At 68.3% G+C, this 115,343-nt stretch carries 111 protein-coding genes (2 of these 111 running past the window's edge); 91 read left to right on the forward strand and 20 right to left on the reverse strand.

Features of this window, described 5'->3' with window-relative positions:
- Positions 1–383 carry the 5' end (the start) of a glycosyltransferase gene (locus LX16_RS15045; RefSeq protein ID WP_147139303.1) on the reverse strand. Its footprint begins 1,558 nt before the window's first position, so the window shows 383 of its 1,941 coding nt (coding positions 1–383); its start codon is at positions 381–383; its stop codon lies beyond the left edge, outside the window.
- Between the two features lie 158 nt (positions 384–541).
- Between LX16_RS15045 and LX16_RS15050 the strand changes: the two genes are divergently transcribed.
- The 11 genes from LX16_RS15050 (at position 542) to LX16_RS15100 (ending at position 13,812) form a co-directional block, all read left to right on the forward strand.
- Positions 542–1,651 (forward strand): O-methyltransferase, encoded by a 1,110-nt coding sequence (locus LX16_RS15050; protein WP_158645613.1) that lies wholly within the window; start codon positions 542–544, stop codon positions 1,649–1,651.
- Positions 1,652–1,687: 36 nt separating this feature from the next.
- A complete protein-coding gene (locus tag LX16_RS15055) occupies positions 1,688–1,987 on the forward strand; it encodes a hypothetical protein (protein WP_147139307.1) in 300 nt (99 codons plus the stop codon).
- A gap of 30 nt (positions 1,988–2,017) precedes the next feature.
- Positions 2,018–4,021 carry a hypothetical protein gene (locus tag LX16_RS15060; RefSeq protein WP_147139308.1) on the forward strand — a complete coding sequence of 668 codons (2,004 nt, stop codon included), beginning with the start codon at positions 2,018–2,020 and terminating at the stop codon, positions 4,019–4,021.
- A gap of 151 nt (positions 4,022–4,172) precedes the next feature.
- The gene (locus LX16_RS15065) at positions 4,173–6,158 is read left to right on the forward strand and encodes a M48 family metalloprotease (protein ID WP_147139310.1); all 1,986 of its coding nucleotides are present in this window, start codon (positions 4,173–4,175) and stop codon (positions 6,156–6,158) included.
- Positions 6,159–6,241: 83 nt separating this feature from the next.
- Positions 6,242–8,230 carry a LamG-like jellyroll fold domain-containing protein gene (locus LX16_RS15070; protein ID WP_158645614.1) on the forward strand — a complete coding sequence of 663 codons (1,989 nt, stop codon included), beginning with the start codon at positions 6,242–6,244 and terminating at the stop codon, positions 8,228–8,230.
- A 331-nt stretch (positions 8,231–8,561) separates the two neighbouring features.
- Positions 8,562–8,885 carry a hypothetical protein gene (locus tag LX16_RS15075; protein WP_147139315.1) on the forward strand — a complete coding sequence of 108 codons (324 nt, stop codon included), beginning with the start codon at positions 8,562–8,564 and terminating at the stop codon, positions 8,883–8,885.
- Positions 8,886–9,152: 267 nt separating this feature from the next.
- Positions 9,153–9,701, forward strand: a complete 549-nt coding sequence (locus LX16_RS15080; RefSeq protein ID WP_147139317.1) for a hypothetical protein — start codon at positions 9,153–9,155, stop codon at positions 9,699–9,701.
- Positions 9,702–9,748: 47 nt separating this feature from the next.
- Complete coding sequence (locus LX16_RS15085) at positions 9,749–10,291, forward strand: SUKH-4 family immunity protein (RefSeq protein ID WP_158645615.1); 543 nt, start codon at positions 9,749–9,751, stop codon at positions 10,289–10,291.
- 13 nt (positions 10,292–10,304) lie between these two features.
- Entirely contained in the window at positions 10,305–10,853 is a 549-nt protein-coding gene (locus LX16_RS15090; protein WP_147139321.1) for a hypothetical protein, read from the forward strand.
- A gap of 48 nt (positions 10,854–10,901) precedes the next feature.
- Positions 10,902–11,825 (forward strand): hypothetical protein, encoded by a 924-nt coding sequence (locus tag LX16_RS15095; protein WP_147139323.1) that lies wholly within the window; start codon positions 10,902–10,904, stop codon positions 11,823–11,825.
- Positions 11,826–11,886: 61 nt separating this feature from the next.
- Positions 11,887–13,812 (forward strand): M48 family metalloprotease, encoded by a 1,926-nt coding sequence (locus tag LX16_RS15100; protein WP_147139325.1) that lies wholly within the window; start codon positions 11,887–11,889, stop codon positions 13,810–13,812.
- Positions 13,813–13,866: 54 nt separating this feature from the next.
- Here LX16_RS15100 and LX16_RS15105 read toward each other — a convergent pair whose 3' ends face one another.
- Positions 13,867–14,448 (reverse strand): hypothetical protein, encoded by a 582-nt coding sequence (locus tag LX16_RS15105; protein WP_147139327.1) that lies wholly within the window; start codon positions 14,446–14,448, stop codon positions 13,867–13,869.
- Positions 14,449–14,730: 282 nt separating this feature from the next.
- Here LX16_RS15105 and LX16_RS15110 point away from each other — a divergent pair, with 282 nt between their 5' ends.
- Positions 14,731–16,671, forward strand: a complete 1,941-nt coding sequence (locus LX16_RS15110; protein WP_147139329.1) for a M48 family metallopeptidase — start codon at positions 14,731–14,733, stop codon at positions 16,669–16,671.
- A 133-nt stretch (positions 16,672–16,804) separates the two neighbouring features.
- On the forward strand, positions 16,805–18,664 hold the full coding sequence (locus LX16_RS15115) for a S9 family peptidase (RefSeq protein ID WP_147139331.1): 1,860 nt from the start codon (positions 16,805–16,807) through the stop codon (positions 18,662–18,664).
- On the opposite strand, the gene LX16_RS15120 is transcribed toward LX16_RS15115, so the two are convergent.
- Positions 18,661–19,188, reverse strand: a complete 528-nt coding sequence (locus tag LX16_RS15120; protein ID WP_147139333.1) for an ArsR/SmtB family transcription factor — start codon at positions 19,186–19,188, stop codon at positions 18,661–18,663. The genes LX16_RS15115 and LX16_RS15120 overlap by 4 nt on opposite strands.
- A 141-nt stretch (positions 19,189–19,329) precedes the next feature.
- Between LX16_RS15120 and LX16_RS15125 the strand changes: the two genes are divergently transcribed.
- The 4 genes from LX16_RS15125 (at position 19,330) to LX16_RS15140 (ending at position 23,908) form a co-directional block, all read left to right on the forward strand.
- Entirely contained in the window at positions 19,330–19,551 is a 222-nt protein-coding gene (locus tag LX16_RS15125; protein ID WP_147139335.1) for a type II toxin-antitoxin system VapB family antitoxin, read from the forward strand.
- Entirely contained in the window at positions 19,548–19,964 is a 417-nt protein-coding gene (locus tag LX16_RS15130; protein WP_147139336.1) for a PIN domain-containing protein, read from the forward strand. The genes LX16_RS15125 and LX16_RS15130 overlap by 4 nt, the downstream gene beginning before the upstream one ends.
- Positions 19,965–20,236: 272 nt before the next feature.
- Positions 20,237–23,062: a lamin tail domain-containing protein gene (locus LX16_RS15135; protein ID WP_147139338.1), complete on the forward strand. Its 2,826-nt coding sequence runs from the start codon at positions 20,237–20,239 to the stop codon at positions 23,060–23,062.
- A gap of 183 nt (positions 23,063–23,245) precedes the next feature.
- On the forward strand, positions 23,246–23,908 hold the full coding sequence (locus LX16_RS15140; RefSeq protein ID WP_147139340.1) for a UdgX family uracil-DNA binding protein: 663 nt from the start codon (positions 23,246–23,248) through the stop codon (positions 23,906–23,908).
- A 181-nt stretch (positions 23,909–24,089) separates the two neighbouring features.
- On the opposite strand, the gene LX16_RS15145 is transcribed toward LX16_RS15140, so the two are convergent.
- Both LX16_RS15145 and LX16_RS15150 read right to left on the reverse strand, forming a co-directional pair.
- Positions 24,090–26,201: a DUF5941 domain-containing protein gene (locus LX16_RS15145; protein WP_147139342.1), complete on the reverse strand. Its 2,112-nt coding sequence runs from the start codon at positions 26,199–26,201 to the stop codon at positions 24,090–24,092.
- On the reverse strand, positions 26,201–26,959 hold the full coding sequence (locus LX16_RS15150) for an ABC transporter ATP-binding protein (RefSeq protein WP_147139344.1): 759 nt from the start codon (positions 26,957–26,959) through the stop codon (positions 26,201–26,203). The genes LX16_RS15145 and LX16_RS15150 overlap by 1 nt, the downstream gene beginning before the upstream one ends.
- Positions 26,960–27,253: 294 nt before the next feature.
- Here LX16_RS15150 and LX16_RS15155 point away from each other — a divergent pair, with 294 nt between their 5' ends.
- The 7 genes from LX16_RS15155 to LX16_RS15185 all read left to right on the forward strand — a co-directional run bounded on the left by LX16_RS15155 (position 27,254) and on the right by LX16_RS15185 (position 38,115).
- A complete protein-coding gene (locus tag LX16_RS15155; RefSeq protein ID WP_147139346.1) occupies positions 27,254–28,120 on the forward strand; it encodes a CDP-alcohol phosphatidyltransferase family protein in 867 nt (288 codons plus the stop codon).
- Positions 28,117–28,836: a 2-C-methyl-D-erythritol 4-phosphate cytidylyltransferase gene (gene ispD / locus LX16_RS15160; protein ID WP_147139348.1), complete on the forward strand. Its 720-nt coding sequence runs from the start codon at positions 28,117–28,119 to the stop codon at positions 28,834–28,836. The genes LX16_RS15155 and ispD overlap by 4 nt, the downstream gene beginning before the upstream one ends.
- 3 nt (positions 28,837–28,839) lie before the next feature.
- On the forward strand, positions 28,840–30,492 hold the full coding sequence (locus LX16_RS15165) for a CDP-glycerol glycerophosphotransferase family protein (protein ID WP_147139350.1): 1,653 nt from the start codon (positions 28,840–28,842) through the stop codon (positions 30,490–30,492).
- 377 nt (positions 30,493–30,869) lie between these two features.
- Positions 30,870–32,150, forward strand: a complete 1,281-nt coding sequence (gene aepX / locus LX16_RS15170) for a phosphoenolpyruvate mutase (protein ID WP_425304435.1) — start codon at positions 30,870–30,872, stop codon at positions 32,148–32,150.
- Positions 32,147–33,283, forward strand: a complete 1,137-nt coding sequence (gene aepY, locus LX16_RS15175; protein WP_147139354.1) for a phosphonopyruvate decarboxylase — start codon at positions 32,147–32,149, stop codon at positions 33,281–33,283. The genes aepX and aepY overlap by 4 nt, the downstream gene beginning before the upstream one ends.
- A gap of 102 nt (positions 33,284–33,385) precedes the next feature.
- Positions 33,386–34,537: a phosphonoacetaldehyde reductase gene (locus LX16_RS15180; protein WP_147139356.1), complete on the forward strand. Its 1,152-nt coding sequence runs from the start codon at positions 33,386–33,388 to the stop codon at positions 34,535–34,537.
- Positions 34,538–34,596: 59 nt separating this feature from the next.
- The gene (locus LX16_RS15185; RefSeq protein WP_147139358.1) at positions 34,597–38,115 is read left to right on the forward strand and encodes a bifunctional glycosyltransferase/CDP-glycerol:glycerophosphate glycerophosphotransferase; all 3,519 of its coding nucleotides are present in this window, start codon (positions 34,597–34,599) and stop codon (positions 38,113–38,115) included.
- A gap of 61 nt (positions 38,116–38,176) precedes the next feature.
- Here the strand turns inward: LX16_RS15185 and LX16_RS15190 are convergent, their stop codons facing one another.
- Positions 38,177–40,102, reverse strand: a complete 1,926-nt coding sequence (locus LX16_RS15190) for a tetratricopeptide repeat protein (RefSeq protein WP_147139360.1) — start codon at positions 40,100–40,102, stop codon at positions 38,177–38,179.
- A gap of 383 nt (positions 40,103–40,485) precedes the next feature.
- Between LX16_RS15190 and LX16_RS27970 the strand changes: the two genes are divergently transcribed.
- The 16 genes from LX16_RS27970 (at position 40,486) to LX16_RS15270 (ending at position 61,611) form a co-directional block, all read left to right on the forward strand.
- A complete protein-coding gene (locus tag LX16_RS27970; protein ID WP_147139362.1) occupies positions 40,486–41,082 on the forward strand; it encodes an acyltransferase in 597 nt (198 codons plus the stop codon).
- Between the two features lie 294 nt (positions 41,083–41,376).
- On the forward strand, positions 41,377–44,070 hold the full coding sequence (locus tag LX16_RS15200; protein ID WP_147139364.1) for a stealth conserved region 3 domain-containing protein: 2,694 nt from the start codon (positions 41,377–41,379) through the stop codon (positions 44,068–44,070).
- A 74-nt stretch (positions 44,071–44,144) separates the two neighbouring features.
- Positions 44,145–45,119 carry a glycosyltransferase gene (locus LX16_RS15205; RefSeq protein ID WP_147139366.1) on the forward strand — a complete coding sequence of 325 codons (975 nt, stop codon included), beginning with the start codon at positions 44,145–44,147 and terminating at the stop codon, positions 45,117–45,119.
- Between the two features lie 102 nt (positions 45,120–45,221).
- Positions 45,222–46,304, forward strand: a complete 1,083-nt coding sequence (locus tag LX16_RS15210) for an MCE family protein (RefSeq protein WP_280176809.1) — start codon at positions 45,222–45,224, stop codon at positions 46,302–46,304.
- Between the two features lies 1 nt (position 46,305).
- Entirely contained in the window at positions 46,306–47,322 is a 1,017-nt protein-coding gene (locus tag LX16_RS15215) for an MCE family protein (RefSeq protein ID WP_147139369.1), read from the forward strand.
- Positions 47,319–48,431, forward strand: a complete 1,113-nt coding sequence (locus tag LX16_RS15220) for an MCE family protein (protein ID WP_147139372.1) — start codon at positions 47,319–47,321, stop codon at positions 48,429–48,431. Before LX16_RS15215 ends, LX16_RS15220 begins: the two co-directional genes overlap by 4 nt.
- Positions 48,428–49,573 carry an MCE family protein gene (locus LX16_RS15225; RefSeq protein ID WP_244615835.1) on the forward strand — a complete coding sequence of 382 codons (1,146 nt, stop codon included), beginning with the start codon at positions 48,428–48,430 and terminating at the stop codon, positions 49,571–49,573. Before LX16_RS15220 ends, LX16_RS15225 begins: the two co-directional genes overlap by 4 nt.
- A complete protein-coding gene (locus LX16_RS15230) occupies positions 49,570–50,847 on the forward strand; it encodes an MlaD family protein (RefSeq protein WP_147139374.1) in 1,278 nt (425 codons plus the stop codon). The genes LX16_RS15225 and LX16_RS15230 overlap by 4 nt, the downstream gene beginning before the upstream one ends.
- Before the next feature lie 28 nt (positions 50,848–50,875).
- Complete coding sequence (locus LX16_RS15235) at positions 50,876–51,454, forward strand: hypothetical protein (protein WP_147139376.1); 579 nt, start codon at positions 50,876–50,878, stop codon at positions 51,452–51,454.
- Positions 51,454–52,167, forward strand: coding sequence for a hypothetical protein (locus LX16_RS15240; protein WP_147139377.1), 714 nt, complete (start codon positions 51,454–51,456; stop codon positions 52,165–52,167). Before LX16_RS15235 ends, LX16_RS15240 begins: the two co-directional genes overlap by 1 nt.
- Positions 52,168–52,218: 51 nt before the next feature.
- The gene (locus tag LX16_RS15245) at positions 52,219–52,416 is read left to right on the forward strand and encodes a hypothetical protein (RefSeq protein ID WP_147139379.1); all 198 of its coding nucleotides are present in this window, start codon (positions 52,219–52,221) and stop codon (positions 52,414–52,416) included.
- Positions 52,413–52,790 carry a type II toxin-antitoxin system death-on-curing family toxin gene (locus LX16_RS15250; protein ID WP_147139382.1) on the forward strand — a complete coding sequence of 126 codons (378 nt, stop codon included), beginning with the start codon at positions 52,413–52,415 and terminating at the stop codon, positions 52,788–52,790. The genes LX16_RS15245 and LX16_RS15250 overlap by 4 nt, the downstream gene beginning before the upstream one ends.
- Positions 52,791–53,190: 400 nt before the next feature.
- Positions 53,191–56,622, forward strand: a complete 3,432-nt coding sequence (rpoB, locus tag LX16_RS15255) for a DNA-directed RNA polymerase subunit beta (protein ID WP_147139384.1) — start codon at positions 53,191–53,193, stop codon at positions 56,620–56,622.
- Positions 56,623–56,729: 107 nt separating this feature from the next.
- Positions 56,730–60,611, forward strand: coding sequence for a DNA-directed RNA polymerase subunit beta' (locus LX16_RS15260; protein WP_147139386.1), 3,882 nt, complete (start codon positions 56,730–56,732; stop codon positions 60,609–60,611).
- A 359-nt stretch (positions 60,612–60,970) separates the two neighbouring features.
- On the forward strand, positions 60,971–61,309 hold the full coding sequence (locus LX16_RS15265; RefSeq protein WP_280176817.1) for a type II toxin-antitoxin system RelE/ParE family toxin: 339 nt from the start codon (positions 60,971–60,973) through the stop codon (positions 61,307–61,309).
- Complete coding sequence (locus LX16_RS15270; RefSeq protein ID WP_147139390.1) at positions 61,306–61,611, forward strand: helix-turn-helix domain-containing protein; 306 nt, start codon at positions 61,306–61,308, stop codon at positions 61,609–61,611. Before LX16_RS15265 ends, LX16_RS15270 begins: the two co-directional genes overlap by 4 nt.
- A gap of 115 nt (positions 61,612–61,726) precedes the next feature.
- On the opposite strand, the gene LX16_RS15275 is transcribed toward LX16_RS15270, so the two are convergent.
- Positions 61,727–62,389, reverse strand: a complete 663-nt coding sequence (locus LX16_RS15275; RefSeq protein WP_147139392.1) for a peptidoglycan-binding protein — start codon at positions 62,387–62,389, stop codon at positions 61,727–61,729.
- Between the two features lie 314 nt (positions 62,390–62,703).
- Here LX16_RS15275 and LX16_RS15280 point away from each other — a divergent pair, with 314 nt between their 5' ends.
- The gene (locus LX16_RS15280; protein WP_147139394.1) at positions 62,704–64,377 is read left to right on the forward strand and encodes a DUF262 domain-containing protein; all 1,674 of its coding nucleotides are present in this window, start codon (positions 62,704–62,706) and stop codon (positions 64,375–64,377) included.
- 41 nt (positions 64,378–64,418) lie between these two features.
- Positions 64,419–65,681, forward strand: a complete 1,263-nt coding sequence (locus LX16_RS15285; RefSeq protein WP_147139396.1) for a type II toxin-antitoxin system HipA family toxin — start codon at positions 64,419–64,421, stop codon at positions 65,679–65,681.
- Positions 65,682–65,768: 87 nt separating this feature from the next.
- Here LX16_RS15285 and LX16_RS15290 read toward each other — a convergent pair whose 3' ends face one another.
- Both LX16_RS15290 and LX16_RS15295 read right to left on the reverse strand, forming a co-directional pair.
- Positions 65,769–66,242 (reverse strand): SRPBCC family protein, encoded by a 474-nt coding sequence (locus tag LX16_RS15290; RefSeq protein WP_147139398.1) that lies wholly within the window; start codon positions 66,240–66,242, stop codon positions 65,769–65,771.
- A gap of 2 nt (positions 66,243–66,244) precedes the next feature.
- Positions 66,245–67,204: an SDR family NAD(P)-dependent oxidoreductase gene (locus LX16_RS15295; protein WP_147139400.1), complete on the reverse strand. Its 960-nt coding sequence runs from the start codon at positions 67,202–67,204 to the stop codon at positions 66,245–66,247.
- A gap of 112 nt (positions 67,205–67,316) precedes the next feature.
- Between LX16_RS15295 and LX16_RS15300 the strand changes: the two genes are divergently transcribed.
- From LX16_RS15300 to LX16_RS15470, 35 genes are all read left to right on the forward strand, one after another.
- Complete coding sequence (locus LX16_RS15300) at positions 67,317–67,655, forward strand: hypothetical protein (RefSeq protein ID WP_147139402.1); 339 nt, start codon at positions 67,317–67,319, stop codon at positions 67,653–67,655.
- Between the two features lie 3 nt (positions 67,656–67,658).
- A complete protein-coding gene (locus LX16_RS15305; RefSeq protein ID WP_147139405.1) occupies positions 67,659–68,492 on the forward strand; it encodes a hypothetical protein in 834 nt (277 codons plus the stop codon).
- Positions 68,493–68,989: 497 nt separating this feature from the next.
- Complete coding sequence (rpsL, locus tag LX16_RS15310) at positions 68,990–69,364, forward strand: 30S ribosomal protein S12 (protein WP_147139407.1); 375 nt, start codon at positions 68,990–68,992, stop codon at positions 69,362–69,364.
- Positions 69,364–69,834: a 30S ribosomal protein S7 gene (rpsG, locus tag LX16_RS15315; RefSeq protein ID WP_147139409.1), complete on the forward strand. Its 471-nt coding sequence runs from the start codon at positions 69,364–69,366 to the stop codon at positions 69,832–69,834. The genes rpsL and rpsG overlap by 1 nt, the downstream gene beginning before the upstream one ends.
- 250 nt (positions 69,835–70,084) lie before the next feature.
- Positions 70,085–72,184, forward strand: coding sequence for an elongation factor G (gene fusA, locus LX16_RS15320; protein WP_147139410.1), 2,100 nt, complete (start codon positions 70,085–70,087; stop codon positions 72,182–72,184).
- 282 nt (positions 72,185–72,466) lie between these two features.
- Positions 72,467–73,660: an elongation factor Tu gene (tuf, locus tag LX16_RS15325; protein ID WP_147139412.1), complete on the forward strand. Its 1,194-nt coding sequence runs from the start codon at positions 72,467–72,469 to the stop codon at positions 73,658–73,660.
- A gap of 426 nt (positions 73,661–74,086) precedes the next feature.
- The gene (gene rpsJ, locus LX16_RS15330; protein ID WP_142041947.1) at positions 74,087–74,395 is read left to right on the forward strand and encodes a 30S ribosomal protein S10; all 309 of its coding nucleotides are present in this window, start codon (positions 74,087–74,089) and stop codon (positions 74,393–74,395) included.
- 12 nt (positions 74,396–74,407) lie between these two features.
- Entirely contained in the window at positions 74,408–75,073 is a 666-nt protein-coding gene (gene rplC / locus LX16_RS15335; RefSeq protein WP_147139414.1) for a 50S ribosomal protein L3, read from the forward strand.
- The gene (gene rplD / locus LX16_RS15340) at positions 75,070–75,723 is read left to right on the forward strand and encodes a 50S ribosomal protein L4 (RefSeq protein WP_147139415.1); all 654 of its coding nucleotides are present in this window, start codon (positions 75,070–75,072) and stop codon (positions 75,721–75,723) included. The genes rplC and rplD overlap by 4 nt, the downstream gene beginning before the upstream one ends.
- Positions 75,720–76,028 (forward strand): 50S ribosomal protein L23, encoded by a 309-nt coding sequence (gene rplW, locus LX16_RS15345; RefSeq protein ID WP_147139417.1) that lies wholly within the window; start codon positions 75,720–75,722, stop codon positions 76,026–76,028. The genes rplD and rplW overlap by 4 nt, the downstream gene beginning before the upstream one ends.
- Before the next feature lie 25 nt (positions 76,029–76,053).
- Positions 76,054–76,893 (forward strand): 50S ribosomal protein L2, encoded by an 840-nt coding sequence (rplB, locus tag LX16_RS15350; RefSeq protein ID WP_147139418.1) that lies wholly within the window; start codon positions 76,054–76,056, stop codon positions 76,891–76,893.
- Positions 76,894–76,898: 5 nt separating this feature from the next.
- Positions 76,899–77,180, forward strand: coding sequence for a 30S ribosomal protein S19 (gene rpsS / locus LX16_RS15355; protein WP_147139420.1), 282 nt, complete (start codon positions 76,899–76,901; stop codon positions 77,178–77,180).
- A 46-nt stretch (positions 77,181–77,226) separates the two neighbouring features.
- Entirely contained in the window at positions 77,227–77,697 is a 471-nt protein-coding gene (gene rplV, locus LX16_RS15360; RefSeq protein WP_147139422.1) for a 50S ribosomal protein L22, read from the forward strand.
- Positions 77,697–78,488, forward strand: a complete 792-nt coding sequence (rpsC, locus tag LX16_RS15365; protein ID WP_147139424.1) for a 30S ribosomal protein S3 — start codon at positions 77,697–77,699, stop codon at positions 78,486–78,488. The genes rplV and rpsC overlap by 1 nt, the downstream gene beginning before the upstream one ends.
- Before the next feature lie 5 nt (positions 78,489–78,493).
- On the forward strand, positions 78,494–78,919 hold the full coding sequence (gene rplP / locus LX16_RS15370) for a 50S ribosomal protein L16 (protein ID WP_147139426.1): 426 nt from the start codon (positions 78,494–78,496) through the stop codon (positions 78,917–78,919).
- A complete protein-coding gene (rpmC, locus tag LX16_RS15375) occupies positions 78,919–79,152 on the forward strand; it encodes a 50S ribosomal protein L29 (protein ID WP_147139429.1) in 234 nt (77 codons plus the stop codon). The genes rplP and rpmC overlap by 1 nt, the downstream gene beginning before the upstream one ends.
- Positions 79,149–79,412, forward strand: a complete 264-nt coding sequence (gene rpsQ / locus LX16_RS15380) for a 30S ribosomal protein S17 (RefSeq protein WP_147139431.1) — start codon at positions 79,149–79,151, stop codon at positions 79,410–79,412. Before rpmC ends, rpsQ begins: the two co-directional genes overlap by 4 nt.
- A 12-nt stretch (positions 79,413–79,424) precedes the next feature.
- On the forward strand, positions 79,425–79,793 hold the full coding sequence (rplN, locus tag LX16_RS15385; protein WP_147139433.1) for a 50S ribosomal protein L14: 369 nt from the start codon (positions 79,425–79,427) through the stop codon (positions 79,791–79,793).
- 3 nt (positions 79,794–79,796) lie between these two features.
- Positions 79,797–80,111 (forward strand): 50S ribosomal protein L24, encoded by a 315-nt coding sequence (rplX, locus tag LX16_RS15390; RefSeq protein ID WP_147139435.1) that lies wholly within the window; start codon positions 79,797–79,799, stop codon positions 80,109–80,111.
- Positions 80,111–80,689: a 50S ribosomal protein L5 gene (gene rplE / locus LX16_RS15395; protein ID WP_147139437.1), complete on the forward strand. Its 579-nt coding sequence runs from the start codon at positions 80,111–80,113 to the stop codon at positions 80,687–80,689. Before rplX ends, rplE begins: the two co-directional genes overlap by 1 nt.
- Before the next feature lies 1 nt (position 80,690).
- Complete coding sequence (locus LX16_RS15400; RefSeq protein WP_147139440.1) at positions 80,691–80,876, forward strand: type Z 30S ribosomal protein S14; 186 nt, start codon at positions 80,691–80,693, stop codon at positions 80,874–80,876.
- Positions 80,877–81,050: 174 nt separating this feature from the next.
- Positions 81,051–81,458, forward strand: a complete 408-nt coding sequence (rpsH, locus tag LX16_RS15405) for a 30S ribosomal protein S8 (protein ID WP_147139441.1) — start codon at positions 81,051–81,053, stop codon at positions 81,456–81,458.
- Between the two features lie 15 nt (positions 81,459–81,473).
- Entirely contained in the window at positions 81,474–82,013 is a 540-nt protein-coding gene (rplF, locus tag LX16_RS15410) for a 50S ribosomal protein L6 (RefSeq protein WP_147139443.1), read from the forward strand.
- Positions 82,014–82,409 carry a 50S ribosomal protein L18 gene (gene rplR, locus LX16_RS15415; protein WP_147139445.1) on the forward strand — a complete coding sequence of 132 codons (396 nt, stop codon included), beginning with the start codon at positions 82,014–82,016 and terminating at the stop codon, positions 82,407–82,409.
- Positions 82,410–82,563: 154 nt separating this feature from the next.
- A complete protein-coding gene (gene rpsE, locus LX16_RS15420) occupies positions 82,564–83,172 on the forward strand; it encodes a 30S ribosomal protein S5 (protein ID WP_211354522.1) in 609 nt (202 codons plus the stop codon).
- Between the two features lie 10 nt (positions 83,173–83,182).
- Positions 83,183–83,365 carry a 50S ribosomal protein L30 gene (gene rpmD / locus LX16_RS15425; protein WP_147139449.1) on the forward strand — a complete coding sequence of 61 codons (183 nt, stop codon included), beginning with the start codon at positions 83,183–83,185 and terminating at the stop codon, positions 83,363–83,365.
- A gap of 3 nt (positions 83,366–83,368) precedes the next feature.
- Positions 83,369–83,818: a 50S ribosomal protein L15 gene (gene rplO / locus LX16_RS15430; RefSeq protein ID WP_147139451.1), complete on the forward strand. Its 450-nt coding sequence runs from the start codon at positions 83,369–83,371 to the stop codon at positions 83,816–83,818.
- A gap of 214 nt (positions 83,819–84,032) precedes the next feature.
- Positions 84,033–85,388, forward strand: a complete 1,356-nt coding sequence (gene secY / locus LX16_RS15435; protein WP_147139452.1) for a preprotein translocase subunit SecY — start codon at positions 84,033–84,035, stop codon at positions 85,386–85,388.
- 11 nt (positions 85,389–85,399) lie between these two features.
- The gene (locus LX16_RS15440; protein WP_147139454.1) at positions 85,400–86,053 is read left to right on the forward strand and encodes an adenylate kinase; all 654 of its coding nucleotides are present in this window, start codon (positions 85,400–85,402) and stop codon (positions 86,051–86,053) included.
- 173 nt (positions 86,054–86,226) lie between these two features.
- Positions 86,227–87,063, forward strand: coding sequence for a type I methionyl aminopeptidase (gene map, locus LX16_RS15445; RefSeq protein ID WP_147139456.1), 837 nt, complete (start codon positions 86,227–86,229; stop codon positions 87,061–87,063).
- Between the two features lie 26 nt (positions 87,064–87,089).
- Positions 87,090–87,542, forward strand: coding sequence for a DUF1707 SHOCT-like domain-containing protein (locus LX16_RS15450; RefSeq protein ID WP_147139458.1), 453 nt, complete (start codon positions 87,090–87,092; stop codon positions 87,540–87,542).
- Positions 87,543–87,627: 85 nt separating this feature from the next.
- Positions 87,628–88,065 (forward strand): DUF1707 SHOCT-like domain-containing protein, encoded by a 438-nt coding sequence (locus LX16_RS15455; RefSeq protein ID WP_147139460.1) that lies wholly within the window; start codon positions 87,628–87,630, stop codon positions 88,063–88,065.
- An 88-nt stretch (positions 88,066–88,153) separates the two neighbouring features.
- On the forward strand, positions 88,154–88,657 hold the full coding sequence (locus LX16_RS15460; protein ID WP_158645616.1) for a DUF1707 SHOCT-like domain-containing protein: 504 nt from the start codon (positions 88,154–88,156) through the stop codon (positions 88,655–88,657).
- Positions 88,658–88,669: 12 nt separating this feature from the next.
- Entirely contained in the window at positions 88,670–89,311 is a 642-nt protein-coding gene (locus tag LX16_RS15465) for a nicotinamide mononucleotide transporter family protein (protein ID WP_147139464.1), read from the forward strand.
- A gap of 128 nt (positions 89,312–89,439) precedes the next feature.
- The gene (locus LX16_RS15470; protein WP_147139466.1) at positions 89,440–90,072 is read left to right on the forward strand and encodes a class I SAM-dependent methyltransferase; all 633 of its coding nucleotides are present in this window, start codon (positions 89,440–89,442) and stop codon (positions 90,070–90,072) included.
- 165 nt (positions 90,073–90,237) lie between these two features.
- Here the strand turns inward: LX16_RS15470 and LX16_RS15475 are convergent, their stop codons facing one another.
- From LX16_RS15475 to LX16_RS15490, 4 genes are all read right to left on the reverse strand, one after another.
- Positions 90,238–91,326 (reverse strand): hypothetical protein, encoded by a 1,089-nt coding sequence (locus LX16_RS15475; protein WP_147139468.1) that lies wholly within the window; start codon positions 91,324–91,326, stop codon positions 90,238–90,240.
- A 98-nt stretch (positions 91,327–91,424) separates the two neighbouring features.
- Positions 91,425–92,510, reverse strand: a complete 1,086-nt coding sequence (locus LX16_RS15480; RefSeq protein WP_147139470.1) for a hypothetical protein — start codon at positions 92,508–92,510, stop codon at positions 91,425–91,427.
- A 33-nt stretch (positions 92,511–92,543) separates the two neighbouring features.
- A complete protein-coding gene (locus LX16_RS15485; protein WP_147139472.1) occupies positions 92,544–93,650 on the reverse strand; it encodes a hypothetical protein in 1,107 nt (368 codons plus the stop codon).
- 186 nt (positions 93,651–93,836) lie between these two features.
- Entirely contained in the window at positions 93,837–96,494 is a 2,658-nt protein-coding gene (locus LX16_RS15490) for a M4 family metallopeptidase (RefSeq protein WP_158645617.1), read from the reverse strand.
- A 153-nt stretch (positions 96,495–96,647) separates the two neighbouring features.
- Between LX16_RS15490 and LX16_RS15495 the strand changes: the two genes are divergently transcribed.
- Positions 96,648–97,634, forward strand: a complete 987-nt coding sequence (locus tag LX16_RS15495; protein ID WP_147139475.1) for a LuxR family transcriptional regulator — start codon at positions 96,648–96,650, stop codon at positions 97,632–97,634.
- A 59-nt stretch (positions 97,635–97,693) separates the two neighbouring features.
- Here LX16_RS15495 and LX16_RS15500 read toward each other — a convergent pair whose 3' ends face one another.
- A complete protein-coding gene (locus tag LX16_RS15500) occupies positions 97,694–98,866 on the reverse strand; it encodes an epoxide hydrolase family protein (protein ID WP_147139477.1) in 1,173 nt (390 codons plus the stop codon).
- A 102-nt stretch (positions 98,867–98,968) separates the two neighbouring features.
- On the opposite strand from LX16_RS15500, the gene LX16_RS15505 reads away from it, so the two are divergent.
- Positions 98,969–99,547: a CGNR zinc finger domain-containing protein gene (locus tag LX16_RS15505; RefSeq protein ID WP_147139479.1), complete on the forward strand. Its 579-nt coding sequence runs from the start codon at positions 98,969–98,971 to the stop codon at positions 99,545–99,547.
- A 340-nt stretch (positions 99,548–99,887) separates the two neighbouring features.
- Here LX16_RS15505 and LX16_RS15510 read toward each other — a convergent pair whose 3' ends face one another.
- Positions 99,888–101,393 (reverse strand): nitrilase-related carbon-nitrogen hydrolase, encoded by a 1,506-nt coding sequence (locus LX16_RS15510; protein ID WP_147139480.1) that lies wholly within the window; start codon positions 101,391–101,393, stop codon positions 99,888–99,890.
- On the reverse strand, positions 101,377–101,955 hold the full coding sequence (locus tag LX16_RS15515) for a TetR/AcrR family transcriptional regulator (RefSeq protein ID WP_147139482.1): 579 nt from the start codon (positions 101,953–101,955) through the stop codon (positions 101,377–101,379). Before LX16_RS15515 ends, LX16_RS15510 begins: the two co-directional genes overlap by 17 nt.
- Positions 101,956–102,213: 258 nt before the next feature.
- Between LX16_RS15515 and infA the strand changes: the two genes are divergently transcribed.
- The 8 genes from infA (at position 102,214) to truA (ending at position 106,926) form a co-directional block, all read left to right on the forward strand.
- Positions 102,214–102,435: a translation initiation factor IF-1 gene (gene infA, locus LX16_RS15520; RefSeq protein ID WP_013016493.1), complete on the forward strand. Its 222-nt coding sequence runs from the start codon at positions 102,214–102,216 to the stop codon at positions 102,433–102,435.
- 22 nt (positions 102,436–102,457) lie between these two features.
- Positions 102,458–102,571 carry a 50S ribosomal protein L36 gene (rpmJ, locus tag LX16_RS15525; protein ID WP_142042058.1) on the forward strand — a complete coding sequence of 38 codons (114 nt, stop codon included), beginning with the start codon at positions 102,458–102,460 and terminating at the stop codon, positions 102,569–102,571.
- Between the two features lie 188 nt (positions 102,572–102,759).
- On the forward strand, positions 102,760–103,140 hold the full coding sequence (gene rpsM / locus LX16_RS15530) for a 30S ribosomal protein S13 (RefSeq protein WP_147139485.1): 381 nt from the start codon (positions 102,760–102,762) through the stop codon (positions 103,138–103,140).
- 37 nt (positions 103,141–103,177) lie between these two features.
- Positions 103,178–103,582: a 30S ribosomal protein S11 gene (gene rpsK, locus LX16_RS15535; protein WP_147139487.1), complete on the forward strand. Its 405-nt coding sequence runs from the start codon at positions 103,178–103,180 to the stop codon at positions 103,580–103,582.
- 20 nt (positions 103,583–103,602) lie between these two features.
- The gene (gene rpsD / locus LX16_RS15540; protein WP_147139489.1) at positions 103,603–104,229 is read left to right on the forward strand and encodes a 30S ribosomal protein S4; all 627 of its coding nucleotides are present in this window, start codon (positions 103,603–103,605) and stop codon (positions 104,227–104,229) included.
- Positions 104,230–104,325: 96 nt separating this feature from the next.
- Positions 104,326–105,360 (forward strand): DNA-directed RNA polymerase subunit alpha, encoded by a 1,035-nt coding sequence (locus LX16_RS15545; RefSeq protein WP_147139491.1) that lies wholly within the window; start codon positions 104,326–104,328, stop codon positions 105,358–105,360.
- A 96-nt stretch (positions 105,361–105,456) separates the two neighbouring features.
- Positions 105,457–106,020, forward strand: a complete 564-nt coding sequence (gene rplQ / locus LX16_RS15550; protein WP_147139492.1) for a 50S ribosomal protein L17 — start codon at positions 105,457–105,459, stop codon at positions 106,018–106,020.
- Positions 106,021–106,026: 6 nt separating this feature from the next.
- Complete coding sequence (truA, locus tag LX16_RS15555) at positions 106,027–106,926, forward strand: tRNA pseudouridine(38-40) synthase TruA (protein WP_147139494.1); 900 nt, start codon at positions 106,027–106,029, stop codon at positions 106,924–106,926.
- A gap of 15 nt (positions 106,927–106,941) precedes the next feature.
- On the opposite strand, the gene LX16_RS15560 is transcribed toward truA, so the two are convergent.
- From LX16_RS15560 to LX16_RS15570, 3 genes are read right to left on the reverse strand one after another with little or no spacing between them, the layout of a single operon-like run.
- Positions 106,942–108,117, reverse strand: coding sequence for a hypothetical protein (locus LX16_RS15560; RefSeq protein ID WP_147139496.1), 1,176 nt, complete (start codon positions 108,115–108,117; stop codon positions 106,942–106,944).
- A gap of 2 nt (positions 108,118–108,119) precedes the next feature.
- Positions 108,120–108,527 (reverse strand): hypothetical protein, encoded by a 408-nt coding sequence (locus LX16_RS15565; protein ID WP_147139498.1) that lies wholly within the window; start codon positions 108,525–108,527, stop codon positions 108,120–108,122.
- A 9-nt stretch (positions 108,528–108,536) separates the two neighbouring features.
- On the reverse strand, positions 108,537–109,094 hold the full coding sequence (locus LX16_RS15570; RefSeq protein ID WP_147139500.1) for a hypothetical protein: 558 nt from the start codon (positions 109,092–109,094) through the stop codon (positions 108,537–108,539).
- Positions 109,095–109,591: 497 nt separating this feature from the next.
- On the opposite strand from LX16_RS15570, the gene LX16_RS15575 reads away from it, so the two are divergent.
- The 4 genes from LX16_RS15575 to LX16_RS15590 all read left to right on the forward strand — a co-directional run bounded on the left by LX16_RS15575 (position 109,592) and on the right by LX16_RS15590 (position 114,827).
- A complete protein-coding gene (locus LX16_RS15575) occupies positions 109,592–110,239 on the forward strand; it encodes a TetR/AcrR family transcriptional regulator (RefSeq protein ID WP_147139502.1) in 648 nt (215 codons plus the stop codon).
- A 6-nt stretch (positions 110,240–110,245) separates the two neighbouring features.
- On the forward strand, positions 110,246–111,031 hold the full coding sequence (locus LX16_RS15580; protein ID WP_147139504.1) for an ABC transporter ATP-binding protein: 786 nt from the start codon (positions 110,246–110,248) through the stop codon (positions 111,029–111,031).
- Positions 111,007–112,692: a hypothetical protein gene (locus tag LX16_RS15585; RefSeq protein ID WP_147139507.1), complete on the forward strand. Its 1,686-nt coding sequence runs from the start codon at positions 111,007–111,009 to the stop codon at positions 112,690–112,692. The genes LX16_RS15580 and LX16_RS15585 overlap by 25 nt, the downstream gene beginning before the upstream one ends.
- A gap of 293 nt (positions 112,693–112,985) precedes the next feature.
- Positions 112,986–114,827: an endonuclease/exonuclease/phosphatase family protein gene (locus tag LX16_RS15590; RefSeq protein WP_147139509.1), complete on the forward strand. Its 1,842-nt coding sequence runs from the start codon at positions 112,986–112,988 to the stop codon at positions 114,825–114,827.
- Positions 114,828–114,954: 127 nt separating this feature from the next.
- Here the strand turns inward: LX16_RS15590 and LX16_RS15595 are convergent, their stop codons facing one another.
- A protein-coding gene (locus LX16_RS15595) for a glycosyl hydrolase family 18 protein (RefSeq protein WP_147139511.1) crosses the window boundary here: on the reverse strand, positions 114,955–115,343 show its 3' portion. It continues 1,240 nt past the right edge of the window; 389 of the gene's 1,629 nt are visible here — the last part of the coding sequence; its start codon lies beyond the right edge, outside the window — the gene reads right to left on this strand; its stop codon occupies positions 114,955–114,957.

Consider the following 115,343-nt stretch of genomic DNA (forward strand, 5'->3'; position numbering starts at 1 on the left):
CCGATGCCGACCATCTTGCCGAGGACGATGTCGGAGTCGTTCTTCCGCGCCATGGCCAGCATCCGCGCCAGTGCCTCGGGTCCGAGGTAGTCGTCGGCGTCGAGGAAGAACACGTACTCGCCCCGTGCGACGTCGAGACCGTCATTGCGGGGAACGGCCGGTCCGCCGGAGTTGTGCTCCCGCCGGATCACCCGCCAACCCGGTCGGTCGGCCGTCCGCTCGGTGAGGTGGCCCGCGGTGTCGTCGGTGGAGCCGTCGTCGACGACGATGACCTCGAGCCGTGCCGGTTCCAGGGTCTGTTCCCCCACCGAGTCCAGGCAACGCGACAGGTACGGCATGGCGTTGTACGCCGCGACGATGACGCTGATCTCGGGCCCGGTCACGTGGCAGTCTCCGGCTTGAAGGGGGTGCGGCCGCCACCACGGCGACCTTGGATGAGGGGATCGGTTGCGCTAGGTTAAACGCGCTCCACCCCGGCACGGTTGAGTCCTGTCCGTCACAGTCTAGGAGGGGACAGTCGATGCTTCACCGGCTTCTCACAGTGAAGATCCTGCTGGTCGCGGCCGTGTGCTTCATCGCCGTCGCGGCCGCTTCGTTGGTGTGGCAGGGATCGACCGGGCTGCTCGTGGTGGTCGCCGTGGGACAGGTGGCTGTACTGCTCCTCCTGGGGCTGCTCGGACGGAGGCAGGCCGCCCACGACAGGCGACGGGTGCGTGACATGGAACGCACCTGGAAGCTCCTCGCCCAGATCCGCACCGAGCAGTCCGAGGCGTCGCGGGACATCCGCCGAGCGGTGGAGTCGGTCTCGAAGTCGGTCGTCACGCTCGACAAGCGGCAGCGAGAGAAGGCTCTGGAACGGCATCGCGTCGTCATCACCGCCGTTCGCGAACACAAGCCCCGGTTCGATCGGATCACTGAAGTGGTGAAATCCGTGGCGACGGTGACTGCCGAGAATCGCAGGCGGCTCTCCAAGCTGGTTCAAGAGCAGAGCGGAGTTGAAGCCGCGCTGCGCCGGGCAGGGCGCAATCAGTACAGTCAAGTGGAATCGCTGATCAATCTGTATCGCGATCTCGATCCACCTTTCGCCTTTCCACCACTCGCCGGATGGGCGGCTTCTCCGGATCTGTTGCGCTACCTGTACGAGCTGGTATGCACCGAGAAGAGGGAGTCAGTCGTCGAATGTGGCAGTGGTGTCACGACTCTGGTGATGGCGTATGCGATGCGGAAGCAGGGGGAGGGACGAGTGGTTGCTCTTGAACATCTAGCCGAGTATGCGGCTGAGACGACCACGCTTCTGGAGCGCCACGGACTCGGTGACTGGGCGACGGTACTCCATGCACCGTTGGTGGAAGTGAAAATCGAGGACGAAATATGGCCGTGGTACGACCCGGCCAAGATTCCCGAGGGTCCTTTCGACCTTGTCGTCGTGGACGGACCACCCGCTGCGGTGGGAGAACAGTCGCGGTATCCGGCGGTGCCGTTGTTGCGGGACCGGCTCGCCTCAGACGCGGTCATCGTATTGGATGATTACCGGCGAGAACAGGAACGCGAGGTGGGCCGGATGTGGCAGGAGTCAGATCCGGAATGGACGGCGAGTCGGCTGGTGCACGAAAAGGGCACATTGGAGCTGCGAACGAAGGCTCCGGAGTAGGCGAGTTCCGTGTTCGATCGGTTGACGGATTGGCGGGTGACGGTACCGCTCCTGGTGGCGTTCGTCCTCGCGATGATCGTGGGAACCGCCTGGTTCGGAGTCGTCGGTCTACTGTGGGTGATCGGCGCCGTGCAGCTCGCGGCGCTGACGTTCGCGGTACTGGCGGCTCGCGAACATGCGAACTCACGCATGAGGTTCCGTGAGGCACTGCGCTCCGCGAACACCGGAGTGGCGGAGTTGCGGGAGCAGGTTCGGGTTCTCAGCCGGCAACTCGAGGAATCGCGGTGCCGGAGTGGAGAGCCGGCCGAGGTGACGGTCCCTGACGACCGCCCCTGAAAGACGTGCAACCCACCGTGCCGCAGCGGCGTGAGGTTCGACACCGGTGTCGCTCCGCTGCCCGCGAGGACCGACGCCGCCCCCGCCCGGTTCGCCTTCGTCGGAGGAAGCCCCGTCATGCAACTGCCCCGTCCGGCTGGCCGCAGCCGTACTCTTTTCGACGCCCTACTCATCGTCGGTCTGACGTGGGGAGTCTTCGCCGTGTTGTTCATCGGTGGCTTGGGGGCGCTGGCATCGGCGGTCTGGTTGTTGTGGTGGGGCACCGGCGATCGGGACCTGCCGGACACCACACAGACGGGATTGCTGATCCTCGGCGTACCGATCGCGTTGACGGTCGGTGGGAACCTGCTGTTGGGCCTGTTGCGGGCGCTGAGGACCATGCGCGCCGACCGGCCTTCGGGTTACTCACTGTCGCCCGAGGCGGCGCCCGGTCTATGGGCCGTGATCCGGGAGGTGGCCGCCGAACTGACCGCACCGGTACCCGCCGAGATCCGGATGATCACCTGGCCGGACTGTCATCTGGAGTCTCCGCCACGAAGCTTCATGCCACGGAATCGGGAGTATCGGCTGTATTTGGGGATGCCGGTGTTGACGATGGCATCGCAGGTGGAACTCCGGGCGCTTCTGGCGGTGGCTCTGGCGCCCGCCGCCGGCTCACACGGCCGTCTGCGCCGCGAGGCGCTGCGGTTGATCGACACGCCGGTGTCGCTGGGTGTCCCCGGCCGTCGGGGTCCGGCCGCCATGATCGTCAGGCAATGCCGGCGCGTCCGTGACATCGTGACGAGACCGGCCCGCCGACGCCTCACGTCGATGGGCGATCACACCGCCGCCGCGGTCGCCGGTGCCTCACCGGTCCGGTACGGCATCTGGTCGCTGGCGCTGTGGATGGCCGCGTGGGAGGACTTCCTGGAGTACCGTCTGCTTTCCGGGCCCGCCGAAGTCGTGGCACCCCGTCACGCTTACGCCGCCTTCGCCGATTTCGTGGCGCGGCGGATCGACGACTACGGCCGCCGGGTCGTGACGGACGACGTTTCGACGCGTTGGCCGGATCGGGGGGAGCTCGGTCGCCGACTCGCGGCCCTACCAGGTGGGCGGCCGCCGACACACGACACCGTTCCCGCCGCATCCGGCTTGGTCACCGATGTCGACGCGTTGACGTCGCTGATGGAATCCCGTCTGTACTCGCTTGGCCGTACCGAGTACCTCGACTGGAGTGATTACGTCGAAGCGGTCACCGTAGGGTCGCACCGGCGTGGTGCGGAGGAGGCGCGCCGGCTGTCTGCACAGGCCATCGGTGACGAGTTCGCGCAGTTGTCGCACGTGCTCGATGAGGTGGCCGCCGGACGCGGTGGTGAGTTGTTCCGTGCGCTTGCGATCGGTGGCGTGCCCACCGTCGGCCTGGCACACATGATCTGGACGGCGGCTTACGACTCGGGTGTACTCCACATCGCCGAAGGCGACGACGGCATCGAGGTGAGGGACCGTGACGGTGAGCTGTTCGACGCTGAGCGGATCGCGGTGATGCTGACTCCCGATCCGGAGTCTGCGGGGCGGGTCGCCCGGCAGCTCACCGAGTCGGGAGTGGATCTCACACCGAGGCCGGGGGACCGGGTGCCGAACCATCGGGTTCCGGTGCCGTACACGGGCATCGGTGCGGTGGAGGTCAACGGGACCCTGGGAGACCTGGTCGTCACCACGGCCGGCCTGCTGTTCGTGCCGGGGCTGCCGGCCGAATCGGACGCCGCCCCCGAGAGGCTGGCGGCGATACTGTCACGGTGGCCGCTGCGGACTCTCATGGCGCGCCCGGGCTGCTGGTTGCCGTTCCACGACGTGTCGGACGCATCGGTGGCGCCACCGTCCCTGTGGTGGGAGTTGACGACCGACGCGGACCATGCGGCGATCGAGCCTCCGTGGAGAATCGACATCGTCACCGTCGAAGGCCGCCGCCACCTGATCCGCTGGACCGAGCGCACCGAGTCGCTGCCTTCCGCGGTCTTCCACCTCGCGGCCGAGTTGCGCACCGACCCCGCTTGAACCGCTCGGCGGCCGAACGGATGAACGCTGACGTGTGGTGCAACCGATACGCCGATAGCGGCGTCAAGCAGCGACCGGGCCGTCGCCCGACGCCGTGACGCGATCACGTCTCCGGGTCCGGCGCTTCCGCCAATCGTCTGGAAGGTCTGGAATGCACGCAACAGTCGTCGCCGACTCGTCTACGGCCGTCGGCAGGCGGGGAATCACGTTCCTGTCACTGCTGCTCGTCGTCGTAGACATCGGGTTGCCGATCGTCTTGGCGGGAACGGGGCTCGTTCTCACCGCTGCGGGCGTCTTCGTCTCGGTGACGTACCCGGGACCGGTGGCGTTCCTCGCCGCGTTCGCGGCCATTGCGGTGAGTGGTGTTCTACTGGTGGCGTTGCTACGGGAGATTCAGGCCAGAGTGGAGAGACCGACGGGTCACGCCCTCACCGAGGACGCGGCGCCCGGGCTCTGGGCCATGGTGAGGATGGTGGCGGACGAGCTCGGTGTCGTGGCACCAGGTGAGATCCGGGTGGTGTGGCGGGCCGTCCTGACGCTGACCGAGCAGCCCCGGTCGTACAGGTTCCGCGGACATGCCGAACGTCGCCTCTACATCGGTATGGCGGTTCTCGCGTCCGCGTCCCGAGAGGAACTGCGTCAACTGCTCGTGCGGGAACTCGGTATCCACGCCATCGGCACTAGGGCAGTGGTGCGGGAGATGCTGCGAAACCTCGTCGGATTTCCCTCGTGGCGGGAGGAGATTCCCATGGACGGGCCGTCGGGGATGCTACTTCGGATGTATCGGAAGGTCGTCAGGAACCCGATCTGCCGGCGCTTGGGTGAACGCGTGGACCTGATGGGGGACGCGATGGCGGCGCGACGTGTGGGGCCCGAAACGGTCAGGCAATCGATCCTTGCCATGGTGGTGCGCGAGATCGCCTGGAACCGGTTCTACGAACTGGTTCTGCGGGGAGGCGTGATCGGCCTGGGCCCCAGCGGTATCTGCGGCCCGTTTGCCGATTTCCTCGCCGATGGATCCCGTGAGATCCTTGCCGGAATCGGTCCGGGCATGGCGGACTTCGGGCTTCACCATGCGACGTGGCGCGACCTGGAACCCCGATTGAAGGCGCTGCCCGGAGGGGACGCCGCCCTACGCCTCGGCGCCGACACCTCCGCCCGGGACCTGTTGGCCGACTTCGACGGCATCGCCGCAATCGTCGACGCGGATCTGTCGGCTCTCCGCCCACTGCAACACCTGAACTGGCCGGATCTCATCGAGCGGATCGCATTGCACGAGCAGCGTCTGGAGGCGGTATCGGCGTACCGCGATCTACGGCGGTGCAGCGACTCCGGTACCGCGAACCTGTCATTCATCGTCGAGGAGGTCGAAGCCGGCCGTGGAACCCGGCTCTTCAACCGCCTCCACTGGGGAGAGCACCCTCATAACGGGTTGGCCGCGATGATTCACATGGCAATGGCGGACGCGGGCGGGTTGACGAGTCGTTATGACGCTCGAACCGGTGACTTCACATGGGAACCCACGGGCACCTCAGCCGACCCCGCGAGTCTCGCGGCGATACTGACCACCGTTCCGGGTTCCGGGGAGGCCCTGCGTACCGCGCTTGCGGCGGCCGGCATCGACATCGAGTCGGTGTCCGCCATCGAGGACGAGGGCGATCCGGCCGAACCCGTCGTGTGGTCGGGGATCGGCGCGGTCCGGCTCAACGGCGTCGACGGTGATCTGGTCATCACGGATCGCGGACTGCTGTTCATGCCCGGGATCACGGAGGGCGGCGCTCGGGCGAGGATCAGAGAGAGGTTGTCCGATCACAAGATCGATGACCTGCGGCGGCTCGCGGGATACCGCTGGCTGGGGCTCGGCGAAGTCAGGCGGTGGAGCATCGTGCCGGTGAGCCGGTGGTGGCGGGCCGTCGTCGACCGATACGCCGACCGGAGGGAACCGCCGTATCGGTTCTGGGTCCACACCGTGCGGCACACACACCGGATCGAATGGACCCACCGCACCGAATCGCTGTTCGACGCGGTTGACCATACGGCACGGTTGTTCCACAACGGATTAGACGGAGGGGCCCGACCGATGGCCCGGCTTAACCGAGTGCGACGGCGCAACCGCGATGATCATCGAGGCGTGTAGTTCGCGACCGGCCGGCACCTGGTCCCCGATGCCCGTTCGTTCCGGAGGAACCGATGCCCCCAGTTCCGATCTGTCCTCGTGCCGTGCCCGGATCGCGATGGTCGGCTCGCGCGATCGTGGCGGCCCTCGGCGGCCTGTCCATCATGGTCGCCTCTCCCGCCGTTGCCCGGGCGGCGGGTAACCCGCCCACCGATCCGGTCGCCGTCCGCACCGCTCCCGGAGGCGACTGCGCCACCGAGGCGCCCGGCCCCTGGATCAATGACTCCACGCCCATGTTGTACGGCCAGGCCGACGACGCCGACGGGACGGTGAAGGTCGAGTTCGCACTCGACGGCCCATCCGGCCCGCTGAGCGGGACCACCCCATGGACCATGAGCGGACAGGAACGGTCATGGACACCGACCGCCCTGTCCGAGGGGGCGTACGAGTGGCGGGTACGCGGCACCGACACCGCCGACGTCACACCGTGGACACCGATGTGTCACTTCAGCGTCGACACCTCGGCACCCTCGGCGCCGATCGTGGAGCTCATCTCGGGACCGCCACGCCCCGGTGAACCCGTCACCTTCAGGCTCACCGCGGCCGACGCGCTGTCCGGCATGAGCGAATTCCAATACGGCTTCAACTTCGACGCGCCTGCCGAACGGCTTCCCTCCACGGGCACGGCCGAACTCACCGTGGTGCCGGACGGTGGACCGGAGATCCTCGATGTCTGGGCAGTCGACGCGGCGGGAAACCGTTCCACGAGGGTGACCTACGACTTCTTCGTGCATCGGCCCGCCCTCACCGGCCATTGGGGTCTGCACGGTGACGGCGTCGATTCCAGCGGTTCCGGTAACGATCTGGCGGTGCCCGCCGGTGTCGGGTTCGGCCCCGACCAGCGACTGGTGGCCGACTCGGCGGCCGTCCTCGGCGGTGACCAGTGCCTGAGTACCGTCGGCCCTGCCGTCGACACGGCCGACTCGTTCTCCGTCTCGGCCTGGGCCGACCCGGCGGATTCCGGCACGGAGCGGATGAGTCTGGTGTCGCAGATCGGCGAGCACCGTGCCGCCTTCCGGATCCAGCGTTACGAGGACGGGTACTGGCACGCGACCGTCGCCACGGCCGATTCGGTGGAAGATCCGGAGTGGCGGGCGATCAGATCCGACGAACCGGCGACCGGGGAGTGGCAACACCTCGCGTTGACGTTCGCCGCGAGCACCGGCACGCTCAATCTCTATGTGGACGGTCGGTGGAACGGATCGCTCGTGGTCGACGGCATGCCCTGGCAGTCAGAGGGGCCGTTTCTCGTGGGATGTCAGCGCACCAGTCACGCGGGCGATCGTGATCACTTCACCGGTTCGGTCTCCGACGTGAGGGCCTGGGACGGCATGTTGTCCGCCGAGGAGGTGGCCCGGGTTCACGGAGCGACGGTGGTGCGCCAGGTCGCCTACTACCCCCTCGAAGGGCCGGGAAGTCCCGAACCGGTGCTGTTCGAGGACTACCAGGGCGACAACGATCTCGCCGCGGACGGCGACTTCACCTGGGGACCCAACCGGTTCGAGTCGGCTCGGGGACAGGGCGCCTGGCAGCCGAGCGGCAACGCCTGCGCCACCACGTCGGAGCCCGTGATCGACACCTCCGCCTCGTTCAGTTTCGCGTTGTGGGCCAAGCCGATGGAGGCGGCCGACCGCACGATGACCCTGGTGTCGCAGGGCGGTCAGCACGTCGACGGTTTCCAACTGCGCTACTCCGGAGTGACGGGCGGATGGGAACTCGCGATGCCCGCCGAGGACGCCACCGGTGCGGTTGAGAAGGTGGTGGCCGCCCACGGACCGGTCGCGGTGGGCAAGTGGGTTCACCTCGCCGGCGTCTTCGACGCCGTTCACGGTGAACTGCGGTTGTACGTCGACGGTGCCCTCGCCGGCACGGTGACCGGTGTCGAGGGGTTCTCGGCCATGGCCGGCCTACGACTCGGTGCCGGTTCGGAGAACGGCACGGCGGTCGGGCACTTCGCCGGATCGCTCGACGAGCTTCGCGTCTGGTACTCCACGCTGGGTGCCGAGCGGATCGCCGAATTGGCCGCCACCTGAGCCGACGTTCCGGGAGCGGCGTGCCACGCCGCTCCCGGAACTTTCCTGGGCGCAGCCCGAGGGGAAAGAATCCCTTCTTCTGAATGGGATTTCGCCGCGAACATGGGAAAGGTTGGGAAAGGCCGTGTCCTGGAGGCGGAAGCGGGTATATGACCCCGGAGGTATAGTGCTTTGGCTTCAGGCCGGTGTCATTTCTTGGCAGGATCGCCGCTGGAGTCCGCGGGCCACCGAGTCTCACCGATCGGCATCCGAAATCCGGAAGGCGGCTTTCTCGTATCCTCGCGACTGGGCTGACGCGTTCGAACAGTCCATGGCTCGAATGCTTGCGTGGATGAATATGCTGATGTTTGCCGTCGCGGTAGTCATCTTTCGCGGTGTTCTGATGGAGATCGACAACGATCTGACGGCCGATGCGCCACTTTCGATGGCCTTGGAAGGCGCAGGACTAGGAATCACCGGATTTGCCGCCATGATGGCGTTCATCTCGGTAATCAGATGGGTTTTGGCGTACTTCGGTGAATTCGTCGCCGACATCACGAACTGGCATGGAACGCCGATGCGGCTTCTGAGGTGGTGGTTCTGCGCGCCTTCAGTGCTGGATTACATATATGGCATATTCGGCGCAGGGGCGATAGTGGCGACTCCGCAATATTGATCACCCAGGCTGTTGCTGAGCAATGGGGAATCGGTGGGTGATTGAGCGGTGAACATGCCCATTCGAGAAAGGCAAGACAGTGCTTCGCCAATGTATTCGGGTTCATATATGTGGCAACCCGACCCCGCTCTCGGAGGTCGAGGTGATCATCTAAGAGAAGGGAGACGCGGAAATGTCGTCGAAAGAAGACTGCGAGTATCGAAACGGAACAGGTGTCTCACATGATATTGCCGAGCTGCGAGTTCTCACGTGAACCGGAGGTTTGCGGTGGTTGAGAAACGCCGACTGGACGACCTTGGTGGATACGTGTTCGCTGTTTACGTGCACCTGTCTCAGAAGTTCCGACGTGACGACGGCGAACGACATTCGCAAGAGAGCTTCGAGGCGGTACGTCGCGCCGGATCCGAATTCGAGATGGAGTCTAGCTCAATAATCATGGCCAACCTATCGAGAATGGTTGGCTGGGTGCTGTATACATTTACTGTATTGGTGTTCAACGGCCTGATGTTCCTGGGTATGTGGGAGTTGGAAGTTTCTTCCGCGTTCAGGGTACCTGCATCTGTGGGACTCCTGCAGGTCCTAATCCTTGGTGGATTCTCGGTTCTTATCTCCACGTCACGCTACTGTGCGACGATTGTGCTAGGGCATAAGGCGTTTCCCGAACCCGTCAGAATTAAGAGCAAGGGCCGACGACGGCTGGCCCGGCTTGTCGAGGTGCCCCACAGCCGATTTGCGCGAGCGCTTTGCGTCCTGGCATACTTTAACATGGCCATTGCCTTCACGCTTGCAATGCCATTCTCGATATCGGTGACATGAGGTGTCCGCCTTCTTTGATTCGTTTAGACGGGAGTGTTCTCAGGCGAATGGGTGAAATGAGTGAGGCTTGGCCGGGGTTCAACCTTGTGTTCATCGAATTGGACTCAGCGGTTCCGGTGCGTACTCGGCAAATGCTGGGCGAACTCGAGATTGTCGACGATATTCTGAATGGCATGTTCAAACCGCTGCCTCGGGCCAAGATGAGCGACTGGCCGAGCGGTGAGGGCTTGCTGCTGATAGGTACGGCATCTGAAGGAACCGAACAACTTTGTATCGATCCGGAAACCGGCGTAGTCGTGACTATATACAGCGACAAGCCCGGCGCGTTGTGGTGGCACACGAACCGATCTCTGAGGCAGTTCAATGAATGCGCTCGAATTGCGGAGGATCGATTTCCTTACTATAGCCAGGTTGAGGTTGCGGAAGCTGACGATGTTTGTGATAGTGTCGCCGATGACTTGGTCATAGCCATGGAGTCGGTTGACTCTACAGCCTTTATGACTAATGGTTTCTGGTCGGTTTTCATCGACGATATACGGATCGGAGACTTCGCGACAGAGGTGATTCTAGGTGTGGGAATCGGTGGGTGACTGAGCGGTAAACATGCCTGTTGAAAAGGGGCGAGATCGCATACTTCTCGACCCGGGAGCGATACTGATCTGGGTTCTGGCGGTGTGGCTGGCGTTGTATGATCGCCTGCGAAGCGATGAGAGTCTTCAGAGCGGTTACGGCATCCGTGACTATCGGCAGATTGCATTTCTCCGTCCTCGGCATATCGAGGAGGCATATGAGGCGATCGAGCATCGACTGATCATATGGCCGCATCTAATGATGCTCTCAACCCTTGCGACCGTGGGAGTCAGCGCATACCGCGAGCTCACTGGGCTCGGCTATCAGGATGTGCATATCGCCGATATGGCATCTTGCGGGATGCTCGGGTTCGCGTGCGCACTCCTGTTGTGGACCGTCTGGCGTTGGATTCTCATGCAGTTCATTGAGTGGTTTGTGTGTAAGGTCCATGTAAGGCCGATGTTCTGCCGGCTTCTCGCATGGGTATGCACTCCATCTCTATTGGATTGGCTGATTGGAGTATTCGGCGTGATAGCCGGGATCGAAATGTGGCACTATATGGTCGCGAGCTTGTCGCCGTGATCGCCATCAGAATGAAGCCATACGATCAAGTCGCATGAGGATGACCTAGTGACTGTGTTCGATGATGAACGAGCTCGAGTGAATGCCATGGTAGGCGCATTCGATTGGGGCGAGTTGCTCACCCCGATCGGTACGAGTGCGAAGGACACCGGGCCCGTCTTGGCGCACAACGCCATGATCCGTGGCATGGTCGATTTTGTTGAACTCGACGGTCTCATATCCGAGCAAGGAAGCCTCGGGGAGGTGTCACCATACGCCGCGAGGACACTGGTCGCTCTGTTGAGCAACGGTCTGTTTCAGAATTATGAAGCGATGTACTCACCGCTTAACCTTCTTCGAATGAGCTGTAACCATGGAATCATCTGGTGCAGTGTGACGAATGCGGAACAAGACCTTTGCCAATTGACGCACGAAATCATCGTCCGGCATTCGTGCATTTATTTGCGCCATATTGAGTATGCTCCCGACGACGAACTCGAATCGCTGCTGTATCTGGTTTCCGGTATCGCCGGCGTGGAATCTTCGGTGATTCCTACTCTGCTAGAGAAGCGGGAGAACGCTGTCGGACGCCGGGCTGAACTACTCGACGTGGCAATCGAGGACGCCTTTCACTTCAAGCGTGAACAGGAAGTCGATCCGACACCCTGCCTGAATTTCGATATGAAAGCCAACGAGTCGCCTCCCGGCTGGAAGATGACAGCCTACGGATATTTCCCGCAGGAATTACGGTTCGTGCCTTCGAAAGTCCGACCTCGGTGCGGCTTTGGCCATCTGCATCGGGTTCTGCAGATGACGGCGCAGGTTGAACCGTCCGTGGTGCCTCGATTGCAGGCGGAGTGGGAGAGGGCGACCGGGGAACGTGCGGAGCTGCTCGCGGATTCGCTCAAGGAGGCCCGCCTGGCGGTCCGGGAACAACACTTCGGCGACCCCTGGGACTGCTACGACTTCTCCCTGACGGAATCCGACACCTGACCTCGTGGCACCTTTGTAGCGCCACGCCACCTCCGGTGTCGCCTGTCGGAAGCGAGTCCCCATGACCTCCCGTGCTCCGTCCCGTGGGCGGACGTTGCTGGATGCGCTGCTGGTCGTCGGGGTGACGTGGGGGGCGTTGGTGGTGTTGTGCGTCGCGGGCCTGGCGGCGGCCGCCGTGGCGGGTGGGTTGGTGTGGTGGGCGGCGGCTTCGCCGTCCGCGCTGCCCGCCACGGGTGGCCTGGTGTTGCTCGGTGTGCCGGTGGCGCTGTGGGTTGCGGCCGACATGTGGCTCGGCGTGGTGCTGGTGTACCAGGGGCTGCGGGTGGACCGGCCGTTCGGGTACTCGCTTTCCTACGAGGCGGCTCCCGGACTGTGGGCGATGGTGTGGGAGGCGGCGGCCGCGCTCGACGTGCCGCCGCCCGCCGAGATCAGGGTGACGCCGATGCTGAACCTGGGACTCGATTCGCCGCCGCGGAGTGTCGGCCGTCCGGTGGGGATCGACCGGTTGTACATCGGGATGCCGGTGCTCGCCATGGCCACGCCCGCCGACCTGCGTGCCCTGCTCGCCCGTGAGTTCGCCTTCTTCGCCGGTACCGAGGGGCGGCTGAGACGGGAGGCCTTCCGGTTCCGGCTGCGGTCGCTCTCCCGGCGCGCGGCCGAGCGGCGTGGCCCGGCGGCCCTGCTCGTCCGCTGGTGGATCGAAGTGCGGCGGTGGGCGTTGTCCACGACCTCGCTTCGTACCAAGCGATCCGCCGACCGGGCCGCCGCCGGGATCGTGGGCGCCGTCGCGATCCGGCACGCCCTGTGGTCCATCGCGTTGTGGAGCGCGGCCTGGGAGGAGTTCGTGGCCGGCCGCCTCTCCGCCGACCAGTCGGAGGTGGTCGCGCCACGCCGCACGTACGCGGCCTTCACGGATTTCGCCGTGGCACGCCTGGAGTACTTCGGGCGGCGCGTCACCGAAGGTATGGTGCCCGGGCTGTGGACCGACGCCGAGGAGTTGGGAACCCGGTTCGCCGCCCTGGCCGCCGAGGCAGACATGCCGCCGGACGCACCGGTACCGCCGACCGGTGCCACGGGACTCCCGATGATCACCGACTTCGATGCGTTGGCGTCGGTGCTGGAACCGAAGCTGTTCACCCTGGGCCGCACCGAACTACTCGACTGGCCGGACTACCTGGAGGCCGTCACCGCCCGGCCCCGCCGCCGGGTCGCCGAGGCCGCGTACCGGGGGTTGACCGCCGTCGCGGGACCGGACGCCGCGCGGCTGTCGTTCGTGCTGGACGAGGTCGCCGCGGGGCGCGGCGCGATGCTGTTCCGGGCGCTCAACACCGCCGGCATGCCCACCGCGTGGTTCGCGGAGATGATCTGGGTCGCCGCCTTCGACTCCGGTGTCCTGGACATCCGCGAGGACGACGACACCGGGGAGGTCGCGGTATTCGACCGGGACGGGAAGTTCTTCCACGCCCGGCGTATCGCCGATCTGTTGTCCCCGGCGCCGGAGTCGGCGGTCGAGGTGCGCGCCGCACTGGAGAAGCTGGGCGTGGACCTGGCGCTGGCACACGGCAACCCGTACGACGCGGCGGATCCGGTTCCGTGCTCGGGGATCGTCGCGGTGGACGTCAACGGGGTCGTGGGCGATCTGGTGATCACCGACGTCGGACTGTTGTTCCTGGCGGGAACCGGCCCCGGGGCCGAGGGCGCGCACGACCGGCTCGCGACCGTCCTGTCCCGGTACCCGATCCGTTCCCTCATGGAACGCTCGGCGGCTTGGCTGCCGTGGAGTGAGGTCTTCCGGGCGAGCGTGTCGGGTCCGTCGGTGTGGTGGGAGCTGACGACTCGTTCCCGGTACCGGGTCAAGGAGTCGCCTCGACGCGTGCGCATCACCACCTCGGACATGCGCACCCACGTGATTCGCTGGACCGACCGCACCGAGTCGCTTCCCGCAGCCCTCGACTTCCTCACGCACGGTCTCGGCCTCGACCACTAGGACGGTTCCGGCCACGGCTGCGAACCCGACCGCCCCTGCCGGCGGGGCGTCGGGTCAGGAACCGGTCTTGGTCTCGGTGAAGTTCCAGTACCGGTCCTCGCCCGCCTGGTTCGGTTTGCGCAGCCAGTCGGCGGGGGCGGGGCGGCTGATCAGGACGGTTCCGGCCACGATCGCGACGTTGGCGAGGCCGATCAGCAGGAAGTAGACGACCACGGTGAAGCCGCCCGGTATCGGACCGTCGTAGTCGGCGGGCAGCCGGTCGATCGCGTGGCCGGTGCCCGATTCGGACGCGTAGACCAGGCCCAGCCCTACGAGGGCCAGGACGGTGCCGGCGATCAACAGCGGCACCCGGACGTTGACCCGCCGCCACGCCAACACCGCCAGCGGGACGAGGACGACGGGTACGGCGATGGCCCACCACGGGGCCAGCGAGTAGAACGCCACGGCGGCGTCGAACTCGTGGAGGGCGATGACGTGTGGATCGCCCTCCGCGGCTTCGACCGCGGCGCGGGCCGTGGCCATCTGGCCCGCGAAGACGAGGTTCAGGATCGCGTAGGTCGCGGTCAGTACGCCCACCAGCCAGAAGGCGTAGCAGGCGTAGACGAGCTGACGTGGGCGCGGTGGAGCGTCGGACAAGGGGAACTCCTGGATGGTCGGCCGTTTCGGGATCTCGGCCGTGGGCGGGGATTACACGCCGGACGATGTCCACCGGTTGCCACCGATGTGGAGCGCCCCGCCGACCTTGAGACGGCCCGCCCACGCCGTGGAGCTGACCACCGTCGGCCCTGCGAGTCGACCGGATCGTTACCGTGAGCGGATGCAACCGCCCGGGCGGCGGTCGCGTGGTCATGGGGCGGCCGTGCGACCGGTGTCACGGGCCGCGCATCGCCCGTAGCCCTCACCCGGAAGTGCCCTCGTATGTCCACTGTCTCATCACCACCCTCCCCGCCGCTGGCGGTGTCCGCAGAGTCGTCCGGTTCCCGGGCGCTCACCTCGTTCCGCGCCGGTGTCTCACTGGTGTTGCTGGTCGGCTTCTACGTCTTCGCCCTCGCCGTCGCTGCCGGCATGGTGTGGGGCGCCGTCGCGCTGGTGACCGTCGAGGTGCACCGGGTCACCGTCGCCCTTGCAGTCCTGGCGTGCGTGTTGGCGGGCGCCATCCTGCTCGGCCTGTTCAAGGCGGTACGTCCGCAACGCCATGAGCCCGAGGGCATGGAGGTGTCCCGGCAGGACGCTCCCGGCCTGTGGGAGATGGCCGAGGACACCGCCCGTCGCGCCGGAACCCGTGCCCCCGAAGAGATCCGGTTGGTCCCGGAGGTCAACGCCGCCGTCTCGGAGGACACCCGGTTCCTCGGGTTGTCCGCCGGCAGGCGCTACCTGTACGTCGGGATGCCGTTGCTGGTCACGTTCTCCAAGTCGGAACTGCGTTCGGTGATCGCGCACGAGATGGGGCACTACGCCCACGTCCACACCCGACTCGGCGCGATCTCCTACCGGGGCCGATTGGCGATCGGCCATGTGCAACACCAGTTGTCGCAGCAGCGGTACAACCTGGTGGGCTGGCTGTTCAAGGCCTACTCGTACCTGTACCTGGCGGTGCAGAACTCGATCAGCCGGAAGCAGGAGTTGGAGGCCGACCGGTTGTCGGGCCGGATCGCCGGGCGGGACGCCGCACGCTCGGCGTTGCAGCGGCTGAACCTACTGGCGGTCGCCTGGAACTTCTACGTCGGCAACTACGTGAACCTCGGACTGGATCGCGGCCTCGCCCCGCGCGGGATCTTCGCGTCCTTCCCGACGATCATCGCGGCCCGGGAGGCGGAGTTCGCGGCCGCCGCCGCGGAACTCGCCGCCCGGCCGGCCGCACGGTGGTCGACGCACCCGGCGACCCCGGTACGGGTGGCCGCGTTGGAGTCCGCGCCGGAACACGGCGAGGTCGCGGAGACGGGACCCGCGACCGATCTGGTCGCCGGCTTCGACCGGGTGGCCGCCACCATGGAGGCCGAGGCCATCGGGCTCGGCGGACATCGCCTGCTCGACTGGGAGGACTACAGCCCGCAGGCGATCATGCAGCATCAGCGTGAAGTGGCCGAGGCCGCGTACCGGGCGATCGCCCGGGTCTCCGGTGAGGAACGCGGCCGTTTCGGGTTCGTCCTGGACGAGATCGAAGCCGGGCACGGTCCCCGGCTGTTCCCGGCCCTGGGCGGCGCCAACTTCCCGGAGGGTGGCCTGGGCGCGATCGTGTGGATCGCCGCCTACGACTCCGACGCGTTGACGGTCGCGCACCGGTGGGACGCCCCGCTGCTGGTGGAGCGCCGGAACGGGGAACCGTTCAGCGTCAAGGCGATCCTGGAGCCGCTGTCGGAGTCCCCGGAGTCGGCGGCGCTGGTGCGGGAGGCCCTGGTCGCCTCGGGTATCGATCTGGAGAAGGCACGCGGCGGTCAGGCCGAGGTGTTCGCCCGGCAGGCGCAGGTGATGGGAGCGATCGGTTCGGTGAAGCTCGACGACGTCCGGGGCGACCTGTTCATCACCGACGAGGGGCTGTTGTTCCTGGCCGGGGCCAAGGGCGGCCTGGTGAAGCGGCGGTTGAAGGCGACGCTGGCGGACAACGGAGTGGCGGAGCTGCGCGCCATGGCGGGCGCACGCTGGCTCCCCTTCGAGGAACTGAGGTCCGGGGAGGCGAAGGAGCCAGGCATCCTGTGGACGCTGGCGATGAGCAACGCCTACGCCAACCGTGACAACCCGATCAAGGTGACGTTGACGACGACCGACGGTGCGACGCACCGGTTGGCGTCGACCAACACCACCGACGCCCTGCCCGGTTCCCGCGACCTGTTGTACCGGATGGTGAACGGCGGTTCCTGACGCGCACCGGCCGGTCTCACGTGGACACCGCGTGAGACCGGCCGCCGCATCGCTCGCCTCCCCACCCGGGCGTGAAACCTGTTACCGTGGCCCACAACCGATTTCATAAAATGCAATCACTGAGGTGGGCGCGATGCCGGATTCCGTCGTCAACGACCTGTTGAGTCACACCCGATTGCTGGACGTGTCGCCACTTCCCGGAGGCGGTGAGCTGGCACTGATCAGCGACACGGGGGACGGCGCCCGGCTCTGGCGCCGCCGCCTGGACGGATCGGCGGCCACGGTCCTGCCCACCGGCCACGGCAGCCCCGGCCGGTGCGTGTGGCGCCCCGACGGCCGGGCGATCCTGCTGAGCGTCGATCCGGTGGGCGCGGAGAACTACCGTCTCACCGAAGTGGACGCCGACACGGGCGAGACCAACTGGAGCCTCGCCGCCGACGGAGTCCGCTTCGAGTTCGGCACCCCCTACGGCAGCGGGACCCGGCCCTACAGCCCCGACTCCGGGTACTTGGCGTACAGCGGCAACGCACGCGATCCGGAGGTGTTCGACGTGCTGGTCCGCGACCTGTCCACCGGACGGTCCCGCACCGTGTTGACCGGCGACGACCGGTACTACCCGATGCACTGGTCTCCCGACGGCGGCCGGTTGCTCATCATGCGCCTGCACCAGAACACCGACCACGCCCTGTACGTCCACGACGTCGAGTCCGGACGCAACCGCCGCATCACACCGCCCGGCCGCGCGAAGTGGCTGCCCGGTGGTTGGAGCGCCGACGGTACCGCGGTGTTCGTGTCCACCGACCATGGCCGTGACCTGCTGGGTCTGGCCCGGCTGGACGTCACCTCCGGTGACGTGACCTGGCTGCACCGGCCCGAGCACGAGGTCGTCGCCGTCGCGGTGTCGCCGTCGGGCGGCCGGCTCGCGTGGGGTGTCACCGTGGCCGGCCGCACCGAGATCTACACCGCGACGGCGGACGGCCGTGACGTGCGTCGGCTCGACCACGCGCCGTCCGGCATGGCCTGTGAGGAGCTGGGACTCGGCGGCGGCGCGTTGGCGTTCGTCGACGAGGACCGCGTGTCGGCCCGGATCTCCGATCCGACGCGACCGCCGGAGGCGTACCTGCTGGGCACCTTGGACGACACGGTCGAACGGCTGACCGACTGCGCCCGGAACCCGTCGGCGCCGAACCTCGTGGAACCGGAGGTCGTCGAGTATCCCGGGCACGAGGGACTTCCCGTCGAGGCGTTCGTGTACCGCCCGCACGGCGCGCACGCCGGCCGGCCCGCACCCGTGGCGGTCCTCATCCACGGCGGGCCGGAACACCGGCACGCGGCCGAATTCGACCCGCTCGTCCAGGCCCTGCTCCACGCGGGCATCGGCGTCCTCGCCCCGAACGTGCGGGGGTCCACGGGGTACGGTTCGGCCTTCCAACGGCTGGTCTACCGCGACTGGGCCGGCGGCGACGTCGAGGACGTCGAGCGGGGTGTCGCATACCTGGGCACGCGCGACTGGGTCGACACCGACCGGTTGGGGGTCTGCGGCGGCTCGTACGGCGGCCTGTCGACCCTGGCGTGCCTGGTCCGGTCACCGGAGACGTGGCGCTGCGCGGTCGACCTCTTCGGCCCCAGCGACCTCGTCGTGGACGCCACGCTCGTGCCACCGTACTGGCGTGCCAGGGTCAAGGACTGGATCGGAGACGTCGACGACCCGGCCGACCGCGAACGGTTGCGCCTGGCGAGCCCGCTCACCCACGCCGACCGCATCGCCGCCCCGCTGCTGGTGGTGCAGGGAGCCCGGGACGCGCGGGTGGCGCGACGTCATTCCGACGTACTGGTCGACCGGTTGCGCGAGCGCGGCCACGAGGTCGAGTACATGCTCCTTCTGGACGAGGGGCACGGATTCCAGAGCCGGGAGAACGAGCGCGAGGTCATCACCGCGTGGGTGGACTGGATGGTGAGACACCTGAAGCCGGACACGGTCGAGGCGACCTAACGCTCCGGAATGGACACGTGGCTCCACAGGATTGACAGGCGCCCACCGGCGGGGTCCTGCCGCTCGTGGAACTCCAGCCACAGTTCGTGCATCCGGGTCAGGAACTCCTCACTGTCCCGCGCGGACAGCCGTAGTTGGCTGCGGTGGGTGCTCACCGTGGCGTCGGGCGGCGCCTCCAGCAGTTCGGTCCGGTGCGCGCTCAGTGTCGCGAGCTCGATGTCGCGGGTCAGTTCTGGGTGTTCCGGCGATTCGAGGGACAACCGCATGGTCAGTCTGGTGGCGCGGTAGGGACGTTCCAGGGCGCCGCGCCTTCCGGTCCGCGGGGTCTCGGCCGCCAGGAATCCGTGGGCCAACAGGGAACGCACGTGCCGCAGGACGGTGGCGGGCGCGAGGCCGAGGTGATCGGCGAGTTCCTTGTTGGTGCGGGCGTGTTCGAGGCACAGGCGCAGGATGCGCCACCGCACCGGGTGCGCGAGCGACTTGAGTTCCTCGACCGTCGCCGGGCGCTGGTTGTCGTCAGTCATGAGACGGCAATGCTAGCCACACCGGGGCTCCGGCCGCCGCCGCGAGCGCCGGTCGTGGTCGCGGGGACTCGACGACATCACCGACGGCGGTAGTTATGGTTATTATATGAAGACCGGGAACATTCTATATAAGGTGGCCCCATGAGCGTGACGACATTGGATATCGACGACTCGGTACTCGAAAGAGTGCTGAGACTTTCTGGCCTGCGAACCAAGAAGGACGCGGTGAACCTTGCCCTGCGCGAGTACGCCGAACGCCATGAGCGGATCGCCGCGTTGGAACACTTCGCCGAAGTGGGCGAGTCCTGGGACTACGCGGCCTGGCGTGCTGAACACGACGGCGAGAAGGCTGGCCCCACGTGATCCGGTACCTCTTGGATTCGTCCGCGCTCTGGCGAATCCTCCGGGAACCCACCGTCAGAAAGGCGTGGGAGCCGGTAGTGGTTTCGGCGGCGATCGGGTCCTGCCATCCACAGCGCACCGAGTTCAGGCGATCCGCCCGCAATCGGGATGAGTTCGATCAGATGACCGAGATGTTCGTGCGCTTGTATCCGGACGTGCCCGTGCACGAGTCGGCGTCACGCTGGATCGAAGCCACCCAGTACCGACTCACCGCCGGCGGCGCACACCGGGGCTTGTCCGTGGTGGATCTGTCGATCGCGGCGACCGCGGCGTATCACGGGATCACCGTGCTCCACGATGACCGTGACTTCGCGACCATCGCCGAAGCCGTCGGTGATCTGCGTGAACGCCGCATCGACAGGTTTCCACAGTAGACTTCGGCGATGCGGGCCGCGGTGAGAGCCGGCGACGCCTTGACATGGTGACACCTCAGTACGGCGGGTGTGGCGGAGATCCGTGCGGAGGGGGTGGGGCTCCGGCCGCCGCCGCGAGCGCCGGTCGTGGTCGCGGGGTCGTGGTGAGAAGTTCGCCTGCCGTATACACCCTGGTCGCCGGTCACTAGGCTACCGCCTGGTACAACCGTTTCGCAGCACGTCCACCCCGCTCACGCCGCCGATCGCGGCGCACACAGTTGAGAGATTCGTATATGCCGGTAGGTAGATCCCGTCTGGCGAAGGGGGTCGCCGCGTTCAGCGTCGCGTCCCTCACCGCCGTCGCACTATCCGCAACGCCCGCGGCAGCCGCCCCCTCGACCGACGTCCTCCTGAACGAGGTCTACGGCGGAGGCGGCAACTCCGGGGCCACCTGGACCAACGACTTCATCGAACTGGCCAACCGCGGCGACCAGCCCGTCGACCTCACCGGCTGGTCGGTCCAGTACCACTCCCGTTCGGCCACCGGGACCTGGCAGGTCACGCCGCTCACCGGCGAGATCGCACCCGGCCAGCTCTACCTGATCGCGCAGGCACAGGGCAACGGCGGAACCCAACCGCTGCCGGACGCCGACGTCACCGGCACCATCCCGATGGGCGGCGGCGACGGCACCGTGGCACTGGTGTCCTCCACGACCGCGCTCACCTGCACCGCGTCCGACTGCGCCGGACAGGCGGACATCGTGGACCTCGTCGGATACGGGTCCGCCGCCATCCGCGAGGGTTCCGCCGCCACCGGCGCCTCCAACACGCAGTCCGTGCAGCGCACCGAAACCGCCGACAGCGACGACAACGCCGCCGACTTCGCCGCCGCCGCACCGACCCCCAAGGCCGCCAACTCCGGCGGGGAACCCGCACCGGAGTGCCCCGCCCAGCCCGGCGACGTGCGGATCCGCGACATCCAGGGCGACGCCTGGCTCACCCCCCTCAAGGGCGACACCGTCACCGACGTACCCGGTGTCGTGACCGCCGTCCGCACCGACGGCACCCGCGGCTTCTGGATCCAGGACACCGAACCCGACACCGATCCCGCCACCAGCGAGGCCGTGTTCGTCTACACCGGTTCGGCTCCGGTGACCGTGCGGCCCGGCGACGCCGTCATGGTGACCGCCGAGGTCACCGACTACTACCAGCTCTCCGGCGGCGAACAGTTCCCGCACACCGCGAACCTGTCGCTCACCGAGCTCACCGATCCGGTCGTGGCGGTCTGCTCCACCGGAAACCCGCTCCCGGAGGCCGAGCAGATCACCGGCGACCTGATCCCGGACGTGTACGCCCCCGACGCCCCGACCGGGAACGTCGAGGACCTGGGACGGCTGGACCCGACCCGGTCCACCATGGAGTTCTGGGAGGCCCGCGAGGGTATGCGGGTCGTCGTGACCGACACCCGCGTCGTCGGCCCCGGCAACGAGTACGGCGAGATCTACCTGACGGTGAAGCCCGACGAGTACGCCTCCGAGCGCGGCGGCACCGTCAACACCGGATACGCGAACACGCCGACCGGCCGGATCACCGTCAACCCGGTCGACGGTGAGGTCCCGCTCGCGAACGTCGGCGACGTCCTGTCCGGCGCCACCAGCGGACCTGTCGACTACATCCTCTACGGCGGCTACTCCATCGCCGCCACCGAGATCGGCGGCCACGTCGACAACGGCCTGTCCCGCCAGACCGCGACACCGCACTCCGCCGACCAGCTCGCCGTCGCCACATACAACGTCGAGAACCTCAGCCCGAAGAACCCGGCCGACAAGTTCGCCGAACTCGCCGCCGGGATAGTCACGAACCTCGCCTCGCCGGACATCGTGGCCCTGGAGGAGATCCAGGACAACACCGGTTCCACCAACGACGGCGTCGTCGCGGCCGACCAGACCCTCGACCTGCTGGTCGAGGCGATCGTCGCGGCGGGCGGACCCGCGTACGAGTGGCGGCAGATCGACCCCGCCGACGGCATGGACGGTGGACAGCCGGGCGGCAACATCCGGGTCGCGTTCCTGTTCAACCCGGAACGCGTGGAATTCGTCGACCGCTCCGGCGGCGACGCCACCACCCCGGTCGCCGTGTCGGCCGACTCCGACGGCACCGCCGCGCTGAGCGTGTCCCCCGGCCGGATCGCCCCCGGCGACACCGCCTGGGACGACAGCCGCAAACCGCTCGCCGGCGAGTTCCGGTTCAACGGCGAGAAGGTCATCGTGGTCGCCAACCACTTCAACTCCAAGGGCGGCGACCAGAACGCCGACGGCCGCTACCAGCCGCCGAACCGGGTCACCGAGACCCAGCGCATCGCCCAGGCGGCGGCCGTGAACGCCTTCGTCGACGACGTGCTCGCCGTGGACCCGCACGCGGCCGTGGTGGTCGCCGGCGACATCAACGACTACCAGTTCAGCCCCGCGGTGGAGACGCTCACCGGCGGCGACGCACCGGTGCTCATCGACCTGATCACCACGCTGCCGGAGACCGAGCAGTACACGTACGTGTTCAACGGGATCTCGCAGGTCCTCGACCACATCCTGGTCAGCCCGGCGCTCGCCGGCGCCGAATACCAGGTGGTGCACGTCAACGCCGAGTTCTCCGACCAGGTGTCCGACCACGACCCGCAGGTCGTGCGGTTGACGTTCGGCCCGCAGTGCACCGAGACCGTCACCGGGCGGCACGTCGGTCCACTGCGGATCACCGAGGGCACCTTGTGTCTCGACGACGCGCAGCAGGTCGGACCGATCACGGTCGGCCCGGGTGCCGGCCTCGTCGTGACCGGCGGCAGCGTCACCGGCCCGATCCGCACCACCGGCGCGGCGCTGGTCGAGATCTCCGGGGCACGCGTCACCGGAGCGGCCATGATCACGGGCACCACCGGTGCCGTCCTGCTCGACGGCAACCGGGTCACGGGATCGGTCATGATCACCGGCAACTCCGGCGGCGTCACCGTCTCGGACAACACCTTCACCGGTGTCGCCTCCTGTTCCGGCAACGACCCGGAACCGGGCAACGCCGGCACCCCCAACGAGTGGAACGGTGTCGCCTTCGGCCAGTGCCGAGGGCTCTGATCCGTCACGAGGCGGCGGTGGGACTCCGGTCCCGCCGCCTTCTCCGTCCCGGGGCGGTGATCCCCTCTCACCCCACTTGGTCCGCGCCGTGTCGCGCTTGGTCCCCGCCCGGTCGCCATCACCGCATTCCGGCCGCGATCCCGGTGGTTGCGCGTAGGGTGCGAGTCGAGGAGGGGAGACGCGATGGCACGCGCTGTGGGCGCCGAGGAGTTCGTCCCGGACAGCCGCCGTATCGACCGGCTCAGGAAGGCCGCCGCCGATTGCCGAGGCTGCGACCTGTACCGCCACGCCGACCGGGTCGTGTTCGGGGAGGGACCGGTGTCGGCGCGACTGCTGTTGGTGGGGGAGCAGCCCGGAGACCGGGAGGACCGCGCCGGCCATCCCTTCGTCGGCCCGGCGGGACGGATCCTGGACGAGGCACTGGAACAGGCGGGCGTGGCACGTTCCCAGGTCTATCTGACCAATGTGGTCAAGCACTTCAAGTTCACCCGTCCGGAGGGGAGGCGGCGGCTGCACAAGACCCCCGGCCGGACCGAGATCGTGGCGTGCCTGCCGTGGCTGGCCGCCGAACTCGCCGCGGTGAAACCGCGCGTCGTGGTGTGCCTGGGAGCCACCGCCGCAAAAGCCTTGCTGGGCAATCGTTTCCGCGTCACGCGGCGGCGCGGTGAGCTGCTGGACCCGGCGGCGGACCCGGACGTCACGGTGGATGAGCGGGTCGCCGATCTGTTGCCCCGGGTGCTGGCGACCATGCATCCGTCTGCGGTGCTGCGGGGGCGTCCGGAGGAGCGGGCCGCCGCCGTGGCGGATCTGGCCGACGACCTGTCCGCCGCCCACCGCGCCGCCTGACCCTTCTCATTCCGCTTGGTCCCCGTTGGCTTGGTCCCCGCCGCGTTGCGGGACACGCCCGGAATACGCCGTTTCGGAGGCCGATAGGACGCAATGGCGGGGACCAAGCGCAACCGGGCGGGGACCAAGCGGTTCTACAAGCCGCGGACGGGGCCGGACGGGACCGGGACCGAGGACCGGGTCAGGCGGCGGTGGCGACCCGTTCCGGCGAGCCGGGGCGGCGGGCGGCACGGCGGCGGCCCAGTAGGGCACCACCGAGGAACACCAGCACCATGTGCGCCGTCAGCAGCGCGAACAGCCACGTCGCCACGCCGGGGATCAGCGCCACGAGCAGCAGCAGGGCGCGACCCTCCCAGCCGAGCCCGAACTCGCGTGAACCCATCGGCGAGGCGGCCTTGTCCACCCGCGCCGCCAGGTCGTAGTGGTACAGCGCGAAGGCCGTCAGCAGGCCGAACACCAGCGGCAGCGGTACCCCGCCCACCAGCCCGCACGCGACCGCCAGCCCGTACTCACCGGCGCGCAGCCCCGCGGGGACCAACCAGTCCAGCGGCCCGGCGTGCCGGTTGCCCGCCGTCGTGACGGCCGCCAGGAGCACGATCCCCGCCACCACCGTCACCCAGCGGGCGGCGCCCGCGCCGGTCGCGGCCAGCACGATCGCCACACCGATCCCGGCGACGGCGACGGCCAGCACCGGCAGCGGCGGCACCGTCAGCGCCGGAAGCAGCCGGGACAACGGCCCGTCGTCGCGGTGGACGGCCTTGTCGGGGCGGGCCAGCACGGCCACCTTCGCCGACCAGGCGCGCAGCGTCCGGCCGGCGAGCGTGTAGGCGAACGCGACGAGCTGCCACGCCAGTAGCGCGGCCAAGGCGACCTCGCCGTTGAACAGCGCCGCGCCCAGGCCCATCACCAGCCAGCGTTCCCCGACCGGGAAGACGATCGTGCGTTTGAACCAGTACGCCGGTGAACGGCGTTGCGCGGTGAACCGCGCGGAGAGCCTGCCGAGGGTGCGGCCGAGCCGGACGGCGGCCGAGCCCGGGGCGGTCTCGCCGCCACCGGTCGTGGCGAAACCGTCCTCGGCGTACAGGAGTGAACGGGTCGCCTGGCGCAGTGTCGCCGCGTCCTGCATGGTGCCGTACCAGGTGTCGGTCATGTGCCTGACCACCTGGACGCTCAGCGCGGCGATCGCCAGCGGCCACGCCCAGTCGTGTCCGGAGGCGGCGGCGCCCCACGCGAGGCCGCCGTAGATCAGGTACTCCTTGGCGCGGTCGGCGATCATGTCCAGCCAGCCACCGAACGCGGTGAACCGGTGGGTGTAGCGGGCGAGCTGCCCGTCGACGCAGTCGAGCGCGAAACTGACGTACATCAACAGCGCGCCGCCGATCAGCGCCGGCCGTGACGCCTGCACGAACAGGGCCGCCGCCCCGAACGCCAGAAAGATCGACAACCAGGTCACCGCGACGGGCGTCAGCCGCACCCGCCGGAAGAACCGCACCAGGTGCCGGGAGTACGAGCTGATGCTGTATGTGGCGAACAGGTCGTCGTCGGCCTTGACGCACAGCCGCATCCGGACGGCGTCCTCGTCGCAGCGGGTGATGTCCTCGTGCAGCGACTCGGCGGCCGACTGCGAGTCGACCCTCCCGTACGGGACCCCCGGAACCGAGTACGCGGTGAGTTTGGTGCCGCCGCGGACCACCGCCAGCAGGACGAGCGTCCACGCGTCGGTCTCTCCGGTCAGTTCGGTGATGTCGTCGGCGAGCAGTTGGGCGACGGCGGCGCGCAGTTCCGGCAGGAACGGCTCGGTGATCTTCAGGACGCCGCAACCGGCGGCGTCGGCACCGGCGGCCCGGTGGAACCCGGTGCCGACCGACAACACCAGGCCACGGTCGCGACGCAACGGGGGCTCTCCGGGGCGGGCGTCCTCCAGCGGACCGACGAGCACGCCGCTGCGTTCGGTCGGGTCGGACAGCACCGCCGAGATCGCGGTGTCGGCGAGCAGCGCGTCGGCCGTCAACAGCAGTACCGGTTCGTCACCGGTGACCGCCTCGGCCAGCAGCCGCAGGTCACCGGCCGGATTCGTGGCCGTCCGGACCGTGACACGGCCCGGCGTGGACTCCGGGTCCACCGGGAGGCCGGGCATGATTTCGGGCCGTCCGATGACGGTGACGTCGGTGACGCCGAAACCGGCCAACTGCCGCCGCAGCCGGCCCGTGACGGTCTCGCCGGGCCGGCCGTGAAGGGGGGGCGGTAGGTGTGCTTCGGCTCCGGGGGACGTAGCCAGCAGCACCGCACGCATCAGACGGGCACCTTCTGGTCTTCCACTTGTTGGTAGGCCGCCAGCGCCTCGTCCACCGTGCCGTCTACCTGCAACTCGCCCCGGTTCAGGTAGAGGCCCCGGGTGCAGAACCGGGTGAGGTCCCGCTCGCTGTGGGACACCAGGACCAGGGTGCGGCCCTCGTCCAGCAGTGCCCGCATCACCTTGTAGCACTTCTGCTTGAACCGCTTGTCACCGACGGCCAGCGCCTCGTCGACCAGCAGGATCGGGTGTTCGAGCTGCGAGATCACCGAGAAGCCGAGCCGGACCTTCATACCCGAGGAGTAGTGACGCACCGGCGTGTCGATGTGGTCCTCGACCTCGGCGAACGCCACGATCTCGTCGAACTTGGCCTTGAGCTGCTGACGGCTCATGCCGTGCAGGGACGCCACCAGGTGGACGTTCTCACGGCCGGTCAGGTCCCCGGAGAAACCCGCCGACAACGCGATCAGCGGCGCGACCCGGCCCCGGCGCAGGACGGTGCCCTCGTCGGGGAGCAGGACGCCCGCGATCAGCCGCAGCAGCGTGGACTTGCCGGTGCCGTTGGAGCCGATGACGCCGACGGCCTCGCCCGGCTGTACGGAGAAGCTGAGGTTGCGCAGCGGCCAGAACTCCTGTCCTCCGGAGCTGCGCTCCTTGCCGCGGTGGATGAACATCTCGCGCAGTTTGGCCTTGCGCTTGCGCCCCACGGCGAAGCGAACGCCGAGGTTGTGTGCCTCGATAATCGGTTCTTCGTACATAGCCTTCTCAGTCGCTTCGTTCGGCGGGACCGGTCCGACTCTACGCAGATGTCCGACGCGGTGATGCGGTGGTGAGGTCGCCTCGGATTCATGATGCCACTGTCGTCGCGAAGCGGGACATGCGATGCCGACGGGGATACCGCCGTGGGCATCCTCCGTATCGGCGGTCGTGTCCGGCCACTCGGGGGACCGGCCGCACCACCTGCCCCGGGAAGACCGCGCGGTATCGACGGGGGTGCGCACGGCCGGGATTGATAATGTCGGCCGTCATCTGTTGTTAAACCAAGGAGAGCGGTGGAACGCGTAACCAGGGCGCAGGTGCTGTCCACGTACAAGGAACGCGACTCGTGGTGGACGGTGTTCCTCGTCGATCCGGTGGCGGGCCGGCTGGTGTGGCTGGTGTCCGCGTGGCGGTGGGTGACCCCGAACGTCCTGACGACCACGGCGTTCCTGTGCGGCCTGGCGGCGGCGGCGGCCTTCGCCCTGGGCACCTGGCCGTGGCTGGTGGCGGGCGCGCTGCTGTTCCACCTGAGTTTCACGCTCGACTGCATGGACGGCAAGGTGGCCCGGTTGCGGGGCGGCGGTTCGCTGTTCGGGGGCTGGCTCGACTACATCTTCGACCGGTTGCGGGTGTTGATCTGCGCGTTGGCGCTGTTCGGCGGCCAGTACGCCGTCTCGGGGAACCCGGTGTTCCTGTACCTGGGCACGGGCGTGGTGTTCTGTGACATGTTCCGTTACCTGAACGCCCTGTATCTCAAGGAGACCCGGCAGGGCATGCGCGCGAAACTGGCCGCCGCCTCGGGGACGACGGTGGACCGGCTCCGGCTCCAGGACGAGGCGCAACTCGTGCTGGGCGATCACGCCGGCGAGCGGGAGACCGACGACGGCGCGACGGTGGTGGACGTGCAGCAGTCGTTCAAGCAGCGGTTCGGCTGGTTCAACCGGATGCGTGACTTCCTGGTCCGGCACCGGGTGCGGTCGCACCTGTTCTCGGGTGTCGAGTTCCAGATGGCGGTGTTCATCGTCGGGCCGTTGACCACCTGGGTCTTCGGGTTCACGGTCGCGGCGATGGTGTTGCTGCTGCTGGCCGAGGCCGCCGTCACCTACAAGCTGTACCTGTCCGCGCGTGACGTGGACCGGCAGTTGGCGGCACGGTCGTGACCTCGACCGCGGTGGCGGTGCTGTTGGCGGGCGGCACCGGCTCCCGGATGGGTGCCGACCGGCCCAAGCAGTTGTTGCGGGTCGCCGGGCGGGAGTTGCTGGCGCACACCCTCGACGTCTTCGAGGCCTGCGACGACATCGACCACATCAGGGTCTACATGGCCGCCGGCCATCTCGACCACGCCCGCGAGCTCGTGGACCGGTACGGCTACCGCAAGGTAGAGGCCGTCGCGGAGGGCGGCGCCGACCGCGCCGGGTCCGTCCGGTGCGCCCTGGCGGACCTCGCCGGGGAACCCGGTGACCGTAAGGTGCTGGTGCACGACGCGGTGCGGCCGCTGGTGTCCACGCGCACGATCTCGGAGTGCGTGCGGCTACTGGACTCGGTGCCCGCGTTGACGGTCGCGGTACCGAGCACCGACACGATCCTGGAGGTCGACCCGTCGGGGGAGGGGCCGACCGTCACGGCGATCCCGGACCGGTCGCGGATGTGGCGCTGCCAGACTCCGCAGGGTTTCCGCCTGGAGGTGCTGGCCGAGGCCCACCGGCGGGCCGCCGCCGACCCGGACTTCCGGCCCACCGACGACGGCGGCGTGGTCCGCCGGTATCTGCCCGAGACCCCGATCGCCGTGGTCACCGGAGACGAGTTCAACTTGAAGGTGACTCATCCCCTGGACCTGCGGCTGGCCGAGACCCTGCTGCGTGACAGGACGTTGTAGACGATGCGCCAGCTAGTCGTGAAACTCATCGCCACCGCCGCCCCCTACGGCCTGCCGGTGGCGGCCGTCGCCGCGTTCCTGCTGGTACCGAATCCGTGGCCGGGGCACGTGCTGGCGGCCGGTGCGTTGCTGTGGGGGTGGTACCGCTACCGCGCGGACGGGCTGGGCGAGTTCCTGCCGGGCCGGGTGCTGGTGGTGGCGGCCCTGTTGATCGGGATCGCCGACGGCGGCCCGGGTCGGATCGGGGTAGCGGACGCGATCGCGGGCACCCTGCTGGTGGCGTTGATCGGTTTCGAGCCCCGACTCGTGGTGGCGTTGTCGACGCGGCGGCTCGACAGCGCGAACCTGCCGGTCAGCCGGGGGCCGGGCGAGCGCTGGATGAACACGCGCAGCGCCTACGTGTTGATCTCGGTGTTGACCGCCGGGTTCTGGCTGACGTCGGCGACGGGGGCGAACCCGTGGATCATCGCGACGGCGTGCCTGGTGGTGACCGCCGGGTTCGGGTTCGGGACCGTCGCCGCCTGGTACCTGCGCAGGCGCCGCGCCCACGCGGGCGACGCCGGAGTGGCGGAGGCCGTCGAGGCCCACGGCCCGCGGTTCGCGGTGCACTTCGCGGGGCCGCCGGGCTCGGAGTACCAGTTGTTGATGTGGCTGCCTTACTTCGCGCGCCTGGGTGACCCGTTCCTGGTCGTCGTCCGGGACCGGGCGTTCCTGCCGGTGTTGGCGGCGGCGACCGAGGCGCCGATAGTCGTCGCGCCGGGCATCGCCGACGTGGAGTCGGTGTTGACGGATTCGATACGCGCGGTCTTCTACGTCAACAACAGCATGCAGAACACCCAGTGCGTCCGGTTCGCGGAACTCACCCACATCCAGTTGATGCACGGGGACAGCGACAAACCGGCCAGTTACAACCCGATCAGCGCCATGTACGACCGGATCTTCGTGGCGGGACGCGCCGGGGTGGACAGGTATCACCGGCACGGCATCGACATCCCGGAGTCGCGGTTCCGGATCGTGGGGCACCCGCAGGCGGCGAAGGTCGCGGTGGTGCCGGGTCCACGGCCCGCCGACCGTCCGCCGGTGGTGTTGTACGCGCCGACGTGGACAGGTCTGTCCTCGGACGTGAACTTCTGTTCGCTGCCGATCGCGGCCCGGATCTGCCGGGCGATGCTGGAGCGGGGGGCGACCGTGATCGTCCGCCCGCACCCGTACACGCGGCGCAACCCGGCGGCGGCGCGGCAGTTGGACGCGCTGGAGCAGATGTTGGCGGCCGACGCGCAGCAGACGGGCAGGCCGCACGTGTTCGGCCGGGCCGCCACCGAGCGGATGTCGCTGGCCGACTGCGTCAACGCGGCAGACGTCATGGTGTGCGACGTGTCGGGGGCGGCCTCGGAGTGGCTGTACTCGGAGAAGCCGTTCGCGATCACCGACATGACGGGCGCCGGCGGCAAACTCGCCGATGAGTTCCCGTTGGCGGAGGCGGGGTACGCGGTGGAGGCCGACGCGGCCAACATCGACGAGGTGTGCGGTCTGCTGCTCGACACCGACCCGTTGGCGGAGACCCGCAGCCGTATGAAGCGGTACTACATGGGTGACTTCCCGCCCGACCGCTACGAGGACGCGTTCTTCGACGCGGCGCGGGACTGTTACCGGTGAGGCCGGTGTGGCGCAGTGCTTTCCGTGTGCCAGTGGGCTTGATCACGGTCGCTTCGGAGCGGCAACCGGAGGGTGTCGTCAAGGCGTCTTTCAGGAAGCGTCCGGAACAACACGGGATGAATCGGTCGGGGTATTGTCGGAATCCGCGATGAAGGGCTGCCGTGCATCCGATCGCGAGCCGGGTACCGCAATGGCGCGGCGTATCGTGCTGTCCTGCCGGGTGACCCGGACGTGGGCAGCGGGCCATGAACATGCGGCGTCGCGGCCGGAGCTGGTAGTCATACATGGAAATACGCTCATGTCCCGCCAAGGGTGGTGGGCCAGTCAATCCGAGTCAAGGAGACATCTTGTCGAGCAAGCCCACCGTTTACGTGGGGATGAGCGCCGACCTCGTCCACCCCGGGCACATGAACATCCTGCAGAAGGCCGCCGAGCTCGGCGACGTCACCATCGGCCTGCTCACCGACGCGGCCATCGCCAGCTACAAGCGGCTGCCCCACATGACCTACGCGCAGCGCAAGGCCGTGGTCGAGAACATCAAGGGCGTCACGCGGGTCGTCCCCCAGGAGACCCTGGACTACGTGGCGAACCTCCGCGAGATCAAGCCGGACTACGTCGTCCACGGCGACGACTGGCGCACCGGCGTGCAGGCGCAGACCCGGCAGCGCGTCATCGACGCCCTGAAGGAGTGGAACGGCGAGCTCGTCGAGGTCGAGTACACCGAGGGCATCTCCTCCACCCAGCTCAACAAGTCGGTCAAGGAGGTCGGCACCACCCCCGACGTCCGGCTCTCCCGGCTGCGCAGGCTCCTCGAAAACAAGCCGCTGGTCCGCATCCTGGAATCCCACAGCGGCCTGACCGGCCTCATCATCGAGACCGCCACCGTCGAACGGGACGGTCGCAAGATCGAGTTCGACGGCATGTGGTCGTCGTCGCTGACCGACTCCACCGCGCGCGGCAAGCCCGACATCGAGCTCGTCGACCTGAACTCGCGGCTGCAGACCATCAACGACCTCTTCGAGGTCACCACCAAGCCGCTCATCTACGACGGTGACACCGGTGGAAAGCCCGAGCACTTCTCCTACACGGTCCGCTCGCTGGAACGCCTGGGCGTCTCGGCGGTCATCATCGAGGACAAGGAGGGGCTCAAGCGCAACTCGCTGTTCGGCACCGAGGTCGCCCAGACCCAGTCCTCGATCGAGGACTTCGTCCACCGCATCCAGGTGGGCAAGAAGGCCCAGATCACCAAGGACTTCATGATCATCGCCCGGATCGAGAGCCTGATCCTGGAGCAGGGCATGGAGGACGCCGTGACCCGCGCCAAGGCCTACATCGAGGGCGGCGCCGACGGCATCATGATCCACTCCCGGCAGAAGAGCCCCGACGAGGTCTTCGAGTTCTGCGACCGGTTCGCGAAGTTCGACAAGAAGGTGCCGCTGGTGGTCGTTCCCACCAGCTACAACACCGTCACCGAGGAGGAGTTCGCCGCCCGCGGCGTCAACGTGGTGATCTACGCGAACCAGCTCATGCGCGCCTCCTACAAGGCGATGTCCGCGGTCGCGAAGTCCATCCTGGAGAACAGCCGTTCGGCCGAAGTGGACTCCCAGATCGCCAACATCAAGGAAGCCCTCGCGATCATCCCGGAGAACGAGTCGTGAGCATCGATCCCGCACGGTTCTGCGACCACCTGACCGCTCAGGGCGTCACCCTGTTCACGGGGGTGCCCGACAGCCTGCTCAAGCAGCTCGGCAGCCACATCATGGCGAACCTCCCCCGGGAGCGGCACGTCATCGCCGCCAACGAGGGCGGCGCGGTCGGCCTGGCCATCGGCCACTACCTCCGCACCGAGACGCCGGCGCTGGTCTACCTCCAGAACTCCGGATACGGCAACACCGTCAACCCGCTGCTGTCGCTGGCCGACCCCGACGTCTACGGCGTGCCGATGCTCGTCGTCGTCGGATGGCGCGGCCAGCCCGGTGTCAAGGACGAGCCGCAGCACGTCAAACAGGGCCGGGTGCAGCGTGAGCTGGTCGAGGCCATGGACCTGCCGTGGTCGGTCCTGCCGCACGACCCCGACGAGGCCGAGAAGCTCGTCGAGGAGGCGCTGGCCGAGGCCGTCGAGAAGAAGACGCCCTACATCCTGCTGGTGGAGAAGGGCACCTTCTCCGACGCCGCGAAGCTCCCGAAGACGCCGTCCGACCTCCCCAGCCGGGAGGACGCCCTGGTCGCCCTGACCCGGGCCGTCGGTGACGACGCCGCGATCGTGTCCACCACGGGCATGCTGTCGCGGGAGCTCTTCGAGTACCGGGTGAACAACGGGCTCTCCGGAGACCGTGACTTCCTCACCGTGGGCGGCATGGGGCACGCCAGCTCCATCGCGTTGGGTGTCGCCATGTCCGAGCCCGACCGCGAGGTGTGGTGCTTCGACGGCGACGGCGCACTGTTGATGCACCTGGGATCACTGGCGGTGATCGCGGACTTCGCGCCGCGCACGTACTTCCACGTGGTGTTCAACAACGGCGTCCACGACAGCGTCGGCGGCCAGCCCACCTCGATCGGCAAGGTCGACATCCCCGCCGCCGCCAAGGCGCTCGGGTACCGCCACGCCGCCGCGACCGGTGACCTGGCGGCCCTCCCCGGCCTGGTGGCCGAGCTGCGGTCGCACGGCGGCCCGGCGCTGCTCGAGTTGAAGGTGAAGCCGGGCAACCGCGCCGACATCGGCCGGCCCACCCGCACCCCCGCCGAGAGCAAGGCCGCCTTCATGGCGGCCCTGCGGGAATCCACCGGCTGACCCACCTCTTCACGGAGTCGGGTGACTTCGACCTCGACCGGCCGGACAAGGTCGAGGTCACCCGGCTCCGGACCCGAAGCACGCGCATCCAAGGAGACAGCCGTGACACTGCCGACCGACCGCGACCTCCACTTCGGCCCCGGTGCCATCGTGACCACCTGGCGCGCGGTGCCCGAACTGGACGGCCGCCGGGTGCTCCTGGTGTGCGGTAAGAACTCCTTCGACGGCTCCGGTGCGGCCGAGTGCCTGCCGGAGTTGCGGGGCCGGGCCACCGTCCGCCGGTGGAGCGACTTCCGGCCCAACACCGACGCCCGCGACCTCGTCGAGGGACTGCGCATCATGGCCGAGTACGACCCGGACCTGGTGCTGGGCGTCGGCGGCGGCAGCGCCCTCGACATGGCGAAACTGCTGTGCGCCTACCGCGGCATCACGGAGGAGACCGCCCTGCACGAGGCGATCCGGGCCGGTGCGGCCGTCACCGAACGCCGGCCGCGGCTGATGTTGGCGCCGACCACTTCCGGCTCGGGATCGGAGGCGACCCACTTCGCGGTCGTCTACATAGGGGAGACGAAGTTCTCCATCGCCGGACCGGCGATGCTGCCCGACACCGTCGTCCTCGACCCCGAGATCACCCGGTCCGCCTCCCCCTACCAGCGCGCCACCTCCGGCATCGACGCGCTGGCCCAGGCCGTCGAGAGCCTGTGGGCGACCGGAGCCACCGACGCCAGCCGGGAGTTCGCCCGATCCGCGATCCCCCTGCTGATCGCGGCGCTACCCGACTTCGTCGCCACCGGCTCGTCCGAATCCGCCGCGGACATGGCGCGCGGCTCCCACCTGGCGGGGCGTGCCATCGACATCTCCAAGACGACCGCGGCACACGCGCTGTCGTACGGCATCACCAAGACCTACGGGCTTCCGCACGGGCACGCGGTCGCCCTGACGTTGGGCCGTTTCATCGCCGCCCACGCCGACGCGGACGACTCCCGCCTGCAACCGGGCGTCTCACCCGACACCCATCGCGCCGCGCTGGCCACCGTGTTGGCCGAGTTCGGCGCCGCCGACCCGAAGGCCGCAAGGGACGCGTTCTACGGTCTCGCGGAACGCATCGGCCTGTCCATGGACCCGGCGGCCGCCGGGATCACCTCACGCGACGCCGTCGCCGACCTGGTCGGCCGGGTCAACCTGGAGCGGCTGAACAACAATCCCGTGCGATTCACCCGTGAGGGGTTGCAGGACGTGGTCCTCCCGGGCTGATCGCGCCGGTCTCGAACAGGGCCGGATCTCACCGGTCGTGAACCTATACGAGGAATCAAATGGCAACACTTTCGGTCGTCGTACCGATCTACAACGTCGAAGAGTTCCTGCGGCCGGCGTTGGATTCGCTGGCGAACCAGACCTTCGACGATCTCGAAGTGGTGATGGTCGACGACGGTTCCACCGACGGCAGCGGCCGGATCGCCGCCGAGTACGCCGAGAGTGACAAGCGTTTCCAACTGGTCACACAGGCCAACGGCGGACTCAGCCGGGCGCGGAACACCGGCGCGGAGAACGCCACCGGCAAGTACATGACCTTTGTGGACTCGGACGATCTGATCCCGCACTACGCCTTCGCCACCGCCATGCGAGTCCTGGAGACCACGGGGTCGGACTTCCTCACCGGCCGCGTCAGCCGACTCGACAGCCGGGGCATCTTCAGCGTGCCCATGCAGCGGGAGTCCCACCGGGAGAGCGTCCTGTCGACGACCGTCGCCAAGACCCCGCAACTGATCCGCGACCTGTTGGCGGCCAACAAGATCTACCGCCGCTCGTTCTGGGACCACGCGGGACTGCGGTTCCCCGACGGTCTCAACTTCGAGGACGGGCCGGTCAGCATCCGGGCGCACGCCCTCGCGACGAACGTCGACGTCCTGAACCTGCCGGTGTACTACTGGCGGCTGCGCGAGGGGGCGACCCGGTCCATCAGCCGGCAGACGTCCGACGCCCACTTCTTCGTGGACCGCATCGCCACGTCGATCATCAGCATCGACCTGCTGACCGAACGGCGGCCGGAACTGCTCGAACCGTTCTTCGCCATGGACATCCGGCATAAGTTCGGCATCATGTTCCGCAACCTCCACCACGCTCCGCCGCCGGTCCGGGAACAGTTCATGTCGGCCGCCGGTCCGTACCTGGCGCGCGTCCCGTCCCGGGTCGTGCAGGAACTCCCCGACGCGCTGCGCCGCCGCGTCCGGCTGGTCGCCGATGGAGACCTGGCGGGCCTGATCGACGAGCTCGCCGACGGAGGCAGGAAACCGGTGAGCCTGCCCGGCGAGGGGGACGAGACGGTACGCGGGGCACTGAAGAAGTTCACACCGCTGCGGGTGTTGAAGAGGTACGTGGGTCAGTCCACCGGCGACGCGAAGTCCAAGGGCAGGCTCTATTCCCTCGGGGTTGACGATGGGGCGCTCGAACTGCGGGGACACGCCTACATCGAGGGACTTCCGAGCGAAGGGCGGATCACCGCCGCCAACCGGTTGTTCTGGGCGCGGCATCTGAAGTCGGGTACCCGGGTGAGCATCCGGTTCACCAGTCTGCCGAGTCCGCAGGCGACGGCCTCCGTGACCGACCTGTCCTGGGGTTCGGCGCATTCCGGCTACCACGCGAGACTGCCGTTGTCGAAACTGCGGGACTCCGACGGGAGCTGGCGCTACGGGGACTGGGTGTTCGCGGTCGGCGCGTTGACGGCGAGGGGCGCGCACACCGGTGGTCTGCGCACCGGCGCGGACTTCACCGATTTCGGCCTGCACCCGATCGACGTCGCCGATGACCTGCGGATCGTCCCCACGGTGGTGAGCGGGGTGCTGCGGCTGCGTCTGGAGCGCCCCGAGGTGAGCATCACCGATGTGAGCACTGTGGACGGCGTATTGCGGTTGCGCGGCACCTCGCGGGCGCCGCTCACCGACGCGGCGACGCTGCGGTGGTGCCGGGTGCCCGGGGTCCCCGAACTCACCACGATGGTGACCTCCCACCACCGGACACCCGAGGGGTTGACCGAGTTCACCGCGGACCTGGAGCTGGCGGCCGTCATGTCGCAACTGGGCCCGGTCCAGGTCGTTCCGGTGGCCGGCACGCAGGACAGGCTCTTCGCGGACCTGCTGCCGTCCCCCGACGCGGCGCCCTACGAGGTGCGGTGCAGTGAGGGCATGTCCGCGGGCGAGGGCTTCTACACCGGGGTCCAGATCGTGGTGGACTCCGACATCGACGGCCGGACGGCGTTGACGCTCGTACCGGCGTTGCCGGTGATCACCTCGGCGCGGTGGAGCCCCGACGGCGTGTTGGAGCTGTCGGGCGTCGGCGGAGAACACGTCACGGGGCCCGAACTCGTCTGCCGCCACACCGGCCGCAAGGAGGAGCGGGTGCTGCCGATCGACGTCGCCGACGACGGCGGTTGGTCGGTGCGTCTCGACCCCGAGGCGGCCCCGCTGCCGGCGGCCACGGTCGCGCTGCGTGCCGGAAGGTGGCGCCTCGTGCTGCGGTTCCGCGACGCCCAGGGCGACCTGGTCGACACGGACCTGTCGTACGCACCCGACGCGATCTCGATCACGCAGGGGCTGCCGTTCGGGGAACGGTACCTGGTGACCAGGGTCGGCCTGGAGGCGTTGATCCTGAAGGTGGCGCCGCGCCGCGCCGACGACGAACGCGGTACCTACAACATGTCCAGGCTGAGCACGATCGTCTATCCCGAGATGGCCCGGACGCTGCCGCTTCGCGACGTGGTGTTGTACGACAGCTTCTTCGGCAAGCAGTACTCGGACTCGCCGCGCGCCCTGCACGAGGCGTTGCGGGGACGGGACGACGGCCTGCGGCACGTGTGGGTGACCAAGGACGCCCAGGCTCCGATCCCCGACGGTGTCGAACGCGTCGAGCACGGCAGCCGTGCCTGGTGCGAGGCACTGGCCACCAGCCGGTACGTCGTGGCGAGCACGCACCTGCCCTACTGGTTCCGCCGGCGCGAGGGCCAGACCGTCGCCCAGACCTGGCACGGCATCGGATTCAAGCGGGTCGGCTTCGACATCGAGTCGGTGCAGTTCAGCAACAAGGCGTACCTGCGGAAGGTCGCGCAGGAGACTCCGAACTGGAGCTTCCTGATCTCACCCAATGCGTTCTCGACCGAGATCCTGCGTAGGGCGTTCCGGTACGAGGGCGAGATCATCGAGATCGGCAGCCCCCGGAACGACCTGTTGATCTCCGGTGACCGCGCCGAGCTGAGCAGGCGGCTGAAGGATGACCTGGGTATCCCGCAGGACCGCAAACTGATCCTGTACGCCCCGACATGGCGGGACAACGAGTACCACCGGGTCGGACAGTACAAGTTCGACATGCGGTTGGACGTCTCCCGGTTCCCCGCCCGGCTCAAGGAGGAGTACGCGCTCCTGGTGCGGCGGCACCCCAACACCATCGACGACCTGTTGGGCTACGGCAACGGTTTCGTCTACGACGTGGCCAACCACCCCGACGTCCGGCAACTGCTGGCCGCCGCCGACGTGTTGATCAGCGACTACTCGACGATCTCGCTGGACTTCGCCAACACGGGCCGACCGATCATCTTCTACACCTACGACCTGGCGCACTACCGCGACCAGCTCCGCGGCTTCTACTTCGACCTGGAGAACGAGGGTCCCGGGCCGGTGCTGGAGACCACCGACGAGGTGGTCGAGGCGCTGTGCGACCTTCCGAAGACGCAGCGGGACTACGCCGAGAGGTACGCGCGGATCCGGGAGATCTTCGGTCACGCCGAGGACGGGCACGCCACCGACCGCTTCATCGAACGGCTCTTCGCGGACCGGCGTTGACGACGGCGGCCCTCCCCCCGGGATGCCCCGGAGGGAGGGCCGCTCCGCGTGTCGGCCGTGGTCAGCCGAAGTCGACGCTGTTGGGGTCGGCGTATCCGAAGAACCGCCCGGCGGCCGGGTTCTCCCTGCGGATCTGCTCGGCGCGTGCGGTCATCTTCTCCACTTCGGAGGGATTGAGCCGGGCCAACCGCAGAACCGCCAACTCGGCCGGGTCACGGTAGTAACGGAAACCCGGTTGCGGGGTCTGCCAGTCCGGGCCGTAGTTGTCGGCGAGGAACGCCTCGGTGTCGCGCGGGATGTACACCTCGCGGCCGAGGAGGTTCGCGCTCTGGACCGGCGCGAACTGCTCCCGGGTGAGCTGGTGGCTCCGGAAGCTCCACGCCCGGCCCTCGTAGAACCACATCGGGTTGATGTCCAGCCGGACGTCACCGACCCGCAGGTGGAACGGCCGCCCGTCGATCGCCACCCGGGTGTCGTAACCGTGCCGGGCCAAGGCCAGCATCAGTTCCTCCGCCTCCCGCTTCATACCCGCCGGGTCCTCGGCGCGGCTGACGTAGCCCACGTCGAGATCGTCGTCGCCGGGAATGAAGTCACCGTTGCGGTAACACCCGAGAAGGGTGCCGTAGCAGAGGAAGAGGTCGATGCCGAGCTGTTCGGCGCACAGTTTCCTCACCTCGACGTAGGCGTCGAGGTGGCGCTCGTCGGCCTGTTCACCGCCCGGAGGGGAGAACCGGCCCTTCTTGTTGATCTTGTTGCCCTCGTCCAGCAGGCCGTTCAGTCGCCCGGACCCGCCCGGGACCGAGACGTCCACGTTGCAGATCGAGCCGGTCGTGACGAGCGGCCGGTCCTGCACCGACAGGCTCAGTACGGCACGCGACGGGAAGTCGTCGACGACCCGGTGGAGGATCGTCAACTGGAACTTGGGCAGCCACTCGTTCTCCGCGGGGGAGATCGACGCGATCCGGCGGCTGTTGAGCATGATGTCGATGTCGTGGGTGGTGCCGGGGAGCACGAAGCCGCTCAGGGCCAGGCCGTTGTTGCTGAACTCGGCCTCGAAGAAGCCCGCGATGCCGTCGAGATCGGCCGGTTGACCGGGGAAGATGCGGCGGTGCAGCCACAGGTCGGCGCCGACGGTGGGCTCCATCAGCTCCTTGACGTGGTCGAGGCGGAACCGCCACGCCAACCTGGTGTTGTGGACCCAGGGGGCGTCGATGCCGTCCAACCGGCGCAACGCCTGCGTGTAGTACTCGGCGGCCTGGGCGTGGTCGCCCGCCGACTCGTACAGCCGGGCCAGTTGGAACGGGCTCTTGGTGGGCGACTTCGGTGCCTTCACCACCTCGCGGAGTTGCGTGGTGGCGATCTGGTAGCCCTCCTTGGCGTCCTTCGCGGACACCTTGACGACCTTGCCGTCGTGCAGCTCGAACGGGCAGAGGTAACGGCGTTCCGCGGCCGCGGCGAGATGTTGCCGGCGGGCCGCCGTGGACTTGTTCGTGTCCAGGAGCCGCCGGTAGACCGAGAGGGCCTTGCCCCAGTTGCCGGTCTGCTGGTAGGCGTTGGCGAGTTCACGGCGCAGGCCCGGCTCAGACGGGATGTAGGACAGGCCGCGCTTGAGCATCTCCACCGCGGTGTCGGGCTGTCCCATCGCGAGATACGCCCTGCCCATCGGGGCCAGCGCCTCGACGCGCCCCGGATCGAGTTCCAGGGCAGCCCGACTGTCCTCCAACACCTGCGGCCACTGCTTCAACTTGGCGTAGACGGCGGCGCGCCTGGCGAGCAGTTGCGCCTTGTGGGGTGCACCCGCCTGGATGGCCGACGAGTAGGCCGCGACGGCCGCCCGCCACTTCTCACGGCGTTCCCTGACCATGCCGAGCCGGAATCCACCGGAGGCCGTCGGCAGTGCCGAGAGGCCGGCCTCGGCGAGCCGCCACCATTCCCGCCGAGACCGGTTCACGACTCGTGACAACTGTCGCTTCGCGTTCTGTTTCACTGTTCTCCCGAATTGCTGGCGAGGTGGTGGCACACCCGCGTGGATCGCTTCGCATCACGGCGAACCACGGTGCCGGTTACAGGGTATTCCGTCGCGCGAGGCCGCGGATGCACGCACCGGCAAGGTCACACACCGCGATGTGGTCACCGCGCGGTGGATTCACGCCCGCGTGCCCGACTTCGCCCGTAACGTACCGCTATGGGTGTTTCCCGGTGGGGCGTAACGGTTTCCGGCGGGACGGCTCTCCGGCCGAGGCGGGGTGGTGGCGAGACACCGGTGCTTCGGCCGACGGATCTCCGCCGGTTCGCGTGGTGTCTCTGGAACCATGGCGCCCGGCGGTGCGGACCCGGTCGACCGGGTCCGCCGAGGGGAGGACGACACCGATGAACCCGCACGTGTCCGCCACGGCGGACGTCGACGACTCCGCGACGATAGGCGGCGGTTCCCGGATCTGGCATCTGGCGCAGGTCCGCGACGCCGCCGTCGTCGGCCGGGACTGCGTCGTCGGGCGGGGCGCGTACATCGGTTCCGGTGTGGTCGTGGGGGACAACTGCAAGATCCAGAACTACGCGCTGGTGTACGAGCCCGCGCGGTTGGGCGACGGCGTGTTCGTCGGCCCGGCGGCGGTCCTCACCAACGACCCCTATCCGCGCGCCGTCACCCCCGACGGCGCCCCGAAGACGGCCGGTGACTGGACGGCGGCGGGCGTGACCGTGGCCGACGGCGCCAGCATCGGGGCGCGCGCGGTCTGCCTGCCCGGCGTCCGGATCGGGCGTTTCGCCGTCGTCGGTGCCGGCGCGGTCGTGACCAAGGACGTTCCCGACTTCGCGTTGGTCATCGGCAACCCCGCCCGGTTCCACGCCTGGGTGGGCAGGGCCGGCGTGCCACTGCGGCGGGCTGGCGAGTCCCGCTGGGAATGCCCCCGGACGGGGGAGGTCTACCGGGCCGCCGGAGACGGCGTGGAGCCGGACGAGTCCTGACCCGTGACGGGGCTTCACGGTGTCGCACCGGGCGTCGGCCCGAGTCGCCACCGCCTCCGGTTCCCCGGGCTGCCGTCTCGTCCGGCGGGGAGCGGCACGGGGCCGCCGCCGCTGGTCGCGCCGGGGACACGGCGGTTCAATCCGCGATTTCGGCCACCGGCGGCGGTATGGTCTACCGGCGGCGACTCCACGTGATCGCCCGGTCACCCGAAAGGGGTTCGGCGGGGTCCGGCACGCGCGGCCCACACCGATCACGGAGTCGGGCCGCTCCAGCCGTCTAAAGGAGGTCGCGGCGTGAGCGTCGCCTTTGTGGTCACCACCGGATACCAACTGTTCCACTACAAACAGATGGCGCCCCACGTGCCCGACGCCGCCGTCGTCGTCGAGGTCCGCAAACGGGACTTCGCCGTGTCGGAGGAGGCCGTCGCCACCCACCTGCCCGGCCTCCCGGTCGAGACGCTCTCCCAGGAGAACCTCAAGAGTCTCGACGGCCGCTACGACGCGGTGGTCTGCCAGACGCCGGTACTCCCGCTGCAGTTCTTCGACAAGACCCTGGTCGTGGCGCAGCAGTACAGCCTCGCCAAGGAGCGGTACCAGTACGGGGTGTGGCGCGCCCACGCCCACCTCAACCTCATGTACGGCCAGCATCCGCTGAACCGGGTCGCCGGATTCTGCCGCGCCGCCGCGGTCGGGAACCCGCTGCTCGACGGGATCTTCCAGGGTGAGCCTCCGGTGCGGGACTCGTGGCAGTCCGGCGGCGGGCGCAAGCGCATCCTCTACATGCCCACGTACGGCTCGCTGTCGTCGGTGCCGTCGGTGCTTCCGGCGCTCCGGGAGATCGACGCCGACGTCACCGTCAAACTCCACCACGCCGAGGACCGGGAACTGGTCAAGGAACTGCCCGAGCACATGCGGGTCGTGTACGCCGACGCCGACCCGGTGCGGCTCCTGGCCGAGCACGACGGCGTGATCAGTGACTTCTCCGGTGCCGCCTTCGACGCCCTCTACGCCGGGCTGCCGGTGGTGTTGGCGGGCAACCCCGATCCGCGCGGCAAGGACTTCGACCGGCTGTCCGACGACGAACGCCAGTACACCGTGCTGGCGGGCGTCGCCGCGCACTGGCAGGAGATCGGCGGCGCCGAAGGACTGTACAGCGCCTTCGCCGACGCCGAGAAACGGCGCGAGTCGGAGGACTACCAGGCGTTCGTCGAGGAGTTCTTCGTGAACCCGGGAACGGCCGGCGCCGAATGCGGCCGCCGGATCGTGTCACTCCTGGAGACCGGGCCGGCGCCGCACTTCGCCGCCGACCAGGTCCGGGCCACCACGCGGCGTTACATCACCACCAACCGGAGCCTGAAGTCGCAGCTCTCCCGCACCGGCAGGGCGACGGTGGCGCGTTCGGTCGTGCACGGCCTCCCGCTGCACCGGCGGGCGGTCCGCCGGCTGCTGGAGGCCGCCGGGAGGTCGCGACGGTTGGTGCGGATCGCCCGTATCGCGCGCCGCCGCGTCCGCGACCGTCGCGGAGCCGACGTCGTCGTCGACGCCGATCGATGCCTCGCCGCCGCCCCCGCGAAGCGACGCGAGGCCGTGATGGGGCTGTTGGAACCGTTCCTGCTGGACGCCGGTCTCCCGCTGGTGCGCGACGACGACCGTCCCGGCAGTGACCTCGCGGTGCTGGCCACCGACAAGCGGCGGTTGCGCCGGGCGCTGTCGGCGGCGGCCGGCCGGCACCCCGACCTGGTGGTCCGGCTGGGTCACCAGTGGAAACTCGTCGACACGATGCCGCTGGCGAAACTGAGTTTCCACGACATCGCGCACGCCGACTGGTTGGAGGTCGGCACGCCCGCCGAGCGCAGCGAGTACGTCATCGGGCCGATGGGCTACCTGAAGGTCCTGTTCGTCCAGCACGAACCCGAACGCAACCGGTACCTGGCGCAGAAGAAGGTCGCCCACCGGGTCGACTGGTCGCCGTTGTTCGCGCAGTGCGCCGACCGGACCGCCCCGGTGCGGGTGGCGGGGGAGCGGCTGCGGCACGCCGCCGGACCGGTGGACGTCGTCTACACCTGGGTGGACGCGGGCGATCCGGCCTGGCAGGCCGACCGTCGCAGGTACGACGGGGAGACGTCCAACGCCAGCGCCGCCAACCCGGAGCGTTTCCTGGACCGCCAGGAGTTGCGGTACTCGTTGCGCGCCCTGGAGTTGTTCGCGCCGTTCGTGAGGCACGTCTACATCGTCACCGCGGATCAGCGTCCGGCGTGGCTGGCGCCCGACCACCCGAAGATCACGGTGGTGTCGCACCGGGACGTCTTCCCGGACGCTTCGGTGCTGCCGACGTTCAACTCGCACGCCATCGAGGCGTGCCTGCACCGGATCCCGGGCCTGTCGGAGAACTTCGTCTACTTCAACGACGACGTCCTGCTGGGGCAGGAGTGCGACGAGTCGGACTTCTTCACCATCGCCGGTCAGGCGAAGGTGCGGTTGTCGCCGTCGCAGTACATCTACCAGGGAAGGCCGGAGGACGACGCGATCCCGACCGACTGGGCCGCGTACAACTCGCTGCGCCTGATGTCGAACGACTTCGACATCACCCTGGACCGCCGCGTGAAGCACGTCCCGCTCGTCCTGAAGCGCAGTGTGCTGGCCGACATCGAGAAGCGCTATCCCGAGGAGGTGGCGGCGACCCGGGCGGCCCGGTTCCGTTCCAACACCGACGTCGCGATACCGAGCATGTTCGCGCAGTACTACGGGATGGCCACCGGCAGCGCCGTGGAATGGCCGGGCGCCCGCAACGAGTACGTCTACCTGGACACCGGCCGCGCCGACTCGCTCGACCGCTTCCAGCAGATCCTGCAGCGGCCACCGAAGTTCTACTGCCTCAACACCACCCGTCACACCGAAGTCGACCTGGCCCGGCAGGCCCGGAATCTCGCCCGGTTCTTCACCGCGGCACTGCCGGAACCGGCCGAATGGGAGATCCCGGACCGCTGACCGGCCGGCCCCCGCCCTGACATGTTGGATCGACCCCGGCCCGCCGACCGCGTGCCGGACAGGAGGTGACGGCCATGGCCGCGACCGAGTTTCTGCACGTGCTGAGTACCCGGGTGGGGATCGGCGTCTACGACGAGGGATGGTTCGACTACCGGCTTCGGCTGTTCGAGTCCGTCACCGTGCCGTCGATGGCGGCGCAGACCTCGCAGGACTTCACCTGGCTGCTGGTGGTGGACGCGAAGATGCCGCCGCGTGCCAGGAGCCGCTTCGACGCGGTGGTCGCGCCACTGGCGAACGTGCGGGTGCGTGAGGTCGAGTTCAAGACCGACTTCCGCGGCGCGGTGGTGGAGTGGTGTCAGGCGGAGGCCGCCCGCCGGGGACTCTCCCGGGTACTCACCTCGCGGCTCGACGACGACGACGCGCTTCGGGTGGACGCCTTCGAGCGCCTGCAGTCCGAGGCCGCCGACGCGATCGCCGCCGGGCACTCCGACCTGGCGGTGTTCTCGCTGAACCTGGGATGCATGTGGTCGCCGAGCCACCGGCGCGGCTACACCCGTTACCACGACAGCCATTCGTTGGGCCTGTCCCTTCTGGAGCCCGCCGAGGCGGTCGAGTGCGTCTACTCCCGGCCGCACCGGGAGATCAAGCAGCGGTACGCGCCGCGCGGCGCGTACATCCGGGGCGTCGACGGCGGTACCCGCTGGTGGCTGTACGCGGCCCACGCCATCGCCGACTCCGACAAGGGCGACGGCGCCCGCCGCGACAAGATCCTCAAGCACCGGTACGGATACCACCTCGACGACGACCTGTTGGCCGGCTTCGGTCTCGACCCGGCCGCCGTCGCCGCACTGGCGGAGGCGGGCGAACCGACTCCGACGGCGCCCACCAAGTTCCTGTCGCTGCGGGCGATGGAGACCGAGCGCCGGATCAAGGCGTTGCGTACCGAGTTGGCCGGTGCGAGCTTCCTGCGGCGGCGGCTGCTCACCCAGCGGTTGGCGCGGCTGGAGTCGGAGCGGGAGAAGGCCGGGTCGGGCATCGTCACGCGTTGACCGGCCGGAGTGATCCGGGATTGTTATCCGTTGGGGGTTCCCAGGTCACCGGCCGGTTTGCTAGCCTCTGCCAGATTGACGCACATCACACTCTGAATACCGATGTGCGCGTGGCTTGGAGGACTTGTGGCCAGAAGGTCCGGTGGCCCCGGCACCGTCGGGTCCGGTGTTCGGCTCGGAATCTTCGCGCTCGTGACCACCCTGGCGTTGGTGTTGCTGACCGACGCCCTCGGCGGCGTCCGCCTGTCGGGTGGTCCGGGCTACACCGCACTGTTCACCGACGCCACGGGTCTGCTGCCCGGTGACGAGGTCCGCATCGCGGGTGTCAAGGTCGGTGAGGTCGACGACATCCGGCTGCGGCAGGACGCCGGCGCACCGCCGGTCGCGGAGGTGTCGTTCAGCCTGGAGGACGACCGGCCGCTGCCGTCCGACGTCCACGCCACGATCCGCTACCGCAACCTCGTCGGTCAGCGCTACGTCGCGTTGACCCGCAGTTCCGCCGACTCCACCGGGGCCACTCTGTCTCCCGGCGACACCATCGGGCTGGAACGCACCTCCCCGGCCCTGGACCTGACCCTGCTGCTCAACGGTTTCAAACCGCTGTTCGCGGCACTCAGTCCCGAGGAGGTCAACGAGCTCTCCTACGAGATCATCCAGGTGTTGCAGGGCGAGGGCTCCACCATCGAGGGGATCCTGTCGCACACCGCCTCGCTGACCTCGACGCTCGCCGCCCACGACGACACCATCGGCGCGGTCATCGACAACCTCAACGAGGTGCTGGCGACGGTGGCGAGCCGGGAGGACGCCCTGGACACCTCGATCGTGAGACTCCAGGACTTCATCTCCGGCCTGTCGGCAGACCGCGACGCGCTCGGTGAGGCCGTCGTGTCCATGTCGGAACTGACCGGACAGACCGCCGACCTGGTGGCGGAGGCCCGTCCTCCGCTGGCCGCCGACGTGTCGGCGCTGGAGACGCTCGCGACGACCCTCAACGCCAACGCCGAGACCCTGGAGACCACGCTGGCGAGGCTGCCGGTCACCTACACCGAGCTGACCACGACCGGCTCCTACGGTTCCTGGTTCAACTTCTTCCTGTGCGACATGGACGGACAGGTCTCGGTCGGCGGCCTGTCGGCCAACCCGGTCGGCTTCCACTCCCCGTTCGCGCGCTGCCAGGAGGACTGAGATGCCGCGATTCGGAATCCCGCGCCGCCGCCGAGACCGGCCGCCGCGCACCCGGAACCTCAAACGGACCGGCGCCGTGACGCTCGTCGTCGCGCTGATCGCGTTGCTGGGCGCGTTCCAACTCGACGACCTGCTGTTGCTGGCCGGCGGCCACTCCTACACCGCGCAGTTGCGTGACGCGGCCGGGCTCACCCCCGGTACCGAGGTCAGGGTGGCCGGCGTGAAGGTCGGCAAGGTGACCACTGTGGAACTGGCCGGTCTGGGTACCCGTGAACCACACGTCGCGGTCGACTTCCGCATCGAGGCGGACGTGCTGATGGGCGACGAGACCCGGGCCTCGGTCCGGTTGAAGACGCTGCTGGGGCAGCGATACCTGTCGATCGAACCGGCCGGTTCGGGCAGCCTCGACGGCGACGTGATCCCGTTGTCGCGCACCGCGACCCCGCTGGACGTGGTGGACGCGGTGAACAATCTGGCGGGAACCTTCGACGAGATCGACACCGACCAACTCGCCGAGGCGATGCGGACGCTGTCGGAGACCTTCGCCGACACCGGCGACGAGTTCGGTGACTCCCTCGAAGGACTGTCCGCGCTCTCGCAGACACTCGCGTCCCGGGACGAGGAGCTGGGCGACCTGTTGGCCAGCGCCCGCACCGTCACCGACGTGCTCGCCGAACGCGACGACGAGTTCGCCCGGCTGGTCGCCGACGGGAACCTGCTGCTGGGTGAGGTGTCGGACCGGAAGGACGCCATCCGGGAACTGCTGTCGACGACCGTCTGGCTGTCGGAGGAACTGCAGGGACTCGTCGACGACCAGGACGACCGGCTCGGCCCGGCACTGGACCGGCTGTCGGAGGTGGTGACGTTGCTGCAGGACAACCAGGAGAACCTGGAACACACGCTGACCACGATGGGGCCGTTCATCAAGGCGTTCTCCAACGTGCTCGGCAACGGCCGCTGGTTCGACTCCTATATCGAGGGTCTGCTCCAGCCCTACCAGGTGGAGCCGAACTCATGAGCCGCGTCCGTTCCCTACTCCGGCACCGGTGGACCGTCGCGGCCGTCGTCGCGGTCCTGCTCGGGTCGGCCTTCGTGGCGTGGCAGGTGACCGGCGGCGGACGGCACGTCACCGCCGAGTTCGTGCGCGCGGTCGGCGTCTACGTCGGCTCCGACGTGCGGGTGTTGGGCGTGAAGGTCGGTGAGATCACCGAGGTCCGCCCCTCCGGCGACGTCGTCGAGGTGGAGATGGTGGTCGAGTCCGGTTACGACATCCCCGCCGACGTCACGGCCATCGTGATCCCGCCGTCGGTGGTGGCCGACCGGTACGTCCAGCTCTCGCCGCCCTACACCGGCGGGGCGGTGCTGCCCGACGGCGCGGTGCTGGAACCGGCGAACACCGTCGTCCCGTTGGAACTGGACGAGGTGTACGCCTCGCTGGACGAGTTCGCCGCCGCCCTCGGCGAGGACGGCAGCCTGGCGGAGCTGATCGCGACCGCCAAGGAGAACCTGGACGGCAACGGTGAGGCGCTGGGGCAGTCGCTCAACGACCTCGCGGACGTCGCGGAGGTGTTGGACACCCACCGCGACGACCTGTGGACCACTGTGGACAATCTCGCGGAGTTCACCGACACGCTGGCCCAGTCCGACGCGCAGATCCAGTTGTTCAACGAACAGCTCGCCGAGGTGTCCACGCAGCTCGCCGACGAACGCGACACCCTCGCCGAGGCGGTACGGCAGTTGACCGTCGCGCTGGGCGACATATCCGGATTCATCGCCGACAACGCCGACGCCCTCACCGCCAACGTCGAACAGCTCGCCGAACTGTCCGGGGTGTTCGCCAGGCAGCAGGAGGCCCTCATCACGATCCTCGACTACGCGCCGGTCGCCCTCACCAACCTCGACCTGGCGTACAACGCCCGCTCCGGCACCCTCGACACCCGTGACGACCTGCTCGGCCCGTACGACCCCGCGACGTTCCTGTGCAGCCAGCTCACCTACGCCGTCGGATTCGAGGACATCCCGGCGGCGTGTTTCGAACTGGCCGACGCGCTGGCCGCCTCCGACCTCGAGATGCCCGACGAACTGGCCGCCCTGGTCGGACAGTCACCCGCCCTGGACCTGTCGTGAACCGACGCCGCACCCTCACCGGAACCCTGCTGGCGGTCGCCGTCGCATTGACCGCCTGCTCATCGGTGCCGCTGCCCGGCGGCGAAGGCGGCGGCGGTTACCGGGTCGTCATCCGGTTCGCCGACGTCACCGACCTGGTCCCGTACTCGGCGGTCAAGGTGGACGACGTGACCGTCGGCCAGGTCGAGGAGGTGTCGCTGGCCGACGACTGGACCGCCGAGGTGCTGGTCAGCGTCAACGCCGACGTCGCCCTGCCCGACAACGCGACCGCGGCGCTGCGGCAGACCAGCCTGCTCGGTGAGAAGTTCGTCGAACTGTCGCCGCCGCTCGACCACCCGTCGGACGACCCGCTCGGCGACGGCGACGTCATCGGTCTCGACCGCACCGACCGGGGCGCCGAGGTGGAGGAGGTGCTGGGCGCGCTCGCCCTCGTCCTGCAGGGCGGTGGACTGGAACAGCTCCGCACCATCAACACCGAACTCGTGGCGCTCATGCAGGGCCGCGAGGCCGACATCACCGACACCCTGGGCGAACTGGAGTCGTTCCTCGCCGCCCTCGACGGGCAACGCGAGAACATCGTCACCGCCCTGGAGGCCCTGGAACGCCTGTCGGCGGACCTGGCCGACCAGACCGACACCATCCGCGACGCCCTGGACGCCATCGCACCCGGGATCACCGTCCTGGCGGACCAGGAACAACTCATCAGCGACGGCATCGTGGCGCTGGGCGAACTCGGTGAGGTCGGCACCGAGGTCATCGAAGGTGCCGGCGACGAGACCATAGCGATCCTGAACGACCTGCAACCGGTACTGGAGAACCTGGTGGCCGCGGGCGACGACTTCCCGCAGGGCCTGGAACTGGCGCTGTCCTACCCGTTCCCGTACAACGCCTCCGACGCCGTCCACGACGACTTCGTCAACCTCCACATCACCCTCGACGTGGACGTGGCCGCGATCCTCGACAACGTCGCCGGCGACAAACCCACCGAACAGGTCGACCCCGACAACCCGGAGAGCTCCGGCGACCAGGGGATCGAACCGGTCATCGGCGGCCTCACCGAACTGCTCGGCATCGGACTCGCCGGACTCACCGGCGGCACCGACGACGAATCCGGAACCGGCGGCGAGGGGGACACCGAATGACCGGCCGCAGGCTCCGCCTCCAGATCGGGGTGTTCGCGCTCATCTCCCTACTGGGCGTCGCGTTCGTCGGCGTGCGCTACCTCGGCTGGTTCGACACCTCCTACACCGTCTACGTCGAGGCCGACGACGCCGGAGGCGCCTACCGGCACGCCGCCGTCGCCTACCGCGGCGTCCCGATCGGCAAGGTCGGTGAGATCACGCTGCACGGCGACGGCGCCCGGATCGAACTGCTCATCGAATCCGACGTCGAGGTGCCCGCCGACGTCGAGGTGGTGGTGGCGCAACGCTCCGCCGTGGGCGAGCAGTACGTGGACCTGCGGCCGGCGTCGGCCGCCGGGCCGTACCTGGCGGACGGCGACGTGCTGGTCGGGATGCGGACCCCCTTGCCGATGGAGACGCTGCTGGCCGACCTCGACGGCCTGCTCGCCGGTATCGACCCCGACGAGCTGGCGGTCGTGGTCGACGAGCTCGGTGCCGCCTTCGACGGCAACGAGGAGGCGTTGGCCCGGCTGCTGACCGCCACCCAGTCGATCGTCGACGACGCGTCGGCCCACCTGCCGGAGACCGTCGAACTGCTGCGGGACGGCCAGACGGTCCTGCAGACGCAACTCGACTCCGCGTCGGCGATCCGCACCTGGGCGGACCAGCTCGCCGCCCTCACCACCACCATCGCCGAATCCGACGCCGACATCCGGGAGCTCGTCGCCGAGGCACCCGAGGCCACGCGAGAGGTCACCGATCTGCTCCAGGACCTCGACCCGAGCCTCGGAGTGCTGCTGGGCAACATGATCAGCGTCAACGGCGTCGCGGTGCAGCGACTCTCCAACCTCGAAGTGATCCTGGTCACCTATCCGATGGTCGTGTCCGGGGGGTTCACCGTCTCGCCCGGCGACGGCACCGCCCACTTCGGGCTCGTGCTCAACTTCGACAACCCGCCGCCGTGTATCTACGGGACCGGGAACACCGAGTACGCCTGCACCGCGGACGAACACGGCGACGGCTCGTCGGTGCGAGGCTGGCAGAACGCGCCGGGCCCGCAGGGACCGCCGATCTACCCGGTGCCGCTGCCGGGCTCCGGAGAACCCACCGAATCCGGCGACGACACCGGCGACGAGCCCTCCGGCACGCCCGAGCCCTCCGGATACGACCCGTTGACCGGACTGCTGGTCGACCAGTACGGTGACCCGATCCGGTTCGGCGGCACCGGCGGCCACTACGCGCTCGCCGGCGAACAGTCGTGGAAACACCTGCTCCTCACCGGAGTGACCTCATGACCCCTCGTACGGCGCCGGGAGGCGAATCGTGAAACCTGCTCGCCTCGCCTGGTGGCTGCCGGTCAACATCGCGTTGGCACTGCTGCTGCTGGCGGCGCTCGGCACCGCCGGAGTGTTCGGATTCAAGTGGTGGGACGCCTGGCGGGCCGACACCGCACGGGACGCCGCCGTCGCCAATGCGACCGAGGGCGTCCTGGCGCTCATGTCGGTGTCGCCGGAGACCATCGACTCGGACCTGGCCGCCGTCGAGGCCCTCGCCACGGGCGAGTTCGCCGAGGAACTGGCCGCCGGTCGCGACCAGGTGCGGGAGTCGGTGCTCGGCGCCGCCGTCACCCAGGAGGCCACCGTCGAGTACGCCGCCTACGTGTCCGGCGACTCCGACTCGGCGACCGTCATACTGGTCGCCGACGCCGTGACCACCGCCGCCGCGCCGCCCCCGGAGGGCGAGGAACCCGCCGAGGAGGGCGAGACGCCCGACGAGGAGTCGACTCCGGAACCCGAGGACGGCGGGACGACCGGTGAACCCATCACCGACCACTACCGGTTCCGGGTGCAGATGGCCCTGGTCGAGGGCCAGTGGCTCATCGGCCGGTTGGAGGTGGCCTGATGGCGGGTCACGTCCCACGCAGACTCCGCAACCGGGGGAACCGGACGAGTGCGGCCGGGAAACCGGCCTCACGGCCGAGCCCGCGCCCCGCCACCACCGCGAAGATCCCCCGGCAGCGAGACGGTCGCCACGATCGCAAGCCGCGTCCCACCGCGTCCCGGCGCCGCCCGTCCCCGGTGCCCACCGGAGGCGCCGACCGCGGCCGCGGCGGCCTGCGGCAGACCGCGTTCGGGCTGGCCGCGGCCACCGGCTTCGCCTGCCTGTTGGCGGTGATCACGTACCTGGGGGCCGCCTTCACCGACCGCGGCGACGAGACCGCCGACGCGGTCCGGGCGGCCAAGACGGCGGCGGTCGCGCTGTTCTCCTACGACTACCGCGACTTCGACGCCTCCATCGCCAACGCCTCGGCACACGCCACCGGCGAGTTCGCCGAGGACTACCGCGTCACCACCGAGGACCTGCGCGCCACCGTGGAGACCGAGCAGGCCAAGGTCGTGGCCCGGGTCGTGGACATCGGGTTGTTGAACGAGTCGGTCACCTTCACCGACTCCGAGGGCACCGAGTACGCCGACGCCGTCGAGGTGCTGGTGTTCATGGACCACGTCGTCACCAACACCGGTATCGAGGGCAGCAAGGTCGACCAGACCCGGGTGGTGCTCACCATGGTGTTCGTCGACGACGCCTGGCGGGTGGTGAACGCCAAGTCGCTGTGACGGGCGCGCCAAAGGGTGGTATCTAATGGTATCTCTCGATACCATGGGCTTATGGCCATGACATTGCGACTCCCTGAAGTCGATGACCGGATGCTGACCGAGCGCGCGGCGAAGGAGAAGCGTTCCAAGCAGGAGATCGCCATTGAGGCGATCCATCGCTACCTCACCGCTCACAACGAACTGGTTGACGCCAGCGTGGAAGAGATCATGCGCGAGGACGCGGAGCTTCTAGATCGGCTCGCTCGGTGACCGACTTCCTCGACCTGGCGGACCTGCTGCGCATCGCGGCACGTATCCAGGGGAAGACGCCACCGGAAGTGCGCGACTACGGTCTTCTGGAGTCGGCCGCGGCCCGGCCGCAGGCGTCGGTGTTCGGCGACGACGCCTATCCCGATCTGCACCACAAGGCGGCCGCACTGCTGCATTCACTCGCGCGGAACCATCCGTTGGTCGACGGGAACAAGCGACTGGCCTGGGTGGCGATGCGAGTGATGTATCGATTGAATCGTGGTGACGTGCGGCCCCCCGACGTCGACACGGCCGAGGAATTCGTTCTCCAGGTGGCCCGGGGTGAGCTGGAGGTGCCCGACATCGCCAAGACCCTGGCGATGTGGTCTGGGTGACCGCGACCGCCGACCCGCCGGTAACGTGGCCGGATCGCTACCCGGAGCCGACCAAAAGCGCGGAAGGTCTTGACGAGACGGCGATGCCGGGGCATTCTGTTTCACAGGCAACGCATGCGTATCATTTCGTACGCGCGAGCGAATCTGACCGCTCGCAGAAGACCTTCCCGGGGTGGGTGGACGACGCCGTACAACTCGGCTACACTGCTAGTTTGCGCTGCCTTCTCGCGCCCTCTTTAGCATGACCGCAGTCTGATAACGGGATGTCAGTCCTCATGTGGGGCTTCACCACCGACGCAGAAAAGTGCCGGACCGGCACCGACGCGGTCGTACTGCAACCGAGGGCCCCGAAGCGGCGTTACATCGGCCGTCGCACCACAGGTCCTCGGAAGGACGAATCTTGGCAGCTTCCCGCCCTGCGAAGACCAGCTCTCCATCGAGCGCGCTCGCTCCCAACCGAATCTCGTTCGGCAGGATTACCGAACACCTCGAGGTTCCCAACCTGCTCGCACTGCAGACCGACTCGTTCGACTGGCTGGTCGGCAACGACGCCTACCGTGCCCGCACGGAGCCGGGCGCCACCTGCGGGCTGGACGACATCCTCGAAGAGATCAGCCCGATCGAAGACTTCTCGGGCACCATGTCGCTGTCCTTCTCCAACCCTCGCTTCGACGAGGTGAAGGCACCGATCGAGGAGTGCAAGGAGAAAGACCTCACCTACTGCGCCCCCTTGTTCGTCACCGCGGAGTTCATCAACCACACCACCGGCGAGATCAAGAGCCAGACGGTGTTCATGGGTGACTTCCCGATGATGACGCCGAAGGGCACCTTCATCATCAACGGCACCGAGCGGGTCGTGGTCTCCCAGCTGGTGCGTTCCCCCGGCGTGTACTTCGACAAGCAGCCCGACAAGACGTCCGACCGCGACCTGTCCAGCGTGAAGGTCATCCCCGGCCGGGGCGCCTGGCTGGAGTTCGACATCGACAAGCGGGAGACCGCGGGTGTCCGCATCGACCGCAAGCGCCGTCAGGCCGTCACCGTCCTGCTGAAGGCCATCGGCTGGACCAACGACCAGATCCGGGAGCGGTTCGGCTGGTCGGAGATCATGATGGCGACCCTGGAGAAGGACCACATCTCCGGTCAGGACGAGGCGCTGCTCGACATCTACCGCAAGCTGCGCCCGGGCGAGCCCCCGACCAAGGAGAACGCCGAGGCGCTGCTCGACAACCTGTTCTTCAACCCGAAGCGGTACGACCTGGCCAAGGTGGGGCGCTACAAGCTGAACAAGAAGTTCGGGTTGTCGACCCCCATCTCCACCGGCGTGCTGACCGAGGCCGACCTCGTCGCCACGATCGAGTACCTGTGCAAGCTGCAGACCGGTGAAGAGGGCTACGACCGCGACGACATCGACCACTTCGGCAACCGGCGGCTCCGCACCGTCGGCGAGCTGATCCAGAACCAGGTCCGGGTGGGCCTGTCCCGCATGGAGCGGGTGGTCCGCGAGCGGATGACGACGCAGGACGTCGAGGCGATCACGCCGCAGACCCTGATCAACATCCGCCCGGTCGTCGCCGCGATCAAGGAGTTCTTCGGGACCTCGCAGCTGTCGCAGTTCATGGACCAGGTGAACCCGATCGCGGGCCTCACCCACCGGCGCCGGCTCTCCGCGCTGGGTCCGGGTGGTCTCTCCCGTGACCGCGCGGGCATGGAGGTCCGGGACGTCCACCCGTCGCACTACGGCCGGATGTGCCCGATCGAGACCCCGGAAGGCCCGAACATCGGTCTGATCGGCGCCCTGTCCGCGTTCGCGCGGGTGAACCCGTTCGGTTTCATCGAGACGCCGTACCGCAAGGTCATCGACGGGCGGGCCACCGACCAGGTGGAGTACCTGACCGCCGACGAGGAGGACCGCGTCGTCATCGCGCAGGCGAACACGCCGCTGTCCGACGACGGCTCGTTCGCCGAGGACCGGGTCCTGGTGCGCCGTAAGGGCGGCGAGATGGAGTTGGTCGGCCACGACGCCGTCGACTACATGGACGTCTCCCCGCGCCAGATGACCTCCGTCGCCACCGCGATGGTGCCGTTCCTGGAGCACGACGACGCCAACCGCGCCCTCATGGGCGCGAACATGCAGCGTCAGGCCGTGCCGTTGATCAAGACGCAGTCGCCGTTCGTGGGCACCGGCATGGAGTACCGTGCCGCCGTCGACGCCGGTGACGTGGTCGTCGCCGAGGTCGGCGGTGTCGCCGAGGACGTCTCCGCCGACTACATCACCGTCCACCAGGACGACGGCTACCGCCGCACCTACCTGCTGCACAAGTTCCGTCGTTCCAACGCCGGCACCTGTGTCAACCAGATCCCCGTCATCAACGAGGGGGACCGGGTCGAGGCGGGTCAGGTCATGGCGGACGGCCCGTGCACCGACCACGGTGAGATGGCGCTGGGCAAGAACCTGCTCGTCGCCTTCATGCCGTGGGAGGGCCAGAACTACGAGGACGCGATCATCCTGTCCTCGCGGCTGGTCCAGGAGGACGTACTGACCTCCGTCCACATCGACGAGCACGAGGTCGACGCCCGCGACACCAAGCTCGGTCCGGAGGAGATCACCCGGGAGATCCCGAACGTCTCCGAGGAGATGCTGTCGGACCTCGACGAGCGCGGCATCATCCGCATCGGCGCCGAGGTCCGCGACGGCGACATCCTGGTCGGCAAGGTCACCCCCAAGGGTGAGACCGAACTGACCCCGGAGGAGCGCCTGCTGCGCGCCATCTTCGGTGAGAAGGCGCGCGAGGTCCGTGACACGTCGCTGAAGGTGCCGCACGGTGAATCCGGCACGGTCATCGGCGTCCGCACGTTCAGCCGTGAGGACGGCGACGAACTGTCGCCCGGCGTCAACGAGCTGGTCCGGGTGTACATCGCCCAGAAGCGCAAGATCTCCGACGGTGACAAGCTCGCCGGCCGTCACGGCAACAAGGGCGTCATCTCCAAGATCGTGCCCGCCGAGGACATGCCGTTCCTCCCGGACGGCACCCCGGTCGACGTGGTGCTCAACCCGCTCGGTGTGCCCGGCCGTATGAACATCGGCCAGGTGCTGGAACTCCACCTCGGATGGGTCGCCAAGTCGGGTTGGAAGCTCGCGGGCGAGACCGAGGGCTGGCAGAAGGCGCTCAAGGCCATCGGCGCCGACGAGGCCCCGCCGGACTCGACCGTCGCCACCCCGGTGTTCGACGGTGTCCACCTCGACGAGATCACCGGCCTGCTGGAGTCGGCCCGTCCCAACCGCGACGGTGAGCGGATGGTCGGTCCCGACGGCAAGGCCAGGCTCTTCGACGGCCGCACCGGTGAGCCGTTCCCCGGGCCGATCTCGGTCGGATACATGTACATCCTGAAGCTGAACCACCTGGTGGACGACAAGATCCACGCGCGTTCCACCGGGCCGTACTCGATGATCACCCAGCAGCCGCTGGGCGGTAAGGCGCAGTTCGGTGGGCAGCGGTTCGGCGAGATGGAGTGCTGGGCCATGCAGGCCTACGGCGCCGCCTACGCGCTGCAGGAACTGCTGACCATCAAGTCCGACGACATCCTCGGCCGGGTCAAGGTCTACGAGGCCGTGGTCAAGGGCGAGAACATCCCGGAGCCGGGCATCCCGGAGTCGTTCAAGGTGCTGCTGAAGGAACTCCAGTCGCTCTGCCTGAACGTGGAGGTGCTGTCCAGCGACGGCACCACCGTCGAGATGCGCGACAGCGACGACGAGGTGTTCCGCGCCGCCGAAGAACTGGGCATCGACCTGTCCCGGCACGAACCGAGCAGCGTCGACCTCGAAGGAGCGTGACGACATGCGGTCGCCGGGCCGGGCGAGCATCGGCCCGGCGCCGCCCACGTCAGCGAAGACATCAGTGGAAATCCCTACATCGAGTTCACCGCAAGGGGAAAAGTTAAGTGCTTGACGTCAACTTCTTCGATGAGTTGCGAATCGGTCTGGCCACGGCCGAAGACATCCGTCAGTGGTCGCACGGTGAGGTCAAGAAGCCCGAGACCATCAACTACCGCACCCTCAAGCCCGAGAAGGACGGCCTCTTCTGCGAGAAGATCTTCGGCCCCACCCGGGACTGGGAGTGCTACTGCGGTAAGTACAAGCGGATCCGGTTCAAGGGCATCATCTGTGAGCGCTGCGGCGTCGAGGTGACCCGTTCGAAGGTCCGCCGTGAGCGGATGGGCCACATCGAGCTGGCCGCCGCCGTGACGCACATCTGGTACTTCAAGGGTGTCCCGTCCCGGCTGGGCTACCTGCTGGACATCGCGCCGAAGGATCTGGAGAAGATCATCTACTTCGCCGCGTACGTGATCACCTCTGTCGACACCGAGGCGCGTCACCGCGACCTGGGGACGCTCGAGAACGAGATCGCGGCCGAGAAGCGGCAGCTGGAGAACGGCCGCGACGCCGAGATCGAGAAGCGCGCCGCCAAGCTGGAGTCCGACCTGGCCGAGCTGGAGGCCGAGGGCGCCAAGGCCGACGTCCGCCGCAAGGTCAAGGACGGCGGCGAGCGCGAGATGCGCCAGATCCGCGACAAGGCGCAGCGTGAGATCGACCGGCTCGAGGAGGTCATCGAGACCTTCCGCAAGCTCGACGTGAAGCAGCTCATCGGCGACGAGATGCTGTTCCGGGAGCTGCACGACCGGTTCGGCGAGTACTTCACCGGCGGCATGGGCGCCGAGGCGATCAAGTCGCTGCTGGCCAACCTCGACCTGACGGCCGAGCTGGAGAACCTGCGCGACATCATCGCCAACGGCAAGGGGCAGAAGAAGATCCGCGCCCTGAAGCGCCTGAAGGTCGTCGCGCCGTTCGCCACCCACGGCTCCTCGCCGATGGGGATGGTGCTCGACTGCGTCCCGGTGATCCCGCCGGAGCTGCGCCCGATGGTGCAGCTCGACGGTGGCCGGTTCGCCACCTCCGACCTCAACGACCTGTACCGCCGGGTCATCAACCGGAACAACCGGCTCAAGCGGCTGATCGACCTCGGCGCGCCCGAGATCATCGTCGCCAACGAGAAGCGGATGCTCCAGGAGTCGGTGGACGCACTGTTCGACAACGGCCGGCGTGGTCGTCCGGTGACCGGTCCCGGTAACCGGCCGCTGAAGTCGCTGTCGGACATGTTGAAGGGCAAGCAGGGCCGGTTCCGTCAGAACCTGCTCGGTAAGCGTGTCGACTACTCCGGCCGTTCGGTGATCGTGGTCGGCCCGCAGCTGAAGCTGCACCAGTGCGGTCTGCCCAAGCAGATGGCGCTGGAGCTGTTCAAGCCGTTCGTGATGAAGCGGCTCGTGGACCTCAACCACGCGCAGAACATCAAGAGCGCCAAGCGGATGGTCGAACGTGCCCGTCCCGCCGTGTGGGACGTGCTGGAAGAGGTCATCACCGAGCACCCCGTCCTGCTGAACCGTGCGCCCACGCTGCACCGGTTGGGTATCCAGGCGTTCGAGCCGCAGTTGGTCGAGGGCAAGGCGATCCAGATCCACCCGCTGGTCTGCACCGCGTTCAACGCCGACTTCGACGGTGACCAGATGGCGGTCCACGTGCCGCTGTCCACCGAGTCGCAGGCCGAGGCGCGGATCCTGATGCTGTCGGCGAACAACATCCTCAAGCCGTCCGACGGCCGTCCGGTGACGATGCCGACCCAGGACATGATCATCGGCCTGTACTTCCTGACCCACCGTCGGGAGGGCATGACCGGTGAGGGCCGCAGCTTCTCCTCGGTGTCGGAGGCCCAGATGGCCTACGACCGCGGCGAACTGCACCTGCAGGCACCCGTCAAGATCCGGGTCGCCGGTGTCACCCAGATCGACCAGGGTGACGGTCCCAAGCCGTTCGAGGATGCGGACGAGAACGGCGGCGGCGTGCTCGACACGACGCTGGGCCGGGTCCTGTTCAACGAGACGCTGCCGGTGGACTACCGGTTCGTCAACTACGAGGTCCGCAAGGGCCAGCTCTCCGAGATCGTCAACGACCTCGCCGAGCGGTACCCGAAGGTGCAGCTCGGTGCGTCGCTGGACGCCCTCAAGCAGGCCGGTTTCCACTGGGCGACCTGGTCGGGCATCACGATCGGCTTCCAGGACGTCGTCGGGCCGAAGGCCAAGCCGGCGATCCTGGAGCGTTACGAGAAGGACGCCGACCGGATCGAGAAGCAGTACCAGCGGGGTCTGATGACCTCGGAGGAGCGGCGCGGCGAGCTGATCGAGATCTGGACGAAGGCGACGAACGAGATCGCCAAGAGTCTGGACGACGACCTGCTCCCGGAGAACCCGTTGTGGCAGATGATCAACTCCGGTGCGCGAGGCAACATGCTTCAGCTCCGGCAGATCGCCGCCATCCGTGGTCTGGTCGCCAACCCCAAGGGCGAGATCATCCCCCGGCCGATCAAGTCGTCCTACCGTGAAGGGCTGAGCGTGCTGGAGTACTTCATCTCCACGCACGGTTCCCGGAAGGGTCTGGCCGACACGGCGCTGCGTACCGCCGACTCGGGTTACCTGACCCGTCGTCTGGTGGACGTCTCGCAGGACGTCATCGTCCGCGAGGAGGACTGCGGCACCGAACGTGCCGTCCGGATGCCGATCGCGGTGGACCTGGACGGTCAACTGACCGTTCACGAGCACGCCGAGACCTCGGTGTTCGCGCGGACCCTGGCCGAGGACGTCAAGGACGCCAAGGGCAAGGTCATCGTCAACGAGGGCGTGGACCTCACCCAGCCGCTCATCGACGAGATGGTCGCGGCGGGCGTCAAGGACGTCCGGGTGCGCAGCGTGCTCACCTGCGAGTCGCAGTTGGGCGTGTGCGCGGCCTGCTACGGCCGGTCGATGCCGACCGGTCAGAAGGTCGACCTCGGTGAGGCGGTGGGCATCATCGCCGCGCAGTCCATCGGTGAGCCCGGTACCCAGCTGACGATGCGGACCTTCCACACCGGTGGTGTGGCGGGTGACGACATCACGCAGGGTCTGCCGCGTGTGCAGGAGATCTTCGAGGCCCGGATCCCGAAGGGCAAGGCGCCGATCGCGGAAGCGGCCGGCACCGTCCGGATCGAGGACGCCGACAAGTCCCGCAAGATCATCATCACGCCGGACGACGGCTCCGACGAGATCACGCTGGACAAGCTGTCGCGGCGTACCCGCCTGCGGGTCCACGACGGCGACCACATCGGTGTCGGCGAGAAGCTGACCGAGGGCACCATCGACCCGCACGAGCTGCTGCGCGTGCTCGGTCCGCGCCAGGTGCAGACGCACCTGGTCGACCAGGTGCAGGAGGTCTACCGCTCGCAGGGTGTGCTCATCCACGACAAGCACATCGAGATCATCGTCCGGCAGATGCTCAAGCGGGTCACCATCATCGACTCCGGAACGACCGAGTTCCTGCCGGGTTCGCTGGTGGACCGGGTGTCGTTCGAGGGTGAGAACCGTCGGATCGTCGCCGAGGGCGGCGAACCGGCCTCCGGCCGTCCGCAGCTCATGGGTATCACCAAGGCGTCGCTGGCGACCGACTCGTGGCTGAGCGCGGCCTCCTTCCAGGAGACCACGAAGGTGCTGACCGACGCGGCGATCAACGCCAAGTCGGACTCGCTCATCGGTCTGAAGGAGAACGTGATCATCGGTAAGCTCATCCCGGCCGGTACCGGCATCGCCAAGTACCGCAACGTCCGGGTCGAGCCGACCGAGGAGGCCAAGTCGCGCGTCTACTCGATGGGCGGCTACGAGGACCCGGTGCCGGCGTTCGGCTTCGGCTCCTCCGGTGGCCCCGCGGTTCCGCTGGACGACTTCGACATCGGCCAGTTCTGATCGACGCGCCACCCGCGCGCTGACGAGGCCGGGCGGCCCCTTCGGGGGCGGCCCGGCCTTTCTCGTGTATTCGACGACTTCGATGAGTGATCGGAGTGTCACCCCGCCTGCGGGTGGGGCATTAGGGTGTACTATTGTGTTCGGCGTGGGGGTTAGAGCTCCTGAATCATTGGACTGTCTGGCTCGGAACGCTCAGGCGGCGACTGGCGGCGTTGTCGGGCCTCCTGCGTACAACACCGGTACGCAGAAGACCCTCCGCCTTGCCATTCATCCACCTGATGCGCCCCTCCCTGATCAGACGCCAATAATCCAGGAGCTCTTACTACGAACTGCGCTTCTTCGATGATGTCCTGATCTATATCGACGATCTCAAGGAGAACGACCGCGAGAGTTATCGTCTCGTCACTTCCGCGCTGGAACGGTTGGAGGACGTCGGACCGGTGCTTCGGCGTCCGACCGTCGGCACGATCGAGGGCAGCGCCTTCCGCAACATGCGGGAACTGCGGCCCCGCAGCGGCTCCAGGGTGAGCATCCGGATGCTCTTCGTTTTCGACCCGAAGCGGCGAGCCGTCTTCCTCGTCGCGGGCGATAAGGCGGAGGAGGGGCAGTGGTCGAACTGGTATCGAAAGGCCATACCCGAGGCCGACGAACGTTATACGGCTTATCTGGAAGCCATGGAGATGGAGGAGGCGTCGTGAAACTCGGAACGATGAAGGGCGTCCGTGCGGGCATGGCCGCTGAGGACCGTGAACGCATCGACGTCATCAAGCAGCAGATGGTCGACGCCGAGCGGGGCTACGAACTCCAGACCCTGCGCAAGTTGCAGGGCCTGACCCAACAGCAGGTGGCGGACGCCATGGGGGTGACCCAGGGGCGGGTCAGCCAGATCGAGGTGGGCGACGCCAAGCTGGACACCTCGACCCTGGACGCGTACATGCGGGCCATCGGGGGGGAACTGACCATCACGGCCACGGTGGGGAACCACACGGTGCGCCTGTAGCCGGTGAGCCGCCACGCCGTCCGAGGTGTGGCGACGGCCGGGCCACCCTGAGAGGGGGCGGCCCGGCCGTCGTCGTCTGCGGAGCCGTACCGTGCGCGGATCTCCGCGCCGCCCGTCAGGCGTTACGGCAGGTCCACGGTTGCCAGCCGCGCGACTTGTACAACCGGTAGGCCGCCTTGATGTTCTCGGTCGAGGTCAACGCGTTGTCGATCTTTATCTTCGTCGAGCTGCCCGGCAGCCATTCCTGCAGCGTGCCGCCGGTGTTGAACTGGAACACCCCCATGTCCTTCGTGCCGTTGGTGTTGACGCCGACGGCGATGGGGTTGAGCCCGGACTCGCAACGTGCGACCCGGATGGCCTTGTCCTCCAGGCTGGCCGGCCACACGCTGCGGATCTGCGCCGCGATGGTCGAATCGCAGGAGACTTTCAGGTTGCTGTCGGGGTTGGCGAGCTTGCCGCGGGTGATGGGGCCGACGACGCCGTCGACGGCGATACGGTTGCGGCCCTGGAACGCGAAGACGCGCATCCTGGTGGCGGGACCGAACTTGCCGTCGACGGTGAGTTTGTTGCCGCAGTTGAGCCCGAGCTCGTTGAGGCGGGTCTGCAACTTCTTGACGCAGGTACCGGACGAGCCGTACCGCAACGTCGTCGAGCAGAGGGCGGTCGCGGTGGTCTCGACCTCCGCCGAGGCATGGACGGGGGAAACGGCGAGCATGAGGCCCACGGCCATGACCAGGGCGCTCGCCAGGGCGGTCAACCGCCGGATTGCAGTATTCACATGTACTCCAATGGGGGGAGTGGCATCGGCCGGAAGGGCGTCCGGCCGAGTCCGAGACGCGTCCGGGCTCGCGCCGGTCGGTGGGCGGTTCGTGACGACCTCGTCCCGGAGCGGTCAGTAAAGCAGCGAGACGTCACCCTGAGCAACATCGACTCTTATGAATTCCTTGCGCCGATCTTCCGCCCGTCCCCGGTGTGGCGGCGCATCGACGAATCGAAGAACCCCTACCCATCGTCACCTGGGCCGCGAGCTGTGATGCAATGGTCACGGCGGATGCCCGCCGACACGGGACGCCTGATCGAGACGGAGCACGGATGGCGGCGATGCACACCCAACCCAGTGCCGAGACGTTTCCACTCGAGGACCTGGTGCGCAAGGCCTGGGGTGGCCGCATCCGGGTTCCGCACTTCCAGCGGGACTTCCGCTGGACCACCAATGACGTCTTGCAACTGTTCGACAGCATCGTCAAGGGCTACCCCATCGGCACTCTACTGTTCTGGGTGCGGAAGTCCCCGGCCGCGAAAGTGGTACTGGGCAAGCTCGTCATCGACGCGGCGGCCGGCGATCAGACCTGGTGGGTGGTGGACGGCCAACAACGGATCGTCAGCCTGGCCAACGCATTGAAGCGAGAAGGGCATGCCCACAAGCCGTTCGACGTCTTCTACGACCTGGCGGAGGAACGGTTCGTCTCCACACCTCGGCGTATCGAGGAGAGACATATCCCGCTGCCGATCCTCTTCGATCTCGAAGAGCTGCTCGCATGGTTCGCCACGCGCGGACACCTGCCTGGCGAGTACTTCCCGAGGGCTCGGGCGGTGGCACGGCGCATCCTGGAGTACCGGATACCCACCTACCTGGTTCCACACGACGACCGTGCCGCGCTGAGGGACATATTCGACCGAATGAACAACTTCGGGAAACGATTGAGCAGGGCCGAGATCTTCTCGGCGTTGTACGCGGGGGAGGAGCCCCCGGTTCGGAGGAATCCCCCTCTTACCCAGATCGCACAACGGCTGGAACAGTCCACCGACTTCGGGCGGATCGACGACGACACGATACTGATGTGTCTACTGGCGCGGCGGGGTCCGGACGTGACCCGGGATTTCCGGGGAGAGTTCGACGAGGGACGCCGGGTGCGTACCGACTTCCCGGACGAGGACCAACAGGGTGCCTACGACGGTGCCGAAGCCGCGGTCCGGGCCGCCGTGAACTTCCTCCAGAGCGACTGTCACACCCCGCACTTCTCATTCCTGCCGTACCACTCGCTCCTGGCGGTGCTGTCCAGGTTCTTCGCCCACCATCCCCGTCCCGTCGAACGCAACAGGCAACTATTGCGGCGGTTCTTCTGGCGGGCATCTCTCGCCGGCCCTGCCACCTTCGGCGGCAGCTTCACCCAGTTCGCCCGCAAGCTCGCCCAGGCGATCATTCCGGGAGGTGAAGCGCGATCGGTGTCCCAACTGTTGGCGGCCGTGCCCGGCTCACAGATCCGTCCGAATCTGGACGAGAGGTTCAAGGCGAACAGCGCCAACGGCAAGGTGCTGTTGTGCTCCTGGTGGGCACTCGAACCGCGGTCGCCGTTCTCCGGAGCCACATATTCGACTCGTGACCTGTCGGACACCTTGGCTGATGACGGCACGGCAAGGGCGGCGATTCAGGACATCATCCGGCCGAAGGACATGCCGGCCGAACTTCGGGGGGATGTGGCGGGACGGGTCCTTCTACCCGGCGTGGAGGAGCCGGTGGACGAGGCGGGAATCGTCTTCGGTATGCCGCCTTACATGGAGGTCGGCGCCTGGGATGCCGTACTCGCCTCCCATTCCATGACCCGTGAGACGGCGGCCTATCTGCAGTGGGGAAACCGAGTCGAGTTCCTGACCACGAGGCGTCACACCATCGTGGCGAACCTCGAGAAGTTCTGTGACCGCATGGCCGAATGGGAACGGGAGAACACCCCGCCGCTTGAAAGCCTCGTCTTCGACGAGACCTAGCGCTGTCGTCGCGCAATGTCGTCGCATGGATACTTGGCCCCATGTCCTTGGTCGAGAAGCAATACGCGGTGATCCTGTACGGCCATCGCGTCGGGCTGCTGGCTCAGCGTGGCGACCACGTGAGGTTCACGTTCCAGGAGGGGTACCGCGAGAATCCCGACCGCCCGGTTCTGGGCCTGCGTTTCGAGGATCACCCCGTCGGGGCATATGGTGCCGCCCTACGCCTTCCGCCGTGGTTCTCGAACCTGTTGCCGGAAGGTGCGTTGCGACGGTGGATCGCGGAGGCGGGTCACGTGTCCGCCGACCGTGAGATGGAGTTGCTGGCCAAGATCGGTCACGACCTCCCGGGAGCGGTACAGGTGGTACCGGCCGCCGCCGTGGAACCGGACGGAACCTGGGAGGTCGAGTCGCCGCCACATCCCTCGGGGGACGACGTTACGGAGCCGTGGCGCTTCTCGCTGGCGGGAGTCGCGATGAAACTGTCGATGCTCCAACGGGGTGACCGCTTGACGGTGCCGGCGTACGGGGAACGCGGCGACTGGATCGTGAAACTGCCCGACCAGGCGTTTCCTGCGGTGCCTCAGAACGAGTACGCCATGATGCGCTTCGCCGCCGAGGTGGGGATACAGGTACCCGAGGTACGACTGGTACATCGTGACGACCTTCCCGGCGTGCCTTCGCGGATGTGGCCGAGCGGGGAGCACGTCGCGTATGCCATCAAGCGGTTCGACCGGGCGGAAGACGGACACCGCACGCCGATTCACATCGAGGATTTCGCGCAGGTGCTCGATCGATACGCGGACCGGAAGTACGAGGGAAACTATGAGACGGCCGCTGCGCTCGTGTACCGAGGCCATGACGTGACCGCGTTGCGGGAGTTCGTGCGGCGGCTCACCTTCTCGGTGTTGATCGGGAACGGCGATGCCCACCTCAAGAACTGGTCGTTGATCTATCCCGACCGGATCAGTCCGACACTGGCGCCCGCATACGACCTCGTGTCGACTTTCCTGTACCGGGAGGCCGGCGACGGCCCCGAAGACCTGGCCCTGAAACTCTGTGGCACACGGCGGTTCGACATGGTGACGCCGGGCGCCTTCGAACGGCTTGAACGCCGGCTCGACGAACGGTTCGGGACGACGGGTGGGCAGCTCGCGGAGGTGGTCGCGGACACGGTACGACGTGCCCGGCGTGCGCTGCCCGGTGCCGTGGCGCAATTGGAACCCGAGTCCGCTTCACACGCCTCGGCCCTGAACGACTGGTTCGCCGCACACGCCCGGCAACTGACGACTGCCCGGCGCGACTGAAGTGGCGGGGGCGGAGGACGTGACGGGGGGAGAGGACCGGCAGCCGCGGCGAGCCACCACTCGTCGCGGCCGTCGGCGTCGGTGGCCTCAGGTCGAGGCGTGCGACCCGGCCCCCAGCGGGGAGCGCGGGCGGTGTTCGGCCAGATCGGCGAGCCGCCGCAGCGACTCGATGTTGCGGGCGTGCAGGACCAGGTCGGACAGCTTGGTCCGCACCCAGTGCATCGGCCCCTCCTTGACGTCCTCGGCGATGGTCACCACGCTCACTCCGTCGGCGGCGGCCCGGATGCGGATGTCCACGGTGAGTTCCCCGAACGGCCACAGCTTGGGCCGGATCACCAGCCGGTGCGGCCGGTCGCACTCCAGCACCTCGGAGTGCCCCTTCAGGTCGGCGGGCCAGATCCCCGACTGCACGTACAGCCTGCTGCCCGGTTGCGGCCAGCTCGCGTCCACCTTACGGATGTGATTGGTCCCCACCACCCAGTCGCTGTACGTCCAGCCGTCCGCCAGCACCGCGAACACCTGTTCCGGCGAGGCGGCGACCTCGCGTTCCACTACGGCCATGTTCAGCTCCTCACGAGTCGATACAGGGTCCGGGCGGCCAGCCCGGCGGTGAACACCGCGCCGGCGGCCAGACCGGTCAGTCGCCATCCGCCGCCGACGTGCGCCGGTCCCGGGCTGGGCCTCGACAGGTTGCCCCGGGTCGGCGCGGGACGTTCGCCCGGCGTGAACTGCCGCAACCCCACCTGCCGGAGCACCCGTTCGGTCAGTCCCGGCGCCAGCCGTGACCCCCATCCGACGGTGCGGCCGGCCCTGCCCAGGTACACCCGGTCTCGCGGGGACGTCAGCAGCCGTACCACGCGGCCTGCCACCCGGTCCGGCGGATTCGCGGGCGGTATCGGCCGGGGCTGCCTACCGGTGAGGTTGCCCGCGTGCCGGAACAGCGGGGTGTCCAGTGACGAGGGCAGCGCCAGGCACACCGACACCGTGGAATCGGAACCCGCCTCCTGACGCAGCGTCCCCGCCAGACCGGCGAGACCGTGTTTGGAGATGGTGTACGCCCCCTGGAAGGGGACGGTCGTCTCGGCGAGCACCGACCCGATGAACACCAGCACCCCGCCGTGGCGCCGCATGCGCGGGACCGCCTCGCGGGCGCAGTGCAACGCCCCGAACAGGTTGACGTCCATCACGCGCCGTATGTCGTCGATCGGCAGGTCCAGCAGCGGACCGTACTCGGCGACCGCCGCGTTGTGGATCCAGCCGTCCACCCGGCCGAACCGCTCCTCCGCCCGGACCGCCAGCCGGGCGACCGCCGCCTGGTCGGCGACGTCTGCGGGGACCTCCAGGACCTCCGCGCCCCTCTCCCGGCAGCGGACCGCGACCTGATGCAACGTGTCGGTGCCCCGGGCCGCCAGCACCAGGCGGCAACCGGAGGCGGCCAGCCGCCCGGCGATCGCCGCACCGAGCCCACTGGACGCCCCCGTCACCACGACGACGGACTCCGACAGCGGACGGCTCAACGGCATGTCGGGGATTTACCCAGTGGCACCGGCCTCAACCACGGCACCACCCGTCCGGCGCCGACCCGCCACGGGTGGCTGGCGGCGGTCGGCTCGGTAGGCCAGGCATGATGTAGGCATGGAATCGTCGGACACGGTCGCCAGCGCGGCGGCGCGGCATCCCGCCGACCCCGAGCCGGTCCCCTCGACCAAGGCGGCGGCGGCTTACGCGCTGGGCATCGTGGCGGTGGTGACCTCGCCGTTCGTCGGTGGCGTCATACCGGCGTTGTTGGCGCTCCGGATCGCGACACAGGCCGACGCCGAGATAGCCCACTCCGAGGGCTTCCTACTGGGCGCGGCGAAGTCCCGCCGGGCCCGTCGCCTGGCGTGGATCGCCGTGGCCGTCGCCTGCTTCGTCGTGGCGGCGTGGCTGGTGTGGTGGATATTCCAGTTGGCCGTCGACGCGGGACGCGGGTGAGTCATGACCGATCCGAGAACCGGTCCCGGGGAACCCGAACCGTCGGCACACGACGACTCCGAGACCACCCGGCGCGAACCGGAACCGCACGAGCCGGTGGTCGAGGTGTGGCCGGGCACCACCGACGGCGGCGGCCCGGTGACGGTGGAGGCGACCTTCGCGGGCTCCGGCCCGGCCGAGCGGCCGGAACCCACCGGTCCGGCGGAACCGGACGACGAGGTGACGCCCGAGGAGGACGCCGCTCCCCGGTTGGCGGAGCAGGGGCCGCCGTCGGCCGTCGGGTCGCCCGAGGCGGCGACCCTCGACGACGAGAGCCCGGTGACCGGTCAGCCGGAGGCGGTGGAGTCCGCTGCGGCGGACGAACCGGTGACGTCCATCCCGGCGGAGTCGAGCGACCGGCCGGTGACCGGTCCGCCCGCGCAGGTGTTGCCGATCCCGATGCCGCCGGTGACCCGGGCGCCGCTCGGTTCGGCGTTCGGCTATCCCGCGCGTTACGCCACGGCGCCGGGTACCGGGTACCACCTGGCGCTCCCGCAACTGGGGACCATTGTGGCCGGTCCGGCGATCGGCAGCCTCTCGGCCGGCATCGCCTCGATAGTGGTCGGGTTCGGTGCGGCGTGCTCGCTGGCGATGACCCCGTTGGTGACCGTCGCGGCGATCGTGTTGACGCTGTTCTGCGCCGGCGCGTCCACGCTGCTGGCCGGACTCTCGCTGCGTCAGGTGCGGCGGGGCGCGGGGGAGTACCGCGGCAAGGGCATGGCGATCGCGGGCGTGTGCTGCGCCGGGGCCGGCGTCCTGCTGGTGTTGTTGGTGCTGTTCGTGCTGGCCGCGAGATGACGACGGGCCGGGACGGACGATCGGGCCGGTCACCGGCTCGGGGCGCTGATTCCGCCACCTGGCCTGCGGTGTAGACTACGCGGTGGTGTACCCGTCGCAGTGGTACGTCACGCCGGTACGGCGTCGGTCTCCCCGAGAACGTGAGTCTGCGCACTCGTGGCGATCGCCGACGTGATCTACGTTGACTAATACCGCTATGCTGGGTAGGCTTTTTCTTCGTGCCTGGGCTCTGGTCCGGGCCGGTGTGCTGCCCACGAGTGATTTCGTTTCGCTCAGGTGTTTCTTGCGAATCACAGGGTCTGCCACATCGCATCCCCAATCGAATCGCGGGCGACCGCGACGGGTGTGCGCCTACGGGCGCGGCACGATACGCGCCGCCCCAAGCCGACACGCCCGAGCGCGGGGGGCGGAGACCCGTGTTCTCCACGCCGGTGGGGGACCGAACATGACCATCGATCGGCCGGCAGTGGACCGGCCGAAGAGGAGCGAGTAACCCGGTGCCAACGATCCAACAGCTGGTCCGCAAGGGCCGTAAGGCCAAGGTCAGCAAGAGTAAGACGCCGGCCCTCAAGGGCAGTCCGCAGCGTCGCGGTGTGTGCACGCGTGTGTACACCACCACCCCGAAGAAGCCCAACTCCGCGCTGCGCAAGGTCGCTCGCGTCCGGTTGATGAGCGGCTTCGAGGTCACCGCGTACATCCCCGGTGTCGGCCACAACCTGCAGGAGCACTCGATCGTGCTCGTGCGTGGCGGCCGTGTGAAGGACCTGCCCGGTGTGCGTTACAAGATCGTCCGGGGCTCGCTGGACACCCAGGGTGTCCGCGACCGTAAGCAGGCCCGCAGCCGTTACGGCGCCAAGAAGGAGAAGAAGTAATGCCGCGTAAAGGTCCCGCGCCGCGTCGGCCGCTGACCGCCGACCCGGTTTACAACTCCATCCTGGTCACCCAGTTGATCAACAAGGTGCTGGTCCGCGGAAAGCGCCAGCTCGCCGAGCGCATCGTGTACAGCGCGTTGGAAGGCGCCCGCGCCAAGACCGACACCGATCCCGTGGTGACCCTCAAGCGCGCCCTGGACAACGTCAAGCCGACCCTGGAGGTCCGCAGCCGCCGTGTCGGTGGCGCCACCTACCAGGTGCCGGTCGACGTGCGCCCCGCCCGGGCCACGACTCTCGGCCTGCGCTGGCTCGTGGACTACAGCCGCGCCCGCCGTGAGAAGACCATGGTGGAACGGCTGATGAACGAGATCCTGGACGCGAGCAACGGCCTGGGTGCCGCGGTCAAGCGCCGCGAGGACACCCACAAGATGGCCGAGGCCAACAAGGCGTTCGCCCACTACCGCTGGTAGGCGGAGGAGTGGCGGCCGGCGCCGGGTGGTGCGTGACACGACCCGGCCCGGCGGTGCTCCGAGGCACCGCCGGTCGGACTCCGACCGGCGGCCCGGAGCGGATCGCTCGCACAGCGGTTCCCGCCGCGCTTGGTAGGGGTCGGTGGTTCCTCACTGGTGGACGACGAGTCGGCCGGTGGAGGACCGCGAAATCGCACACGTCCGCACCTGGTGCGGGCCAGTCAAACGACTAGAGAATCAGGAAAAGACAGTGGCTAAGGCCAACGCCGCCCTGGAGAGGCTTCGCAACATCGGCATCATGGCGCACATCGATGCCGGTAAGACGACCACCACCGAGCGCATCCTGTTCTACACCGGCATCACCTACAAGATCGGTGAGGTCCACGACGGCGCCGCCACGATGGACTGGATGGAGCAGGAGCAGGAGCGTGGTATCACCATCACCTCCGCCGCCACCAAGTGTGAGTGGAACGACCACACGATCCAGATCATCGACACGCCCGGACACGTCGACTTCACCGTCGAGGTGGAGCGGTCGCTGCGAGTGCTCGACGGTTCCGTCGCGGTTTACGACGGTGTCGCGGGCGTCGAACCCCAGACCGAGAACGTCTGGCGCCAGGCGGACAAGTACCGCGTGCCCCGGATGTGCTACGTCAACAAGCTCGACCGCACCGGTGCGAACTTCTTCCGCTGTGTCGACATGATGGTGGAGCGGCTCGGCGCCAACGTCGCCGTGCTGCAGCTGCCCATCGGCAACGAGTCCGACTTCATCGGAATCGTGGACCTGGTGGAGATGAACGCCAAGGTGTGGCGCGGTGAGACGGCGCTGGGTGAGGACTACTCCACCGAGGAGATCCCCGCCGACCTGGCCGACCAGGCCGCCGAGTACCGCGAGAAGCTGCTGGAGACCCTGGCGGACATCGACGACGCGCTCGCCGAGCGGTACCTGGAGGGCGAGGAGCTGACGGTCGCGGAGATCAAGGCCGCGATCCGTAAGGGCACCATCGACAACTCGATCAACCCGGTCGTGTGCGGCACCTCCTTCAAGAACAAGGGCGTGCAGCCGCTGCTGGACGCGGTCGTCGACTACCTGCCCTCGCCGCTGGACATCCCGCCGATCCAGGGAACCAAGATGGACGGCGAGACCCCCGACGAGCGCAAGCCGGACGTCGCCGAGCCGTTCAGCGCGCTGGCCTTCAAGATCCAGACCGACAAGCACCTGGGCAAGCTGACCTACGCCCGGGTCTACTCCGGCCGGGTCGAGTCGGGCACCCAGGTGGTGAACTCGACGAAGGACCGCAAGGAGCGCATCGGCAAGATCTACCAGATGCACGCCAACAAGCGTGAGGAGCGCGACTTCGCCGAGGCCGGCGACATCATCGCGATCCAGGGCCTGAAGCAGACCACCACCGGTGACACCCTCTGCGACCCGGCCAAGCCGGTGATCCTGGAGTCGATGGTCTTCCCGGAGCCGGTCATCGACATGGCGATCGAGCCGAAGTCGAAGGCCGACCAGGACAAGCTGTCGACCGCGATCCAGCGGCTGGCCGAGGAGGACCCGACCTTCCGGGTCCACACCGACGAGGACACCGGCCAGACGGTGATCTCCGGCATGGGCGAGCTGCACCTGGACATCCTGGTGGACCGCATGCGCCGCGAGTTCAACGTCGAGGCGAACATCGGCAAGCCGCAGGTGTCGTACCGTGAGTCGATCACCAAGCGCGTCGAGAAGGTCGAGTACCTGCACAAGAAGCAGACCGGTGGTTCCGGTCAGTTCGCGCGGGTCATCGTCAACATCGAGCCCATCCCGATGGGCGCGGAGAACCCGACCTACGAGTTCGTCAACATGGTCACCGGTGGCCGCATCCCGAAGGAGTACATCCCCTCGGTCGACGCGGGCGCGCAGGACTCGATGCAGTACGGCGTACTGGCCGGCTACCCGCTGGTCGGTGTGAAGCTGGAACTCGCTGACGGTCAGTACCACGAGGTCGACTCCTCGGAGATGGCCTTCAAGATCGCCGGTTCCATGGTGCTGAAGGAGGCCGCGAAGCGTGCCGGCCCGACGCTCCTGGAACCGATGATGGCCGTCGAGGTCACCACCCCGGAGGACTCCATGGGTGATGTCATCGGCGATATCAACTCTCGTCGTGGTCTGGTGCAGGAGATGGGCGAGCGGGGAACCGCGCGTACCGTCAAGGCACTGGTCCCGTTGAGTGAGATGTTCGGCTACGTCGGCGACCTGCGGTCGAAGACCCAGGGCCGGGCGAGCTACTCCATGCAGTTCGACTCGTACGCGGAAGTTCCCGCGAACGTGGCGAAGGAGATCATCGCGAAGGCGACAGGCGAGTAAGCGAGCCTGGGGCCTTCGCGATGATCCGGAAGCGGAGCATTGCAGCGCGGCCGCCGTCAGGCGGTCGCGAAGGCCACGGGCGAGTGACTAGCCGATGGTCTTCGTGATGGTCGGGTAAGCGGATGTCGCGCTCCGCCGCTCTCACGGCGGCGGGGTCCGCGGCGAAGCGAACCCCCTGAGCGAATCGAACGGCACAACCCGCAGCCCCTGCGCGGACCGTCCGCGTAAGGGTCTGTACCTAGGAAATCGACGTACGAACCAAGTCCACAGGAGGACGAGACAGTGGCGAAGGCGAAGTTCGAGCGGACTAAGCCGCACGTCAACATCGGAACCATCGGTCACATCGACCACGGGAAGACGACGCTGACGGCGGCCATCACGAAAGTTCTGCACGACAAGTTCCCGGACCTGAACCCGTACACGCCGTTCGACGAGATCGACAACGCGCCTGAGGAGAAGCAGCGCGGTATCACGATCTCGATCTCGCACGTCGAGTACCAGACCGACTCGCGTCACTACGCGCACGTCGACTGCCCGGGTCACGCCGACTACATCAAGAACATGATCACCGGTGCCGCCCAGATGGACGGCGCGATCCTGGTCGTGTCGGCCACCGACGGCCCGATGCCGCAGACCCGCGAGCACGTGCTGCTGGCCCGCCAGGTCGGCGTGCCGTACATCATCGTCGCGCTGAACAAGGCCGACATGGTGGACGACGAGGAGATCATGGAACTCGTCGAGATGGAGGTGCGTGAGCTCCTCAGCGACAACGAGTTCCCCGGTGACGACCTGCCGGTGGTCAAGGTGTCCGCTCTCAAGGCCCTGGAGGGCGACGAGAAGTGGGGCAACGCCGTGGCCGAGCTGATGGCGGCCGTCGACGAGCACATTCCGGAGCCGGAGCGTGCCACCGACAAGCCGTTCCTGATGCCGGTGGAGGACGTCTTCACGATCACCGGTCGTGGAACCGTGGTCACCGGTCGTGTCGAGCGCGGCGTGCTGCTCCCGAACGAGGATGTCGACATCATCGGCATCAAGGAGAAGCCGATCAGCACCAAGGTCACCGCGATCGAGATGTTCCGGAAGACCCTGGACGACGCGCGTGCGGGTGAGAACGTCGGTCTGCTGCTTCGCGGTATCAAGCGCGAAGAGGTCGAGCGCGGCATGGTCGTCATCAAGCCGGGCACCACGACCCCGCACACCGAGTTCGAGGGCCAGGTCTACGTCCTGTCCAAGGACGAGGGTGGACGGCACACGCCGTTCTTCAACAACTACCGTCCGCAGTTCTACTTCCGCACCACCGACGTGACCGGCGTCGTGACCCTCCCCGAGGGCACCGAGATGGTCATGCCGGGCGACAGCACCTCCATGAAGGTGGAGCTGATCCAGCCCATCGCCATGGAAGAGGGCCTGCTGTTCGCGATCCGTGAGGGTGGCCGCACCGTCGGCTCCGGCCGGGTCACGAAGATCATCAAGTAGTACGGCCGATGCCGGTGGCGGGTTCTCCCGCCGCCGGCATCTTCGCGGTAACCGACGTCATAGCCGCACCCCCCGCTTGGTGTGGGGTCACGGGTACGGCATAATGAACAGGTTGCGTACGTGAGGGTCGGTCTCCGATTGCCCGGAATCGGGTGATCCGGGCCGCCCCTCACCCGCGCCCGGCCTGTGTCGTTCGATCGACGCGGGGCGGGCAATCCGGCGAAACCGGCCATACCTCACGCACACGTGGGGAGCAGTATGGCCCCACGTTCGGTGGGGACCAGCGATCGCCTCACGGAGACCGTGGGACCAGACTGGCCGATGATCGCGACACGCCCGAGCGCGGGGCACGGACGCAAGCCTCGGTGAGCACGGCTTATCGGGCGTTCCGGCCCGGCAAATCAGTGGGATGAGAGTAGAAGGAACATGGCGGGACAGAAGATCCGCATTCGGCTCAAGGCGTACGACCACGAGGTCGTGGACTCCTCGGCCCGCAAGATCGTCGAGACGGTCACCCGTACCGGCGCCAACATCGCCGGCCCGGTGCCGCTTCCGACAGAACTCAATCGTTTCTGCGTGATCCGGTCGCCGCACAAGTACAAGGACTCACGCGAGCACTTCGAGATGCGCACGCACAAGCGTCTGATCGACATCCTCGACCCGACCCCCAAGACGGTGGACTCGCTCATGCGGCTCGACCTGCCGGCGGGTGTCGACATCGAGATCAAGCTGTAGGGATTCCATCAAATGGACAGGCAAGTCAACGGGATCCTGGGTACCAAACTCGGGATGACCCAGGTCTGGGACGAGAACAACCGTGTCGTCCCGGTGACCGTGGTGCAGGCCGGGCCGTGCGTCGTGACGCAGGTCCGTACCGCTGACACCGACGGCTACTCCGCGGTGCAGCTGGCGTTCGGTCAGATCGACCCGCGCAAGGTGAACCAGCCCAAGAGCGGTCACTTCTCCAAGGCCGGTGTGGCGCCGCGTCGTCACGTCGTCGAACTGCGCACCTCCGACGCCTCGGACTACACCCCGGGCGACGAGGTCACCGTGGACCGCTTCGAGGTCGACGCGCTGGTGGACGTCACCGGCAAGACCAAGGGCAAGGGCTACGCCGGTGTCATGAAGCGTCACGGCTTCTCCGGCCTGGGCGCCGGTCACGGCGTGCAGCGCAAGCACCGCTCACCCGGGTCCATCGGCGGTTGCGCGACTCCCGGCCGTGTCTTCAAGGGCCTCCGGATGGCCGGCCGCATGGGCGGCGTGCGCCACACCGTGCAGAACCTGAAGATCCACGCTATCGACGCGGACAACAACCTGCTGCTCATCAAGGGTGCGCTGCCCGGCCCGACCGGTGGTCTGGTGCTGGTGCGCGGCGCGTCCAAGGCGGCCGTTGCTCAGGATGGTGCCAAGTGACCACAGAACTGACCGTGACCGACGCGGCCGGCAAGGAGTCCGGCACCGTCACGCTCCCCGACGAGATCTTCGCGCGGGAGGTCAACATCCCGTTGATGCACCAGGTGGTCACCGCTCAGCTGGCCGCCGCCCGTCAGGGCACGCACTCGGCGAAGACCCGCGGTGAGGTGGCCGGCGGCGGCAAGAAGCCGTACCGCCAGAAGGGCACCGGCCGGGCGCGTCAGGGTTCCACCCGGGCGCCGCAGTTCGCCGGTGGTGGAGTCGTGCACGGCCCCGTGCCGCGCGACTACAGCCAGCGGACCCCCAAGAAGATGAAGGCCGCCGCGCTGCGCAGCGCGCTGTCCGACCGGGCCGCCAACGAGCGCGTGTTCGTGGTGACGGAGCTGCTGGAGGGCGACACGCCCAAGACGAAGGCCGCCCTGACCGGACTGCGCAACGTCACCGACGTCAAGCGGGTCCTGGTGGTCGTCGACCGCGAGGACGAGCGGACCTGGTTGAGCCTGCGTAACGAGCAGAGCGTCCACCTGCTGCACGCCGACCAGCTCAACACGTACGACGTGCTGGTCAACGACGCGGTGGTGTTCACCAAGCCGGCCTTCGACGCCTTCGTGGGCGGCAAGGCGACCGAGACCGAGGAGGCGGACAAGTGACCACCGTCGCCGACCCGCGCGATGTGATCATCAAGCCGGTCATCTCCGAGAAGAGCTACGGCCTTCTGGAACTGAACAAATTCACATTCGAGGTCCACCCGGACGCCAACAAGACCCACATCAAGATCGCTGTCCAGCAGATCTTCGGGGTCAAGGTGGCGGGCGTCAACACGCTGAACCGGGAGGGCAAGCGCCGCCGCACCCGCCAGGGCTGGGGCAAGCGCAAGGACGTCAAACACGCGATCGTGACGGTGGACGGCGATGCGTCCAGGTTGAGCGAGATATTCGGCGGCTCGGTCGCGTAGCGGCCTGAGACGGGAGTAGGAACAAATGGGCATTCGCAAATACAAGCCGACGACCCCCGGTCGTCGCGGCTCCAGCGTCGCCGACTTCGTCGAGGTCACCCGTGACACGCCGGAGAAGTCGCTGCTGCGTCCGCTGAGCAAGACGGGCGGCCGTAACGCCGGCGGCAAGATCACCATCCGGCACCGCGGTGGGGGCCACAAGCGCGCCTACCGGGTGATCGACTTCCGGCGGCACGACAAGGACGGCATCCCCGCCAAGGTCGCGCACATCGAGTACGACCCGAACCGGACGTCGCGCATCGCGCTACTGCACTACGCGGACGGCGAGAAGCGGTACATCCTGTGTCCGAAGGACCTCAAGCAGGGTGCGACGATCGAGAACGGTCCCCGCGCCGACATCAAGCCGGGCAACGCGTTGCCGCTGCGCAACATCCCGGTGGGCACGATCATCCACGCGGTGGAGCTCCGTCCCGGCGGCGGCGCCAAGCTGGCCCGTTCGGCCGGTTCCGGCATCCAGCTGCTGGCCCGTGAAGGCCAGCACGCGCACCTCCGGATGCCCTCGGGCGAGATCCGGCTGGTCGACGTGCGGTGCCGCGCCACGGTCGGAGAGGTCGGCAACGCCGAGCAGTCCAACATCAACTGGGGCAAGGCCGGCCGTATGCGCTGGAAGGGACGTCGTCCCACCGTCCGCGGTGTGGTCATGAACCCTGTCGACCACCCGCACGGTGGTGGTGAGGGCAAGACCTCCGGTGGACGTCACCCGGTGAACCCGCAGGGTAAGCCGGAGGGCCGGACCCGGACCAAGGGCAAGGCCAGCGACCGGCTGATCGTCCGGCGCCGTTACGCGAACCGGAAGCGGAGTTAATCGACATGCCACGCAGTTTGAAGAAGGGTCCCTTCGTCGACGACCACCTCCAGAAGAAGGTGGACAAGGCCAAGGAGACGAAGAGCCGGAACGTCATCAAGACCTGGTCTCGGCGTTCGACCATCACTCCGGACATGATCGACCTGACGATCGCGGTCCACGACGGCCGTAAGCACGTCCCGGTCTTCATCTCGGACTCGATGGTGGGGCACAAGCTGGGCGAGTTCGCGCTCACCCGCACCTTCCGCAGCCATGACAAGGACGACCGTAAGAGCCGCCGGCGTTAAGCCGCGCTCCCCGCAGCCGCGGGGATGATCCCAGATAGGACACACGATGGCAAGCAACCAGGCCACAGCGGCCCCGGGTGCGCGCGCGGTGGCGCGGTATGTCCGCGTGTCGCCGATGAAGGCGCGTCGCGTCGTCAACCTGGTTCGTGGCCTGCCCGCGAACGAGGCGTTGACGGTGCTCCAGTTCGCCCCGCAGGCGGCCAGCGAACCGGTGTACAAGGTGGTCGCCTCGGCTATCGCCAACGCGGAGAACAACGAGCGGCTCGACCCCGATTCGTTGCTGATCTCGGAGGCGTACGTCGACGAGGGCCCGACCATGAAGCGTTACCGGCCCCGCGCTCACGGCCGTGCGTACCGCATCCGCAAGCGCACCAGCCACATCACCGTGGTGCTGGAGAGCGTGCAGGCTGCGGACAAGCCCACGACCATCCGGCGGCCCAAGCGCCGCCCGGCCAAGCCGGCCGAGGCCGACCGGGCCAGCACCGGCAGCGAGACCGCCGAGAAGGAGACCGAGTAATGGGTCAGAAAATCCACCCTCACGGGTACCGGCTCGGCATTAGCGCGGACTGGACGTCTCGCTGGTACGCCGACAAGAACTACGCCGAGTACGTCGGTGAGGACGTCAAGATCCGCAAGCTCATGTCGCAGGGCATGGAGCGCGCCGGCATCGCCGAGGTCGACATCGAGCGCACCCGTGACCGGGTCCGCGTCGACATCCACACCGCCCGCCCGGGCATCGTGATCGGCCGCAAGGGCGCCGAGGCCGAGCGGCTGCGCGGCAAGCTGGAGAAGCTCACCGGCAAGCAGGTGCAGTTCAACATCATCGAGGTCAAGAACCCCGAGTCGAACGCGCAGCTGGTGGCTCAGGGCATCGCCGAGCAGCTCGCCAGCCGTGTCAACTTCCGTCGCGCGATGCGCAAGTCGATCCAGTCGGCGATGCGCAACCCGACGGTCAAGGGCATCAAGGTGGCGTGCAGCGGTCGTCTCGGCGGCGCCGAGATGTCCCGCTCGGAGTTCTACCTGGAGGGGCAGGTCCCCCTGCACACCCTGCGGGCCAACATCGACTTCGGGCTGTTCGAGGCCCGTACGTCGTTCGGCCGCATCGGTGTGAAGGTGTGGATCTACCGCGACGAGGGCAAGGCGTCGAGCCAGCCGCAGGAGAACGTCCAGCGTCGCCGTGAGGGCGGCCGGGGCGAGCGCCGCGGCCGGGTGCGGTCGGGTGCCTCCGGCACCACCGGCACCGGAACCGAAGCAGGGCGTGCCGCCGGTGGCGGTGCCTCAGCGCAGAACACTGGTCAGGAGGGCTGAGCAAGATGCTTATGCCACGTAAGCCTCCGAAGGGCTTCCGCAAGCCGCACCACCCGAAGCGGAGTGGTATGGCCAAGGGCGGCACTCGCGTCACGTTCGGCGAGTTCGGTATTCAGGCGCTTGAGCCTGCCTACGTCACGAACCGGCAGATCGAGTCGGCCCGTATCGCCATGACCCGGCACATCAAGCGTGGCGGCAAGGTGTGGATCAACATCTTCCCCGACCAGGCTCTGACGAAGAAGCCCGCCGAGACCCGCATGGGTTCCGGTAAGGGTTCGCCGGAATGGTGGGTCGCGAACGTCAAGCCCGGACGGGTGATGTTCGAACTGTCGTTCCCCAACGAGCAGGTCGCGCGCGAAGCGATGCGACGCGCGATCCACAAGCTCCCCATGAAGTGCCGCATCGTGACACGTGAAGCGGGTGAGGTCTGATGGCCGCGGGTATCGAATCCGTCGAGCTGCGCGAACTCTCCGACGAGGAACTGCGCACGCGCCTTCGGGAATGCAAGGAAGAACTGTTCAACCTGCGGGTGCAGTCGGCCACTGGACAGCTCGACAACAACCGGCGGTTGCAGATCGTCCGCCGGGACATCGCCAGGATCTACACGATCATGCGTGAGCGCGAGCTGGGTCTGTCCAACGCGCCGACGGAGGTAGCCTCATGAGTGAACAGCGCACTACTGCCCGTAAGGTCCGTGAGGGCCTGGTGGTCAGCGACAAGATGGACAAGACCGCCGTGGTCGAGGTCGAAGACCGGGTCAAGCACCCGCTCTACGGCAAGGTCATGCGCCGGACCAAGAAGTACAAGGCACACGATGAGGGCAACGAATGCGGCATCGGTGACCGGGTGCAGATCATGGAGACCCGACCCCTGTCGGCGACGAAGCGCTGGCGGATCGTCGAGATCCTCGAAAAGGCCAAGTAAGGAGATCCCGACGTGATTCAGCAGGAGTCGCGACTGCGGGTCGCCGACAACACCGGCGCCCGGGAAGTGCTGTGTATCCGGGTGCTCGGTGGTTCCGGCCGCCGGTACGCGGGCATCGGTGACGTGTTCGTGGGGACCGTCAAGGACGCCATCCCCGGTGCGAACGTCAAGAAGGGCGACGTGGTCAAGGCCGTCGTCGTCCGGACGAAGAAGGAGCGCCGTCGTCCCGACGGTTCCTACATCCGGTTCGACGAGAACGCCGCGGTGCTGATCCGCGACGACGGCGAGCCCCGTGGTACCCGCATCTTCGGGCCGGTCGGCCGCGAACTGCGGGACAAGAGGTACATGAAGATCATCTCCCTTGCGCCGGAGGTGTTGTAGGCGATGAAGATCAAGAAGAACGACCGGGTTCGGGTCGTCGCGGGCAAGGACAGGGGTTCCGAGGGCAAGGTCATCGAGACCTACCCCGAGCGGAACCGGGTCCTGGTCGAGGGCGTCAACCGGATCACCAAGCACACCAAGATCGGTCAGAGCAACCGCGGTTCGAAGACCGGCGGGATCGTCACCCAGGAGGCGCCGATCCACGTCTCGAACGTCATGGTGCTCGACGCCGACAACCAGCCCACCCGGGTCGGTTACCGGCGTGACGAAGACGGCCGTAAGGTGCGCATCTCCCGGCGTACCGGTAAGGACCTGTGATGACGACCGCGACAGAGACCAAGGTGGTGCCCCGCCTCAAGGAGCGCTACCGGAACGAGATCGCTCCGGCGATGAAGGAGCAGTTCGGTTACGCGAACCCGATGCAGATCCCGGGTGTCACCAAGATCGTGGTGAACATGGGTGTCGGCGACGCGGCGCGTGACTCGAAGCTGATCAACGGCGCTCTGACGGACCTGGCCACCATCACCGGCCAGAAGCCGCAGATGCGTCGGGCCACGAAGTCGATCGCGCAGTTCAAGCTGCGCGAGGGCATGCCGATCGGTGCGAAGGTGACCCTGCGCGGCGACCGGATGTGGGAGTTCCTGGACCGGCTGCTGTCGATCGCGCTGCCGCGTATCCGCGACTTCCGCGGTCTGTCCGACAAGCAGTTCGACGGTGCCGGCAACTACACGTTCGGTCTGACCGAGCAGTCGGTGTTCCACGAGATCGACCAGGACAAGATCGATCGCGTCCGCGGCATGGACATCACAGTCGTGACGTCCGCCAAGACCAATGACGAAGGCCGCGCGCTGCTGAAACTGCTCGGCTTCCCGTTCAAGACTGCGGAGAACAACTGAGATGGCCAAGAAAGCACTGATCCACAAGGCTCAGCAGAAGCCGAAGTTCTCCTCGCGTGCCTACACCCGCTGCCAGAGGTGCGGCCGGCCGAAGGCCGTCTACCGCAAGTTCGGGCTGTGCCGGGTGTGCATCCGGGAGATGGCCCACCGCGGCGAACTGCCCGGTGTCACCAAGGCCTCCTGGTAGATCCCACGAGGATGCGACGTCCGGCCCCGTCCGTGAGGGCGGGTTCGGCGGAGTTCTCCCGGGGCACGGCTTCGCTCGTGAGGACCTTCGGGTTCTCACACCACATTTCCATATCCATTCGCCACAGGCCCCGCGTCGCGCGGGGAACCGGGGTGAGAAGGGTTGTAACACGCAATGACAATGACTGACCCGATCGCGGACATGCTGACACGGTTGCGCAACGCCAACCGGGCATTCCACGATGTCGTCGAGATGCCGCACTCGAAGCTGAAGGCGAACATCGCCGAGGTTTTGAAGCAGGAGGGTTACCTCGCCGACTGGCGCACCGTCGAACCCGCCGAAGGCGAGGTCGGCAAGAAGTTGGTCCTCGACCTGAAGTTCGGTGAGAACCGGCAGCGCAGCCTGGCCGGCATCCGCCGGGTGTCCAAGCCCGGTCTGCGGGTCTACGCCAAGTCGTCCGAGCTGCCTCGCGTGCTCGGTGGCCTGGGTGTGGCCATCGTTTCCACGTCCCATGGCCTGCTGACCGACCGGCAGGCCCGTAAGCGCGGAGTGGGTGGGGAAGTCCTCGCCTACGTCTGGTAAGGGAGGAACAACAGCATGTCCCGCATCGGACGTAAGAGCATCGAAGTCCCCGCTGGTGTCGAAGTCACGATCACCGGCGCGGACGTGAAGGTGAAGGGCCCCAAGGGCGAACTGTCCCGGACCCTCGTCGACCCCATCACGATCAGCAAGAACGACGACGGCTCGCTGCAGCTCGCCCGTCCCAACGACGACCGGCGTGCCCGTGCCATGCACGGCCTGTGCCGCTCGCTGGTGGCGAACATGGTGGTGGGCGTCTCCGAGGGCTACAAGAAGAGCCTGGAGATCAACGGGACCGGTTACCGTGTCCAGTTGAAGGGCGAGAGCCTCGAGTTCGCGCTCGGGTTCTCCCACCCGGTCGTGGTGAACCCGCCGCAGGGGATCAAGTTCTCGGTGGAGAAGCCGACCCTGTTCCACGTCGAGGGAATCGACAAGCAGGTCGTCGGTGAGGTCGCCGCGAACATCCGCAAGATTCGCCCGCCGGAACCCTACAAGGGCAAGGGCGTCAAGTACGTGGGCGAGCACATCCGTCGCAAGGCGGGGAAGGCAGGTAAGTAAATGTCCGCCACGCTTGCCAAGCGCCGCAAGTCCGCGAACGCCAGCGAGACCCGCCGGGTCGCCCGCGGGCGGCGCCACTTCCGGGTCCGCAAGAGCCTGGTCGGGACCGCCGAGCGGCCCCGCCTGGTGGTCACCCGCTCCCTCAAGCACATCGTCGCGCAGATCGTGGACGACGGCAAGGGCCACACGCTGGCCTCGGCCTCGACCATGGACGAGACGATCCGTGGTGGAGAGGGCGACAAGAAGGCCGCCGCCGCCAAGGTCGGCACCCTGCTCGCCGAGCGCGCCAGGGCTGCCGGTGTCGAGACCGTCGTGTTCGACCGGGGCGGCAACGCCTACCACGGCCGGATCGCGGCACTCGCCGACGCGGCCCGTGAAGGCGGTCTGCGTTTCTAGGGCGCACGCCCGTCGTGGTGGAGCGCGCCTTCGCCACAATCCCTCGCCGGACGGCCTCCCATCGGAGGTCGTCGGCGGGGACGCGAGTCGGAGACGGATCATTCGCTGATCCGGCTCCGGCGTTATAGCCGACATAGAGAGAGGTATGCGCCTGATGGCAGCTGAGAAGCGCCAGAGCGGTTCGGGTGGCGGCGAGGGCCGTCGCCGGGATCGCCGCGACGGAGGTCGCGGAAAAGACGCCGCCGAGAAGACCCCGCACATCGAGCGGGTCGTCTCGATCAACCGGGTGGCGAAGGTCGTCAAGGGTGGTCGCCGGTTCAGCTTCACCGCGCTGGTCGTGGTGGGCGACGGCAACGGCCAGGTCGGTGTGGGTTACGGCAAGGCCAAAGAGGTTCCCGCCGCCATCGCCAAGGGTGTCGAGGAGGCCAAGAAGAGCTTCTTCACGGTGCCGCGTATCGCGGCCACCATCCCGCACCCGGTGATCGGTGAGGACGCCGCCGGTGTCGTGCTGCTCAAGCCGGCCAGCGCCGGTACCGGTGTCATCGCCGGTGGCTCGGTGCGCGCCGTGCTGGAGTGCGCCGGCATCCACGACGTGCTGAGCAAGAGCCTCGGCTCCGACAACGCGATCAACATCGTGCACGCCACGGTGGCGGCGCTGAAGTCGTTGGAATCCCCCGAACAGGTCGCGGCCCGCCGCGGTCTGCCCGTCGAGGACGTCGCACCCGCCGCCATGCTGCGCGCGCGTGCCGGCGTCGGGGTTTGAGGAGGGTGACGTGGCACGTCTCAAGGTCACCCAGCTCCGGTCCCAGATCGGCTGCAAGCCGAACCAGCGTCAGACCCTGCGTTCGCTGGGCCTGAAGCGGATCAACGACGTCGTCGTCAAGGAGGACCGTCCCGAGATCCGCGGCATGATCCACACCGTGACGCACCTGGTCGCGGTCGAGGAGGTCGAGTAGTCGATGACGATCAAGATTCACCACCTGCGCCCCGCTCCGGGCTCGAACACCGCCAAGACCCGGGTCGGTCGCGGTGAGGGTTCCAAGGGTAAGACCGCCGGTCGCGGTACCAAGGGCACCAAGGCGCGCAAGAACGTGTCGCCCGCCTTCGAGGGTGGACAGATGCCGCTGCACATGCGGCTTCCCAAGCTCAAGGGCTTCCGGAACAAGTTCAAGGTCGTGTACCAGGTCGTCAACCTGGACAAGCTGGCCGAACTGTTCCCCGACGGCGGCGAGGTCGGCCCGGCCGAGCTGGCCAAGGCCGGCGCTGTCCGCAAGGGCGAGCCGGTGAAGGTGCTGGGCTCCGGTGACCTGGGTGGCGTCAAGCTCCAGATCACCGCTCACGCCTTCTCGACGTCCGCCAAGGACAAGATCGCCGCTGCCGGTGGCAGCACCGCGATCGCAGGGAAGTAGCATCTACGATGCGTAGTGGGCCGGTTGTCCAGCGTGACGACCGGCCCACCGTGTTGTTCGGCCCGAGGGGTGGCATTGTTATGTGTTCGCCGCCCCGGGTGATGCCCTATCCGTTGCCGGACTGTTAGAGTCCAGCAGGCGCACGTGTGTGTGCCGACACTTAACGACGCCCAACGCCACCGACCCCGTGGCGGCAGTTGCTGGAGGACCTGAGTTGCTCACCGCATTCTTCAGCGCGTTTCGGACGCCCGATCTGCGCAAGAAGATCCTGTTTACTCTGTTCATCCTCGCGCTGTATCGTCTTGGTGCCCAGCTGCCCAGCCCAGGTGTCTCCTACGCCAACGTCCAGGCGTGTCTCGACGCCAACACCGCCGACAGCGGCGTGTTCTCGCTGCTGAACCTGTTCTCAGGTGGCGCTTTGCTTCAGTTGTCGGTGTTCGCCCTGGGCATCATGCCCTACATCACCGCCAGCATCATCCTGCAGTTGCTCACCGTGGTGATCCCGCGCTTGGAGCAGTTGAAGAAGGAAGGCCCTCCCGGCCAGGCCAAGATCACCCAGTACACCCGGTATCTGACGCTGGGTCTCGCGGTGCTCCAGGCCTCCGGTTACATCGCCCTCGCCCGCTCCGGCACGCTGTTCGGCCCGGCCTGCCCTACCACCGGAACCCAGGCGATCATCCCCGACACCAGCACCCTCGACAACGGCCTGCCCATGTGGGTCACCCTGACCGTGCTGGTCACCGTCATGACCGCCGGTACCGCCATGATCATGTGGTTCGGTGAGCTCATCACCGACCGTGGTGTCGGTAACGGCATGTCCGTCCTGATCTTCGCCTCGATCGCGGCCCAGTTGCCCGGCCAGATCTGGGGCATCAAGGAGGACACCAACAACTGGCTGCTGTTCGGCGCGATCATCGCGGTCGGCATCGCCATCATCGCCCTGGTCGTCTTCATCGAGCAGTCGCAGCGTCGCATCCCGGTGCAGTACGCCAAGCGGATGGTCGGCCGCCGCATGTACGGGGGCACCTCCACGTACATCCCGCTGAAGGTCAACCAGGCCGGTGTCATCCCCGTCATCTTCGGTTCGTCGCTGCTGTACATCCCCACGCTGATCACGCAGTTCTACGCGAACGAGACCGATCCGCCGGGTTGGGTGGTCTGGCTGAACACCTACCTGGTGAACCCCGGGAACTGGGTATACACCGTCGTGTACTTCTTCCTGATCATCGGCTTCACCTACTTCTACATCTCGATCAACTTCAACCCCAACGAAGTCGCCGAGAACATGAAGAAGGCCGGCGGGTTCATCCCCGGTGTCCGGCCCGGCAAGCCGACTTCGCAGTACCTCTCCTGGATACTTGAGCGACTCACGCTGCCGGGTGCCCTGTACCTGGCGGTCATCGCGATCCTGCCGAACCTGGCGATCCTCGCCTTCGGTGGTTCCGAGGTGTTCGCCCAGTTCCCGTTCGGTGGTACCGCGGTGCTGATCATGGTCGGCGTCGGTCTGGAGAGCGTCAAGCAGATCGAGAGTCAACTGATGCAGCGGAATTACGAAGGCTTCCTTCGGTAAGGGGTACGCGTATGAGGTTGGTTCTGGTCGGTCCGCCCGGTGCCGGCAAAGGCACCCAGGCGGAGTTCATCGCCTCGGAACTGTCGGTCCCGAAGATCTCCACGGGAGACATCTTCCGGGCCAACGTGACCGGTGGGACGCCGTTGGGCCGCGAGGCCAAGCGGTACATGGACGCCGGTGAACTGGTTCCCGACGAGGTCACCATCAACATGGTCAAGGACCGGCTCGCCGAGCCGGACGCCGCGGAGGGCTTCCTGCTCGACGGGTTCCCCCGTACGGTGCCGCAGGCCCACGCGCTGGACAAGTTGTTGGTGGACTTGGGCTTCGCACTCGACGTGGTGCTGGAGTTGGTCGTCGAGGACGACGAGGTGATCCGGCGGTTGGCCGGGCGCTGGACCTGCCGCAACTGCGGCAAGGTGTGGCACGAGGAGTTCGACCCGACCAGTAAGCCCGGCGTCTGCGACAGGTGCGGCGGTGAGCTGTACCAGCGTGACGACGACAAGCGCGACACCATCGTGACCCGGTTGCGGGAGTACAACGAGAAGACCGCGCCGCTGATCGGTTTCTACAGCGGACAGGGCAAGCTCGTCGGGATCGACGCCACCGGCCCGGTGGAGGACGTCACCGAGCGGGCCCTGGCGGCGTTGGCGTCTTTCGAGAACTGACGTACGGCATACGCGGGCCGCTCGGTCACGGGCGGCCCGCGTCGTCGTGTCCCGCCGTCGGCGAGGTGGGACCGGTCGCGTCGGTGGGTCACGCGTGACGCGCCGGTACGGGGCCGACCGAGGGCACAGTGCGGCCGGCCGAGCCGTCATCGAGTAGTCGAGGGAGTTGCGGCGTGTTCCGTCGTAAAGAGGTCATCCAGTACAAGACACCGGACCAGTTCCGGAAGATGCGGGTCGCGGGACTCCTCGTCGCGAAGGTGCACGAGGCGATGCGGCGTACCGTCGCGCCGGGCGTGTCGACCGCGGAACTCGACGAGGTCGCCGAACAGGTCATCCGTGACGGCGGCGGCATCCCGTCGTTCCTCGGTTACGACATCGGGCTCGGGCCGTACCCCGCGTCGATCTGCTCGTCGGTGAACGACCAGGTCGTCCACGCCATCCCGTCGAAGGACCAGGTGTTGCGGGAGGGCGACCTGATCTCCATCGACGTCGGCGCGATCGTGGACGGCTGGCACGGCGACGCCGCCATCACCCTCCCGGTCGGCGAGGTGGCCCCGGAGGCGGCGGAGTTGACGGCCGCGTGCGAGTCGGCGTTGTGGGCGGGCATCGAGGCGATGGCCACCGCACGGCGGCTCACCGACATCTCTTTCGCGATCCAGAGTGACGTCATGTCGCACTCGCGCGGGTACGGGATCGTCGCCGGATTCGGCGGACACGGCATCGGCACCGAGATGCACCAGGACCCGCACCTGTTGAACTACGGGCGGCCGGGCAAGGGGACGAAGATGCGCCCGGGCATCGCGCTGGCCATCGAACCCATGATCACGCTGGGCGACCCGGACACCGCCGAGGCGGAGGACGGCTGGACGATCACCACGGTGGACGGTTCGCTGGCCGCGCATGTGGAGCACTCGGTGGCGTTGTGCGACGACGGACTGTGGGTGTTGACGGCAGAGGACGGCGGAGTGGCGCGGCTCGGCGAACTGGCCTCCTCACTGGCCCGCGACTGACGTCATGTTGATGGCATTATGGAATCATGTCTGATGAACCCCTCCCGCCCGGTGCCCGAGCCGGCGACACGGACCGGAAACGGACTGCCGACCGTCTGAAGCAGGCCCTCGACGAGGGACGGCTCGACCTGGCCGAGTACGACGAACGCGTGCAGGCCGCCTACCTCTCGAAGACCTACGGGGAGTTGGACGCGCTGCTGGCCGACATCCCGGGCGTGGCGCCGGTCAGCAAGTCGGCGTTGCAGCCGGTCGACCCCGACGAGGGTCTTCCCGCCGAGGTGGCGCGCCGCAGGCGTCGCCGCCGCGATCTCAAGAACACCTGGACCCCGTTCGGCGGCGCCGCGATCTTCTTCACCGGCATATGGGCGATCGGCTGGATGACCTCCGGGGAGATGCCGTACTACTGGCCGGTCTGGGTGCTCGGGATCTGGGGTCTCATCGCACTGTGCACCACATGGTCCACTTTGATGAAAGACTGACGGGAACGACCGTTCGGGTATCGACCTGACGTCACACTGATGGCACAATGGGACCTGCGGAACGACGACCGGGACGGACGGTGGCATGGACGACGAGAAGCGCGTGGGTGACGCCGAGCGTCGTGAGGTCGCCGACCAACTGCGTGTCGCGTTCGAGGCGGGCCGACTGGAGCTGGCCGAGTTCGACGAACGGGTGGCACGGGCGTACGCGGCCAAGACGTACCGGGACCTGGACGGGCTGCTCGGCGATCTGCCGGGCACCGCGCCGGTGAGCCGGTCGGCCCTCCAGCGGCGCCCGCCAGGCGGCCCGGCCGCCACGGCGAGACGGCACCGAGGCGGTAAGTGGGCCGAGGTGCGGAGCATGTGGGTCGGCTTCGGCACCCTGACGATGGTGTTGTGCGGCATCTGGCTGATCACCGGTATCGCCGGTGGCGGTCTGTCGTACTTCTGGCCGGTCTGGCCGTTGGGTTTCGTCGCGCTCGGCATGGCGATAGCGACCTGGACCACCCTGATGAACGACTGACGTCCCGTCGTCACCGGGCCGCCCGGCCCGGTGTGGAGACCGGATATCGTTGGTCGACTCCCTACCACCTCCCCGAAGGCGCCCGGAAGTGAACGAGAAAGACAAGCTCCGCATCGGCGATTCCGACCGCGAGCTGGTGTCGCGGCTCCTGAAGTCCGCCGTCGACGAGGGCAGACTCACCCTGGCCGAGTACGACGAGCGGCTGCAGCAGGTGTACGAGGCCAAGACCGTCGGCGACCTGACCCCGATCACGGGCGACCTGATGGGCACCGGACGCGGCGTCCTGGCCGTCAGCGACCACGGGGAGTTGCGTACCGGGGCGGTGCGCAGTGTCCCGGTGCCGCGCCGCGGCACGCCGGTGTGGATCAAGTGGATGTGGTTCGGCTGGATGGTGCCGGTCGCGATCTGCACCACGATCTGGCTCATCGCGTTCATCACCGGCAACGGCACCCAGGACTTCTGGCCGCTGTGGGTGGCCGGCCCGCTCGGCGCGGTCATGGGCGCGGTCACCCTGATGGAGCGGGCACTCATCCGGCCCGCGCTCCAGGAGGCCGACCAACGTCGCCTCGACCGGGAAACCGCCGGACGGTAGGGACGACCCGGCATGGAGTACCTACAGACGCACGGGTTGACGCTCCTCGGTCAGCACGCCTCGTGGGCGGAGCTGGTCGGGCAGGTGGCGGCTGTCACCGTGGTCCTGCTCGCGGCGCGGCGCACCCTATGGGTGTGGCCGGTGCAGATCCTCGCCACCGTGCTGTTGTTCATGGTGTACGCCGACGCCGACATGGGCGGGCTGCGGGACAGGCAGATCGTGATCCTGTTGATCTCGGCGTACGGCTGGTGGGCCTGGTGGCGTCACCGGCGTGACGTCTTCGGGCTGCCGGTGCGACGGGCCACCCGCACCGAGTGGGCGATCATGGCCGCCGTCATGGTCGTCGGCACCGCCGTGTACGCCCTCTACCTGGCGTGGCGGGGCGACTCGTGGGGTCCGATCCCCGACGCCTGGATCTTCGTGGGGACGATCGTCGCCTTCGCCGCCCAGGCGCGCGGCCTGGTCGAGTTCTGGCTGGTGTGGCTGGCCGTCGACGCGGTGGGCGTGCCGTTCCAGATGATGGCCGGCCTGTGGTTCTCCGCGCTGGTGTACGTGGTGTTCGCGTTCCTGGTGGTGCGCGGGTACCTCGCGTGGAACCGGATGGCGAGGGAGAACGTCGCCGCCCGGCTGGCGACGGCCGACACCGGGGACTGAGGCGGGGGCGTCGCCTCGGTGGTCCCCACCGGGTGCGATAGCACTACCGGCCGGTAGCCCGTTCGTCAGGTGGGTCCGTCGAGATCGGGGTTACCGGGACGGGCGTTCGTGCCGTAGTCTTCTCCGGGATGAACACGTCTACCGACACTCGTCCGCCTCGTTCCGGCTACTGGGCCGACGCGGGCGTCTTCCTCTGGTCGTGGCTGCGGTCACCCGGCAAGACCGGGGCGGTCCTGCCGTCGTCGAGTTATCTGGCCGCCGCGATGTCGGAGGTGCTCACCGGATACGAGAAGCCCACGGTCGCGGAGCTCGGGCCGGGCACGGGGGCGCTCACCGCCGGCATACAGCAACGGCTGGCGGGTAACGGGCGGCACGTCGCCGTCGAACTGAACGGCGAGTTCGCCGAACGCCTCGCACTGCGGTTCCCGCAGGTGGAGGTCGTCAACGACAGCGCGGCCGACCTGGTCCGGTTGTTGACGGAACGGGGGGTCGGCAAGGTGGACGCCGTGGTCAGCGGTCTGCCGTTCGCCGCGTTCCCGGTGGGCCTCCAGACCGCCGTACTGGACGCGGTCGCCGCGGCGGTGTGTCCCGACGGCGGCGTGTTCACGACGTTCAACTACGTCGGTGCGTACTCGATGCCCGCCGCGAAGCGGTTCCGGGCACTGTTGGCGGAACGCTTCGCGGAGATAACGATCAGCCGTCCGGTCATGCGGAACCTGCCGCCCGCGCACGTGCTGACCGCCCGCCGAGTCCGCGTCTGACGCCGCCCGCCCCACCTCCCTCCCGCTTGGTCCCGGCCGTTGTGCGCTTGGTCCACCGCAGATCAGGACGTACAGCGATCTCACGGACAAAGCGGACACGATTCCGCCACCGGGCGGGGACCAAGCGGGTCATGGGGCAAGCGGCGTGGGCGGTGACTGGTCGGTCTAGTCGAAGCCCGGTGCGATCGACTCCCACATCGCCTCGGCGTCGAAGGCGTACCGGCCGAAGGAGTTGGCGAAGAAGCCCCAACCGTACTGGTACTCCCGGCCCGCCTCGGCGTCGTCGAAGTGGACCGCACACCTGAAGTCGAGGTCGTCAGGTTCGTTCAACGCCTTCGACTCGGTGCAGGTCTCGGTTCCCAGGCCGTCCATCTCGACCATCCCGGTGAACACCACCTCGACACCCTCGGGGAAGTGGCCGGTGTCGAACTCCACGCGCGAACTCGCGCCGAGCGCGCAGTCGATCAACCCGCCGCACTCGACCCATTCGTCGGACATCGTCATCTCGGTGTCGGTCGAGGTGTAGGGCATGGTCATGCCTTCGAGGGCGGTGGCGACGCCTTCACGCATCGCGTCGACCTCGTCGTCAGGGGCGGGGGCGATGGAGACCGTGCCGGTGAACGACGCACCCGAGTCCATCGTGGAGATGGACAGCATGACCTCCTCGACCGCCACCAGCCGGTGGGGTGACTGCGCGGTGATCGTGACCGTGCCACCGGAGACGTCCCAGGTCAGTACCTCGATGCCGTCGGCCTCGGTGGGTTCGGGCAGGTCACTCTCCACCGCCTCGGCCATCTCGTCGAACACCTGTAGTCCGATCGTGTCGGGATCGAACAGCGCCCCGAAGTGAGGCCACTCGGTCGGGTTCACGGTCACCCACTCGGGCACGAACCGTTCGGCGGCCTCGGCCGAATATGCCTCCGCCTCCCAGAACGCCGATTCGGCCTTGACGTGCGTGGAGCCGTCCGGCAGTGACATCATGCCGCCGGAGGCACCGCCGTTGGTGAACTCCGCCCAACTCGTGCCGTTAGCCAACGTGGTCGCCGTGAAGGTGCCCATCGACAGGGATCGTCCACCCATGATGGGAATGTCACCCGTGACGTGCAGGGCCGGCCGGGTGGCGAGGTCGCGCATCGCCTCGGCGATCACGGCCTCTGCCTCGGTCTCGAAACCGCCGAACGTGGCCGACGGCCCGCAGGCGGTGGCGGTGAGCAGTACCAGCGCCGATAGCGCGACGGTGGTCTTACGGGACATGGTTCTCCTTCCGAGAACGGTGGGGCTGTGGTGTGGTGGCGTCGTCCTCGAAGTGGTCGAGTCCGTCCATGGTGGAGCTACGGTCGTGCGGTCCGCCGTCACGCCGTCGCGGCGGCGAACTGCGTGGAGAGCACCTCCGCCGCCGCCTCGGTGTCGAACGTGTAGACACCGACCCACTCGACGACGTGCTCGCCCTCGAACCTCCCCTCGGCGCCGGAGAACCGGGTCTCGCAACTGAGCTCGACCGTGTCGACGAGTTCGGCGGTCGCGGTGCCGACGCAGGTCTCCTCACCCAGTCCGTCAGCCTTGACCGTCGCCGTCTGGACCAGGAGCAGCCGCTCGGTGAAGGAGTCGTCGGTGACCTCGACCTCGACCGACCCGGACATCTCGCAGACGATGCCGGGGACACAGTCCAGTTCGCTGCCGGCCCATTCGACGACGGCTTCGCCCGCGAGGCTGAACGGTTCGGCCATCTCGGGGACCGCCGCGTTCGCCGCCTCGGCGATTCCGGCCACGTGGTCGCGGGCGGCCGGTTTCACGACGACGTCGACGGTTCTGCGGATCGTGTTGTCGGGAGCCGACAGGGACACGAGTGTGTCCACGCCGAGGAACCGGTGCGGCGCCTCCGCACTGACGTACAGGTGGCCGTCCCCGTACGGGATCGGGAACGCGGGGACGCCGTCCTCGTCCACGGTCGCCGGCGTCACCATCTCCAGCGTGTCGTCGATCTCGAACGCCTCGCCGATGGTCGCGGCGAGGTGGGACGGGTCGAACAGCGGCCCGGGGTCGATCCACTCGACCGGGTCGAGCCGCACCCATCGGCCGTCGAGTTCACCGGTCATGCCGGGCTGGAAGTACTCGTCCTCCCAGAATCCCGCGTCGGCGGCCACGTGTAGTGAGTCCGGGACCGACAGGAGGTGGGCCTCGCCGCGTCCGGTGGTCAACTCGGTCCAGGCGGAGCCGCCGTTGACGACGGTCGCGTCGATGACGGCCTCCTGAAGGCCGTCGCCGCCGATGGACGGCACGGTGCCCTGGACGCGCAGGGCGGGCAGTGCGGCGAGGTCCGCCAACGCCTCGGCGGCGGCGGCCTTGATCTCGGCGGTGGGGTCGAAGAAGACGGCGGTCCCGGTGCAGCCGGTGAGCGCCGTGGTGAGTGCCGCGAGCGCGGCGATCCTGCGGGGCATGGGGGGTCCTAGGCGTGTGGCGTTGCGGGGCGGTCAGCCGGTCTTCGTCACGACGGACTCCACCGACGCCCAGGCGGCCTCGGCGTCGAACGCGTAGACGGCGACGGTGTGGGCGACGGCGTCCCAGAAGTAGCTTCCGGAGCTGGATTCCATGGCCTCTCGTGAGAATCGGAGGTCGCATCCGAGGCCGACCGTGTCGGGTCCGGAGATCGATTCGGTTTCTCCGCAGTGCTTCGTCTCGCTGTCTTCGAGTTCGACGTAGGCGGAGTAGACGACCTCGATGTCGCCGGTGAACTCCAGGTCGCCGGTGACGCCGACCTGGACGTCGGCGGACAGTTCACAGGGGCCGTCCATCCAGCAGTCGGCCTGTTCGCGGGAGATCGTCACCGTGGTGCCGGTGAGGGCCAACGGTGCGTCCATGGCCTCGAAGACCTCCCGGAGCGTGTCGCCGGTGGCGGCCACCTCGTCGGGTGTGGCGATCCGCATCGTGAAGGTGCCCGTCGTGCTGCCGCCGTTGACCGGGTCGTTGAGGGTCAACAGGGTCTCCTCCACGGCGACGAGTCGATGCGGTGTCTCGGCGGTGAGCAACAACCGGCCGGTGGTGGTGGAGAGGTCCACGACCGACTCGCCGTCGACGGTCTCCGCGTCCGGCAGGTCACCGTCGAGTGCGCCGAAGTCGTCCAACCGGTGGAACAGTTCCAGGGCGAGGTTGTCGGGCCGGAACGTGGGGCCGAGCCGGACCCAGTCGTCCTCCGCGACCTTCACCCAGTGCTCGGCGAGGCGTCCGGCGACGTCGGCCGGGAATCGCCGGTCCTCCCAGAACCCCTTCGGCGCCTCGACGTGTACGGAACCGTCGGGCAGTGCCAGGATCCGTCCCGTGTGGTCGTCGGTGTGGAATTCGGTGACGCCGGTGCCGTCGGCGAGGACGATGGCGGTCACCGTCGCCGACAGGGATTCGTTGTTGAGCGAGGGCACCTCGCCACCGACGAATACACCGTCCTGTGTGGCCAGATGGCGGGACGCCTCGGCCATCGCCGCCTCCGACTCGAAGTCGAAGCCGCCCATCGTCCCGGTGGCACCGCACGCGGTGGCGGTGAACAGGATCGCGGCGAGGCAGGCGAGCACTGTGGATCTGGGCATGGGGCGGCACCTCGGGACGGTGAAAAGGGGCGGGCGCGGAGACGCGGTGCCGGAATCGCCTCCGTGGACTGATGATCGTAACCGTGACGGAACGGCGGTCGCACCCGGATTCGCCTCCGGGACGCGAGTGCGGACGGGAAGGCCCGCCGTTCGGTCGAACGGCGGGCCTTCGGGGTGTCGCGGGTGTCAGCAGCGGGGGTTGGGCTTGTTCCGGGTCACCAGGGCGGTGTGACCGGCCGCGCCGTCGAAGTAGACGACGCGGGTGCCGCTGTCGGCGTCGAACATCGGTTGCATACCGGCCGAGCACGAGACCTGTTCCACGGTGCCGCCGTCGATCGGGATCTGCATGATCTTCGGGACGGTCGTACCGGGCCAGTGGCTGAACGTGATCGCCTGGTCGGTGGCGTCGACGCCACCGGGAATCGGTGCGCCCTCGGCGTTCTCGTCGATCAGGACGGTCGGCGCGCCGCCGTCGCGCGAGTAGCGCAGCAGCGTGCCGGTGGCGCCGGGCGCCAGGTCGGCGAACGCCACGATGTGGTCGTCGGTCATGACCGGCGGCATCCAGCGGACGCCGTACTCCGGGTCGTAGTCCGGCAACGGCAGCACCGTCTTCTCACCGGTCTCCAGGTCGAGCAGGACCGGTTCGATCTGGTCGTACTCGGTGCGGATGTCGATGTTGAGGTACAGGAGTGTGCCCTCGTGGATGTACGGTGTCCAACTGTTCTGGTAGTAGGTGTTGTCGACGGGGGTCGGTTGTCCACCGACCTCCATGTACACCACCTTGGATCCGAACCGGTAGTCGGTCATCTGCCAGGCGAGATGGTCGCCGGAGATCGTCAGGTTGCTGAAGTTGCCCGCGGTCCTGGCGACCTCCTCCGGCTCACCGGAGCCGTCGGCCTTGGCCCGCATGATGGAGATGTAGTGGTCTCCCCAGGCCGCCCAGGCGACCCATTCACCGTCGGTCACCGGGTATACGTTGAAGACCCGCTCCACGGTGTCCTCCGTGGAAAGCTGGATCGGTTCCGAGCGTCCCGTGGTCTTCCCGGTGAACACCTGGTACAGGTCCGCGCCGCTGGCGTCGGAGTTCGAGGTGGTCCACACGCCGTCCTTGGCGTTGGGCTCGGTGCGGGTCGTGGTGACCGGCCCGAGCAGTTCCTTGCCGTCCATGCCCAGGCGGGCCTCCCAGCCGCGCCAGATCCCGTGGTCGACGAACGCCTTCCCGATCAGGAGGACGTCCCACAGCGACAGCTTCAACGCCACGGCCGCGGCGATGACGGCGTTCCGGCCGTCGACGAAGTCGTCGAGCGGTGTCATGTACTCGGTCAGCGCCTTGTACACCAGCCGGTCGGCGTCCTCACCGCCGAGCGCCTCGCGGATGTCCCACAGGGCGCCGCCGAAGATCGTCGAGTTGAAGTGGACGCCGCCGCCGTCGTAGTCGTAGGTGACGGGGTTGTAGTCGGCGGTGGTGGCGCCGTCGTTGAGGTCGCGCAGCGCGCAGTCCCGCGGCGAGAGGGTGCGGCACAGGTCCTCACCGATCAGGCCCGCGTCCGGGTCGGACATGTCGGTGCCGTTGACCTCGACGTCGATGGCGTTGCCGAAGTAGTCGGCCAGTGCCTCGTTCATCGCGCCCGACTGGTGCGCGTACACCAGGTTCGCGCTGTGTTCGATGACGCCGTGGGTCATCTCGTGCCCGACGACGTCGGTCTCGGCGGCCATCGAGTGGTACTCGGCGTCTCCGCTGCCGTAGACCATCTTCCGGCCGTCCCAGAACGCGTTGACGAACGGCTGTCCCATCTGGGTGACGCCGGTGATCGAGTCGATCGCCGAGCCTTGGCCGTCGAGTCCGTCGCGCCCGAGTGAGGCGTAGTAGTCGTAGACGTGTCCGGCGTTGACGTGCGCGTCCACGGCACCGGCCTCGCTGAGGTCGCCGTCCACGTGGGTGTCGGGGGAGGAGTAGGGGGTGAGGCCGGAGGGCCACAGCCCGAGTACGGAGGACACGTCGTAGCCGCGGCCGTCCCAGGTGGTGATGTCGCCGTCGGACAACGCGCGTGACGAGTCACGGAGTTCGTAGCCGTCGGTGGTCTCGGTGAGCCGGACGTCGACGGTGCGGCCGTCGGCGGTGACGCCGGTGCCGGTGACGTCGGCGAACCGGACGCTGCTGTAGTCCAGGACCGGGAAGGCCGCGTCGGCGTCGAGGAAGACCTCACGCTGCACCGGCGTTCCCGTCTGCGGGTCGAAGGTGCGGACGGTGACGTGCCAGACCAGGCGCCCGGAACCGTCGGGCAGCACCGTCAGCCCGTGGGACTCCGAGGCCACCTCGGGCGCGTCCTCGGTGGACACCCAGCCGTCGGCGATCCCGGCGAGGATGTAGCCCTCGGCGCGTTCGGTGGCGGTGGACTCGGTGGCGTCGGCGGTGGTGTCGACGTCCAGTTCGGTGAAGAACTTACCGGTGGCACCGGTGACGACGCGGCCGTCGTCGCCATCGGTCATGTGCACGAGGTACTGCGCGCCGAACACCGGCACGCCCTCGAAGGTCTGTCCGAAGCGGACGGTGGTCTGGCCGTCGTCACCGGTGACGCCGAGTTCGGTCAGATCGCCCGCCGGGTCGGCGATCACGTAGGTCTGCGTGTGGTCCGCCAGGTGCGCCACGGCGGCGGCGGCCGGATCGTCCTCCGTCGTCTCGTCGGCGAATCCGGTGACCTGGACGGGGGTCTCGCTCGCGGGATCGAGCGTGACATCGGGATTGTCGGTCTCCTCGGCCGCGGCGGGCATCGCCGGCAGGCCGAGGGTCACGGCGCATACCGCCGCCGTGACGGCGAGTAGTCGGGCACGCGTGGGACGCACGTGTTCTCCTTGATCGGGGGTCGCGTCCCGGTGCCGGCGGGACGGTGGTCGTCTCATTCAAGATCGCGAGAACGTCGCAGGGCAATATGTCGATATGGTCACTTGTCCACATCCCCACTTGTGACCACATGCCGGACGGGTGAGACTCTGCGGATGACCGAGGGTTGCGATCGCCTCGACTGGCTCGACCTGTCACCTGCGGAGACCCGGCTGTACCAGCGGGCGCTCGCCTTGGGGCGCGCCTTCACCGCCTCGGAACTGGCCGGGACGGAGACCGGCCCGGACGTGCGGAGATCCCTGCTGGACAAGGGTTTCCTGAGCGGCGATGCGGACGGCGAGCTCGTGGCGGTCGCACCCGCCGCCGCGCTGCACGGCATGCTGCAGCGCCGGTTGGCCGTCGTCTACGACGAGGCGGCACGGCTGCGCCGCGCCGAGAGTGAGGTGCCGAGGCTCGCGGCCGAACTGCTCACCTCCACGGACGGGGACATCCCGGTACAGGCGGTGGAGGTGATCACCGGCAGGACCGCCATCGGGCAACGTGCCCGGGCGTTGGTCGACTCCTGCCAGCGGGAACTGCTCATGCTGGACGCGCCGCCCTACGCCCAGGCGCACCCGCCGGCCGTGGCCGGTTCTCCGGGGCTGCGGGCCGCGCAGGCCCGGGGTGTGAAGATCCGGCGGGTGTTCGACCGCAGTGCCCTGGACTTCCCCGGCCGGGGCGCGGCCATCGCGGCACTCACCGTCGGAGGCATGTCGGCGCGCATCGCGGTGGAGATCCCGACCAAGCTGCTCATCGCGGACGGCCGCACGGCCCTGTTGCCGCCCACACCCGACGCCGACGCACGGGAGCGGGCGCTGTTGATCCGGGACGGTGTCCTCGGCAACGTGCTGGTGCCGCTCTTCGAGCTGATCTGGCGGACCGCCGTCCCGTTGGGGGCGGCGCCCGACGCACCGGCACCCGCCGACCGTGAGCTGTTGTCACTGTTGGCGGGCGGGGTCAAGGACGAGGCGATCGCGCGTCAGTTGGGTGTGCACGTCCACACCGTCCGGCGCCGGATCGCGCGCCTGTCGGAGCAGCTCGGCGCCGCGACCCGGTTCCAGGCGGGGGTGCAGGCGGCCCGGCGGGGCTGGCTGGTCGACTGAGGCGCGTCCACACCGGAGCACACTCCCCACGCGCGCCGTTCCGGGTGCGACCCGGTCGTTCACGGTTGGGCGGCCAGTACCGCCGCGAGGCCCGCCCGCAGATCCGCCACGAAGTACCCGGGGACCTCCAGGGCCGGGAAGTGCCCGCCGGTCTCGGGCGTCCGCCATCGGACGATCCGCCGGTACCGTTCCCGTGCCCACGGGCGCGGGGTCTTCTCGATGTCGCGGGGATACATGGTGATCGCGGACGGGACGTCGACCCTCAGCTCGGGGGCGAGCGAGTCGTGGCTCTCGTGGTAGATGCGGGCCGCCGACGCCCCGGTCCGTGTCAGCCAGTACAGGGTGACGTTGTCGAGTACACGGTCTCGGGAGATGGTCTCGAACGGGCTGTCCTCGGTGTCCGACCACTCGGCGAACTTGTCGAGGATCCAGGCGAGGAGTCCGACGGGTGAGTCGACGAGCGAGTAACCGATGGTCTGCGGCCGGGTGGCCTGCTGCTTCGCGTACGCCCCGCGAGGACCGGCGTAGAAGTCGCGGGTCTCCTCGGTCCACTCGCGTTCGACCGCCGTCAACCCGTCCGTGGTCAACCCGGGTGGTCCCTCCGCGAACGTCGTGTGGATGCCGAGGACGTGCGCCGGGAATCTGCCGGCGAGGACCGTGGTGATGTTGCCTCCCCAGTCGCCGCCGTGGGCCGCGAACTCGTGGTAGCCGAGCCTCCCCATCAGTTCCACCCACGCGGCGGCGATTCGCTCGGTCCCCCATCCGGGGACGGCGGGCCTGTCGCTGTAACCGAAGCCGGGCAGCGACGGCACCACGACGTGGAACGCCGGTGCGGTCTCGTCCGCCGGGGCCGCCAGTGCGTCCACCACGTCGACGAACTCGGCGACGCTGCCCGGCCAGCCGTGCGTCATGACCAGGGGAGTGGCGTCGGCACGCGCGGACCGGCGGTGCAGGAAGTGGATCCCGAGACCGTCGACGGTCGTGCGGAACTGGCCGATCCGGTCGAGGCGCGCTTCGAACGCCCTCCAGTCGTAGTCGGTGCGCCAGTAGTCGACGAGTCCGGCGAGGTCGGCGAGCGGAACGCCCTGGTCCCATCGACGCGCGCCGCGCGCGGTGTGGGGGACGGTCTCGCGTTCCGGGAGCCGGGCCGAGGCCAGTCGCGCCCGCAGGTCGTCCAGTTCGGCGTCGGTCGCGTGGGCTTCGAACTCTCGAACCTCGTCGGTGCTGGACATCGAGACCTCCTGATGAGACGGAACTGTCTATGCCGGTTCGCGAACCGGCATAGACAGTTCTAACACGTACCTCGGCGGCGCGCAACCGGCTATGGTGGTTCCATGCGTGCTGCTGAGTTCCCCGAATTCCGCCTCGGCAACGTGCTGGCGACCAGCTTCACGGCGACACTGACGGAGCGTTGCGGCGACGCCGTGGAGCGCATCCCCACCCCGGGGAGGCTCGTCGACTGGCTCGCGGTGTACGGCCTCGCCGTGGACTCCTGCTCCCCCGCCCAGCTCGCGGTCGCGCGGGAACTGAGGGAGTCGATCCACGCCGCCGCGACGGCGGCGGCGACCGGGGACGCCATGCCCGTCTCCGCCCTCCAGGTCGTCAACGACCGCAGTGCCCGGGGGCGGGCGGTGGCCGTTCTGACGCCCGAGGGGAAGCGACTGTGGCGGCTCGGATCGACCTCCGGTGTGGCGGACGCCCTCGGCGTGATCGCCGCCGACGCCATCGACGTCATCTCGGGCGAACGGGACGGCAGGCTGGCCCTGTGCGCGTCACCGACCTGCCGGGCTGCCTTCTTCGACACCAGCCGGAGCCGCACCCGCAGGTGGTGCGACATGAACACGTGCGGCAACCGGGAGAAGAAGGCGCGTTTCCACGCCAACCGGCAGAAGACGACCGACCCGGCCGGCTGAACCCGCCGGCCTCGCCCGCCCCGAGCCGCCTGCCTCCGGCACGGTCCACGCGGATACAGGCCGGCACCGACTCGATCGCCTACCGGTTGTTCGAGGACCTGTCCGGCCTGCTCGCCCAGATGGAGCGGCAGGTGGTGGTCGGCTACGAGGCCGTGATCGCCGGCGCGCGAACGGGCATCGGCCGCGGGTGCCGTCCTGCTGCTCGTCAACGCCATGACCTACCCGGCGACCGGGGACTTCTGGCCGGTCTGACGCCACCGGTGGCGGAGAACATCCCGGGTGACCCCCGCCGGCCGCCACACGGTGCGCCTGCCGTGTGGCGGCCGGCGGGCTGCCGGGTCTACGTCGGCGACGCGACCCGCTGCGGGGTGGCCGGGGCGGTCGTGGGGCCGCCGGTACCGCCGCGACGGCCGCGAATCGACCGGGTCAGCGCGAGGAACCCCACCGCCGCCGCCACGGCGGCGACCGTGGACCAGGCGAACCAGTCGCCGAGCCGGCTGTACGGTGTCGCGCTCGGACCGGGTGCGACCTCGGCGACCACGCTCACGAAGTCGCGTGTCCCGTCGGTGCGGTCCTCGGCGAGGATGCGGCCGTACGCGTCGGTGATCAGCAGACTGCCGCGTTGCGCCGACCAGGCCGTACTCATGCCGTTCTCCACACCCCGAAGGGAACCCGTGACGGCGTGCTGCCGGCCGTTGACGTCCTCGTCGGCGGCCGGGATCGCCAGGAGCCGTGCCCCTTCGAGGGCGTAGGCGGCGGCGGGGTCCGGGAAGTTCATGTCCATGCAGTTGGCCAGCGCGACGCGCGGGTCTCCGGGCAGTGTCGCCAGTTCGGTGCCGTCGGTGACGCCGCCGGCTCCGTTGTTGTTGTGCCACTTCACGTACATCGCCGGGTCGCTGCCGTCGGCGGGTACGGCGTACGACGTGTTGTACTTCCCGCCCCCGGTGAACAGGATCAGCCCGACGACGATGTCGGTGCCGCGTTCCCGCGCCAGCGTCGAGAGTGGTTCGACGAGGTCGGCCAGGCTGTCGTCGTCGGCCTTGAACGCGCCTTCGGGCAACACGACCAGGTCGACGTCGGGTGGCAGCGAGGCGATCTGCTCCAGGTACGCCGTGAGCATGTCCCGGCCTTCGGGCGTCGCCATGTCACTGCCCCAGGGCGCGTGGTCGCGGACCAGGAGCGCGACGGTGCGGGAGTCGCCGTCCTCGGCGCCGGAGAGCCGGACGACCCCGAAGCCCAGCGCCACGGCCACCACCGTCGCGCTGATCACGCCGGTGCGGATCCGTGCCCGCCGTGCGGCACCGGGCGCGGTCAGTGCCGCGATGCCCGCCGGCAACAGCAGCACCGCATACGCCACACCCCAGCCGCCGGTGACGGCGGCGATCTGGAGGACGACGTGTGCGTCGGCCTGAGCGCTGACGATCGGCCCGATGACGCCCACGGGTGAGCCGAGCGAGAACAGGAAGATCCCGGCGGTCCACACCGCCGGCAGCACCAGTGCGGCGAGCAGCGGAAGTCCCCGCCCGGTCAGGACGCGGAACACCAGAGTCGCCGCGCCGAACAGGGCGGCACTGCCGGTCAGGATCACCAATGCGATCGGCAGCGGTACGTCGTGGGAGCCGAGGTAGTACGTCACGCTGTTCAGCGAGCCGAGCAGGTACGCCACGGCTCCGGCCGCCCAGGCGGCGACCGGGCGGACCCGCGCGGCGGCGAACAGCACCGGCAACGGTGCGATCCAGGTCAGTACCCATACCGGGGTGAAACCGGTGCCGAAGTAGAACAGCACGGCCGACAGCACGACCGCCGCCGCCGTCATCCACTTCGTACGGTCAGGCTTTGAGGCCATCGAAGATCCTTTGCACGGTCCGGCGGCACAGCGCGCGGAAGTCGGTCTCGGACAGGCCGATGCGGCCCGCCAGGTAGAGCTGCACGAGCCCCTGGGTGTGGGAGGTGATGACCAACGCGGTTTCGAGGGGATCATCTCGACGCAGGATTCCCTCGCGCATGCCGTCGTTCATGAGCGCGACGACCGGGGCGAACGTGGGCGAGGCGCCGTCCGCGAAGTCCTCGGGGAAGCGCCGCGCCTCATCACGGCGCTCGGCGAGCAGGAACGCGTAGAGGTTCGGCTTGCCGAGCGCGAAGTCCAGGAAATCGTTCATGAGGCTGTCGCAGCGCTCGGTGAAGTCGTCGGGGCGTGGCCTGTCCCACGCGGCGCCGATGTCGGCGAAGGCGGTATCGGCGGCCGTGCGCAGTAGTGCCCGCCGGTTCGGGTAGTGCTTGTAGATCGCCATGGGCGTGATGCCGGTGGCGGCGGCGACGCGACGCATGGTCACGGCGTCGGCGCCCTCCTCGTGCAGGATCGCCAGTGCCGCGTCGGCGATGCGTGCGGCGGTGGAGCGGTCAGCCATGGTCTACACCGTATACCACGGGGTGTACGGTGTAAACCGGCCGCGGCGCGGGCGGCCTTAGAACGGGGGATGTGACACGCCCGATAGCGGGGCGCGGCGGGGGTGGCTGGCTTTACCGCGTCGCGGCTAGTAAGCTCTCTAGATGGCGCTGCGCGTCTTGTCCGTCATGCCTGGGTGCGCTTCCCCTGGGAGACGGACGCGGCTGAGACGACAGCACCACTCAGTATCGGATCCGAGAAAGTCACAGTAGCGGAGAACATGCCGAAAAAAGACGGCGCGATAGAGATCGAGGGCCGGGTGATCGAGCCCCTCCCGAACGCCATGTTCCGGGTGGAGCTGACCAACGGCCACAAGGTCTTGGCGCATATCAGCGGCAAGATGCGGCAGCACTACATCCGAATCCTCCCCGAGGACAGGGTGGTGGTGGAGCTGTCGCCGTACGACTTGTCCCGCGGCAGGATCGTCTACCGCTACCGATGACTGACGACACCAAGTAGGGCTTGTGAAGGTTAAGCCGAGCGTCAAGAAGATCTGCAACAAGTGCCGCACCATCCGTCGCAACGGCCGCGTCATGGTCATCTGCGAGGACCCGCGTCACAAGCAGCGTCAGGGCTGAGCCACTAACGCCGCCGATCTTCGGTCAGTACGCCACGTGAAATGACATCACTGTTCGCCATGGGCCGCACTCGTCACACTGAGTGCCGTCCAGGACACCCCCGGCGCGGAGGCCGGGGCTCCACCCGGGCAGGTGGAGAGGCGCGAACGGTGCAGACCTCCGCCTTATCAAGGAGACACAGCCCAGATATGGCACGTTTGGTAGGGGTCGATCTGCCGCGCGACAAGCGCCTGGAGATCGCACTCACGTACATCTTCGGTGTGGGCCGCACCCGCGCCGTGGAGACCTGTGCGCAGACCGGGGTCGACCCGAACAAGCGCGTGCACGAACTCACCGACGGTGAGCTGGTCCAGCTCCGCGACTGGATCGAGGCTAACTACCAGGTGGAAGGTGACCTGCGCCGCGAGGTCGCCGCTGACATCCGCCGCAAGGTGGAGATCGGTTGTTACCAGGGCATCCGGCACCGCCGCGGTCTGCCGGTGCACGGACAGCGCACCCGGACCAACGCGCGTACGCGCAAGGGTCCCAAGCGCACGGTCGCCGGTAAGAAGAAGCCCGGTAAGAAGTAACCGGCCGCAGACTTAAGCAATAGGAGCGCATCACTCAATGGCTGGACCTAAGCCACGCGGCGGCGTCAAGAAGCTCCGCCGTAAGGAAAAGAAGAACGTCGCGGTGGGCCACGCCCACATCAAGAGCACGTTCAACAACACCATCGTCTCGATCACCGACCCCACCGGCGCGGTGATCTCCTGGTCGTCCTCCGGGCAGGTCGGCTTCAAGGGCTCGCGCAAGTCGACCCCGTTCGCCGCGCAGATGGCCGCCGAGGCCGCCGCCCGCCGTGCCATGGAGCACGGCATGCGCAAGGTCGACGTGTTCGTCAAGGGCCCCGGCTCGGGCCGCGAGACCGCGATCCGTTCGCTTCAGGCCGCGGGCCTGGAGGTCGGTTCGATCAACGACGTCACGCCGCAGCCGCACAACGGTTGCCGTCCGCCCAAGCGGCGGCGGGTCTGAGGTAAAGGAGTAGATGAACCATGGCTCGTTACGCCGGACCCGACTGCCGTCGCTGCCGCCGCGAGAAGATGAAGCTGTTCCTCAAGGGCAGCAAGTGCGAGAGCGCGAAGTGCCCGCTCGAATCGCGTCCCTTCCCGCCCGGCCAGCACGGCCGCGGTCGCCCCAAGGAGACCGAGTACCTGCTTCAGATGCGGGAGAAGCAGAAGGCCAAGCGCACCTACGGTGTGCTGGAGAAGCAGTTCCGCAACTACTACGAGGAAGCCAACAAGCGCGCCGGCAAGACCGGTGAGGAGCTGCTGCGCATCCTCGAATCGCGGTTGGACAACGTCGTGTACCGCGCCGGCTTCGCCAAGTCCCGTGACATGGCCCGGCAGCTGGTGACCCACGGCCACTTCATGGTGAACGGTCGCAAGGTCAACATCCCCTCGTTCCGGGTGACGGCCAAGGACATCGTCGAGGTCCGGCCGAAGTCCACCGAGATGACCCCCTTCGTGGTGGCCCGCGCCGAGGCCGGGGACAAGAACGTCCCCGCCTGGCTGGAGCCGATCCCCTCGAAGATGAAGATCCTGGTCCACTCGCTTCCGGCACGTCAGGTGATCGACACCCAGGTGCAGGAGCAGTTGATCGTCGAGCTCTACTCGAAGTAGCGCGTCGATCGCGCGGCCCCGCGCTACCGTGGGGCCGCGCGTACTCCATGGTTTGTGACGTCATATGGCGGGCGTCCGACGAAAAGGAAACTCACAGTGCTCATCACTCAGCGACCCACTCTCAGCGAAGAGGCGTTGTCCGAGACCCGTTCACGGTTCTCCATCGAACCGCTGGAGCCCGGTTTCGGGTACACCCTCGGCAACTCGCTGCGGCGGACCCTGCTGTCGTCGATTCCCGGCGCGGCGGTCACCTCGATCAAGATCGACGGCGTGCTGCACGAGTTCACCACGATCCCCGGTGCCAAGGAGGACGTGGTCGAACTGGTGCTCAACGTCAAGCAGTTGTGCGTCAGCTCCGACCACGACGAGCCGGTCACCATGTACCTGCGTAAGCAGGGCCCGGGCGACGTCACCGCCGGTGACATCCAGCCGCCGTCGGGCGTGACCGTCCACAACCCGGAGCTGAAGCTCGCCACGCTGAACGCCAAGGGCCGGCTCGACATGGAGTTCACCGTCGAGCGTGGCCGCGGCTACGTGTCGGCGGCGCAGAACAAGCAGCCGAACCAGAGCATCGGCCGGATCCCGGTGGACTCGATCTACTCGCCGGTCGTGAAGGTCAGCTACCGGGTGGAGGCCACCCGTGTCGAGCAGCGCACCGACTTCGACAAGCTGATCATCGACGTGGAGACCAAGCCGTCGATCGGCCCGCGCACCGCGCTGGCGTCGGCCGGTTCCACGCTGGTGGAGCTGTTCGGCCTGTACCGGGAACTCGACTCCGCCGCCGAGGGTATCGACGTGGGCCCGTCGCCCGCCGACGCCCAGCTCGCCGCCGATCTGGCGTTGCCGATCGAGGAGCTGGAGCTGACCGTCCGGTCGTACAACTGCCTCAAGCGGGAGGGCGTCGACACCGTCGGCGAGCTCATCAACCGCACGGAGGCCGACCTGCTCGACATCCGCAACTTCGGGCAGAAGTCGATCGACGAGGTGAAGATGAAGCTGGCCGGTCTCGGGCTGGCGCTGAAGGACTCGCCGGGCACCTTCGACCCGGCCGAGGCGGCCGCCACCTACGACGACGGTGAGTACGACGACTACGACGACGGCGAAGACCTTCGCGAGACCGAGCGGCTCTAAGGGCTGTGTCGCTACCGTCCCCGTCTCGGCGGCGCGGTGACAGGCCGTCCGTCGCCGGGACGCGGATAGCAACGTACATAAAGGAGTTATAGAACAATGCCACAGCCCACCAAGGGTGCCCGCCTGGGCGGCTCGCCGGCGCACCAGCGGCTGATGCTGGCGAACCTCGCCACCTCGCTGTTTCGCCACGGCAAGATCACCACGACCGAGGCGAAGGCCCGTCGGCTGCGTCCCTACGCCGAGCGGCTGGTGACCTTCGCCAAGCGGGGCGACCTGGCTTCGCGTCGTCGCGCCATCGCGCGCATGACCGACCGCGACGTCACCCATGACCTGTTCGACGAGATCGCGCAGCGGTACACCAACCGTGAGGGCGGCTACACCCGCATCGTCAAGATCGGCCCCCGTAAGGGCGACAACGCCCCCATGGCGGTCATCGAACTGGTCGAGGAGCTGGCCGAGGCCCCCGCTCCCAAGCGGAAGAAGGCCACCCGCAAGGCCGCCAAGGCCGAGGCGGTCGAGGCGCTGGCCGGCGGTGACGACGAGACCGTTCCCGCCACCACCACCGAGGCGGCGGCGGACGACGCCAAGGCCGAGGCCGAGGCCGAGGCCGACGAGTCGGACACCGCCGAGGAGTCCGGCGACAAGGCCGACGACAAGTAATCCGGCATGACCGTGGACGGCCGTGCTCCGGTTCCCGACGTGGAACCGGGCGCGGCCGTTTCGCGTGTCCGGCTGGACATCCGTTACGACGGCGCCGGGTTCGCGGGTTGGGCCGCGCAACGGGGGCAACGCACCGTGGCCGGGGAGGTCGGACTGGCGCTGAGCAGGCTGTTCCCGGGCGCCACCGGTTTGACGGTCGCGGGCAGGACCGACACCGGAGTCCACGCCACCGGTCAGGTCGCGCACGTGGACGTGCCCGTCGAGGAGTGGGAACGGCACGCCGACCGGGTGCTGTGGCGGTTGCGTGGCATCCTCCCGCCCGACATCCGGGTCACGGCGGCCACCGTGGTGACGTCCCGGTTCAGCGCGCGGTTCTCCGCGTTGTGGCGACGGTACGAGTACCGGGTGTCGGACACCGAGTGGGGCGTGTCGCCGCTTCGCAGGCACGACACCCTGGCGTGGACCCGCCCGCTCGACATGGCGGCGATGAACCGCGCGGCGACGGTCCTGCTGGGTGAACGCGACTTCGCGGCGTTCTGTAAGCGCCGCGAAGGCGCCACGACGATCCGGGCGTTGCACCGGTTGACGTGGAGCCGGGGCGAGGACGGGATCCTGGTCGCGACGGTCGTCGCCGACGCGTTCTGTCATTCGATGGTCCGCAGCCTGGTCGGGGCGATGCTGGCGGTGGGCGACGGGCGGCGTGACGTCGAGTGGCTGGCCGGTCTGCTGCGCCGCACCGACCGGAGCGGCGAGGTCGTGGTCGCGCCCGCGCACGGCCTCACCCTCGCCGAGGTGGCGTATCCGCGCGACCCGGCCGAATGGGGGACGCGCTCCGACGAGACCCGCCGGATGCGCACGCTGCCGGACGCCGTTCCCGATTCCGGCGGGAGCGGTGCGGCGGTGTGACCGCACGGTTCGGTGTCACGCCGCGGCGTCGGACGGTTCCCCGGGCGTGGCGGCGGACGTGCCCTCCTCTGTGGACGGGCGCGGTGCCCGCAGCAGGTCGGGGTTGTCGGCCATCAGTTTCGCCAGCGCCCCCAAACCGTTGACACCGATCTCGGTGTAGCCGCGGTCCAGCTCCCGATAGGTCGTGTCGAGGGCCGTCATGATCTTCTCCACGATGACCTCCGGGGTGGGGCCGCCCAGTTCATGCCCGACAACACCGGCGGCGGTGAGCCGCCGCGCGTCGTCCACGTGACCCTCCAGCGGACCGCCGCCGTCGCCCAGCAGTGTGATCCCGGTGCCGCCGCCGGTCAGGCGGGCGACGCCGTCCGCGAGGGCGGTGACGCCGGTGGTGAGCCCGAGGCCGGTGGGGAAGGTGTCGGCGCCGCCGGGGCAGCAGTCGTCGTGCGACTCGATCGCCTCGAGGCCGTCGTGTGCGATGCGGTCGACGTCCTCCCTGGCGCGGGTCAGGAGTCCCTGGTGGAGGCCCAGCAGGTTCCGCATCGCGCGCAGCACGTTGATCTGGTTCCCGGCGGCGGTGGGGATGCGGGGCAGGAACTCGTCCCGGAACCGGGTGGAGGTCTCCGACTCCCAGCCGGTGGTCGCGGCGGCGACCCCGCCGACGTCGGCGACGACGGCCGCTCCCAGCATGCCGTCCCCGAGACGTTCGGAGGCGAGACCGACGTCGATCTCGCCGCCTTCGGACCTGCGCACCTCGATCAGCGGCCCGGTGCCGGCGATCTCCTCCAGCGAGCGGATCGGCGGAGCCGTCCGGCCGGGCTGCGGCAGCCGCCTGCCCCTGGTGAACCGGGCGACGATCCAGCCCAGGTGCCGGTCGCGCAGTCCGGCCTCCGCCTCGGCGGCGTCGCTCGACCGGAACGACAACAGGTCGATGCGGTAGTCGTCCCGGTAGGCGTCGACGAGTGCCCGCCAGTCCTCGTCGAGCAGGCTGTAGCCCTCGTCGGCGGGGACGCGCGCGGTGACGTCGTCGGTTCCCATCGCGATCCGCACGGCCTCGCGGGCGCGTTCGGCGTCCTTGAGGACGGTGCGCGCGGTCCGTTCGGCGACCCTGTCCCGGATCGCGACGGCCAGGGCCCTGACGTGGGCGGAGAACGCGACCTCGTCCATGTGCCGGTGTTCTGGGCAGGCGGGCATGTTCAGTCCTCCCGCGCCGTCGGATCGTCCGGTTCGGAGGTCTCGCCCGTGCCGGCGGCGGGTGCGTCCTCGTCGGCGACCGCGTCGGTGCCGGGCACGGGAGCCTCTTCGTCGGTCTGCCGGCCGGCGTGGCGGAGCACGTCGGCTCCGGCGTCGTCGGCGAGGTGGACGGAGGTGACGTAGTGGGCGAGTGTGTTCCCGGTGTCGTGGCAGCTGTCGCGGCTGTCGGCCAGGTAGTCCCGGATGATGTGGACGACGTCGGCCCACGCCCCGCCCACGGCGGTGCTCTCGAACATCCGGGTCGTGTCGCCGGTGAGGTCCTCGACGCGCGCGGCGGCGTCGCCGTAGCCGCCGCCCAGGTGGCTGAGCAGCCGGGAGGCGGTGAGGATTCCGGTCGTGTCGGCTTCCATGTGTCCCCCTCAGCCCCTTCCGCGCGCGAGGTCGCGCAGGAACTCGCTCGGCCCCAGGTGTTCGCGGCGCAGCAGGTGCATGCGGGCGCGCCAGCGGCTCATGGTGAGTTCGATGAGCCGGGCCAGTTCGGGAAGGAACTCTGCCTCGGGGACCGATTGGACGGTTCCGCGCCGCAACCGGATCCGCCAGTCGGTGCCACCGCCCACGCGGATGATGACGTTGGCGCTGCGGGTCTCGATGTGGGTGTTGTCGCGCGCCTCCCACAGTCGGCGTTCGGCGGGCGTCTCGGCCTCGCGGTCGCGGAGTTCGCGGCCGTACCCGAGGGCGGCCTGTTTGGCGGCGCGGCGGGCGCGGAGGCGTGACACCCAGACGAGCCGGGCGAGTTGGGTGAGTTGGCGTTCGAGCTCGGGTTCGGAGTACGCCCGGTAGGTGAAGGGCAGGAACGAGACACCCTTGACCTCGTCGCCGGTGACGGTCGCGCCGAGGTTGCCGTCCGGTGACCGCACCTCCTCGCCGTGCCGTGCGATCTCGCGCGCGAAGACGCTCTCGGGTGGGGGCGCGTGCATGTCGGGTCACCGTCTCTCGTCGATGTGCCGGTCGTCGTGGAGTCCGGTCGCGTGGGTGCCCCACCGTATCGGAAATGCGCAAATCGCCCGCAACGATCCGGCCCGCCCGCGTTCACCTGGGGTTTCGTTCCGCGCGGGACGGCGGGGCCGGACATGTCGGCGGCGGGGTTCACGCCGGCTTAACGGAACCGGGCGAAGGGTGTCGGCCCGGTGTCCGAACGCCACGGCACCGGCGGCGGACCGGAGTGTGACTTGCCTCTCTCATTGCCCGCTCGGTCCTCGCCCGGTGGCGCTCATCCCCGCTTGGTCCTCGCCCGGTGGGCGAGTCACGCCCGAAATGCGTGATTCATTCCGATTCGAGTGGCAACGGCGGGGACCAAGCGCCCCACGGCGGGGACCAAGCGAAACGGCGCGGGGACCAGGCGGAATCGAGGGCGCCGAGGGTGGCCGGATCGGTGGGCTCGCCGCTGCCTGGCCGATGCGTTAGAATCCTGGTCATGCGTTCAGGAAACTCGCCGGGCGACCAGGCGCCCTCCCCGACGGAGCGATCCTTCATCGAGGCGGCCCGGCGCGGCCAGATTATCGACGCCGCCATCCAGGTCATCGCCGAGGCCGGATTCGGGAAGGCGTCGTTCTCGCGCATCGCGAAGCGTGCGGGAGTCAGCCCGAGCCTGATCTCGTACCACTTCGACGACAGGGCGGACCTCATCCGCTCGGTCCTGACGACGGTCAACTCCGAGATCGACGCGGCGCTGGCCGCGTCCACCGCCGACGCGGAGTCCTATCGAGAGGTGCTGCGTGGCCTGGTGACCGGCCTGTTCCGGTTCGCCGCCGCCCGCCCCGAGCGGATGAACGCGTTGCGGCAGATCGCCGTCGCCACCGCCGCCGATCCCGAGCCGGCCGACCTGCCGATGGGCGACGTCGCGGTCGGTGAGTGGGAGGGCTTCCTGCGCGAGGGGCAGGAGGCCGGGGAGTTCCGTCCCTTCGACACCCGGGTGATGGCACTGGGGATCCAGGGTCTGCTGGAACGGATGCCCGGTGAGCTGTTGCGGCGCGAAGGCGCGCGCGATCCCGAGGCGCTGAGCGCCGAGGTGTACGACAACCTGGCCCGCATGGTCCTGGTTGACCCTTCCACTGAGGAGTGACGATCGATGTCCACCGACGCACCCGCGCCGGCGTTCCGGCTCGACCGACTGACCAAGGACTTCTCCGGCACCCTGGCCGCCGACGAGGTGACCCTCGACGTGCCGCCCGGCTCACTCACCGGCCTCGTCGGCCCCAACGGCGCGGGCAAGACCACCTCGCTGGCGATGGCCGTCGGCCTGTTGCGCCCCGATTCCGGCACCTCCTACGTGCACGGCGTGGACCTGTGGCGGGAACCCGATCGCGCCAAGGCGGACCTGGGCGTCCTGCCCGACGGCCTGGCCCTCCCCGAACGCCTCACCGGGGGCGAACTGTTGCGTTACTGGGGACTGCTGCGAGGCATGCCCGAGTCGGACGTCGCCTCGCGCACGACCGAACTGCTGGAGGTGCTGGAGCTCGACGCGGCGGAGCGGCGCGGCGTACTGGTCGTCGAGTACTCCACCGGCATGCGCAAGAAGATCGGCCTGGCCACCGCGTTGTTGCACGCGCCCAAGGTGCTGGTGCTCGACGAGCCCTTCGAGGCGGTCGACCCGGTCTCGGCCCGGGTGCTCCGGCGGATCCTGCGGGGTTTCGTCGCGGGCGGCGGTTCGGTCGTGATCTCCTCCCACGTCATGTCGCTGGTGGAGGACCTGTGCGACCGGGTGGCGATCATCGCCTCCGGCCGGGTCGAGGTCTCCGGCACGCTCGACGAGGTCCGTGGCGGTGAGGACCTGGAGACGGTGTTCGTGCGGCTCGTCGGAGAGCGCGCGGCTGCGGAGGGGGAACTGTCGTGGTTGGCCGACTTATCGGTTTGAAGTTCACGATCGCCCGCCACAGCCAGTCGTGGAAGCGGACGGTCGGCTTCGTCCTGGCGTGCCTGGCGGTCGTGGCGACCTGGCTGACGGCGGTGTTCTCGCATCCCGACGCGGGCGCGGACGTCCTCGGTTTCGTGCTGTTGGCCTGGTTGGTGGGTTGGATGCTGGGGCCGGTGCTGACCTCCGGGGCGACGGTGCTCCGGCCGGAGTACTTCACCCTGCTTCCGTTGAACCGTTGGCGGCTGGGCGTGAGCCTGCTGGCGTCGGTGTTCGCCGGTGTCGGCGCCGCCGGGATGCTGCTGGCCGGGCTCTCCCTGGCCGGTTACGCGGTGGTGATCGATGCCGCGCAGGCGATTCCGGTCGCGGTGGTGGCGGCGGTGCTGTTCACGATCACGGTGGTCTCGCTGGCGCGACTGGTCTACTCGGTGCTGGGCGCCGCGATGCGGTCCCGCATCGGTGTCGAGATCGCCTCCATACAGTACGGACTCCTCATCGCCGCGATGTTCGTCGGCTGGATGGCCGTCTCCCCGGTGGTGAACGCGCTCCCGGTGTTCCTTACCCAGGGGTTCGGTGGCACGGTGGCGGCGGACGTCGTGGCGTGGTCGCCGGGTGGCTGGCCGCTCCGCGCGGTGGACGCCGCCGCGGCGGGCGACTGGGGTCTCGCCCTCGCCTGGCTGGGCGGACTGGCGGTGGCGGCCGCCCTCACCTCGGTGGGCGCCGCGGCGATGCTGCGCCCGTACACGGGGAACCGGACGGTACGGCGGTGGCGCCGCCCGCTCGGCAGCGGCACGGGACGGCGACTGCTTCCCACCGGGCGCCGGGGTGCCGTGGTGGGCAAGGAGTTGCGTACCTGGTGGCGTGATCCGTGGCGGAGCCTGGAGATCCGTTCGTCGATCTGGTTCGGGATCTTCCTCGCGGTGTTCAGCGCGGTCGGCGGGTTCGCGCAGCTGGGCGCGTTGGCGGGGGTCGGTGTCGCCCTCATGATCGCGTTGTCGGGTGCGAACCTGTACGGCTACGACGGGACCGCGTTGTGGCAGTTGGTGGTGGCGGAGCGACCGGAGACGGTGCGCGCCGACGTCCGGGGCAGGCAGACGGCCATCGCGTTGTACTTCGGGGTTCCGGCGGTACTGCTGTCGGCGGTGATGGTGGTGATCACCGGCGCGTACGGGTACGTCGTACCCATCGTGGCGCTGATCGTCGTCGTGCTGGGTGTCGGTAGTGGAGTCTCGGTGCTCATGTCGGTCGTCGGTGCCACTCCCGGTGTCGAGCCGCACCGCCGGGTGAACTCCAACGACGCCGGGGAGAACGGCCTCATCATCCAGATCGCTTTGTGGTTCACCATCCTGGCGTCGCTGCCGACCCTGGCGGTGGCGGCGGTGACGACGTTCGGCGGTCCGGGCCTGCCGGTGTGGTGGTCGTTCCTCGTGCTGGGCGTGGCGGTGGTCAACGGTGTGCTGGGAGCGAAGGTGCTGGGCGGGATCGCGGTGCGGCGGCTCGGCGACCACCTGCCGGAGACGTTCGCGCGGCTGCGGTACCCCGGTATGAAGGTCACCCGCAGTGGATCGGGCGACTGGCTGGACCATCTCTCCCACGCGGCCTTCGAGGAGGCGCGGAAGGCGGCCGAGGCCAAGCGGAAGACGTCGGCGCGCAAGGGTTCCTGAACCGCGGCGTCCGCCGGACGGGACACGTTCCCGTCCGGCGGACGCCATCTGGACGCCATTATGGAGTGATAATCGGTCGTCCATCCGCAATGGACTCCACGCTGCCGGATGTGTTTCGACGCGAGGATTCTCGTCGTGCCGCTGTGCGTGCCGACCGGTCGCCGTATCGACGGGCGTCCCGGTGAAGACCGCGCCCCGTACGGTCTCGCGTGGTGCGGCCGCCACCCGATCGGCCGGTTGTCCGCCGTCCCGAAATGGATGAGAATCACTCACGTTCATTTCGAGGAGGACGCATGGGCAACCGGTTCCGGTGGGACGTCGCGCTGGGCGTCGTGGTGTTGGTCGACGCGCTCCGGGTGTTCCTGCCCTCGCTCATCACCCTGTTCGGGCAGGCCGGCAGTACGCCCGCCGAATACATGGCGTTGTTCGCCCTCGTGTGGTTCCTGGTGCCCGTCGCGGTGGTACCGCTACTGCGCCTGGTCCCGGCCGCGCGCATCATGCCGGTGGCCCTCGGAATCCTCGTGGCGGGACGGATCGTCCTGCAGGCCACCGACGGCGGCGCGTTCCAGCTGTACGTCTCGGCGGTCGCCGTCGCGGCGGGCCTGACCTGGCTCACCGCCGTGGCCGCCGACCGCCGCGACTCCCACACCGGGATCGCCGGATTCCTGGGTGGGCTGTGGATCGCGACGATCGTCCACATCTCACTCGACGGCGTGGACCTGATGTGGCGGGATCCGCTCCTGGCGTGGCCACTGCTGGCAGTCGAACTCCTCGCCCTCGGCGTCGCGGTGCGGCGGCGCCCGGAACCGGCCGAAGGCGAGGGCTCCGCCCTGCCGTGGCTCGGTTGCGGACCCGCGCTGTTGTTGTGGGGCATGGTGTTCGGCAATCCGGCGCACACCGGCATGTCGATGGACTCCGGCCTGGTGTGGCTCGCCGGGGTCGTGTCGGCCGCCGCGGCACTGTGGTGGCTGCTGCGGCTCGGCGTCGCCACCTCGTCCCGGATCCGGAACCTCGCGGCGCTCATGCTGGCCGGCGCCGTCCTGGTGTTCCTGTTCCCGGCGCCCGATCCCGCCAGGGCGCCGGTGATCGCCCTCGGCCTCGCCTGGACCACCGGAATCGCCGTGGTCGCGTTGCTGTGCCGCCCCACCGTCGGTCGCGGCACCCCGCGCGGCCGGGCGATCGCGTTCGCGGTCTCCATGCTGGGCTTCCTGGTGCTGACCTTCGGCTACTACGGCGCGTACGACCTGTACCTGGTGAACTGGTGGGTCCCGGTCGTCGCCGCGGCGGCGGTGGCGGCGGTCGGCCTGGTGCCGTCCGCACCGGACCCCCGGCGGCCCATGACCTTGCAGTTCGCGCCCCGGACCGCGGCGGTGGTCGGGGCGGTACTCGCACTGGCCGGGGTGGCGCCGCTGTGGCAGTCGGTGTCGCCGTCGTCCGACCCGCCGCAGGACGGGCTGCGGGTGGCGGCCTACAACATCCGGATGGGTTACGGGCTCGACGGCAGGCTGTCCCTGGACGCCCAGGCGGACGCCCTGGCGGCGCTGGACCCGCACGTGATCGCCCTGTCCGAGGTGGATCGCGGCTGGTTCCTCAACGGCGGCCACGACGACCTGCGTCACATCGCCGACCGGCTCGGCATGGAGTTCGTCTGGGCTCCCGCCGCCGATCAGCACTGGGGCGACGCCGTGTTGACGAACCTTCCGGTGGTGCGGACGGTGAGCCATCCACTGGTCGCGGGCGGTCCCACCGGCGCGCAGGCGTTGGAGGTGGCGGTGCGGTGGCGCGGTGAGGAGGTCACGGTGATCGCCACCCACCTGCAGCCGCCACCGGACTGGCGACCACTGGACCAGGTGGAGCAGTTGGCGGGCATCGCCGCCGAGGCGGCCGGCGGTGGCCCGGTCGTGTTGGCGGGTGACCTGAACTTGGAGCCCGGAAGCGCGGCGTGGGACGTGTTGACCGACGCGGGACTACACGACGCGTTCGCCGAGAGCCGGCCGCTGTACAGCATCCCGGGAGACTCCACCGAGCAGATCGACCACGTCCTGGTGACCGCCGACTGGACGGCCACCGACCCGGCCAACCCCGACGTGCCCCACTCCGACCACCGCCCGATAGCGGTGACCCTCACCCTCTGACCCCGAAACACGGCTTGGTTGGCCGTACAACGATCGACATGCCTCGAATAGGCCCGAATGTCCGATTTCTCGCCGTAGTATGACCAACCAAGCCGGCAGTATGACCAACCAAGCCGTGAGGGGAGGGTCAGGCGAGGACGTCGTAGGCGGCGGCCACGAGCGCGCCGTCGTCGTCGCCGTCCAACGCCCACAGCATGACGCCGCGCAGTCCGTTGTACTTCACGTACTCCGCCTTGGCGGTCACCACCCGGGGCGAGTCGAAGGACCAGAACTCACCCGCCGGGGTCAGGACGTAGGCGGCCACCGCCTCGCGGTCGTACCTGATGGTGCCGCCCTTGGTCAGGATCTCCTTGTAGTCGTCGATGCCGGGCTCGTACTTGCCGGACGCCGGACCGGTGCCGTACTGGTAGAGCCCGCCGTCGCGGTCCTCGACGCCGGCCCAGCCCCGGCCGAACGCCGGGATGCCGATGACGATCTGGTGCGCGGGTATCCCGGCGGACCGGAGCGTGTCCACCG

It is taken from the genome of Stackebrandtia albiflava, from assembly GCF_007994225.1.
In the GTDB taxonomy this organism is placed as follows: Bacteria; Actinomycetota; Actinomycetes; order Mycobacteriales; family Micromonosporaceae; genus Stackebrandtia; species Stackebrandtia albiflava.

Bases quoted from the DNA above. Each gene is read 5' to 3' on its own strand.
- LX16_RS15065 (WP_147139310.1), top strand. From the start codon at position 4,173: ATGCACGCAACAGTCGTCGCCGACTCGTCTACGGCCGTCGGCAGGCGG.
- LX16_RS15075 (WP_147139315.1), top strand. From the start codon at position 8,562: ATGAATATGCTGATGTTTGCCGTCGCGGTAGTCATCTTTCGCGGTGTT.
- LX16_RS15085 (WP_158645615.1), top strand. From the start codon at position 9,749: ATGGGTGAAATGAGTGAGGCTTGGCCGGGGTTCAACCTTGTGTTCATC.
- LX16_RS15090 (WP_147139321.1), top strand. From the start codon at position 10,305: ATGCCTGTTGAAAAGGGGCGAGATCGCATACTTCTCGACCCGGGAGCG.
- LX16_RS15100 (WP_147139325.1), top strand. From the start codon at position 11,887: ATGACCTCCCGTGCTCCGTCCCGTGGGCGGACGTTGCTGGATGCGCTG.
- LX16_RS15110 (WP_147139329.1), top strand. From the start codon at position 14,731: ATGTCCACTGTCTCATCACCACCCTCCCCGCCGCTGGCGGTGTCCGCA.
- LX16_RS15115 (WP_147139331.1), top strand. From the start codon at position 16,805: ATGCCGGATTCCGTCGTCAACGACCTGTTGAGTCACACCCGATTGCTG.
- LX16_RS15120 (WP_147139333.1), bottom strand. From the start codon at position 19,188: ATGACTGACGACAACCAGCGCCCGGCGACGGTCGAGGAACTCAAGTCG.
- LX16_RS15125 (WP_147139335.1), top strand. From the start codon at position 19,330: ATGAGCGTGACGACATTGGATATCGACGACTCGGTACTCGAAAGAGTG.
- LX16_RS15135 (WP_147139338.1), top strand. From the start codon at position 20,237: ATGCCGGTAGGTAGATCCCGTCTGGCGAAGGGGGTCGCCGCGTTCAGC.
- LX16_RS15140 (WP_147139340.1), top strand. From the start codon at position 23,246: ATGGCACGCGCTGTGGGCGCCGAGGAGTTCGTCCCGGACAGCCGCCGT.
- LX16_RS15145 (WP_147139342.1), bottom strand. From the start codon at position 26,201: ATGCGTGCGGTGCTGCTGGCTACGTCCCCCGGAGCCGAAGCACACCTA.
- LX16_RS15150 (WP_147139344.1), bottom strand. From the start codon at position 26,959: ATGTACGAAGAACCGATTATCGAGGCACACAACCTCGGCGTTCGCTTC.
- LX16_RS15165 (WP_147139350.1), top strand. From the start codon at position 28,840: ATGCGCCAGCTAGTCGTGAAACTCATCGCCACCGCCGCCCCCTACGGC.
- aepX (WP_425304435.1), top strand. From the start codon at position 30,870: ATGAGCGCCGACCTCGTCCACCCCGGGCACATGAACATCCTGCAGAAG.
- LX16_RS15185 (WP_147139358.1), top strand. From the start codon at position 34,597: ATGGCAACACTTTCGGTCGTCGTACCGATCTACAACGTCGAAGAGTTC.
- LX16_RS27970 (WP_147139362.1), top strand. From the start codon at position 40,486: ATGAACCCGCACGTGTCCGCCACGGCGGACGTCGACGACTCCGCGACG.
- LX16_RS15205 (WP_147139366.1), top strand. From the start codon at position 44,145: ATGGCCGCGACCGAGTTTCTGCACGTGCTGAGTACCCGGGTGGGGATC.
- LX16_RS15210 (WP_280176809.1), top strand. From the start codon at position 45,222: ATGTGCGCGTGGCTTGGAGGACTTGTGGCCAGAAGGTCCGGTGGCCCC.
- LX16_RS15215 (WP_147139369.1), top strand. From the start codon at position 46,306: ATGCCGCGATTCGGAATCCCGCGCCGCCGCCGAGACCGGCCGCCGCGC.
- LX16_RS15220 (WP_147139372.1), top strand. From the start codon at position 47,319: ATGAGCCGCGTCCGTTCCCTACTCCGGCACCGGTGGACCGTCGCGGCC.
- LX16_RS15230 (WP_147139374.1), top strand. From the start codon at position 49,570: ATGACCGGCCGCAGGCTCCGCCTCCAGATCGGGGTGTTCGCGCTCATC.
- LX16_RS15240 (WP_147139377.1), top strand. From the start codon at position 51,454: ATGGCGGGTCACGTCCCACGCAGACTCCGCAACCGGGGGAACCGGACG.
- LX16_RS15245 (WP_147139379.1), top strand. From the start codon at position 52,219: ATGGCCATGACATTGCGACTCCCTGAAGTCGATGACCGGATGCTGACC.
- LX16_RS15280 (WP_147139394.1), top strand. From the start codon at position 62,704: ATGGCGGCGATGCACACCCAACCCAGTGCCGAGACGTTTCCACTCGAG.
- LX16_RS15285 (WP_147139396.1), top strand. From the start codon at position 64,419: ATGTCCTTGGTCGAGAAGCAATACGCGGTGATCCTGTACGGCCATCGC.
- LX16_RS15290 (WP_147139398.1), bottom strand. From the start codon at position 66,242: ATGGCCGTAGTGGAACGCGAGGTCGCCGCCTCGCCGGAACAGGTGTTC.
- LX16_RS15295 (WP_147139400.1), bottom strand. From the start codon at position 67,204: ATGCCGTTGAGCCGTCCGCTGTCGGAGTCCGTCGTCGTGGTGACGGGG.
- LX16_RS15300 (WP_147139402.1), top strand. From the start codon at position 67,317: ATGGAATCGTCGGACACGGTCGCCAGCGCGGCGGCGCGGCATCCCGCC.
- LX16_RS15305 (WP_147139405.1), top strand. From the start codon at position 67,659: ATGACCGATCCGAGAACCGGTCCCGGGGAACCCGAACCGTCGGCACAC.
- rpsG (WP_147139409.1), top strand. From the start codon at position 69,364: ATGCCGCGTAAAGGTCCCGCGCCGCGTCGGCCGCTGACCGCCGACCCG.
- rpsJ (WP_142041947.1), top strand. From the start codon at position 74,087: ATGGCGGGACAGAAGATCCGCATTCGGCTCAAGGCGTACGACCACGAG.
- rplC (WP_147139414.1), top strand. From the start codon at position 74,408: ATGGACAGGCAAGTCAACGGGATCCTGGGTACCAAACTCGGGATGACC.
- rplB (WP_147139418.1), top strand. From the start codon at position 76,054: ATGGGCATTCGCAAATACAAGCCGACGACCCCCGGTCGTCGCGGCTCC.
- rpsS (WP_147139420.1), top strand. From the start codon at position 76,899: ATGCCACGCAGTTTGAAGAAGGGTCCCTTCGTCGACGACCACCTCCAG.
- rplV (WP_147139422.1), top strand. From the start codon at position 77,227: ATGGCAAGCAACCAGGCCACAGCGGCCCCGGGTGCGCGCGCGGTGGCG.
- rpsC (WP_147139424.1), top strand. From the start codon at position 77,697: ATGGGTCAGAAAATCCACCCTCACGGGTACCGGCTCGGCATTAGCGCG.
- rplP (WP_147139426.1), top strand. From the start codon at position 78,494: ATGCTTATGCCACGTAAGCCTCCGAAGGGCTTCCGCAAGCCGCACCAC.
- rpmC (WP_147139429.1), top strand. From the start codon at position 78,919: ATGGCCGCGGGTATCGAATCCGTCGAGCTGCGCGAACTCTCCGACGAG.
- rpsQ (WP_147139431.1), top strand. From the start codon at position 79,149: ATGAGTGAACAGCGCACTACTGCCCGTAAGGTCCGTGAGGGCCTGGTG.
- rplX (WP_147139435.1), top strand. From the start codon at position 79,797: ATGAAGATCAAGAAGAACGACCGGGTTCGGGTCGTCGCGGGCAAGGAC.
- rplE (WP_147139437.1), top strand. From the start codon at position 80,111: ATGACGACCGCGACAGAGACCAAGGTGGTGCCCCGCCTCAAGGAGCGC.
- LX16_RS15400 (WP_147139440.1), top strand. From the start codon at position 80,691: ATGGCCAAGAAAGCACTGATCCACAAGGCTCAGCAGAAGCCGAAGTTC.
- rpsH (WP_147139441.1), top strand. From the start codon at position 81,051: ATGACAATGACTGACCCGATCGCGGACATGCTGACACGGTTGCGCAAC.
- rplF (WP_147139443.1), top strand. From the start codon at position 81,474: ATGTCCCGCATCGGACGTAAGAGCATCGAAGTCCCCGCTGGTGTCGAA.
- rplR (WP_147139445.1), top strand. From the start codon at position 82,014: ATGTCCGCCACGCTTGCCAAGCGCCGCAAGTCCGCGAACGCCAGCGAG.
- rpsE (WP_211354522.1), top strand. From the start codon at position 82,564: ATGGCAGCTGAGAAGCGCCAGAGCGGTTCGGGTGGCGGCGAGGGCCGT.
- rplO (WP_147139451.1), top strand. From the start codon at position 83,369: ATGACGATCAAGATTCACCACCTGCGCCCCGCTCCGGGCTCGAACACC.
- LX16_RS15440 (WP_147139454.1), top strand. From the start codon at position 85,400: ATGAGGTTGGTTCTGGTCGGTCCGCCCGGTGCCGGCAAAGGCACCCAG.
- LX16_RS15450 (WP_147139458.1), top strand. From the start codon at position 87,090: ATGTCTGATGAACCCCTCCCGCCCGGTGCCCGAGCCGGCGACACGGAC.
- LX16_RS15455 (WP_147139460.1), top strand. From the start codon at position 87,628: ATGGACGACGAGAAGCGCGTGGGTGACGCCGAGCGTCGTGAGGTCGCC.
- LX16_RS15465 (WP_147139464.1), top strand. From the start codon at position 88,670: ATGGAGTACCTACAGACGCACGGGTTGACGCTCCTCGGTCAGCACGCC.
- LX16_RS15470 (WP_147139466.1), top strand. From the start codon at position 89,440: ATGAACACGTCTACCGACACTCGTCCGCCTCGTTCCGGCTACTGGGCC.
- LX16_RS15475 (WP_147139468.1), bottom strand. From the start codon at position 91,326: ATGTCCCGTAAGACCACCGTCGCGCTATCGGCGCTGGTACTGCTCACC.
- LX16_RS15480 (WP_147139470.1), bottom strand. From the start codon at position 92,510: ATGCCCCGCAGGATCGCCGCGCTCGCGGCACTCACCACGGCGCTCACC.
- LX16_RS15485 (WP_147139472.1), bottom strand. From the start codon at position 93,650: ATGCCCAGATCCACAGTGCTCGCCTGCCTCGCCGCGATCCTGTTCACC.
- LX16_RS15495 (WP_147139475.1), top strand. From the start codon at position 96,648: ATGACCGAGGGTTGCGATCGCCTCGACTGGCTCGACCTGTCACCTGCG.
- LX16_RS15500 (WP_147139477.1), bottom strand. From the start codon at position 98,866: ATGTCCAGCACCGACGAGGTTCGAGAGTTCGAAGCCCACGCGACCGAC.
- LX16_RS15505 (WP_147139479.1), top strand. From the start codon at position 98,969: ATGCGTGCTGCTGAGTTCCCCGAATTCCGCCTCGGCAACGTGCTGGCG.
- LX16_RS15510 (WP_147139480.1), bottom strand. From the start codon at position 101,393: ATGGCCTCAAAGCCTGACCGTACGAAGTGGATGACGGCGGCGGCGGTC.
- LX16_RS15515 (WP_147139482.1), bottom strand. From the start codon at position 101,955: ATGGCTGACCGCTCCACCGCCGCACGCATCGCCGACGCGGCACTGGCG.
- infA (WP_013016493.1), top strand. From the start codon at position 102,214: ATGCCGAAAAAAGACGGCGCGATAGAGATCGAGGGCCGGGTGATCGAG.
- rpsM (WP_147139485.1), top strand. From the start codon at position 102,760: ATGGCACGTTTGGTAGGGGTCGATCTGCCGCGCGACAAGCGCCTGGAG.
- rpsK (WP_147139487.1), top strand. From the start codon at position 103,178: ATGGCTGGACCTAAGCCACGCGGCGGCGTCAAGAAGCTCCGCCGTAAG.
- rpsD (WP_147139489.1), top strand. From the start codon at position 103,603: ATGGCTCGTTACGCCGGACCCGACTGCCGTCGCTGCCGCCGCGAGAAG.
- rplQ (WP_147139492.1), top strand. From the start codon at position 105,457: ATGCCACAGCCCACCAAGGGTGCCCGCCTGGGCGGCTCGCCGGCGCAC.
- truA (WP_147139494.1), top strand. From the start codon at position 106,027: ATGACCGTGGACGGCCGTGCTCCGGTTCCCGACGTGGAACCGGGCGCG.
- LX16_RS15560 (WP_147139496.1), bottom strand. From the start codon at position 108,117: ATGCCCGCCTGCCCAGAACACCGGCACATGGACGAGGTCGCGTTCTCC.
- LX16_RS15565 (WP_147139498.1), bottom strand. From the start codon at position 108,527: ATGGAAGCCGACACGACCGGAATCCTCACCGCCTCCCGGCTGCTCAGC.
- LX16_RS15570 (WP_147139500.1), bottom strand. From the start codon at position 109,094: ATGCACGCGCCCCCACCCGAGAGCGTCTTCGCGCGCGAGATCGCACGG.
- LX16_RS15575 (WP_147139502.1), top strand. From the start codon at position 109,592: ATGCGTTCAGGAAACTCGCCGGGCGACCAGGCGCCCTCCCCGACGGAG.
- LX16_RS15580 (WP_147139504.1), top strand. From the start codon at position 110,246: ATGTCCACCGACGCACCCGCGCCGGCGTTCCGGCTCGACCGACTGACC.
- LX16_RS15590 (WP_147139509.1), top strand. From the start codon at position 112,986: ATGGGCAACCGGTTCCGGTGGGACGTCGCGCTGGGCGTCGTGGTGTTG.